This window comes from Streptomyces sp. DH12, assembly GCF_020873895.1.
Lineage (GTDB): Bacteria > Actinomycetota > Actinomycetes > Streptomycetales > Streptomycetaceae > Streptomyces.
On record NZ_JAHWGT010000013.1, the window covers coordinates 1 to 111,090 of the forward strand.

Genomic DNA, 111,090 nt, shown 5'->3' on the forward strand with positions numbered 1-111,090 from the left:
GGTGGGGGCGGGGCCGGTGGGGGCGGGTGCCGCCGCGCCGGGCATACCGGGCACGGCTCCCGCGCCGGGCGCCGCCGCGCCCGGCGGGCCGTGCACCCGGGCCGGGTCCGGCGCGGGGGCCGGGGACAGCAGCTCGGCGTGGAGGGCGCGAAGCTGCGGGCCCGGGTCGGTGCCGAGCCGCTCGGCGAGGTCGCGGCGGACCGCCTCGTACGCGGCGAGGGCCGCGGCGGGGCGGCCCGCGGCGCGCAGGGCGCGGATCCGCAGGGCGTGCAGGGGCTCGTCGAGCGGGGTGGCGGCGCACAGGGCGGCCAGCTCCGGCAGCGCCTCCTCGGCGCGGCCCAGCGCCGCCAGCGCCGCGAGGCGGCCGCGGACGGCGGTGCCGCGGCGGGCGGCCCAGCGTTCCGCCTCCGCCGCCCGGCCGGGCAGGTCGGCCAGGACCGGGTCCCGCCACAGGCCGAGCGCCTCGTCCAGCACGTGCAGCGCCTTGGCCGCGTCGCCGGCGTCCAGGAAGCGGGCGCCGTCCGCCACGAGCCGCTCGAACCGGTGCGCGTCCACGTCGTCAGCGGCGGCGTCCAGCCGGTACCCGCCGGCCGCCGACACCACCGCGCCGGCGCCGAGGGCCCGGCGCAGCCGGCCGACCAGCGCCTGCAGGGCGGCCACGGCGTCGGCGGGCGGCTCGTCGCCGTGCCACACCTCGTCGACGAGGAGCCCGACCGGCACGGTCCGCCCGGGGCGCAGCGCGAGGACGGTGAGCAGCGCGCGCAGCCGCGCCCCGCCGACCGGGACGGGTGCGCCGTCCGCGCGGTGGACCTGCGTGGGGCCGAGTACGGAGATGTGCACGGGCCCATTCTGCGCGACGCGGGGTACGGTCGACGCCCCGGCCGAGGAGGGTCCGCCATGTCAACCGCCGTCTCGCGCCGCCGCGGTGGCGACCGCGCGGTCAGCCCGGTCTTCCTCGCCGTCGCCGGCGTGACGGCCGCCGCCGGCTGGGCGGTGTGGGCCGGGGCCGGGCCCGCCTCGGGCGGCGTGGGGCGGGGCGCGGCCGTGTTCCTCGCCGTCACCGGCGCCTGGGTGGTCTCCCTCTGCCTGCACGAGTACGCGCACGCCCGGACCGCGCTGCACGCGGGGGACGTGTCCGTGGCGGCCAAGGGCTATCTGACGCTCGACCCGCTGCGGTACGCGCACCCGGTGCTCAGCGTGCTGCTGCCGGTGCTGTTCCTGGTGATGGGCGGCATCGGCCTGCCGGGCGGCGCCGTCCACGTCGAGCGCCACCGCATCCCGGGGCGGCTGCGGCGCAGCCTCGTGTCGGCGGCGGGGCCGCTGGCGAACGTCCTGCTCGCCGCCGTGTGCACCGCGCCGTTCTGGCTGGGCGCCCTCGACGGGGTGCCGGGCGTCTTCCGGGCCGCCCTCGCGTTCGTCGCGCTGCTCCAGGTCACGGCGGCGCTGTTGAACGCCCTGCCGGTGCCGGGCCTGGACGGGTACGGGGTGCTGGAGCCGTGGCTGTCGGAGCGGGCGCGGCGGGCGGTCGAGCCGTTCGCGCCGTACGGGCTGCTCGCGGTGGTCGTCCTGCTGTTCGCGCCGGAGGTGAACCAGGTGTTCTTCGGCCTGGTCCACGGGGTGCTCGGCGCGCTCGGCGTGGGCTCGGGGGAGGCGTCCTGCGGGCTGGACCTCTACCGCTTCTGGCAGGAGCCGGGCGCGGTCTGCGGTCTGGTGCCGGGGGTCAGCGGGTGACCTGGCGGGAGCGGCGCCAGTAGTACCAGCTCATGTTGGAGGAGACGCCGGCCAGCAGCACCCACACGATGCCGAGCCAGCTGCCCTGGACGAACGAGACCACGGCGGCCGCGGCGGCGAGGACGCACACGACAAGCGTGTAGAGGGCGAGGCGGGGCATGGGGGACGGCTCCTGTCCGGTGGGGGTGACGGTGCCCGTCCAGTGTCCCCCATGGCCGCGGCCGCCCGCCGCGCGGGCGCGCTGGGCGCCCGCCCGGCGGTGCCGCACGAGCGTGCCGTCCGGCGCCGCTCAGGCGCCGGGCGCGCCGTCGACGTCGGTGACGCGCAGCCCCGCGTGGGCCTTGTAGCGGCGGTTGACGGAGATCAGGTTCGCGACGAGCGACTCCACCTGGTGGGCGTTGCGCAGCCGGCCCGCGTAGACGCCCCGCATGCCGGGGATGCGGGCGGCGAGCGCCTGCACGAGGTCGGTGTCGGCGCGCTTGTCGCCGAGGACCATCACGTCGGTGTCGATCTCCTCGACCGCCTCGTCCCGCAGCAGCACCGCCGACAGGTGGTGGAAGGCCGCCGTCACCCGCGACTCCGGCAGCAGCAGCGCGGCCTGCTGGGCGGCGCTGCCCTCCTCCGGCGTGAGGGCGTAGGCGCCCTGCTTGTCGAAGCCGAGCGGGTTGACGCAGTCGACGACGAGCTTGCCGCGCAGCTCCTCGCGCAGCTCGCGCAGGGTCGCCGCGTGGCCCTCCCACGGCACGGCGACGATCACGATGTCGCTGCGGCGGGCGCACTCGGCGTTGTCGGCGCCCTCGACGCCGAGGCCGAGCGCGGCGGCGGCCTCGCGGGCGCGGTCGGCGGCGCGCGAGCCCAGGACCACCTGCTGCCCGGCGCGGGCCAGCCGGTAGGCGAGGCCGCGGCCCTGGTCGCCGGTGCCGCCGAGGACGCCGACGACGAGGCCCGTCACGTCGGGCAGCTCCCAGGGGTCCCGGGCCTTCTTGGTCTCCGTCTCAGTCATGGGGCCGACACTACGTGCCACCACGCCCGTACGGGTGACAGGGCCGCGGTGGCCGCGCGCCGGGCCGGCCGCCGGGGCAGGATGCGGCGCCATGGATGCCGTACGGGTCGCCCTGCTCCGCGAAGTGCTGGCCGGGACCGCGTGGCCGGCCGCCGCGCGCTCCTTCGCGGGGGCGCTGCGGTCGTCGGTCGTGCCGCAGGGCGGTGGGCTGCTGCTGGTGGGCACGGCCTCGTACGAGCCGTGGCACCTGGCCGCGCACCTGGTGGACGAGGCGATGTGGTCGGGGCGGCCCGAGCTGGCGCCCACCCTCGTGCGGCACCGGGTGGGCCCTGCCGACCCGGCGCACCTGTCGGTCGGGCCGGGGCGGCTGGAGGCGGCGGGCCGGGGGGCGACGCTGCTGCTGGTGGCGCCGGACCGGCCGGACGCCGGCCTGCTGGAGCGGGTCCACGACGCGCGGCGGGCGGGCGCGACGGTGCTGTCCCTGGACGGCGGGGTGCCGGAGGTGCAGGGCCTGGCGCACGAGTGCCTGACGGTCGACCCGGAGCGGTCGGGCGGGGTGGACCTGGACACCGTGCAGCACCTGGTGAGCGCGGCGGCCGGCGAGAACAGCCTGCCCTCGCCCCGGGGCCGCCGCACCCGGTTCCGCGACCGGCTGTCCCGCCTCGCCGACCACCTGACCTCCCCGCCGCCCGAGCGCTGGTGAAAACGGCTTGCGGGGGCCGGCGGCCGGGGCGCAGCATGGCGCCCCGTGACCCCGAAGCCGTCCGCCCTGCTCCCCGACCTGGCCCCGTGGCGCTCCTCCCGGGACTTCCGCCTCCTGTGGGTGCAGGGCCTCGTCGCGTACTTCGGCAGCTTCACCGCGATGGTCGCGCTGCCGCTGCAGATCAAGGACCTCACGGACTCGCCGCTGGCGGTCGGAGCGATGGGCGCGGTCGAGCTGGTGCCGCTGGTGGTGTGCGGCCTCTACGGGGGCGCGCTGGCGGACGCGGTGGACCGGCGGCGGGTGATCCTGCTGACCGAGGCGGCCCTCGGGCTGCTCGCCGTGGTGCTGCTCCTCAACGCGCTCGCGCCCCGGCCGACGCTGTGGCCGCTGTACGTGGTCGCGGCGGGCGTCTCCGCCATGGCCGGGCTCCAGCGGCCCGCGCTGGACTCGCTGATGGCCCGGATCGTGCCGCACGACCAGCTCCCGGCGGCCGCCGCGCTCAACGCGCTGCGCTGGCAGCTCGGCGCCATCGCGGGCCCGGCCCTCGCCGGGCTCGTCGTGGCGTACGCGGGCCACGGGGCGGCGTACGCCACGACCGTGTGCTGCTTCGCCGTCTCGGTGGTGCTGTGCCTGCGCCTGTCGCCGGCCCCGCCCGCGCGGGGCTCGGCGAAGCCGTCCCTGCGGGGGATCGCGGAGGGCGCGCGGTACGCCTGGTCGCGGCCGGTGCTGCTCGGCACGTACGCCGTCGACCTGGCCGCGATGCTGCTCGCCTTCCCGCACACGCTGTTCCCGTTCCTCGCCGACGAGCTGGACGCCGAGTGGTCGCTGGGGCTGATGTACGCGGCGGGGTCCGTGGGGTCGGTGCTGCTCAGCCTGACGAGCGGCTGGACGTCGCGGGTGCGGCGGCACGGGCTGATGGTGGTGGTCGGCGCCGGCGGGTGGGGGCTGGCCGTGGCGGCCGCGGGGTGGCTGGAGAACGTGTGGCTGGTCCTGGTGGCGCTGGCGTTCGCGGGCGCGGGCGACATGCTGAGCGGGCTGGGCCGGTCGACGATCTGGAACCAGACGATCCCGGACGAGCTGCGGGGGCGGCTGGCGGGCATCGAGGTGCTGTCGTACAGCGTGGGCCCGCAGCTGGGCCAGGTCCGGGCGGGCGCGATGGCCGGGTGGACCGGGACGCGGCCCGCCGTCTGGGGCGGCGGCGTGGCGTGCGTGGCGGCGGTGGCGGTGCTGGCGGCGGCGCTGCCGAAGCTGGTCACGTACGACGCGACGACCGACGAGGACGCCCGGCGCCGCCGCGAGGCCGCCGCGTAGGCGCGGCGGACGGCGGACGGCGGCGGGCGGCCGGAGGCGGGTGCCGGGCGGGGGGCCGGAGGCGGGTGCCGGGCGGGGGGCCGGAGGCGGGTGCCGGGCGGGGGGCCGGAGGCGGGTGCCGGGCGGGGGGCCGGGGGTCAGCCCTCCCGGTCCGGGGCGGACGCCCCCGTGCCGCCGTCGTGCCAGCGGGGGTCGTTCTCCCACTCCAGGTCGCGCTCCCGGGCGGTCTCCATCGCGCGGTCCGCCTCCTGCCGGGTCGGGTAGGGACCGAACCGGTCCTTGGCCGGGCACTCGGGCCCCTCCTCGACCTTGCCGTGCCGGAGGCAGTAGAACCACTCGCCCGGCTTGCCCGCCGTGCGCTTCTTGAACAGGGCCATGTCCCGCTCCTTCCTCTGTCGCCATGGTGCCCCCGCGGGCCCTGGTTAGACTCGCTGGCATGTCTGGCCAGTCGCTGCTCGTCCCAGGGGAGCTCTCCCCCACCCGTTCCGTCCCCGGATCCATCCGCCGCCCCGAGTACGTCGGGAAGCCGGCGCCGGCGCCGTACGACGGCCCCGAGGTCCAGGACTCCGACACCGTCGAGCGGATGCGCCTCGCCGGCTCCATCGCCGCGCGGGCGATGGAGGAGGCCGCGAAGCACATCGCGCCGGGCGTCACCACCGACGAGCTGGACCGCGTCGCGCACGAGTACATGTGCGACCACGGCGCCTACCCGTCGACCCTCGGCTACCGGGGCTTCCCCAAGTCCCTGTGCGCCTCCGTCAACGAGGTCATCTGCCACGGCATCCCGGACTCGACCGTGCTGCGCGACGGCGACATCGTCAACCTCGACGTCACCGCGTACATCCACGGCGTCCACGGCGACAACAACGCCACCTACCTGTGCGGGGACGTGGACGAGGAGTCGCGGCTGCTCGTCGAGCGGACCCGCGAGTCCCTGAACCGCGCGATCAAGGCGGTCCGGCCGGGCCGGCAGATCAACGTCATCGGCCGGGTCATCGAGTCGTACGCCAAGCGCTTCGGCTACGGCGTCGTGCGGGACTTCACCGGGCACGGCATCAGCACCTCGTTCCACTCCGGCCTCATCGTCCCGCACTACGACGCCCCGCACGCGACGACCGTGATGCAGCCGGGCATGACCTTCACGATCGAGCCGATGCTCACCCTCGGCACCCACGAGTACGACATGTGGGACGACGGCTGGACGGTCGTGACGAAGGACCGCAGGCGGACCGCCCAGTTCGAGCACACGCTCGTGGTGACGGAGAGCGGCGCCGACATCCTCACGTTGCCCTGACGCCGCCGAGGGGTACCGTTTTACCGACAGGACGTCGGAAAGCGTTGACTTAGGTGACCCTAAGCAGGAGGATCGGCGGCGGTGGCAGCGGGCCGCGCACGGCGCGCGTCCGGCCGTCACCACCCCGCTCGTCCGTCACGCCGACGCACCCCTCGGTCCCGGAGGCCCGCCTTGGACGCCAGCGCCACCGCTCCCGCCACCCCGTTCTCGACGCTCATCCGCACCGCGTCGCACGCGGCGCACACGGAGGCCGAGACCTCCTCCTTCATGGGCGACATGCTCGGCGGCCGGCTGGGGGTGGACGCCTTCGCCCGCTACACCGAGCAGCTGTGGTTCGTGTACCGGGCGCTGGAGGCGGGCGCCGCCGGCCTCGCGGACGACCCCGTCGCCGGGCCGTTCGTCCGGCGCGAGCTGTTCCGGACGCCGGCGCTGGAGCGGGATCTCGCCCACCTGCTGGGCGCCGACTGGCGGGAGCGCGCCTCGGCCCTGCCGGCCACCGCCGCGTACGCCGCCCGCGTCGAGGAGTGCGCCCGCACCTGGCCCGCGGGGTACGTCGCCCACCACTACACGCGCTACCTCGGGGACCTCTCCGGCGGGCAGGTCATCCGCGACCGGGCCGAGCGCGCGTGGGGCTTCGCGCGCAAGGGCGACGGCGTCCGCTTCTACGTCTTCGACGGCATCGGCAGCCCCGCCGCCTTCAAGCGCGACTACCGCGACCTGCTGGACCGGGTGAACGCCGACGACCTGGAGCGGCAGCGGATCGTCGACGAGTGCAAGCGGGCCTTCGCCCACAACACCGCCGTCTTCCGCGAGCTGGCCGGGGAGTTCCCGCTCAGCGCCTGAGCGGGGGCGCTCAGGCGCCGATCCGGCGGACCCGGCCGCCCAGTTCGACCACGCCGTCGGGGCCCGGGGCCGTCACGATCTGCGCCCCGGCGTCCTGGAGGATGTTGAGGGCGCGGCCGAGCCGGGCGGTGAGGTGCAGCGCGCCGGCGGCCCCGGCCCCGGCCCCGTCTGCTTGTCCGCCCTCGCCGCACCCGGCGAAGGCGCGGGCGCGCACGCGGCCCGCGGCCTCCTCCTCCCACGCCCAGGCGTAGACCGTCGCCCCGGGCCCGCCCGGCGACCCGCCGGGGGCTTCGGGGCCGCCGGGCCCGCCCGGCGGCGGCGCGTCGAGCGCTTCGACCTCCGCCGCCGACGCGTACCGGCGCAGCTCGCAGGGCGGCGCCCACTCGGGGCGGGCCTCGATCCAGGTGAACTCCCCGTCGTGGCGGGCCCACACCTCGCCGACGGGGAGGTCGAGGACCTCCAGATCCAGCAGCCAGGCGGCGCCGAGGACCGGATGGGCGTCGAAGGGCAGGCGGGCGCCGGGCGCGTGGATGTCGAGGACGCCCCGCTCCGGGTCGTCGACGAACACCGTGCCGGGGTGGCCCAGTTCCCGGGCGAGGACCTGACGCGTCACCGCGTCGGGGTGGGCGCGGCCCTCCCGTACGACGCCGAGCCGGTTGCCGTGCCGCCCGTCGGGGCCGCAGAAGACCGCCAGGACGTCGTGTGCCGTGTTCACCGGGGCATTCAAACACGGCGCCGGGCCGCGCGGCCGGGACGGCGGGACGCCGCCGCGTGACCCTGCCGGTCGGTGGGGCGGCCGCCGCTCGCTACCGTGTGCGGACGGACCGCCGCCCGCCCCTGCCCACCGGCCGCCCGCCGAACGGCCCACCTGTGGCGTGCGGCTGACGGATGGTCGGGGGACGGGGGTCCGGGCGACGCGGTCGGCGAGCCGGCCCCGGGCGGGCTCCGGCCGGTGACCGACGACGGCGGCCCGCCCGTGTGACGACGACCCGAAAGGCCCCTCCTGTGCTCGGCTCCCATCTGGCAGGGCTCCGCGGCGGCCTGGAAACCGCCCTGCTCCTCGGCCTGTTCGCCGTCTGGCTCCCCCGCACCGCACGCGCCGCCCGCGCCGCACCGGACGGGATGGAGTGGCGGGACGGGGTCGGTGGGCGGTCGCGGGCGCTGTGGCGCGGCGCCGCCGCCGGGGCGGTGGCGGCCTCGGCCCTCGGCGCCGCGCTGGAGTTCGGCCCGCTGGCGTTGACGCCCACGGCGTGGCGGGTCGTCTCGGGCGTCCCGTCCGTGGCCGCTGTCGTGTGCCTGGCGCTGGCGGTGCTGCGGCCGGACCGGGCGCGCCCCGGGTTCGTGGCGGCCACCGCGTTCCTCGTGGTGGCGCGGGAGGGCCTGGCGACGGCGGTGTTCGTGTGGGCGACGGTGTCGGCCGCCCGTGACGAGGCCGGGTCGGCGGGCCCGCTGGGCATGGTGCTGCTGGGCCTGGCGGTCGCTGCGCTCCTGGGCTGGGCGGTCCACACCGGCGTACGGTGCCTGCCGCCGAGGCGCTCGGCCGCCTGGGCGGGCGGTGCGCTGCTGGTGGTGGCGGCCGGGGTGCTGGCGCAGGGGGTGCGGGAGCTGGAGGACGCGGTGGCGCCGGGCGGCGCCCTGCCGGGCCGGGCGTTCGACCTGGGCGGCGCCGTGTCGCCGGACCGCTGGCCGGGGGCGCTGCTGGAGGGCGTGTTCGGGGTGCGGCCGGACCCGTCGGTGCTCCAGGTCGCGGTGTGGGCGCTGTTCCTGGTCCCGGCGTTCGTCCGCGCACCGGCCCCGGTAGGGTTCGGTCGGTCGTTGCCGGTCGGGGTCGAGGAGCAGAAGAGAACCGATGCGAGGGCTGGTGGAGGGGCTGGGCCGGGCGCGGGGCCGCGGGCGGCTCGCCGCGGTGGCGGCGGTGGCGGCGCTGACCCTGGCGGCGAGCGGGTGCGTGACGGTGCACGGCGAGCGGGCGGTGGTCCCGACGGCCACGCCGGATGAGGCGGAACGGGCGCTCGCGGAGTTCACCGCCGCGTACAACGCCGCGGACAAGGCGTACGACCCGTCCCTCGACGCGCACCGGGTGACCGGCTCGCTCGGGGCGATAAACCAGGCCGGGTTGAAGTCCCGCTCGGTGACGCACCCGGGCGGCAACCCGAAGCACAGGCCGCTGGAGCTGTCCGACGTCCGGTTCGCCATCCCGAAGAAGGCCGGCTGGCCCCGCTGGTTCGTCGCGGACGCCGACTCCAACCTGGACACCGACCGGGGCGCCGGCGACGACCGCTGGCTGCTGGTCTTCGTCCGCGAGGGCGCCGACCGGATGTGGGAGGCGTCCCACCTGGCCGTCCTCGCCCCCGGCGACGTCCCCGCCTTCCGCCGGGACGCCGACGGCTGGGCCGAGGCGGCGCCGACGGACGGCACCTCCCTCGCGGCGGTCCCCGCCGACCTGAGCCGGGACTACGCGGCGTATCTGAGGACCGGGGAGCCGAAGGTGTTCGCCGCCGGCCCGCACACCTCCGGGCTGCGGGAGAACCGGGCGAGGATCGCCGACCGGCCGGGGCTGGCGCTCCAGTTCGCCGACCAGGCGCTCGACTCCGGCCCGTTCGCGCCGGTGGGGCTCGTCACCGAGGACGGCGGGGCCCTGGTCTTCTTCTCCTCCCGCTTCCACGAGCGGCGCACGACCGCGAAGGGGTACCGGCCGAAGGTGACCGCGGACGAGAAGCCGCTGCTCAGCGGGGACGTCAGCACCACCCTGACCAAGGAGTGGGTGGCCGGCGTCACGGCCCGGGTCGGACCGGCCGGGGCCGGGGGCGACCGGGTGACGGTGGTCCACCGGATGCAGGGCGTCACGGCCCTGAAGGGCTCCTGACCGCACGCGGGCCCCGCCCGTCCCGCCTCCGCCGGGCCACCCGGTCGCCGGTCGGCGGGACGGGACGGCACGGCGGCGGGCCGCCGGGCCGGCGGGACACCGCCCGAGCCGACCGCCGGGTCAGCGGAGGTCGGCGGGGTCGGCGAATCAGCGGGTCAGCGGGTCAGCGGGTCAGCGGCCAGGCCACCGCGTGGTGGTCGCCGTGCTCGTCGTACCGGTCGGCGTGGCGGGCGCAGGCGTCGGTGAGCGCCTCCAGCAGCGTCAGCGGGTCCGGCAGCGGGTGCTCGGGGCCGCGGATCCACTCCACGGCGCGGTCACCGGGCAGCCGGGCCGGCGGCACCAAGACGTAGCTGCCGCGGCAGTGCCAGCGCAGGCCGGGGTGCTCGTCCATCGTCTCGGGGTGGCAGTCCAGCTCGCACGGCCACCACTCGTCCTCGTCCTCGGGCGTACCGCGCGTGGCCGTGAAGAAGAGCGCCCGGCCGCCGCCGTCCGGCGCGTCCCCGGACTGCGCCACGGGGCCCACCTCGACGCCCTCCGCGAGGAGCCGCTCCAACGCGGCGCGACCGGCCTCCAGCGGAACGTCGAGGACGTCGTGGACCATGCCGGTCGCGGTGATGAAGTTGGCCTGCGGCTGGCCCTGCGCCCACCGTTCGATCTGCTCGGGGTCGGTGGTGGACTGCGTCTGCCAGGCGAAGGAGAGCGGATGGCGGGCGGGCGTCGGACAGCCGATGCGCTCGCACGAGCAGCGGTACCCGACCGGGTGCGCGGCGGGGGCGAGCGGCAGACCGGCGGCGGCCGACGCCAGGAGGAGCTCCTCCCGGCTCGGGGCGTCCTCGGCGGGCTTCCTCGGGCGGCGGCGCAGCCACTGCGCGAGTTTGCTCTCCGTGCCGCGGTAGCGGCCGATACCGTCGCCCATCTATCCCCTCACACCTGAAACTGGCCCCTGTGGTCCCTGCCATGGTCCCACCATCGAGCGCCGCAGGTGACGGGAGTTCCCAACCTGGGGACGGGCGGTGTGAACGGAGGGCCGCCGGACCGCTCGGGTTGCCGGGTTTTGTCGGGGTATGCCCGCCGTTCGTCCGGTGTTCACCGTGAGGAGGTCCACGCGCCGCCGGGGTCTCAGGGGCGGGCGGCGATACCGCGCAGGGCGTGGTCGACGAGTTCGTCGGCGTAGGCGTGCGTGAGGGGCTTGGTGCGCAGCAGCCAGCGGTGGGTCAGCGGGCCGACGAACAGCTCCAGGGCGACGCGCGGATCGACGTCGGGGCGCACGTCCCCGGCGTCCCGGGCGGCGCGCAGCCGCCGCGCGTACAGCTCCAGCTGCGGTTCCAGCAGCCGCTCGACGAAGCGGCCGCCGAGGACGGGGTCCATGACGCACTCGGCGGTGAGGGCGCGGGTGGGCGCCTCGTGGCGGGGGTCGTTCAGCTCGTCGACCGTGGCGCGCAGGACGGTGCGCAGGTCGGCGGCGAGGTCGCCGGTGTCCGGCAGGGCGGCCTCGCCGTCCCCCGCCGCCCGGTCCGCCAGGTCCAGGTAGGCGTCGAACAGGACGGCGGCCTTAGAGGGCCACCAGCGGTAGATCGTCTGCTTGCCGACCCCCGCGCGGGCGGCGATGCCCTCGACGGTCGTGCGGGCGAAACCGACCTCGCCGACGAGGGCGAGGGCCGCGTCGAAGATGGCGCGGCGGGAGCGCTCGCTGCGGCGCGTGGAGTCGGGCGTCCTGCCGGACGCCGCCGGGGTCTCGGCCATGGCAGGAATGTACCAACGCCTCGGAGCGGCACGGTCCGTCTCGCGTGGCGGGAGGGGAATCCGGGCAACCACCCGTACGGTCCGATGCGCGGGAGGCTCCGGACGGCGCACCATGGCGGTGCACGCACACCGCGTGCGCCGGCCGTTCGTGAGGAGCCTTCTTTGCCTCGTGACGCATCACCTCGCCGTTACCTGATGTGCCCACCCGCGCACTTCAAGGTGACGTACTCCATCAACCCGTGGATGGACCCGGCGAAACCGGTCGACCTGCCGCTCGCCCTGGCGCAGTGGGAGGACCTGCGGGACCGCTACCGCGCTCTCGGTCACACCGTCGACCTGCTTCAGCCGCGCCCGGACCTGCCCGACATGGTGTTCGCCGCGAACGGCGCCACCGTGGTCGACGGGCGGGTGCTGGGGGCGCGCTTCCTCTACCCCGAGCGGACGGCCGAGGCGCAGGCCCACCGCGACTGGTTCCGCGCCCACGGCTTCACGGACGTCCACGAGCCCGAGCACGTCAACGAGGGCGAGGGGGACTTCGCGGTCACGGCCTCGTACCTGCTGGCCGGGCGGGGCTTCCGCTCGACCTCCCTGGCGGGCGACGAGGCGCAGGAGTTCTTCGGCCGGCCGGTGATCGGCCTGGACCTGGTGGACCCGCGCTACTACCACCTGGACACGGCGCTGTGCGTCCTGGACGACGCGGCCGACGAGATCATGTACTACCCGGGCGCCTTCTCCCCCGGCAGCCGCGCGGTCCTGGCGCGCCTCTTCCCCGACGCGCTGGTCGCCGAGGAGGCGGACGCGGCGGCGCTGGGGCTGAACGCCGTGAGCGACGGCCGGCACGTGGTGTTGCCGCAGGCGGCCGTCGGGCTCTTCGAGCCGCTGCGGCGGCGCGGTTTCGAGCCGGTCGGGATCGACCTGGGCGAGCTGCTCAAGGGCGGGGGCAGTGTGAAGTGCTGTACGCAGGAGCTGCGGGGGGCGCCGCCCGGCGCGCGCTGACCGCGGCGCGTCCCCGGCTGCCTCCGGGGGCGGCCTGCCGGCCGACTTCCGGCCGGCAGCGGGGTCCCGGGCCCCCGGGGCGGCGGCGCCACCGCCGCCCCGGGCGGCGTGCGGGACGCCTCAGTCGTCGAGGACGATGCGGAAGGTGGCGATGTCGCCGTGCAGGACGACGGTGGCCTCGCCCTCCGCGTCCGCGTAGGCGCCGGTGCCGCCGGTGACGGCCGCGGGCGCGGTGTGCGGGCCCTTGCCGTAGCGGTCCATCGTCTCGGTGAGGCTGAGGTGACCGGCGTCGGTGCGCAGCACGCGCGAGCACTGCGTGACGTGGCCGCGCTGGTTCACCAGGATCGCGGCGCAGTGGGCGGTGGTGTCGCCGATCTTCTTGCCGGGCCGGCCGTCCCGGGCCTTCAGGTGGAGGTGGGCGTAGACGGTCCAGTCGGCGCCCTCGCGCAGCCTCGCGGGCTTGGTGTGGCTCTTGAGGACGGCGACCCACTCGATGGTGCGGGTCGCCTCCTTCGGCTTGGGGGCGGCGTGGGCGGTCGCGGTGACGGGGGCGGTGAGGAGGGCGGCTGCCATGAGCGGCGCCGCCAGTGCGCGTCCAACGAGGCGTGTCATGCCCCCACCCCAGCCCGACGGGGCGGCCCGGGACAACGGACGCGCCGCCCGACCCACCCGGTCGGCAGGTACCCGTCACCCGTCAGGCGGCCGTCCCGCCCCGTCGGACGGGCATCCCACCGTCGGACGGGCGTCCCACCGTCAGGCGGGCCTCCACCGTCAGGCGGGCGGCCAGGCGTCGCCCCACTCCGCGTCGCGGGCCTCCTTGTACCGGGCGCCGTGCCGCTTGGTCACGGTGTCCCGGCGCAGGCCCGCGTCGGTGGCGCACAGGTCGAGCAGGACCTGCCCCTTGCGGATCTGCGGCCTGCGGACCACACGGGCGGCGACCGGCTCCGCGGGGAAGCGCACCGCCGCCACGTAGGCGAACTTCTCGTCCTCGTACGCGAGGGAGCCGCCCTTCACCTGCCGGTGCAGCGACGAGCGGCTGACGCGGGCGGAGAAGTGGCACCAGTCGCTGCCCGGCTCGATCGGGCAGGTCCCGCTGTGCGGGCAGGGCGCGGCCACCCGCAGCCCGGCGGCGACGAGCCGGTCGCGGGCGGCGATGATCCGCTCGTACCCGTCGGGCGTCCCGGGCTCGACGACCACCACGGCGGAAGCGGTCCGGGCGGCCTCGTCGACGAGGGCGGCGCGGTCGGCGGGGGTGAGTTCCTTGAGCACGTAGGAGACGGTGACCAGGTCCGCGGCGTCGAGCCGCAGGGCCGAACCGATCCGCGCGCGGCGCCAGTCGGCGGCGCGCAGCGCGGGCAGCCCGGACGCGTCGGCCAGTTCGCGGCCGAGCGCGAGGGCCGGCTCCGCCCAGTCGAGGACCGTGGTGCGCGGGGCCGCGCCGTCGCCGGCCTCCTCCCACGCCTCGGCGACGGCCCAGGCGGCCGCGCCGGTACCGCCGCCGACGTCGGTGTGCGTGGCGGGCGTCCAGTCGGGGGCGGCGTCGCGCAGCGCGGCGAGCGCGGAGCGCACGGCCTCGAACGTGGCGGGCATCCGGTACGCGGCGTACGCGGCGACGTCCGCGCGGTCCCGCAGGACGGGCGCGTCGGTGGGGGTGGTGCCGCGGTAGTTGGCGATGAGCCGGTCGACGGCCTGCGCCGCCTTGGTCGGCGGCAGCCCGTCGAGCAGCCCGGCGAGGGCGGCGCGCAGGGCGTCCGGGGTGCGGGGGGAGGCGTTCACCGACCCATCGTAGGCGCGCCCGGCGGTCGTGCCGGGCCCGGGGCGGGTCAGCGGGTGCGGGCGGTCTGCTGCCACGGGCGGCACAGCCCGAGGAAGCAGGCGAGCGCGCCCAGCGCGCACACCAGCTGCACCACGGCCATCGGGACGGCCGTGTGCTCGCCCGCGATGCCGACGAGCGGCGAGGCGACGGCGCCGATGAGGAACGAGCACGTGCCCAGCAGCGCCGACGCGGACCCGGCCGCGTGCGGGGTGCGCATCAGCGCCTGGGCGTTGGTGTTGGGCATCGCCAGGCCCATCGCGGACATCAGCACGAACAGGCCCGCCGCGATCGGCACCAGCCCGGGCCGGCCGAAGACGCCGCTGGTCATCAGCAGCAGGGCGAGCGCGGCGAGGACGATCACGCCGAGGCCGACGCCGAGCGCCTTGTCGAGGCTGACCCGGCCGACGAGCAGCTTGCCGTTGATCTGGCCGACCGCGACCAGGCCGATCGAGTTGAGGCCGAAGAGGAGGCTGAACGTCTGGGGCGACGCCCCGTAGATCTCCTGCACGACGAAGGGCGAGGCGGAGATGTACGCGAAGAGCGCGGCGAAGGCGAGGCCGCCGGAGAGCATGTAGCCGGTGAACACCCGGTCGGCGAGGAGTCCGCGCATCGTGCGCAGCGCGGAGCCGACACCGCCGCCGTGCCGCCGCTCGGGCGGCAGCGTCTCGTGCAGCCACCGCCACACGACGAGGGTGAGCAGCAGGCCGACGACGGTCAGCACGTGGAAGACGCCGCGCCAGTCGGTGATCCGCAGGATCTGCCCGCCGATGAGCGGGGCGATGACCGGCGCGACGCCGGAGATCAGCATCAGCGTGGAGAAGAACCGGGCCATCTCCACGCCGTCGTACAGGTCGCGGACCACGGCGCGGGCGATGACGATGCCGGCCGCGCCGGCGAGCCCCTGGGCGAGCCGGAAGGAGATCAGCAGGGCGACGTTCGGCGCGAGCGCGCACGCGGCGGTGGCGAGGACGTACACGACCATGCCGACGAGGAGCGGCCGGCGGCGCCCCCACCGGTCGCTCATCGGCCCGACGACCAGCTGGCCGAGGGCCATGCCGGCGAGGCAGGCGGTGAGGGTGAGCTGGACCGTGGCGGCGGGCGCGCGCAGGGACCCGGTGACCTCCGGCAGGGCCGGGAGGTACATGTCCATGGACAGCGGCGGCAGCGCGGTCAGGCCGCCGAGTACGAGGGTGACGAGGAGTCCGACACGGCGGGCCGCGGCGCCCGCGGGAGTGGCCGGGGCTCCGGCCGGGGGCTTCTCGGCGCCGGCCGTGCTCCGCGCGCCGGCCGGGGCCTCCGCCCCGGCGCCGGTCAGGGCCTCTGTGCCGGTGGGGCGGGCGGTCGGTATGTGTCCTCGGGTGCTCGGGCCGGGCTCCGGCATCTCATCTCCTGTCCTGGGGGGCGCCCCCTATGCTCTCAGCTCGATCAGAGTGGTTTAAACCTCAATCGAGATGGGGCGGGGCGTGGTGCGGGTGTCGGGCAAGGTGCGCTGGGGCGTGCTGGCGACGGGCGGGATCGCGGCGAGGTTCACCCGCGACCTGCTGGAGATGGGCGACCAGGCGGAGGTCGTCGCCGTGGCGTCCCGGTCGGCCGCCTCGGCGGACGCCTTCGCCGAGCGGTTCGGGATACCCCGCGCCCACGGCTCCTGGGCGGGGCTCGCGGCGGACGAGGACGTCGACGTCGTGTACGTGGCGACGCCGCACGCCGCGCACCGGGCCGCGGCGGGGCTGTGCCTGGAGGCGGGCCGGGCGGTGCTGTGCGAGAAGCCGTTCACGTTGAACGCCCGCGAGGGCGCGGAGCTGGTGGCCCTCGCGCGGCGGCGCGGGGTGTTCCTGATGGAGGCCATGTGGATGTACTGCCACCCCCTCGTGCGCCGGCTGGTGGAACTGGTGCGGGACGGCGCGGTCGGCGAGGTGCGCACGGTCCACGCGGACTTCGGCCTGGTCGGCCCCGACGACCCGGGGCACCGGCTGCGCGACCCGGCCGCGGGCGGCGGGGCGCTGCTGGACCTGGGCGTGTACCCGGTGGCGTTCGCGCAGCTGCTGCTCGGCGAACCGGACCGGGTGGCGGCGCGGGCGCTGCTGTCCCCGGAGGGCGTCGACCTGAACACGGGCGTGCTGCTGGGCTGGGACTCGGGGGCGACGGCGCTGCTGTCGTGCTCCGTCGTGGCGGACAGCCCGCAGACGGCGTCGGTGACGGGGACGGCGGGCCGCATCGAGTTCCCGCGCGGCTTCTTCCACCCGGAGGTGTTCACGCTGTTCCGTGACGGCCGGGAGCCGGAGGTGTTCCGGGCGGAGGGCCGGCGGGACTCGATGCGGCACCAGGCGGCGGAGGTCGGGCGCTGCCTGCGGGCCGGTGCGACCCAGTCGCCGCTGGTGCCGCTGGAGGGCACGCTCGCGGTGATGCGGACGCTCGACGCGGTACGGGAGCGCGTCGGCGTCCGCTACCCCGGCGAGTAGCCGCGGGACGGGCGCGCGGGGCGCGCGCGTACGGCCGCGCGCCCGCGCCGGGGACCCCCGCCGGACGGCGCCACCGGGCGCGCCCCCGCCCTACGCGGGCAGCAGGCCGGGCGCGCCCGCCTCCGTCACGAACGACGCGGCCGTCGCGACGGGTGCGCCGGGCGTGGTGACGGCGTCCACCGTCCGGAAGTCCGCCCGCGTCTGCCGCTCGTCGAAGGTGACGCGCAGGTAGCCGCGCCGGCCGTCGTAGAACCTCAGGTGCGGGTTGGCCGCCGTCAGGTCGCCCCAGTTGGCGGGCCGCTCGGCGCCGTTCCTGCCGCTGCTGATCGAGGTGGCGACGAGTTCGGTGCCGACGGTGCGCGAGGCGGGGTCGTCGAAGTCGGCCTTCAGGTCCAGGGCGTACCCGACGTGGACGTCCCCGGTGAGGACGACGAGGTTGTCGGCGCCGGCCGCGCGCGCCCCGTCGAGGAAGCGGCGGCGGGCGGCCGGGTAGCCGTCCCAGGCGTCCATGGACACCTTGTACGCCGGGCCGGGCACGTTCCGCCGCTGCGCGAGGACGACCTGCTGGGGGACGACGTTCCACAGGGCGTCCGAGGTCCGCCACCCGTCCAGCAGCCAGCGCTCCTGCTCGGCCCCCAGCATGGTGCGCGACGGGTCCTGCGACTCCGGCCCCGGGACGCGCCAGCCGTCGCCGTACGCCTGGTCGGAGCGGTACTGGCGGGTGTCGAGCACGTCGAACTGGGCCAGCCGCCCGAAGCGGAGCCTGCGGTGCAGGCGCATGCCGGGGCCGGACGGCCGCTGCGGCCGGCGCAGCGGCTGGTTCTCCCAGTACGCCCGGTACGCGGCGGCGCGGCGCGCGAGGAACTCCTCGGGCGGCACGTCGTTCTCGGGGCGGTCGCCGGCGTAGTTGTTCTCCGTCTCGTGGTCGTCCCACGTGACGACGAAGGGGTGCGCGGCGTGCGCGGCCCGCAGGTCCGGGTCGGTCTTGTAGAGGGCGTAGCGCAGCCGGTAGTCCTCCAGGGTGACCGTCTCCCGGGCGAAGTGGGCCGGGAGGCGGCGGTCGGTGTAGGCGCGGGCGCCGCCGGCGGCGTCGACCGCGTACTCGTAGAGGTAGTCGCCGAGGTGGACGACGGCGGCCAGGTCCGGCTCGTCGGCGAGGTGGCGGTAGGCGGTGAAGTACCCGTCGTGGTACGCCTGGCAGGAGACGGCGCCGATGCGCAGCGAGGCGGGCCGGGAGCCGGGGTGGGGCGCGGTGCGGGTGCGGCCGGGCGGGCTGGTCCAGCCGCCGGCGCGGAAGCGGTAGTGGTACGCGCGGCCCGGTTCGAGGTGCGGCACCTCGACGTGGACGGTGTGGTTCAGCTCCGGGTGGGCGGTGGCCTGGCCGCGCCGGACGACGCGGGTGAAGCGCTCGTCGTGGGCGAGCTCCCACCGGACGGCCACCCGCGCGGCGGGCAGCCCGCCGCCGGGCTCGTAGGGGCGGGGCGCGAGGCGGGTCCACAGCAGGGCGGCGTCCGGCAGCGGGTCGCCCGAGGCGACGCCGAGCGTGAACGGGTCCTCGGTGATCTTCCGGGCGTCGAGTTCGGCGGCCTGGGCGGCGCCGGCGGCGGGGAGGCCGACGGCGAAGGCGAGCGCCGCGGCGGCGCCCGTGCCGGTGAGGAAGCCCCGCCGGCCGACGTGTCGGGCGGCCGCGCGGAACAGGGAGTCGTCGGACGTCATCGCCCCAGTGCACCCCCTCGGATTGTCCGGTACACAACATCCACATGTCGGGCACATGAGGTCCGGGTGCCGGACACTGTCGTACGCTGCGCCCCCATGGACGCTGAGCGGAGGATCGCGGTGGTGACCGGGGCCGGCTCCGGCATCGGCCGGAGCGTGGCGGTGGCCCTGGCGGCGGACGGCTGGTCGCTCGCCCTGGCCGGGCGGCGGCCCGGACCCCTGGCGGAGACGGCGGAGCTGGCAGGCGGCGGCGCCCTGTGCGTGCCCACGGACGTGACGTCCCCGGACGGGGTGGCGGCGCTGTTCGCGGCGGTGCGCGAGCGGTACGGCCGGGTGGACCTGCTGTTCAACAACGCCGGCACGTTCGCCGGGGGCGGCACGCCCGTCGAGGAGCTGGACGCGGCGACCTGGCGGCACGTGGTGGACGTGAACCTCACCGGCGCGTTCCTGTGCGCGCAGGCGGCGTACCGGCAGATGCGGGAGCAGTCGCCGCGGGGCGGCCGCATCATCAACAACGGGTCCGTCTCGGCGCACGTGCCGCGCCCGCACTCGGTGGCGTACACGGCGACGAAGCACGCGGTCACCGGACTGACCAGGTCGCTGGCGCTGGACGGCCGCCCGTACCGGATCGCGTGCGGGCAGATCGACATCGGTAACGCCGCGACCGACATGACCCGCCGCATGGAGGCGGGCATCCTCCAGGCCGACGGGACGCTCGCCGCCGAGCCGGTGATGGACGCCGCGGACGTGGCGCGGACGGTCGTCCACATGGCGTCGCTGCCGCTGGAGGCGAACATCCCGTTCGTGACGGTCATGGCGACCGCGATGCCGTACCTCGGCCGGGGCTGACCCCGCCCCGCCGGCGACGCGGGCCGGTACGGCGGGCGGCGCGCCGGCGACCGCCGACCGGTACGGGAACAAGCAGCCGGGGCGCGCCGGTTGGCACCGGCATGACGACGAGCGACGCCACGGCACCCACGGCACCCGAGGTCCTGCACTACACCGCGTTCTCCGCCGACCCCGGGGGCGGCAACCCCGCCGGGGTCGTGCCGGACGCCTCCGGTCTCGACGACGCCGCGATGCTCGCCGTGGCCGCCCGGCTCGGGTACAGCGAGAGCGCCTTCCTCACCCCGCCCCCCGAGGGGCTGCCCGGCGAACCGGGCCGGGCCTTCACCATCCGCTACTTCAGCCCGCGTGCGGAGGTGCCGTTCTGCGGGCACGCCACCGTGGCGGCGGCCGTCGCGCTGGGCGAGCGGATCGGGCCGGGCGCCCTGCTGTTCGCCACCCCCGTCGGGCCGGTACCCGTGACGGTGACCGAGCGGGACGGCGCGCTGCGCGCCACGCTCACCAGTGTGGAGCCGCACGTCGAGGACGCGGCCGCCGAGGACGTCGCGGAGGCGCTGGCCGCGCTGGACTGGCCGGCCGGGGACCTGGACCCGGCCCTGCCGCCGCGCATCGCCTTCGCGGGCGCCCGGCACCTGGTCCTGGCGGCGGCCACCCGGGAGCGGCTGGCCCGCCTGGCGTACGACTTCGACCGGCTCGCCGCGCTGATGCTGCGGCTGGACCTGACGACCGTGCAGCTGGTGTGGCGGGAGTCGGCGACCGTGTTCCACGTGCGCGACCCGTTCCCGGTGGGCGGCGTCGTCGAGGACCCGGCGACGGGCGCGGCGGCGGCCGCCTTCGGCGCGTACGCCCGCGAGCTGAACCTCGTGCCGGAGGCGGCCGTCCTCACCCTGCACCAGGGCGAGGACCTGGGCAGGCCGGGCGAGTTGACGGTCGAGCTGCGCGCCGGCGACCGCCGGGTACGGGTCTCGGGCACGGGCACCCGCATCTGACCCCGCGGCCCGGACGCGGGCACCCGCATCCGACCCCGCGGCCCGGACGCGGGCCCCGGCGCCCGGGCCCGCGCTCACGCCTGGCCGGTCTCGAACCGGGCGACCTTCCCGTCCTCGACGACGAAGTGCCACTGGGTGCGCATCTCGCCCCAGGTGTCGTTGCGGTAGCGGGCGACCAGGTCCCGCCCGCCGCCCTTCTGCGCCTCGACGTCGAGGTGCCCGCGCGTGGTGAAGATCTCCCGGTCCGTCCACTCCTCCAGGTCCCGGTCCGACCCGTCGTCGGCCATCGTGGCGTCCGCGGTGAGCGCGGCGTGGAAGGCCGCCCGGTCATGGGAGTTGAGCGCGGCGACGAAGGCGCGGACGGCGGGGTCGGTGAGCTTGTCGACGGGGATGGGCACGGGACCTCCGGGGAGACGAAACGGATGTGCGCCCCACCGGATACACCCCGACCACCACCTCCCGCCGGGTGCCACGGGGATGCCTCACCCCCATGGACGACACACGGCGGGCGGCCGGGGCCCCGCGAGGGCGCGGCGTGGGCGACGGGGCCGGGGGGAACAGCGGAACGCCTCCAACCCGGTCGCACCAGACGAAAGGCGCCACCGCGCCTATGGTCAGAAGGCCTCCTCGATGCGCTCGAAGATGTCCGCGGCCGTCTCCCGCTGCCAGGCCGGAAGGTCGGCCCAGTCCGCGACGTATCCGGGCTTCGGGTCCTCGAAGTGCCGGAACATCTGGGCAGTCCAGCAGATCGCGACGAAGCGGCCCTTCTGCTCACGAAGAGAGCCGTGTGGCGTGCCCTTCGCTGACCTTGATGAAGTAGCGAACCTGTCCGTACACCGCCGCGGCGGCCTCGCGCTCCCACTCGGGCGTCTCGTCCCAGAGCGTGACGTAGCCGGGCTTCGGTTCGCCGGGGTGGTGCTTGTTCACACCGGCGATCCACGCCTCGCGGAAGATCCGGCCGTCACTCATGCGCGTGTCCGTCTCGTCATGCGGTGCGCGGAAGCGCCGCGATCCGGTGATCCAGATCAGAGACTCGGTCATCGGTCATGAGTGCGCTGGGAACACCGACTCCCGTAGGCCGCTAATCTGCCTGGAAGGTCCCCCAGCCATAGGAAGCACGATGGACGACGAGCCGCTGTCAGAGTGGGCCGAGCGCCGGGACGCGAAAATCGGCCGCCTTCGAGCCGTGCCGATCGTCTCCGGGGACGGCCCGAGGGCATGGCACCTGCACCCCGACGCTCCGCGTGCCATCGAGCGGTGGAACGGTCACGCCTGAGAGCCGTACGCCTTCGCGACCGACCTCGCGGAGGCCAAGCGCATCCTGTACCCCGACGCCAGTACTCCGCCGATTCCGGCTCCAGGTCCAGCGCGACCACCTCTCGCGCCTGGCACCGGCCGCCATCGCAAGCCTTGAAGCAGTCGATTCAGAGCGTCCCGCGGCTGCCTCATCCACCCCGCACCAGCGCCTCTCACCGCCACAGGATCGCCACACAGCACCGGGAAACACCCCGCGACAGCCATAAGGACTGAATGGCTCTTACTGGGCTGCTGGAGCGCGAAGAGGCCCCCGACCAGGCAAAACACCAGGTCAAGGGCCTCTTCTCAGTAAGCCGACAGACGAGTCGGGCTGTACGCCGGGTTCTGTTCCCCGGGACCTCGCGGTCGTCGGGGTGACGGCCATCCATCTAGGGCCGGCGTTGCCGCCGGCCTCGTGCGGTCTACCCGCGGACTCGGGCGGGCAGCCCTCATACGTCCGCGCAGGGACACCGGGGTGTCCCCTCTTGACCTTGCTCCGGGTGGGGTTTACCGAGCTGCCCAGGTCACCCTGGGCACTGGTGGTCTCTTACACCACCGTTTCACCCTTACCGAGGGCCGAGGCCCCCGGCGGTCTGCTTTCTGTGGCACTGTCCCGCGGGTCACCCCGGGTGGGCGTTACCCACCACCCTGCCCTGTGGAGCCCGGACGTTCCTCGGGAGGACCCTTGGGTCCCCACGCGGCCGTCCGCCCGGCTCGTCTGCCGTGCCGACCATGGTACCCGCAGCGGCGGCGCGGCTTGACCTTGTCGCGGCGTCAACGTCTGTACTGGGCGCATGAGGATCGGAGAGATCGCCGGGCTGGTCGGCGTCAGTACGCGGGCCGTGCGCCACTACCACCGGATCGGGCTGCTGCCCGAGCCGCCGCGGCGGGCCAACGGGTACCGGGCGTACACGCTGCGGGACGCCGTGCTGCTGGCGCGGGTGCGGCGGCTGGCCGAGTTGGGGCTGTCCCTGGACGAGGTGCGTGACGTGCTGGCCGACGACTCGGGGCGGGAGCTGGCCGAGGTGCTGGAGGAGCTGGACGCGGACCTGGCCCGGCAGGAGGCGGAGGTGCGGGAGCGGCGGGGGCGGCTGGCCGTCCTGCTGGCGCAGGCCCGCGAGGGGCGGCTGCCCGCCGAGGGGCCGGTGTCGCCCGAGCTCGCGGCGCTCTTCGCCGACATGGCGCGGACCAGCGCGGGGCTGCCGGGGCCTGAGCCGCGGATGGCCCGCGTCGACCGGGAGCTGATCACGCTGATGGACACCGTGGCCGCCGGCGAGGAGGGGGCCCGGTTGATGGGGGCCCTGCGGGAGGCGGTGGCGGAGCCGGAGGCGATGCGGCGGGCGTACGAGCTGTACGCGCGGCTGGACGAGCTGGCCGGGGCGGGGGCCGGTGACCCGCGGGTGCCGGCTCTCGCGCGGCTCCTCGCCGGGCTGCTGCCGGACGAGGTGGCGGCGAGTGTCGGCGACCTCGATCCGGCGGCGGAGACGGGGGTCTTCGAGGGGGCGCTGTTCGCGGAATTCTCGCCGGCGCAGGTCGAGGTGGTCCGCCGGGCCTTGCGCCTAGCGGTGGAGCGGGCGGCCGGGGGCGAGCGGTGAGGCGCCTGGTGCGGGGGCTCGGGTACGCCGTGCTCCCCGGTGAGCTGGTGCTGGTCTGCTGCCTGGTCGCGGGGGTGCGGGTGCCGGCGGCGGTGCTGCACGCCGTGGAGGTGCTCGCGGTCGTGGTGCTGGTGCTGGGGGCGGTGGTGTACCGGCGGGCCCGGCGCGGGGGGCTGGACCGGCGTACGGCGCTGTACGAGGTCGTCCCGGAGCCGGTCGTCCGGCTGGTCGGCCACGAGCTGGGGCTGCTGGCCTCCCTCGTGCGGTGGGTGGGGCGGAGGCGGCACGGGGTGCGGGCGGGGGTCGAGGGATTCGGGCACGCGCGGGACCAGGCACCGCTGATGTACGGCTTCGCGTTCGTCTGCGTCGTCGAGACGGTCGGCCTGTTCTGGCTGCTGCGGAACGTGCCCGTGGTGCATGAGGTGCTGCTGGTTCTGGACGTGTACACGGTGCTCTTCGTGTTGGGGCTGCACGCGGCCTCGGTCACCCGGCCGCATCTGCTGGACGGGCGGGTGCTGCGGCTGCGGCAGGGGTGCCACATGGACCTCGCGGTGCCGCTCGACGCGGTGGCCGCCGTCCGGTACGAGCCGGTGTTCACGCACCGGAAGGGCGACGGCGAGCTGGACCTCGTCGTCGGCGGGCAGACCTCTCTCACGCTGGAGCTCTCCTCGCCCGTCACGGTCGTCGGCCTGCTGGGCCGGCGGCGGGAGGTACGGGTGGTGCGGTGCCACGCCGACGAGCCGCGCGCCCTGCTCGCGGCGCTCACGCGGGCACGAACAGCGCCTTCTCCCGCCCCGGGTACGCCCGCGTGAGGCGGACCGCGATCCGCTCCCCCAGCGGCAGCGCCGCGTCCGGGCTCTCCAGGCGGGCCACGACCGCCGGCGAGCGCAGGTGGACGGTGCCCGTCCGCGGGTCGCCGTCGCGGACGTCGACGACCGTCCCGGTGAACACCTCGCCCACCCGGTCCATGAGGAGCGCGGCCTCGACGACGTCCACGGACTCCCGCTCGACGCGGTTGGCGCGGCGGGCGCCCTCGGCCATCCGGTCGGGCAGCTCGGGCAGCGCGGCCGCCACCCACTCCGGCGGGTCCTGGCCCGCGGCCGCCGCGAGGCACAGCTCCCCGGCGTACCGGTCGACGAGGCGGCGCAGCGGGGCGGTGCAGTGGGTGTACTCGTCGGCGACGGCGGCGTGCACCGCCGGCACGGGCAGCCGCCCGTCGGTGAAGACGGTGTACGCGGCGCCGCGCAGCAGGGAGGTGCAGTCCTGGAGGAACGCGGCGTTGCGGGGCTCGGCCGGATCCAGGCCGCGGACGAGGGCGGCGTACGACACGTGGTGCGGCCAGGGGACGCCGAGCGCTTCGGCGGAGCGGCGCAGCCGGGCGACCGCCCCGTCGGTGGAGGGCGCGGGCAGGGTGCGCAGGACGCCGGTGCCGGCCGCGGCCATCAGGTCGGCGGCGGCCATGCCGGTGAGCAGGGAGATCTGGGCGTTCCAGGCGTCGGCGGGGCGCGGCGGGCGGTACTCCAGGCGGTAGCCGCCGTCGGCCTCGGTGACCTCCTGGTCGGGGAGGGGCAGGGAGACGCCGCCGCGTGCGACCTCCTGTTCCTCCCGGAGGCGGCCGATCTCGCGCAGCAGCGCGAGGGGCTCCTCGGCGGTGCCGTCGTCGATCCGCCGCTGGGCGGTCGCGTAGTCGAGGCGGGCGCGGCTGCGGACGAGGGCGCGGCGCACGTCGGTGGCGACGTGCCGGCCGTGCGCGTCCAGGTCGAGCCGCCACAGCAGCGCGGGGACCGTCCGGTCCGGCAGCAAACTGGCGGCGCCCTCGGAGAGGACGGGCGGGTGCAGGGGGACGCGGCCGTCGGGGAAGTAAAGGGTCTGCGCGCGACGGTGCGCCTCCGCGTCGACCGCCCCGCCGGGGGTGACGAACGCGGCGACGTCGGCGATGGCGTAGTGGACGCGGTAGCCGCCGCCGGGGCGGCGCTCCAGGTGCATCGCCTGGTCCAGGTCGGTGGAGCCCGGCGGGTCGACGGTGAACAGCGGCAGCGCGGTGGCGTCGGCCCGGCCGTCCGAGCGGTGCGCCGACGGGCCCGCCGGCGGGTGGGGGGCGCGGGCGGCGGCCTCCGCCTCGGCGAGGACGTCCGGCGGGAAGCCGCTCGGCACATCGAGGGCGGTGCGCAGCGCGCCGAGGGCCGCCCGCAGGGGCGCGGCCTCGGCGGCGCCGGTCACGTGCACCTGGCGGCGGGGCATACGCCGAGCGTAGGGCGCCCGACCGGGCGCGGCACTTTGTACGCTGGGCGGCCGGGGCCGCACCCCCGGTCCACCCGTACGTGAGGAGAACCATGCTCGTGCTGTTGCCGCCGTCGGAGGGCAAGGCCGCCTCGGGGCGCGGCGCGCCGCTGCGGCCGGAGTCGCTGTCCCTGCCGGGGCTGGCCGGGGCGCGGGCGGCCGTGCTCGCGGAGCTGGTCGAGCTGTGCGCGGCCGACGAGGAGAAGGCGCGCGAGGTGCTGGGGCTCAGCGAGGGGCTGCGCGGCGAGGTCGCCAAGAACGCCGGGCTGCTCCGGGCCGGGGCCCGTCCGGCGGGCGAGGTCTACACGGGCGTCCTGTACGACGCGCTGGGTCTCGCGACGCTGGACGCGGCAGCGCGCGAGCGGGCCCGGTCGTCGCTGCTGGTCTTCTCGGGGCTGTGGGGCGCGGTGCGGGTCGACGACCGGATCCCGTCGTACCGCTGCTCCATGGGCGTGCGCCTGCCGGGGCTCGGCGCGCTGGGCGCGTACTGGCGCGGCCCGATGGCCGAGGTCATGCCGGAGGCCGCCGGGGAGGGCCTGGTGCTGGACCTGCGGTCGGCGGCGTACGCGGCGGCGTGGCGGCCGAAGGGCGAGACCGCCGGGCGCACGGCGACGGTGCGGGTGCTGCACGCGCCGACCCGGAAGGTCGTCAGCCACTTCAACAAGGCGACCAAGGGCCGGATCGTACGGAGCCTGCTGGAGGCGGGCGCCGCGCCGGCGGGACCGGCCGAGCTGGTGGAGGCGCTGCGTGACCTCGGGTACGTCGTGGAGTGCGCCGTACCGGAGAAGGCCGGCCAGGCGTGGTCGCTGGACGTGCTGGTGGACGAGGTGCACTGACCCCCGCACCGGGCGCTGTTGCGTGGAGCGCAACGGCCGTTGCGGGTGGTGGCGGGCGCGGGCAGGATGCCGGGCGTGACGCCGCACCTGCTGTCCGCGCTGGGCGGGCCCGTGCTGCCCGTGGTGGTCGTCGAGGACGCCGCCGGGGCGGTGCCGCTGGCGCGCGCCCTGGTGGCGGGCGGTCTGCCGGCGGTCGAGGTGACCCTGCGGACGCCCGCGGCGCTCGACGCGATCCGGGCGATCACCGCCGAGGTGCCGGGGGCGCTGGTCGGCGCGGGCACGGTGGTGTCGGCGCGGGCCGTCGGTGAGGCGGTCGCGGCGGGCGCGCGGTTCCTCGTGAGCCCCGGCTGGACGGGCGGGCTGCTCGACGCGATGGAGGCGTCGGGGGTGCCGTACCTGCCGGGGGTCTCGACCGCGTCGGAGGTCCTGGCCCTGCTGGAGCGGGGGGTGCGGGAGATGAAGTTCTTCCCGGCCGAGGCGGCGGGCGGCAGCGCGTACCTGGCCGCGCTGGCCGGGCCGCTGCCGTCGGCGCGGTTCTGTCCGACGGGCGGGATCACGCCGGGGTCGGCGCGCGGCTACCTGGCGCTGCCGAACGTCCCGTGCGTGGGCGGTACCTGGGTGGCGCCGCCCGCCGCGCTCGCGGCCGGGGACTGGGCGCGGGTCGAGTCCCTGGCACGCGGGGCGGCGGCCCTCGCGGCGCGGCCGGGCGCGGTGCCCGGCGGCGCGGGGCGGTGACGCGGCGCCCGGCGGCGGGGCCCGGGTGCGGCGGGCGCGCGTCCCGGGCCGGTCAGCGCAGGTGGGACGTGTCGTTGAGCAGCCGGACGGAGGCGTTGCCGTCCCGGTAGTAGGCGACGGCCGAGACGGAAGCGGCGGACAGCTCCATGCGGAACAGCGCCTCGGGCGGGGCGCCCAGGGCGAGGCGGACCAGCGTCTTGATCGGCGTCACGTGCGTGACGAGCAGGACGGTCCGCCCCGCGTGGCGCTCCGTCAACCGGTCGCGGGCGGCGGCGACCCGGCGCGCGACCGCCGCGAACGACTCGCCGCCCCCCGTGGGCGCGGCCTTCGGCGAGGCCAGCCAGGCGTCGAGGTCGTCGGGGTACCGCTCGCGCACCTCGGCGAAGGTCAGCCCCTCCCACGCCCCGAAGTCCGTCTCGCGCAGGCCGTCGTCGACGCCCACGTCGAGGCCGAGGCGCTCGGCGACGGTCTCGGCGGTCTGGCGGCAGCGCAGCAGCGGGGAGGAGACGATCTCCTGGACGGTGCCGCGCGCGGCGAGCGCCGCGGCCACGGCCCGCGCCTGGTGCAGCCCGGCCGGGGACAGCTCGGGGTCGCTGCCGCCGCTGCCGGAGAACCGCTTCTGCGGGGTGAGCGCCGTCTCGCCGTGCCGCAGCAGGACGAAGGTGGCGGGCGCCCCGAGGTCGGCGGGCGCGGCCCAGCCGACGGGCGGCGTCGCGGGCGACGCCCCGGCGGCGGGGGCGGGCTCGGCGGCGGCGGGGGCGGGCGATGCCGGCGCGGGCGGCGGCCCGGCGGGGGGCGTGGCGGCGGTCGGGGCCGGGGAGGCGGTCGCGGCGTCGTCCGCCGGTGGCGCCGTGGCGTGGGCGAGTGCGGCGTGGGCGAGTGCCGCGCGGGCCTTCGCCGCGCCCGCCGTCGCGTCGCCGACCACGCGGGCCGCACCCGCGTCCAGCGCGGCGCGCGAGGCGGACGGCTGCCACTGCCGGCCCGCGCGGCCCGCGTCCATGGCCTCGTTGGCGAGCCGGTCGGCGTGCTTGTTGCGCTCGCGCGGGATCCACTCGTACGTGACCTGCCCGGGCGGGTAGATCCGCGCGGCCTCCGCGGCGAGCGGCTTCATGTCCGGGTGCTTGATCTTCCAGCGGCCGGACATCTGCTCGACGACCAGCTTGGAGTCCATCCGCACCCGCACGGGCGCGTCCGGCGCCAGCTCGCGCGCGGCGCGCAGGCCGGCCAGCAGGCCCTTGTACTCGGCGACGTTGTTCGTCGCCACGCCGATGAACTCCGCCGCCTCGGCGAGCGCCTCCCCCGAAACCGGGTCGAGGACGACCGCGCCGTACCCGGCCGGGCCGGGGTTGCCCCGGGAGCCGCCGTCGGCCTCGACGATCAGCTCGGACAGCCGCTCGCCGCTCATTACAGGCCGGACTCCGAGGTGCGGACCAGGATGCGGCGGCAGTTCTCGCACCGCAGGACCGAGTCGCCGGCGGCGGCGCGGACCTCGTTCACCTCGGTGATGTTCAGCTCGATGTGGCAGCCCTCGCAGCGGCGCTGGTACAGGCGGGCGGCGCCGACGCCGCCCTGCTGCGCCCGGATCTTCTCGTACAGCTTCATCAGGTCCGCCGGCACCGAGCCGGCGACCAGCTCGCGCTCCTTGGTGACGGAGGCGGCCTCGGCGTCCAGCTCCCGCTGGGCGCGGTCGCGGCGGCCGGTGGCGTCGTCGACCTTGGCCTGCAGGGCGGCGACGCCGCCGGTCAGCTCCTCGATCCGGGCCTGCGCGGACTCGCGGCGCTCCATGACCTCCAGGACGACGTCCTCCAGGTCTCCCTGGCGCTTGGCGAGGGAGACGATCTCCCGCTGGAGGCTCTCCAGGTCCTTCGGGGAGGAGACGGCGCCCGAGTCGAGGCGCTGCTGGTCGCGGGCGGAGCGCTGGCGGACCTGGTCCACGTCCTGCTCGGCCTTGGTCTGCTCGCGCGCGCAGTCGCCCTCCTCCGTCTGCGCGGCGACGAGCAGGTCGCGCAGCTGGGTGAGCTCCTTGTTCAGCGCCTCGATCTCGGCGTGCTCGGGGAGGGTCCTGCGCTTGTGGGCGAGCTGCGACAGGCGCGTGTCGAGGGCCTGGACGTCGAGGAGGCGGATCTGGTCGGCGGGCGCGGCGTTCAGTTGGGGGCTCCTGGGGAGGTGTGATGAGCGACGGGGGACGTGTGGTGGGCGGCCCACGGGTCGGTGACCGTCTTGGAGACGTGCACCCGCAGGTTCCAGCCGCGGCGGTCGGAGATCTCGTCGAGCTGGGCGGCGGCCAGTTGGCACCAGGGCCACTCGGTGGCCCAGTGGGCCGCGTCGACGAGGCCGAGCGGGGTGTGCTGGGTGGCCTCCGACGCCGGGTGGTGGCGCAGGTCGGCGGTGAGGAAGGCGTCGACGCCCGCGGCGCGCACGGCGTCGAAGAGGCTGTCGCCCGAACCGCCGCTGACGGCGACCCGGCGCACGGGCGCGTCGAGGTCGCCCGCGACGCGGATGCCCTGCGCGGTGGCGGGCAGCCGCCTGGCGGCGCGTGCCGCGAACTCGCGCAGGGTCTCCGGGGGGTCGAGCTCGCAGATCCGGCCGAGGCCGTTCTCCGGTACGAGGGGGCCGACGACCCGCAGGTCGAGGGCGCCGGCGAGGGCGTCGGAGACGCCGGGGTCGGCGGTGTCGGCGTTGGTGTGCGCCACGTGCAGGGCGACGTCGTGCTTGATGAGGGTGTGCACGACGCGGCCCTTGAAGTGGGAGGCCGCGACGGTCGTCGTGCCGCGCAGGTAGAGCGGGTGGTGGGTCACCAGCAGCTGCGCGCCGAGCGCGATGGCCTCGTCGGCGACCTCCTGGACGGGGTCCACGGCGAAGAGGACGCGGTCGACCTCGGCGTCCGGGTCGCCGCAGACGGTGCCCACGGCGTCCCACTGTTCGGCCCGCTCGGGGGGCCAGAGGGCGTCGAGCTCGGCGAGTACTTCGGTGAGACGTGGCACGAGGCAAGGCTACCCGCAAGGCAAGGAGGGGCGGGCCCCCTCCCCGGGCCCTCCCCCGCACCCTCTCCGGGCGCCGTCCCGCCTCCCCGCCCGGGCAGCTCCGCACACCCGGGACGGGCACCTACCGCGCCCTCTCCGGACACCGACGCACGCGCCTCCCCGCGCCCGTCCGGCGCCCGGCCGTTCGTACGGGGCGGCCCCCGTCCCACGGCGGGCGGGGGCCGCCCCGGGACCGGACTTGCCGCTTCCGCTCGGTGCCGCCGCGCCGCCCACCAGCGGCGACGGCGAGCACATCGACGCCCTCCCGCTCAGGCGAACCCGCCGACCGCCACCCTTATGTGTGAAGCGGGAGGGTTCGCACGGTTCGGCAGGGAGTACGAAAACTAGCTTCGGGGCCGGAGGTGACGAGCCATGACTGCCTGTGCCATCGAAACCGCCCCGCAGGACGGCGGCGCGGCCGGCGGGACCCGGTTCGCCGTCGCGGCGGACGGCTCCTACGCGGCCCGGCTCGCCGGCCGGGGCGAGGCGCTGTTCCCCGAGCGCTGGACGCTCGACGGACCGGAGCCGTACGCCGTCCCCCTGCCGCTCGGCCAGCCCGAGGACCCGGACGCCCAGCTGCTGCCGCTCGCGGACGGACGGGTCCTCATCGCCCGCCGCGTCTCCGGACGGCACACCTTCTCGCTGCTCTACCCCACGGGCCCGGAGACGGGCGAGCTGCCGCTCGGCGCGGTCGGGGCGGACGCGGTGCGGCTGCTGCCGCCCGCCCCCGACGGGACGGGCGCGTACGCGCTGGCGGTCGGCGAGCGGTCGACGGCCGTCTGGCGGGTGGCGGGCGGCACCGGCGGGCCCGAGCACGTGGCGGAGGTGCGGGGGCGCTGCTCGGGCGGGGTGTGGCTGGACCGGCAGGGCCGGCTGCTGGCGCTGGACCGGGAGGCGGACGGCGGGCCGGTCAAGGCCGTCGCCGTCGACCTGGGGCGCGGCGGGGAGGTGACCCCACTGCTCCAGATCACGGAGGACAGCCGAGACCGGCTGCTCCTCGCCGACCCGGACAGCGGGCTGCTGCTGATCGGTTCGGACGCCCCCTCGCCGGGCCGGGAGCGGCTGGGGTGGGGGGTGCTGGGCAGCGCGCGCCCCGTGCGCTTCCCCGAGTGCCTGCGGCCGGCGGACACGGCCCTGACCCCGATCTCGGTCCAGCCGGGGCAGGTGCTCACGCCCGAGACGTGCGCGGTGGCGTTCCGGGTCGACGCGGCGGCGGGCAGCTGGGTGGGTGTGTGGCGGCCGGCGGCACGGCGGCTGCTGCACCTGCCGGCGCCCGAGGGCTGGCTGGCCGGGGCGGGGCTGTGGACGCGTGACGGGGTGCTGCTGCTGCCGTACGCGCACGCCTCGGCGCCGTGCGGCCTGGCCCGTGTCGAGGGCGCGGCGGAAGCGCTCGTACCGGTTGCCGACACGAGCCCCGCACAAGCGGAACCCGCAGATGGGGAACCGTCCGGCCGCTCCGCGACTCCTGTCGTGTGCAGGCCGGTGCCGTTGCAGCAGGCACCCCTGACCGGGCGCGCGGTGCCCGGTTAGACTCACCGCCGCATGTCAACAGCGATCATTACGGGGTGACTTCACCACATGTCTGAGGCCAGCACCGACACGACCCGCGCGCTGCGACCGCAGGGGGACGCCGGCGGCTCCGGAAAGCACCGCGGGGGCCCCGCGCCGTCGGAGGACACGACGGCGCAGCCGCACGGCCGCCACCGCAGGGAGACCGGCCGCGGAGCCGCCGCGGCCTAGGGGGTGTCCTGGTGGCCGGCGCGCGCGTCGCCGGCCACGCATGCGGGCCGTCCCGGTGTCCGGGGCGGCCCTCGTCACGTCCGGGCCCGCCCGTGCCGCTCCCCCACCGTGCCGGTCAGGACGGGGGCGTCGTCGCGTTCGGGCACGGTGACGGCGACCCGGACACCGGCCTCGGCGACCCGGGCACCGGCGTCGGTGCCGGCGCGGTCCCAGATCCGGACGCGCAGGGTCTCCCCGGGGTACACGACGCCGGTGAAGCGGGCGTGCCAGGCGCGGGGCCGGGTGACGTCCCCGCCGAACACCGTGTCGACGACCGCCTTCAGCGTCATGCCGTAGGTGCACAGGCCGTGCAGGACGGGCCGCTCGAACCCGGCGCGCCGGGCGAACTCCGGGTCGGCGTGCAGGGGGTTGCGGTCGCCGCAGAGCCGGTACAGGAGCGCCTGGTCCTCCCGTACGGGCCGCTCCAGGGTCCGGTCGGGGGCGCGGTCGGGGGCCGTGGCCGGCCGGGCGGGGCCGCGTTCGCCTCCGAACCCGCCCTCACCGCGGACGTACACCTCCGCCTCGCTCGTCCACAGCGGCCCGTCGGCGTCGGCCGTCTCGGACCGCAGCACGATCACGGCGGCCCGGCCCTTGTCGTACACGGCGGTCACCCGCGAGGTGGTGACGGCGCGGCAGCTCACCGGGAGGGGCCGGTGCACGTCGAGGCGCTGCCCGCCGTGGAGGACGGCGGCGAGGTCGACGTCGACCCCCCGCGCGGAGAGGGCGGAGATGACACCCGACCTCGCCCCGGCGACGGTGGCGAAGGCGGGCAGCACGTGCAGCCGGGACTCCAGCACGTAGCGCAGTTCCGCGGGGTCGGTGGCGGGGGCTCCGGCACCGATGCCCAGGTGGTAGAGCTGGACGTCCGCGGCGTCCCAGGCGACGGCGGCCGCGCGGGGGGCGGCGGTGAGGGCCCGGCGGACGTCGATCGGCATACGGGGCGCTCCGTTCGCGGTGGTACGGCGGCCGGACGGACGCCCGGCACGGGGGTCGGGCGGGGCGGACGGCGGCGGTGGGGGCGGGCGGCCTCCTGTATAGCGTCCGGCGCCCCGCGGAGGAAGGCGGCCGGGACGGCGGGGGCCGGGCAGGCCCGGTGGGCCGGAGCCCGGGTGGGCCGGGAGGCCGCGCGCGGGGGTGTGCGCGGGCCTCCCGGCGGTGCGTCAGTCCTCCAGGGCGAGGTAGAGGCGGGTGCCCCGGGGACGGAAGCCCAGGCGCTCGTACACGCGCCGGGAGCCCTCGCCCCCGTACTCCAGCCACACCGAGCCGGCGCCCCGGTCGAACAGCGCCCCGGTGACGCCGGCGGTGACCGCGGCGGCGTGGCCGCGACGGCGGAAGGCGGGCCGGGTGCCGACGCCGGCCGCCTCGGCGGTGCCCGCGGCCGGCGCCGAGCAGGTGGCGGCGGCCGCACAGCCGCCGTCGGGCGTGCGGACGAAGCGGACGGCGCCGCCCCGCTCCTGGACGCGGCGCAGCCGGGCCGCGCCCTCCGGGGAGGCGGGGAAGGCGTGGTCGTACGCCTCGCACAGGGCCGCGTCGACCGCCGCGTACTCCTCGTCCGTGGCCGGGGTCTCCACCGAGGCGGCGGAGAGGGGCGGGGTGAAGGTGTCCGGTGTGCACACGAGGTACGCGTGCGACGCCTCGGTGGTGAACCCCGCGGCGCGCAGGGCGGGTTCCGCCCCGGGGGCGGCGCCGGGAGCGAACTCCAGGCGGGGCTTGAGCCCCCGCTCGCGGAACGCCCCGACCAGCGCGGCGACGTCCCCGGTGGTCGGCCGCGCCCCGGGCAGGGGCGTGGCGTAGTTGAGGTACGGGCTGGTGCTGGTGGGATCGACGCCGATGACGAACCCCCCGGTCTCGACCACCACGGGTCGGCGGCGGAGGTGGGCTACGGCGAAGCTCTGGACGTGGTCGTCCACGGTGGTGTGACCTCACGTTGGTGTCTCGGGAAGCGCGCCGCCCGGATGCGTGCGCCGTCGACGGGACGGCGGGCGGGCGGGAGCGGGCGCGCGGGAGCGATCGGTGCGCGCGGGCATGGCGCGGGCACCGCAGACGTGGGGCCGCCGTGTCGAACGGTCAGCGCCGACGGCGGCCGCTGGTGGACGCCGCAATCATGGGCTTCGATCCCTCGGGGTGGGGGCGGGAGTCGGCCCCGTGCGGGGCCGCGGCGGTGAGCGTCGCACGGCCCGCGGCCGGTGCGCAACGCGTTTTCCCACGGGCCGGCCGGGGCGCCACCCGGCCACGAGGCCACGGCGCCACGCGGCCGTGGCGGCCCTCGGCCGGGACCGTCGCGTGGCCCGCCCCGGGTTCTCGGGCGGCGCCCTCAGCCGGTCCGCTTCACGTCCCTCGCCGGGGCCGGCGGCTGCGCCTGGGGCGGAACGGGAACCGGGGCGGGCGCGGGAGCCGGGACGGGGACCGGGGCCCGGCCCTGTGCGGGGACGGGCACCGCGGGTCGCGGGAGCCACAGGAGCATCAAGGCGGCGGCCACGAGGAGGATCCCGGCGCCGGTGCGGAAGGCGAGGGCGTAGCCGGCGGTGAGGGCCTGCGGGGTGGCGGCGCCGGCGGCGCCGGCCGCGGCGACCGTCGACAGGACGGCGAGGCCCACCGCGCCGCCCATCGTGCGGGAGGTGTTCACCAGGCCCGCGACGAGCCCGGCGTCGCCGGGAGCGGCCCCGGAGGTGGCCATCGAGGCCAGCGGGGTGAGGACGAGCCCCACGCCGACCATCATCGTCACGCCCGGCCCCATGATGGCCGTCAGGTACTGCCCGTCGACATCCAGCAGCGACTGCCAGGCGAAGCCCGCCGAGGTGGTCAGCGCGCCCGCCACGGCGAGCCGGCGCGCGCCGAACAGCGGCATGAGGCGGGGCGCCACCTTCGAGCCGAGGACCACACCGACCGAGCTGGGCATGAGCGCGAGGCCCGCGTGCAGCGGGTCGTAGCCGAGGACGTTCTGGGCGTAGACCGTCATGAAGAACCACGACGAGAACGTCGCCGAGCCGATCACGAACAGCGCGGCGTTCGCCGCCGACACCGCCCGCACCCGGAACACCCCCAGCGGGACGAGCGGCTCCGCCGTCCGGGACTCCACGACCAGGAAAGCGCCGAGCAGCGCCAGCCCGCCGAGCAGCGGCAGCAGCGTCCGCGCCGTGGTCCAGCCGGCCTGCTCGGTCTGCACGACGCCGTACGCGAAGGCGGCGAGCCCGCCGGTGGCGAGGACCGCGCCGGGCAGGTCCAGGCGGCGCCCCGCGCCGGTGCGGGCCTCCCGGATCCACACGGCGCCCGCCACGAGGACGAGGGCGCCGACGGGCACGTTGATCAGCAGGACCCACCGCCAGTCGAGCAGGTCGGTGATGAGCCCGCCGACGAGGCCGCCGGCCGCGCCGCCGCCCGCGCCGACCGCCGCCCAGGTGCCGATGGCCCGCGTCCGCGCCGGGCCCTCCGGCACGGCGCTCGTCACGATGGTCAGCGTCGCCGGCGACAGCACGGCGGCGCCCAGCCCCTGGGCCGCCCGCGCGGCCAGCAGCTGCCAGCCCTCCTGGGCGAGGCCGCCCGCCACCGAGGCGAGGGTGAACACGCCCAGCCCCAGGAGGAACATCCGCTTCCGCCCGAACAGGTCGGCGGCCCGCCCGCCGAGCAGCATGAAGCCGGAGAAGGCGATGGCGTAGGCGTTCACCACCCACTGGAGGGCGGGCGCCGACAGGCCGAGGTCCGCGCGCATCGAGGGCAGGGCGACGTTGACGACGGACACGTCGAGCACGACGAGGAACGTCCCGGCGCAGGCGGCGAGGATCACCGCCCAGGGGCGGGCGGGGAGCGGGGCGGGTCCGGCGGCGGGGGCCGCGTCGGTGTCTGTCCGGGGCTGGGCCATGCGTGTCATGGTCGCAGCTGGGTCGCACCCCGTACATCCCGATTCCGGTGTACGGGCCCCCCGTCCGGGGACGTAGGTCCTCGCCCGGGGAGAGGCCGCCGGTGGGGCCGAGGGGGGTGTGCGGCACGATGGTCCCCGTCCGTACGCACCACCGGAAAGGCCCGCCCATGAGCGCCGCCCCCACCCCGCGGCCCGCGCCGCGCACGCTCGCCGCGTTCGAGGCCGCGAAGGGTTTCATGCCCGTCCGGGAGGGCCTGGCCCTGTACGCGGCCGCCGTCGCGGCCGGGCGGCTGGGGCTGCCGCTGCTGGAGGTCGGCACCTACTGCGGGCGCTCCACCCTGCTGCTGGCCGAGGCGGCCCGCGGGGCCGGGACCGTCGCGGTCACCGTCGACCACCACCGGGGCAGCGAGGAGCAGCAGCCGGGGTGGGAGTACCACGACCCGACCGTCGTGGACCCCGAGGTGGGGCTGATGGACACGCTGCCGACCTTCCGGCGGACGCTGCACGCGGCGGGCCTGGAGGAGCACGTGGTGGCCGTCGTGGGGCGCTCGCCGCAGGTCGCCCGGGTGTGGGCGGGGGAGGTCGGGCTGGTCTTCGTCGACGGCGGCCACACCGACGAGCACGCGACCGCCGACTACGAGGGATGGGCGCCGAAGGTCGCCGAGGGCGGGCTGCTCGTCATCCACGACGTGTTCCCCGACCCGGCGGCCGGCGGCCAGGCCCCGTACCGGATCTACCTGCGGGCGCTGGAGTCCGGCCGCTTCACCGAGGTCTCGGTGACGGACTCGCTGCGGGTACTGCGCCGAACGGCCGCAGCGGACCGGGCCGGAACCGCCGCCACCGCCTAGGCTCGCCCGCGTGTACGACGATGACACGCGCAAGCGCCGCCGCCTGACCAAGGCCGTCCTGCTGGCCGCCGTCCCCCTCGCCGCGGCCGCCGCGCTCGCCGGGCCGCTCACCGGGGTCTTCCCCGGCGGGCCGGGCGGCGGCGGGGCGGGCGGTGCCCGGGGGGCGGACGGCTCCCCCGCCCCCGGGGCGTCCGGCGCGCCGGTGGCGTCCGGCGCGACCGGACCGGGGTCCGCCCCGTCGACCCGGACGGGCGCCGCGCCGCTCACCGGCAAGGTCGTGGTGATCGACCCAGGTCACAATCCGGGGAATTTTCAGCACCCCGCAGAGATCAGCGAAACGGTGGATGTCGGTACCCACCGCAAGGAATGCGACACCACCGGCACCTCCACCAACGCCGGTTACACCGAGGCCGCATTCACCCTCGACGTCTCACGTCGTCTGCGCACCGTCCTGCAAGGGAAGGGCGCCACCGTCGAATTCACCCACGACGCGGACCGCCCCTTCGGGCCGTGCGTCGACGAGCGGGCCCGCATCGGCAACGCGGCGGGCGGCGGCAGGGGCGCCGACGCCGTCGTGTCCGTGCACGCCGACGGCTCGGCGGTCGGCCACCGCGGCCACCACGTGATCCTCCCCGCCCTGGTCAAGGCGGGTGCGGCGGACACGGCGCCGATCGTCGGGCCGTCGCGTACGCTCGGCGAGCGCATCCAGGCAGCGTTCGCCCGGGCGACCGGATCGGCACCGGCCAACTACCTCGGCGGAGGCACGGGATTGCACGTCCGCGACGACCTCGGCGGACTGAATCTGTCAACCGTGCCCAAGGTGTTCGTCGAATGCGGCAACATGCGTGACCCGGACGACGCCGCATTGCTGGCGGATCCGGCGTGGCGGCAGAAAGCCGCCCAGGGAATCGCGGACGGCATCAGCACCTACCTGCTCGGGTAGGTCGGGCGGACGATACATTCGTCCGTACGATGGGGCCGCCCCCGCGTGCTTCGCGCCACCCCTGACGACGACGACAAACCGACGAAGGACTTCTCACGTGAACATCCGCTCCCTCACTCGAGGCGATGGCGTGGTGATCGGAGCAGCGGTGGTGCTGTTCATCGCCTCGTTCCTCAACCTGGCCAGCATCGACTGTCCTACCGGAGTCGACTGCGGGCGCTACGAGACCAACGCCTGGGACACGCTCGGCCTGCTGATGAGCATGTTCCTCGCCGGCGTCATCGCCGCGGCGCTGATCGTCGTCGCGCGGACCCTGCCGGGCCGCAAGGTGGCCGGTCTCGACCTGGGGCAGTTCGGCGTCGCCCTGGCCGTCTTCGCGCTGTGGACCGCGTTCTGGACCATCATCGACATGAGCTCCGCGGGCGCCGGGATGATCCTGGGCCTGCTGGCCACCATCGTGCTCGCCGCGGGCGCGGTCGCCTCGCCGCTGGTCGGCGCGCTCAAGGCGCCGCTGATGGGCGCCCCGCGTCCGCAGGCCCCGCAGCCGTACGGCGCCCAGCCGGGCGTGACGGGCGGCGCCGGCTACGGCTACCCGGGCGCCGGCCAGCCGTACGGCGCGCCGCAGGGCGGCACCGGTGGCTACGGCTACCCGGGCGCCCCGCAGCCGGGTCAGCCGGGCCAGCCCGACGCCCCGCACCAGCCGGAGCAGCAGTCCGCCGCGCCCGCCGCGGCGCAGCAGGCCGCGCCCGCCGGGGACTTCGCCCCGTTCTGGTTCGCCGTGCCGGTCGCGCGTCCGCTGTACGCCGAGGACGGCTCCCCGACGCCGATCGCCGAACTGGCGCCGGGTACCTGGTACCTGGCGGTCGAGCAGCGCGGCGCCGCCCTGGTGGCGCAGACGCAGGACGGCCGCCGCGGCGTCCTGCAGGACACCACGGGCATCCAGCGCGGCTGAGCCGCCCGCCCCGTAGGACGACGCCAGGGCCCGTCCCCGCACCGAGGTGCGGGGACGGGCCCTGGTCACGTCCGGGCCGGACGCTCCCGGTCAGGCGGGCCGGCGGAACGCTCCGGTCAGTCGGTCGGTCGGTCGATCGGCCGTCCGGACGGACGGACCGGGCCGGGCCGGCCGGGTCAGCAGCAGTCGGGGGCCAGCCCGCGCGGCAGCCGCTCGCCGCCGAACACCGCCGTCGTGGCCTCGTCGCCGCCGAGCGCCGCCACGGCCAGCAGCAGCGACCCGGCCGTCCAGGTCGTCAGCTCCTCGGGCCAGAACGCCCGCTCGCCCTCGAAGACGTACCCGGTCCAGTACATGCCGCCCTCGGCGCGCAGGTGGCCGATGGAGCGCAGCACGTCAACGGCCCGGTCGGACTCGCCGATCGCCCACAGCGCCAGGGCCAGTTCGCAGCTCTCGCCGCCCGTCACCCACGGGTTGGGGACGACGCACCGCACGCCGAGGCCCGGCACGACGAACTCGTCCCAGCGGGCGTCGATGCGCTCCCGGGCCGCGGCGCCGGTCACCGCCCCGCCGAGCACCGGGTAGTACCAGTCCATCGAGTAGCGGTCCTTGTCGAGGAAGCGCTCGGGATGGCGGGCCACGGCGTGCGCGAGGGCGCCCGTCGCCAGCTCCCAGTCCGGCTGCGGCTCCTCGCGCGCCTCGGCGATGGCGAGCGCGCAGCGCAGCGCCTGGTGGACGGAGGAGCTGCCGGTGAGCAGGGCGTCGGTCACCGGGGTGCCGTCGGCCTCCCGCTTCCAGCCGATCTGACCGCCGGGCTGCTGGAGCCGCAGGACGAACTCGACGGCGGCGTACACGGCGGGCCACATGCGGTCGAGGAACGCCTCGTCGCCCGTGCTCAGGTAGTGGTGCCAGACGCCGACGGCGAGGTAGGCGCAGAAGTTCGTCTCGCGGCCCAGGTCCGTCGGACGGTCCGCGTCGCCGTCGTGGTAGGCCGCGTACCAGGAGCCGTCGGCGTTCTGGTGGCGGGCGAGCCAGTCGTAGGCGCGGGCGGCGGCCTCGTGCTCCCCGGCGGCGTCCAGGGCCATGGCGGCCTCGGTGTGGTCCCACGGGTCGAGGTGGTGGCCGCGGAACCACGGTATGGCGCCGCTGCCGCGCTGCGCGGCGAGGATGCCCGCGACGGTCTCGGCGGCCTGCTCGGCCGTCAGCACCCCGGGGAGGGTGAGGTGTTCGGTCCGCTCGGGGAACGTCACAGCGCGGTGCCCGCCGGGAGGTGGGGCTTCGTCGCGTACACCACGAAGCTCTTGCCGAGGACGGGGTTGAGCGCCCGCTCGGCGAGCCGGGTGGCCAGCGGCTTCTTCATGATGTCCCAGACCAGCAGCTTGTGGTACGCGCGGACGGGCAGCGCCTTGTCGTTGTCGACGCCGAACGCGCACTTCAGCCACCAGTACGGGGAGTGCAGGGCGTGCGCGTGGTGGCTGCCGTAGGGGCGCAGGCCGGCCTCGCGGATCCGGCCGAGGAGCTCGTCGGCCTTGTAGATCCGGATGTGGCCGCCCTCGACCTCGTGGTACGCGTCGGACAGCGCCCAGCAGATCTTCTCGGGGCCGTGGCGGGGCACGGTGACGGCGATGCGGCCGCCCGGCTTGAGGACGCGGACCATCTCGGCGAGGACGCCCTTGTCGTCGGGGATGTGCTCCATCACCTCGGAGATGATGACCACGTCGAAGGTCGCGTCGGGGAAGGGCAGGTCGAGGGCGTCGCCCTCCATCGCGGTGGCCGTCGCGCCGGCCGGGGCCTCGCCGGCCTCCTCCATGGCGGCGAACCACCTGGCGACCTCGCGGATCTCCTCGGTGTTCCGGTCGAGGGCCACCACCCGGGCGCCGCGCCGGTAGCACTCGAAGGCGTGCCGTCCCGCGCCGCAGCCCAGGTCGAGTACGCGGTCGCCGGGGGCGAGCGGGAAGCGGGTGAAGTCGACGGTCAGCACGTGCGGGGCCTGCTTTCACGGTCCGTGAGGGGGGACGGGGGTGCCGGAGGGGTGGTCGTCATCGGCGGGCTCCGTGCGCGGCGACGGCCTCGCGGTAGCGCTCCACCGTGCCCTGGGCGGCGCGGGCCCAGGTGAAGCGTTCCAGGACCCGGGCGCGGCCGGCGGCGCCGAGGCGGGCGCGCAGCTCCGCGCCGCCCGGTCCGAGCAGGCGGCCGAGGGCGGCGGCGAGGGCGCCGGCGTCGCCGGGCGGGACGGCCAGGCAGGTCTCGCCGTCGGGGCCCGCGACCTCGGGGATGGCGCCGCCGGTCGTGGCGACGAGCGGCGTGCCGGTGGCCATGGCCTCGGCGGCGGGCAGGGAGAACCCCTCGTAGAGGGAGGGCACGCAGGCCACCTGGGCGCCGCGCACGAGGTCGACCAGCTCGGCGTCGCTGACGCCCTTGACGAAGCGGACGGCGCCCTCCAGCCCGTACCGCTCGATGGCTCGGGCGACGGGGCCGTCCTCGGCGCGGCGGCCGACGACCAGCAGGTGCGCGTCGGGGACCTCGGTGCGGAGCTTGGCGAGCGCCTCGACGAGGTGGACGAGCCCCTTGAGCGGCACGTCGGCGCTGGAGGTGGTGACGATCCTGCCGGGCACCTCGGCGACCGACGGGTCGGGCGACCACAGGGAGGTGTCGGCGCCGATGTGGACGACGTGGATCCGCTCGGGGCGCACGCCGAGGTCGTCGACGATCTCCCGGCGGGAGGAGCCGGAGACGGTGAGGACCGACGGCAGCCGCCGCGCGACGCGCTTCTGCATGCGGGTGAAGGCGTACCAGCGGCGCACCGAGGCGCGGCGCTTGAAGCTCGGGGCGGCGGCCAGCTCCAGGCGCCGGTCGACGGTGATCGGGTGGTGGATCGTGGTGACGAGCGGGGCGCCGAGCGGGGCCAGGAGTCCGTAGCCGAGGGTCTGGTTGTCGTGGACGACGTCGAAGTCCCCGCGGCGGGCGGCGAGGAGGCGGCGGGCGCGCAGGGAGAAGGTGAGCGGCTCGGGGAAGCCGCCCGTCCACATGGTCGCGACCTCCAGCGCGTCGATCCAGTCGCGGTACTCCCCGCGCCCGGGGGTGCGGAAGGGGTCCGGCTGGCGGTAGAGGTCGAGGCTGGGCAGCTCGGTGAGGGTGACGCCCTCGCCGACGGCGTCGAGGACCGGGTAGGGCTGCGAGCCGATCACCTCGACGCGGTGGCCCAGGTGGGCGAGCTCCCGGGAGAGGTGGCGGACGTAGACGCCCTGGCCGCCGCAGAACGGGTTCCCCTTGTACGTGAGGAGGGCGATGCGCAGCGGGTGGTCTCCGTCGGCGGCTGCGCCCGCACGGGGGCCTGACGCTATGGCCTCAGCGGTCACTCGCGGCCCCTTCCATCCCTGCGTTTCGGCGGAGCGTAACCGGTCGCGCTAATCTAGAACAAGTTTCAGAGTCGGTCGTTCCAGATCGCTCGGAGGTGCATCGAATCTACCGGCAGGTAGCGCCGCCGCGAGGGCCGGAACAGGTGATTCGCGCCACCACCCGGGCCCGGCCATACTGGCGCGCACCACCGCACGGAACACGACGGCGCGGACCCCGCGGGCACCGGGCACCGCGGACACGTCCGACGGCACGGATCGACGGGGACCCATGACAGCGGAAGGCAGGCAGGCGCCGCACCTGACCGAGCGGCAGGAGGCGCGCCGCCGCCGCATCCTCCAGGCCAGCGCGCGGCTGGCCGGCCGCGGCGGCTTCGACGCGGTGCAGATGCGGGAGGTCGCGGAGGCGGCGGAGGTCGCGCTGGGCACGCTGTACCGGTACTTCCCCTCCAAGGTCCACCTCCTGGTGGCGACCATGCAGGACCAGCTCGACGGCCTGCACTCCACGCTGCGCCGGCGCCCTCCGGCCGGGGACACCGCGGCCGAGCGGGTGGCGGAGACGCTGATGCGGGCGTTCCGGGCGCTCCAGCGCGAACCGCAGCTCGCCGACGCCATGGTGCGGGCGCTGATCTTCGCCGACCGGGGGGTCAGCGCGGAGGTGGAGGCCGTCTCCCGGCAGACCACGGCGATCATCCTGGACGCCATGGGGCAGGAGAGGCCGACGCCGGAACAGCTGGCGGCGGTGCGCGTGATCGAGCACACCTGGCACTCGGCGCTGATCACCTGGCTCTCCGGCCGGGCCTCGATCGACCAGGTCCGCACCGACATCGAGACGGCCTGCCGGCTCGTCACCTGACCCCGCCCCCGCCGTGGGCATGCGTTCCGCCCGGGGCGGAACGGGTGGGCGCGGCGGACCGCCGGACGGCCACAGCGCCGTGATCCCGCACCCCCGGGCCGCACCGGGCCACCGGCCGCACCGGACCGCGCGCCGCACCGGGCCGGGGCCACGGGCCGCGTGCGGGGTCGGCCGCGGTGGCGCCGGGTGGCCCCGAGAAGCCAGGTGACCCACGGGTAAAGTGTGGCCGTCGCTTCATGCCCGTACGGGAGGAAGCCGGTGCAATTCCGGCGACGCCCCCCTGGCGCGCTCCCGGCTCCGCCGAACAGGGGGCCCGCACGGCGAGCCGCTCCGCCGAGCCGGCTCGGTACCGGGTCGTGACCGGCTCGCGTCCCCGGGAACGGCCCGGTGACCGGCACCGTCCAGGAAGTACGGAGCCGAGCCCGGTGCCCGAGTGCCCCGGCGCCCGGCCCCCGGAGGAGAGGCACCCCGCCATGACCACCGTTCGCCGCGGCGCCACGGCGCTCGCCGCCGCCGCCGTCCTGCTGGCGGGTGTCGCCGGAGCGGTCGCCCCCGCCGCGCACGCCGCGCCGTCGCCCGCCCCGTCCCCGTCGGCCCCCGCCGTCCCGGCCGGCCTGTACGGAGCCAAGGACCCCACCTACGACGGCGTGTGGCGGCAGTCGCTGGCCTTCATGGCCCAGCAGGCGACCGGTGTCGAGCCCGCCGAGCAGTCCGTGGCCTGGCTGCTCGACCAGCAGTGCGACAACGGCGGTTTCCCCTCCTTCCGCGCCGACACCGCCGGCGACTGCCCGGCCGGCAAGCCCCTGGACACCAACGCCACCGCCGTCGCCCTCCAGGCGCTGAAGGGCGTCGACAGCCACGAGGACCGGACGCGGCAGGCCCGCGCGGACGCCACGGCCTGGCTGAAGCTGGTGCAGAACCACGACGGCGGCTGGGGCTACAACCCCGGCTCCCCCAGCGACGCCAACTCCACCGCGCTCGTCGTCAGCGCCCTCGCCGCCGTCGGCGAGAAGCCCGGCTCGGTGCGGGCCGCCGGCGGGAAGTCCCCCTACGACGCGCTGCTCACCTTCGCGCTGCCCTGCTCCGCGAAGCCCGGCGGCGGCGCCTTCGCCTACCAGCCCGAGAAGGACGGCACGCTCCGCGCCAACGACGACGCGACCGCCGCCGCCGTCCTCGCGGGCCTCGGCAAGCACGCCCTGGTCCGGGGCGTCACCCCCGACCAGGAGCCCACCTGCGTCGACGCGGCGAAGCCGACCGCCGAGCGGGCCGCCCGCAACGGCGCCGCGCACCTGGCCGCCGCCGTCGCGAAGACCGGCCACCTCGACCTGCCGCCGATGCCCGGCGCCTCCGCCACCGCCGCCCGGCCCGACGTCGGCAACACCGCCGACGCCGCCCTCTCCCTGGCCGCCGCGGGCCACCGGGACGCGGCGGCGCGGGCCATGACCTGGCTGGAGGGGAACTCCGCCGCCTGGGCGAAGGAAGGCGGGCCGGCCGCGTACGCGCAGCTGATCCTCGCCGCGCACACGGCGGGCGCCGACCCGCGCGCCTTCGGCGGCGCCGACCTCGTCGCGCAGCTCAACGCCACCGGGCCGAAGCCCGCGTCGACGCCCGACACCCGGGACCAGGGCGGGGACGAGCAGGACGGGACGGAGCAGGCGAAGAAGGAGGAGGAGTCCGGCTTCCCGGTCTGGCTGCTCGTCTCGGTCTTCCTCGTCGCCGGCATCGGCGTCGGTTTCCTGCTCAGCGGCCGCGGCGGGAAGCGCAAGCCGTGACCCGTACGCGCTCCGGCCGCGCCCGCCGGCCGCTCGCCGCGGCCGCCGCCGCGCTCCTCGCCGCGTGGGCCGTGCTCGGCGCGGCCGGCACCGCCCAGGCGGCGGGGTACCGCTACTGGTCGTTCTGGGAGAGCGGCACGGGCGGGTCGTGGGCGTACGCCACCCAGGGGCCGGCCACCGCCCGCCCGGCCGACGGCACCGTCCACGGCTACCGCTTCGCCGTGAGCGCCGACAGCCGGGACGCCGACCGGCCCCGCCGCGCGCCCGACTTCGCCGCCGTCTGCGCGGGCACGCCCGCCGCCGAGGGCAGCAAGCGGGTCGCGGTCGTCATCGACTTCGGCTCCGCCGCCGACGCCCCGCCGGGCGAGGCGCCGCCCGCCGCGCGCACCGGGTGCGCGCGGGTACGACCCGACGCGACCGGCGCGGAGGCCCTCGCGGCCGTCGCGGCGCCGCTGCGCTACAATGGCCAGGCGCTGCTGTGCGCGATCTCCGGCTATCCGCGGCAGGGCTGCGGCGAGCAGGTGGCGGGGCCCGAGCCGTCCGGGGCGCCGGAGTCCTCCGCCGCCGGGCGGACCGCCGCGGGCGAGGACGCCGGGGAAGGGGCCGGGGGCGGGGGCCCGTCGGTCGGGCTGCTCGCCGGGGCCGCCGCCGTCGTGGCGCTCGGCACCGCCGCCCTCCTGCGGGCCCGTCGCCGCGGGCGCCCGTGAACCTGCGCGCTCCCGAGGCGCACCGCTCCAACGCCGTGCACGCGGGCGCCTGGTGGCTGTGGGCGCTCGGCCTCGCCGCCGCCGCGTCGCGCACGACCAACCCGCTGCTGCTGGGGCTGCTCGTGGCGGTCGCCGGGTACGTGGTGGCCGCGCGCCGCACCGACGCGCCCTGGGCCCGCTCCTACGGCGCGTTCCTCAAGCTCGGGCTGGCCGTGATCGCCATCCGCGTCGTGTTCTCCATGGCGCTCGGCTCCCCCATCCCCGGTACGCACGTGCTGGTCACGCTGCCCGAGGTGCCGCTGCCGCAGTGGGCGCAGGGGATGCGGATCGGCGGCCGCGTCACCGCCGAGCAGCTGGTGTTCGCCGTGTACGACGGGGCGAAGCTGGCCGCGATGCTGGTGTGCGTGGGCGCCGCGAACGCCCTGGCCAGCCCGGCGCGGCTGCTCAAGTCGCTGCCGGGCGCGCTGTACGAGGCCGGGGTCGCCGTGGTCGTCGCCATGACGTTCGCGCCGAACCTGGTGGCCGACGTGGCGCGGCTGCGGACCGCCCGGCGGCTGCGGGGCCGGCCGGCGGGCGGGGTGAGGGCGGTGCTGGGGATCGGCCTGCCCGTGCTGGAGGGCGCGTTGGAGCGGTCGGTCGCGGTGGCGGCGTCGATGGACGCGCGCGGGTACGGGCGCACGGCGGCGGTCCCCGCGGCGGTGCGGCACACCACGACCGTGCTGACGCTCGGCGGGCTGCTGGGGGTGTGCGCGGGCACGTACGGGCTGCTCGCGGTGGAGGGCGCCGGGTACGGCCTGCCGCTGCTGGCGGCCGGTGCGGCCGCCGCCCTGGCGGGGCTGTGGCTGGGCGGGCGGCGTACGCCCCGCACCCGGTACCGGCCCGACCGGTGGGGCGCGCGGACGTGGCTGGTCGCCGCGTCGGGGGCCGCGGTGGCCGTGCTCGTGGCGGTGGCGGCGGCCGGGCCGGACGCCGAGGCGCTGCGGCCGGGGGTCACCCCGCTCCAGGCCCCCGCGCTGCCGCTGTGGCCCGCGCTGTCCGTCCTGGTGGGCCTGCTGCCCGCGTTCGTCGCGCCCGTCCCGAAAGACCGCTGAGGAGTCCTGGTGATCCGCTTCGAGAACGTCACGGTGACCTACGAGGACGCCGCCGCGCCCGCCGTGCGGGACGTGGACCTGACCGTCCCCGAGGGCGAGCTGGTGCTGCTGGTCGGCCCGTCGGGCAGCGGCAAGTCCACGCTGCTGGGCGCCGTGTCGGGGCTCGTGCCGCACTTCACGGGCGGCACGGTGCGCGGCCGGGTCACGGTCGACGGGCGGGACACCCGCACGCACCGGCCGCGTGAGCTGGCCGACGTGGTGGGCACGGTCGGGCAGGACCCGTCGGCGCACTTCGTCACGGACGTGGTCGAGGACGAACTCGCGTACGGCATGGAGTCGCTGGGCCTGCCCCCGGAGGTGATGCGGCGCCGGGTCGAGGAGACGCTCGACCTGCTCGGCCTGGCCGAGCTGCGGGACCGGCCGATCGCGTCCCTGTCGGGCGGGCAGCGGCAGCGCGTCGCGATCGGCTCGGTCCTCACCACGCACCCGAAGGTCCTGGTCCTGGACGAGCCGACGTCGGCGCTCGACCCGGCCGCCGCGGAGGAGGTCCTCGCGGTGCTCCAGCGCCTGGTGCACGACCTGGGCACGACGGTCCTGATGGCGGAGCACCGGTTGGAACGGGTGGTGCAGTACGCGGACCTGGTGGCGCTGCTGCGCGGGCCCGGCTCGCCCGTCCTGGTCGGTCCGCCGGCCGAGGTGATGCGGGTCTCCCCCGTGCACCCGCCGGTGGTCGGCCTGTCGCGGCTGGCGGGCTGGATCCCGCCGGCCCTCACCGTGCGCGACGCGCGCCGACGGGCGGCCCCGCTGCGCGAACGCCTGGCGGGCACCACCCCCGCGCCCGTCCCCACGTACTCGCCGGGCGCGGCGCCCGCCTCCCCGTACTCGCCGGCTTCCACGCCCGGTCACGGGGACGGGCCCGGCTCCGCGCCGGTGGCCGGGCCCGGATCCGTACCGGTGGCCGGGCCCGGATCCCTACCGGCGTCCGCGTCCGCTTCGCCCGTGCCCGCGTCCGCTTCGCCCGTGCCGGCGGTCCCGCCCGGCGGGGCCGGGCGGGCCGCGGGGCCCGTGTCGCGGGGACGGCGCCCGCGTCGGCCGTTCCGGAGGCGGGGCGCGGGGACGGCGACCGCCGCCGGTGGGGACGCGGCGGCGCCGGGCGCCGGGGCGCGGGCGGCCGGGGACGTCCCGGGGGCCGGCGGCGCCGGCGAGGCCGCCGCCGTGGTCGACGTGCGGGGCCTCGCCGTGCGCCGGGGGCGGGTGGAGGCGCTGCGGGGCGTGGACCTGGAAGTGCGGCCCGGCGAGACGGTGGCGCTCATGGGCCGCAACGGCGCGGGCAAGTCGACGCTGCTCGGCGCGCTGGTGGGGATGGTGGCGCCCGCGTCGGGCCGGGTCGCCGTGGGCGGCCTGGCCCCGGGCCGCACCCCGCCGGGCGAGCTGGTGCGGGAGGTCGGCCTGGTCCCGCAGGAGCCGCGCGACCTGCTGTACGCGGACACGGTGGCCGCCGAGTGCGCGGCCGCCGACACCGACGCGGGGGCCGCTCCCGGCGCCTGCCGCGAGCTGGTGGCCGCGCTGCTGCCCGGCGTGCCCGGCGGCACCCACCCCCGGGACCTCTCCGAGGGGCAGCGGCTGGCGCTTGCGCTGGCGGTCGTGCTGACCGGCCGGCCGCGGGTGCTGCTGCTCGACGAGCCGACCCGGGGCCTGGACTACGCCGCGAAGGGCCGCCTGGTGGAGGTCCTGCGCGGGCTGGCGGCGCGGGGCCACGCCATCGTGCTGGCCACGCACGACGTGGAGCTGGCGGCCGAGCTGGCGCACCGGGTGGTGATCCTCGCCGACGGGGAGGTCGTCGCGGACGGGCCGACGCACGAGGTCGTCGTGTCGTCGCCGGCGTTCGCGCCGCAGGTCGCCAAGGTGCTGGCGCCGCTGCCGTGGCTGACCGTCGCCCAGGTGGAGGCGGCGCTGTGACGGCCGGGCCGGTGCGGCTCGGTCCGCGGTCGGTGGCCGCGCTGGTCCTGGTCAGCGCGGTCGGGGTGGCCGCGTTCGGCTGGCCGCTGCTGGCGGACGACGCGTCGGGGCTGGCGGCGGCGCACGCCGGGGCCGCGCCGTGGCTGTTCGCGGCGCTGCTGCCGCTGCTCGTCGGGGTGGTCGTGGCGACGATCAGCGACGCGGGCATGGACGCCAAGGCGGTGGCGATGCTCGGCGTGCTGGCCGCGGTGGGCGCGGCGCTGCGGCCGCTTGGTGCGGGCACGGCGGGCCTGGAGCCGATGTTCTTCCTGATGGTGCTGAGCGGCCGGGTGCTGGGGCCGGGGTTCGGCTTCGTGCTGGGCGCGGTGACGATGTTCGCGTCGGCGCTGCTCACCGGCGGGGTCGGCCCCTGGATGCCGTACCAGATGCTGTCGATGGCGTGGTTCACCATGGGCGCCGGGCTGCTCCCGGGGCGCGGGACGCTGCGCGGGCGCGGGGAGCTGGCGCTGCTGGCGGCGTACGGGGCGGTGGCGGCCTTCGCGTACGGGACGGCCATGAACCTCCAGGGGTGGGTGCTGGCCCTGCCGGCCGGTTCCAGCGGGATCGCCTTCCACCCCGGGGAGCCGCTGCACACGAACCTGGTCCGGTTCGGGGCGTACTGCCTGGCGACGTCGATGGGCTGGGACCTGGGGCGGGCGGCGCTGACGGTGGTGCTGACGGTGACCATCGGATCCACGGTCCTGAAGGCTCTGCGGCGTGCGACGCGCCGGGCCGCCTTCGAGGCCCAGGTCACATTCGAAGGCGACAAAGCGCCCCAGGAGGGGGCGTTCCGGGTGAGGCCCCCCACAGGACCCACGTCACAAACGAGGTCCCTTAGTGGTCCCGGGGAGGGGTCGGCGGGGGGCCCGTCTCCCCGCGGCGACCTGCGCTGATCGCCCCAACGCGGAACGGGGGCGCGGCGGCTTCCTCCGACCCCGCCTCGTACACGGGGGGCGTTGCCAGGGCCGGCCCGCGCTGCTTTGGTGGATGACGTCGCCGGGCACCGACGGCAGCGCGACCGCCTCGCGGTCCTGCCGAGTGCCTCATGGCGAGCCTCCCCGAGACCCCGGGTGCACCGGGACCTTGGTTCCGGCATGCCTGCGACAGTCCCGTCCCCGACGTGAGGTGTCATCCACGTGTTCCGCTCCATCTCCAGCCGTGCCACCGCCCGCAGCAAGTCCGCCGTCGCCACCGCAGCCGTGCTGCTGGGCGCCTCGGGCGCCGTGATGGCGGTGACGGCCCCGGCGTCGGCCGCGCCGAACTCCGCGCAGACGATCGCCAAGAAGATGGTCCCGGCCGGTCAGTACCAGTGCTTCAGCAAGATCGTCCAGCATGAGTCCGGTTGGGACCACACCGCCACCAACGCCTCGTCCGGCGCGTACGGCCTGGTCCAGGCCCTGCCCGCGTCGAAGATGGCGTCGGCCGGCTCTGACTGGAAGACCAACCCGGCCACCCAGATCGAGTGGGGCCTGGACTACATGAACGACCGCTACGGCAGCCCCTGTGGCGCGTGGAAGTTCTGGCAGAACAACCACTGGTACTGATCGGCGGCCGCTGCGGCGGCGCCCCACCGGCACCCTTCCGCGGGCCCCCGGCGACCTCGTTCGCCGGGGGCCCGCGGCGTGCGCGGCGGCGCACGCGGCGGCTCGGCGGCGGGGTGGCGGAAACGCCGCCCCGCCGGCGGGGGCCGTCGGCTAGTTTCCTGACCATGACCAAGGAACTTCGCGACCAGGGCCAGGACCGGGACCAGGAGCAGGACCGGGACCAGGACCGCTGGGACGCCGTCGACGCGTACGTCACCGATCTGCTCTGCCCCGCCGACGAGGCGCTGACCGCCGCGCTCGCCGCGAGCGACGAGGCCGGCCTGCCGCAGATCGCGGTCTCGCCCAACCAGGGCAAGCTGCTGCACCTCCTGGCCCGCGTCCAGGGCGCCCGGACGGTCCTGGAGATCGGCACCCTCGGCGGGTACAGCTCCATCTGGCTGGCCCGGGCCCTGCCCGAGGGCGGCCGGCTCGTCACGCTGGAGTACGCCCCCGCGCACGCCGAGGTCGCCCGGCGCAACCTCGCCCGCGCGGGCCTGGAGGCGGTCGCGGAGGTCCGTACGGGCGCGGCCCTCGACACCCTGGCGGAGCTGGAGGCGGAGGGGGCGGGCCCCTTCGACCTGGTCTTCGTCGACGCCGACAAGAAGAACAACCCGCGCTACGTGGAGTGGGCGCTGCGGCTGACCCGGCCGGGCAGCGTGATCGTCGTCGACAACGTGGTGCGCGGCGGCAGCGTCCTCGACACCGGCACGGCCGACGAGGCCACCCGCGGCACGCGCGAGATGTTCGACCTGGTCGCCCGCGACCCGCGGCTGGACGCGACGGCCTTCCAGACCGTCGGCGCCAAGGGGTACGACGGCATGCTCGTCGCCCGGGTGGTGTCCTGAGGCCGTGACGACGACCCGCACCGGCCCCGGTACCGGCGGGGCCGCCACGGCCGGCCCCCGCTGGGAGATACGCCCCGAGCACCCCGCCACCCCCGACGCCGAGGCGCTGCGCCGCGACTACTACGACGAGGTCGCCAGCCGGTACTGGCGGCGACCCGCCACCACCGCCGAGATCGACGAGGGGCTCACCGGCGACGGCGTGGAGGCCCTGGCGCCGCCGACCGGCGCCTTCCTCGTGGGCCGGTACGGGGGGAAGCCAGCGGCCTGCGGCGGCGTGCTGGTGCTGGACGCCGAACGGGCCGAGCTGACCCGCGTCTACGTGCGGCCCGCCTTCCGCGGCACCGGCGGCGCGGGGCTGCTGCTGGCGGCGCTGGAGGCGGCGGCCCGGGAGCTGGGCGCCCGCCGCATGGTCCTGAACACCCGCACGGACCTGGTGGAGGCCCGCGCCCTGTACGTCCGGCACGGCTACGCGGAGATACCGGCCTACTGCGAGGGCCCGTACATGGAGGTCTGGTACGGCAGGGAGCTGGACGAGCCGACCCCGCCGTGACACGCCCTACAGGCGGTGGTCGGGAGGCGGCTCGCCCCGGGGGTGCTCCCGGGTCGAGCCGCTCAGCTCGGCGGTCAGCTCCTCCACCAGCTTGATCAGGTCGGTCGGCCGGTCGGGCCCCCACCAGTCGCCGAGCAGCTCGGCGAGGGACTCCTCACGGGCCTTGGCGAGCCGGGTCGCCGTCTCCACGCCCCGCTCGGTGAGGAACAGCTGCAGCCCCTCGCGGCGGGCCAGCCCCCGCTCCTCCACCTGCCGGGACGCCTCCGTGATGATCCGCAGGGGCACGGGCGCGACCTCGGCGAGCCGCGCGGGCTCGACGGTCCCGTGGCGCCGGATGCGCAGCAGCAGCCAGCTGGCGGCGGGCAGCAGGTCGAGCCCCGCGCGCTCGGTGATCCGCACGTAGACGGCCTTGCGGCCCTCCCGCGAGCCGAGCACGGACAGGGCGCGGGCGCACTCGTCGTACGAGGAGCGGTGGACCGGGTTCGAGGCGAGCGTCTCGCTGGGGTCGGGCGCGGTGACCGAGCCGCGCAGCCGGTCCTCCCGCAGGAACCAGGCGATCACGAAGGCCAGCAGGACGACGGGCGAGGCGTAGAGGAAGACGTCCGTGATGGAGGTCGAGTACGCGTCGAGCGCGGCCGGGCGCAGCGCGGGCGGCAGCTCGGCGATGGCGCGCGGATCGGCGGCGACGGCGTGCGCGTCGACGCCCGGCGGGACGTCCTGCCCGGCGAGGGCTTCGGTGAGCTTGCCGGTGAGGCGGCTCGTGAAGATCGTGCCGAAGACGGCGACGCCGAAGGAGGCGCCGATGGAGCGGAAGAACGTGGCGCCGGAGGTGGCGACGCCGAGGTCCTCGTAGCCGACGGAGTTCTGCGCGACGAGCACCAGGACCTGCATGACCAGGCCGAGGCCGGCGCCGAAGACGAAGAAGTACAGGCTCATCTCCCACACGGGGCTGGTCTGCTCCATCCGGTGCAGGAGCAGCAGCCCCACGGCCGTCAGGGCGGTGCCGACGACCGGGAAGACCTTCCAGCGGCCGGTGCGGCTGACGAGCTGGCCGGACGCGGTGGAGGTGAGCAGCATGCCCAGCACCATGGGCAGCATGTGCACCCCGGACATGGTGGGGCTGACCCGCTGGACGACCTGGAGGAACGTCGGCAGGTACGTCATCGCGCCGAACATGGCGAAGCCGATGACGAAGCTGATGACGGAGACGAGGGTGAAGGTGCGGATCCGGAACAGCTTCAGCGGCAGGACCGGCTCGGCCGCGCGCCGCTCGACCGACACGAACACCACGAGCAGGACGGCGCCCAGCACGGCGAGGCCGATGATGCGGGCGGAGCCCCAGGGCCAGGTGGTGCCGCCCAGGGACGCGACGAGGACGAGGCAGGTGGCGACCGCCGCGATCAGGAAGGTGCCGAGGTAGTCGATGGTGTGGGGGGTGCGGCGGGACGGGATGTGCAGGGCCGCGGCGATCACGAAGAGGGCGACGACGCCGATGGGCAGGTTGATGTAGAAGACCCAGCGCCAGGAGAGGTGCTCGGTGAAGACCCCGCCGAGGAGCGGGCCGAGGACGCTGGTCGTGCCGAAGACGGCTCCGAAGACGCCCTGGTACCTGCCGCGGTCGCGGGGGGCGACGAGGTCGCCGACGATCGCCATGGACAGCACCATCAGGCCGCCGCCGCCCAGGCCCTGCACGGCCCGGTAGGCGATGAGCTGCGGCATGTCCTGCGCGATGCCGCACAGCACCGAGCCCAGCAGGAAGATCACGATCGCGGTCTGGAAGAGCCGCTTGCGGCCGTACTGGTCGCCCAGCTTTCCCCACAGGGGGGTGGCCGCGGTGGCCGCCAGCATGTACGCGGTGACCACCCAGGAGAGGTGGTCCATGCCGCCGAGCTCGCTGACGATCGTCGGCAGGGCCGTCGACACGATGGTCTGGTCGAGTGCGGCGAGCAGCATGCCGAGGAGCAGGGCCCCGATGGGCAGCAGGACCGTCCGCCGGTCGTAGCCCGTGCCGGGGGCCGGGCTGGTGGCCGGGGTGCCGACTGGCCGCGTCATGGGCGCCTCCCTCGTTCTCTTCCCATCCATCGTGGGCGGTCTGGCCGGTTATGGCCTGCCGAGCGGGACGCGGACTGTTGGGAACGTCACGCCGTACCTGCATAATCGCTGCGTTCACGGGGGTCGCGTTTCAGCCAGCAGCACCGTCAGGGGAGGAACCCGCAGTGGCCGGAGAGGTCTGTCCTGGGTGCGGCGCGCCCGCGGCGGCGTGGACGGCGGGCTGCGCCTGCGCCCCCGTCCCCGGCCCCGTGCACGGCCCGGGAACCGCTCACGGCCCGGGTGGCGCGCCGGACGCGTTCGAGCCGCTGCGGATACGGCCGTACGTGCAGCTGCGCCCCGCGACTCCGGACGCCCCGGACGGTCCGGACGGTCCCCGGACGGCCGGGGCGGCCGGGGCGGCCGCCGCGTCCGGCCCGGGCGACGGCGCCGGGTACGCGGGGCACGGCGGGTACGAGGCGCCGGGCGGGTACGCACACCAGCCCACCCCCGAGCGCCACCCCGGCACCGCACACCACCCCGCCGACGGGCAGCGGGACGGCACCGGCCGCGAGCCCGCCCCCGGGGGCCGCGCCGGGGCCGTCCCCCCGCCGCACTCCCCCGCCGTACCGCGCACCGGCGGCCTCCCGGACGGCGCCGGGGCCGCGTACGACGCCGGGCTCGTGGACGTCACCCCGCCGCGCGTGGCCGCCGCGGCCGGGCCGGGGCGTGCGCGGCGGCGGGCGGGGGCGCGCGGGCGGCGGGGCTCCGCCGCGCCGGGCCCGGTCGCCGGGGTGCTGGTGGCCGTCGTCGCGGTGGTGGGGGCGGCCGCCTTCGCGGGCGGTCTGTTCGACGGGGACGGCTCGGCCGACCGGGTGGCGCCCGACCCGCGCCCCAGCGTCCCGCCGTGGCCCGACGCCGTCACCGGGGCGCCGACGTCCGCGCCGGAGGCGAGCGGGGCGTCCTCGCACAGCGCGCGACCGTCGACGCTCGGGCCGTCGGTGTCCCGGCGGTCCACGTCGGGGCGCCCGTCCGACCCCGGGGAGGCGACGTCGCCGGAGGCGACCGCCTCCGCCGTCCCGGTCCTCGCGTCGCCCGGCCGCTCGACGCCGGCGCGGGAGCCGGCCCCGCGCCCGCCCTCGCCCCGCGGCTCCGCGTCCGAGGCGGCCGGTGGTCCCGTCCTCGGCCGCGGGGACCGGGGCCGGGACGTCTCCGACCTCCAGCACCGGCTGCGCCAGGTGGGCCTGTACGACGGACCCCCGCACGGCCGCTACGACAAGGACGTCGAACGGGCGGTCGCCGCGTACCAGTCGAGCCGCGGCGTGACGACCGACCCGAGCGGCGTCTACGGCGCGGACACCCGCGCCGCCCTGGAAGCCGAGACCGCCGGCCGCTGACCCGGCCGCCGCCCATGACAGCCGCCCCCGGCCCCCGTCGCGCACCCCGCGGGGCCGCGCGGCGGGGGCCGGGTGGCGCTGCACGCCCTTCGTTTTGTATGGTGCAGGAACAAAGTGGTCCCGCCCGTACTCCCTGACCGGCGGGCGGGCCCACTGCGTACCCCTTCGCGCCTTTGGAGACCCCATGACGGCCACCCCCACGTCCGACGTCCTCACCGCGCGGGCGCTGCTGCTCGACATGGACGGCACGCTGGTCGACTCGGACGCCGTGGTGGAGCGCGTCTGGAGCCGCTGGGCGCTCCGGCACGGGTTGGACCCGCAGGAGGCGCTGAAGGTCGTGCACGGCCGCCAGGGGTACGCCACCATGGCCGCCCTGCTGCCCGACCGGCCCATGGAGCTGAACCACGCGGAGAACCGCGAGCTGCTCGCCGAGGAGACGGCCGACCTGGACGGGGTCGTCGCGATACCGGGCGCCCCGGAGTTCCTGGCGTCGATCAACGCCCTCCCGCACGCCCTGGTCACCTCCGCCGACGCCCCGCTGGCCGGGGCGCGGATGGCCGCGGCCGGGCTGCGGATGCCGCCGGTGCGGGTGACCGCCGAGTGCGTCAGCGCCAGCAAGCCCGACCCGGAGGGGTTCCTGAAGGGCGCGGCGGAGCTGGGGTTCGCCCCGGCGGACTGCGTGGTGTTCGAGGACTCGGAGGCCGGCGTGGCCGCCGGCCGGGCGGCGGGGATGCGCGTCGTGGGCGTCGGCCCGCGCGCCTCGGCGTTCGCTCCGGACGCGCACGTGGCGGACCTGACGCGGCTGCGCGTGGAGGCGGACGCCGACGGGGTGCTGCGCCTCCACGTCACCGCCCCGGCGGCCTGACGCCGCGCGGGCGCCGGCCGCCGTCGGCGGGTTCGCGCCGTCAGCCGACCAGCGCCTCGTAGAGGCTGAAGCAGGCGAGCGCCAGCATCAGGCCGGCGGCCACCTTGGTGATCAGCCGCAGCGGAACGTACTTCATGAGGGTCCGCCCGCCCAGGATGCCCAGGGCGGCGACCGCCCACAGGGCGAGGACCGCGCCGAGGCCGACGGAGAGCGGGTCGTCGTAGCGGGCGGCGAGGTTCGCGGTCATGATCTGCGTCAGGTCGCCGAACTCGGCGACGAGGATCAGCATGAAGCCCGCGCCGGAGACCTTCCAGAAGGACTGGTCGGCGGGGGCCTTGATCTCCTCGTCCCCGTCGTCGTCCTTCTTCAGCAGCAGCATCGCCGCGCCGGCCAGGAAGAGCACGCCGACGAACGCCTGCACCAGCCGGTGCGGGAGGAGCGTGAGGACGCTGCCGGCGGCGACGGCGAGGGCCACGTGGACGGCGAAGGCCGCGGCGACGCCCGCGAAGACGTAGGAGGCGCGGTAGCGGGTGCCGAGCATCAGACCGGCGAGCGCGGTCTTGTCGGGGAGTTCGGCCAGGAAGACGACACCGAAGGTGATCGTCACGATCGTCAGGCTGAGCACGGGCTGGGTTCCTCAATCGGTCGGGCTCCGCCGTACCGAGGGACCGTCGCTGGCGCGATTTCGGGGTCGCTTCGGCACGACGGGGCCATGGGTGCATGACTCCGCTGGTGCCGAAGGTCTCGCTGGCGGGCCTCTGACGAGGTCCGCCTCCGGGCGCCGGCCGGGCACGGGGCCCAGCAGTATGTCGACGGTCCGGCGAAGAGCTACTCCCCTTCTGCTCCGTCCAGGGTACGCGACCCCCGCCGGCGCCCCCGTCCGGCCGCCCCGCCGGGCACCCCCCTCCCGCCGCCCCGCCCGGCGCCCGCGCCCCACCGGCCGCCCCGCCCGGCGCCCGCGCCCCCGGTCGCCGGCCCTCACCCGCCCGCCCGCTCATCCGGTGCCCTCCGCCCGGTGCAGCAGGCCGCGCGCCACCAGTTCCAGCACCACGGCCACCGCCACCGCCTGCACCGCCATCAGCGCGACCAGCACGAACAACTGGACCGCCCCGGCCTGGAGGGGTGAGGCCCCGCCCAGGAGCATGCCGACGAAGGCGCCCGGCAGGGTGACGAGCCCCACGGTCCGGGTCTGGTCCAACCCCGGCAGCAGCGCGTCGGCGGCGGCCGCCCGCGCCACCTCCAGCCGGGCGTCGCGGGGCGCCAGGCCGAGCGCGAGCCCCGCCTCCACCTCGCCGTGGCGGGTGGCGAGGTCGTCCAGGGCGCGCCGCCCACCGAGGACGGTCGCGGTGAGCGCCCCGCCGACGAGGATCCCGGTGACCGGCACCAGCGTGATCCCCCTGACCGGGACCAGTCCGGTGAGCACCAGCGCCGCCACGACCGGCGCCACCCCGGCGGCGATGGGCAGGGCGGCCCAGCGCCACGTCCGGTTGGCGGTGAGGCGCCGGCCCGCGGTCCGTACGGCGACGCCGTACATGACGAGCAGGAACAGCAGGAGGAGCGGTACGGCGCGGACGACCCAGCCGATGACCAGCGACACGGCGGCCAGCTGCACGGCGGCGCGCGCCCCCGCGAGGGCGACCTCCCGGGGCGGGCGCAGGTGGGCGAGGGCGACGACGGCCGCCGCGACGGCGAGCAGGACGGCGAGGACGGCGCCGAAGACGGGGCCGACGGTCAGCAGCACACGTCAACCCTAGGTCCCGCACCGGCGTCTGGCGGGTTGTCACCAAGTCGACAAGCCCTTGTCGTGACGTGTGCATGTCGTCACGCTGTTGCCTGGCGCCCATCTCCACGTCACCCGGCGCCACCACGATGGCCGAGCCGCCCTCCCGGGCGGCCCGGTCGAGCCCTCACCCCCGCTGGGAGTCCGCATGTCCCGTGTCTACGCGCGTCAAGCCATCCGCCGCGCCGCCGTCACCGCGCTCACCGCCGCCCTGGCCGCCACCGGTCTGCTGGCCACCGCGCCCACCGCCCAGGCGGCCCCGCCGACACCGGTCGGCGCGTCCACCGCCCGCACGTACCTGGGGCAGCTCGCGGTCCGGGCGGAAGGTTCCTCCTCCGGGTACAGCCGGGACGCCTTCCCGCACTGGATCACCCAGTACGGCACCTGCAACACCCGCGAGGTCGTCCTCCACCGCGACGGCACCGGCGTCGAACAGGACTCCGGCTGCGCGGCCGTCGCCGGGCGCTGGTACTCGGAGTACGACGGTGCCACCTGGACCCTCGCCTCGGACCTCGACATCGACCACGTCGTCCCGCTCGCCGAGGCGTGGCGCTCGGGCGCGAACGCGTGGACCACCTCCGACCGCCGCGCCTTCGCCAACGACCTGACGCGCCCCCAGCTCATCGCCGTCACCGACAACGCCAACCAGGCCAAGGGCGACAAGGACCCCGCCGCGTGGATGCCCTCGCGCACCGCCTACCGCTGCACGTACGCCCGGATGTGGGTGCACGTGAAGCACCACTGGGGCCTGTCCGTGGACACGGCGGAGAAGAGCGCCCTGCAGTCCACCCTCAACGCCTGCTGACCCCCGCGCCCCCGGCCCCCTCGCCACCCCTCCCCGGGTCCCGCGCCGGTACGGACCCGCGCCCGGGACGGGACGGACAGCCGCCGACGTCCTCCGTCGCGCTCGGGTCGGCGGCAGGTGACCGCGATCCGGTGAGGGACCTCCGGTCAGGCCAACCCCCGTCCCCACCGCGGCAGATGGCCCACCGCGCCCCTGCCCCGTACCGTACGGGTCCCGTACCGTACGGGCGGGGTGACGGGGAGGGGGCCGGGCCATGGGTGCCGGACTGCGGTTGGGGCCGCTGCTGAGGTACGTGGAGTGGCCGGACGGCGCCGGTGCGGCCGACGGCAAGCCGTACGCGCCGACCGCGACGGTGTGGATCGAGGCGGACCGGCCGCGGACCGCCGAGGTGCGGTGCGCGGACGGTGCGGGCGGTCGCGCCCGCACCTTCCGAGTGGCCGGCCACCACTACGCGCTCGTCCCGGTCACCGGACTGACGCCCGGCACGACCACGGCGTACGAGGTGCTGCTCGACGGCCACCGCGTATGGCCGCTGCCCGGCTCACCCCTCCCGCCGAGCACGCTCTCCGTGCCCGGGACGCCCGGCGCCGACGCCGGACCGGGCATCGCCCACCAGCCGCTGCGCGTCACGTTCGGCTCGTGCCGCTGGGCGGCGACGGGTGCGGCGGGCAGGCGGCCCGCCGGGCCCGACGCGCTGGGGGCGCTCGCCGCCCGCCTCGCCGCCGACCCCGCGGCGGACCGCCCCGACGTGCTGCTCCTGCTGGGCGACCAGGTGTACGCGGACCGGCCCTCGGAGTCGACCCGGCGCTGGCTGGCGGCCCGCCGGGACCTCACCGAGCCGCCGGGCGCGCAGGTGGCGGACTACGAGGAGTACACCCGCCTCTACCAGGAGTCCTGGCTCGACCCGCAGGTGCGCTGGCTGCTCTCCACCGTGCCCAGCATGATGATCTTCGACGACCACGACGTGATCGACGACTGGAACACCAGCGCCTCCTGGCTGTCCGAGATGCGCCGCACCCCGTGGTGGCGGGAGCGCCTGACGAGCGGTCTGATGGCGTACTGGGTCCACCAGCACCTGGGCAACCTCTCCCCCGCCGAGCTGGCCGCCGACCGGCTCTACGCGCAGGTGTGCGCGGCCGGTGACGGGACGGCGGCGCTGCGCCGGTTCGCCGAGGAGGCGGACGTCGACCCCGCCCGGATCCGCTGGAGCTACCGGCGCGACCTGGGGCGTACGCGGGTGGTGATGGTGGACACCCGCGCGGGGCGGGTGCTGGACGAGCAGAAGCGGGCCATCCTCGGCGAGGAGGACGCCCGGTGGGTGCGCGAGCAGGTGCTGTCCGGCCGGGAGGACCGCGACCACGTGCTGGTCGGCAGCGCGCTGCCGTGGCTGCTGCCGCCGCTCGTGCACGACGCCGAGCGGTGGAACGCGGCGCTGTGCCGGGGCGAGCGCGGTGAACGCTGGGCGCGCGTGGGCGAGTCGGCGCGCCGCCACTCGGACCTGGAGCACTGGGCGGCGTTCCCCGCGTCGTTCGCGTGGCTGACGCGGCTGCTGGAGGACGCGGCGCTGGGTCCGGGCGCCCCGGCGACGGTGGCCGTGCTCTCCGGGGACGTGCACCACGCGTACGTGGCGGAGCCGTACCCGCGGGCGGGCGACGGCGGCCGGGTGCTCCAACTGACCTGCTCCCCGGTCCACCAGCGGATCCCCTACGCCCTGCGGCTCGGATTCCGCTTCGGCTGGAGCCGCGCGGGCCGCCGGCTGGGGCGGGCGCTGGCCCGGCACGGCCGGGTGGGCGGGGCGGGGGCCGGTTGGGCCAGGACCGGCGGGCCGTGGTTCGGCAACCAGCTGATGACGCTGACCCTGCACGGGCGCACCGCCCGGTTGCGTCTGGAACACGCCCGCCGGGACGGCGGTCTGACGACCGTGCACGAGCGGACCTTGGTCGACGAACGGCCTGGTGAACGAGGCGCGTCCCACCGGATTCACGGAAGGTGACGTTCCCCCCGGAGCTTCGGGCGGGGGCCGGGGCGGGGCATGATGGCCCGCACGATCCGCTTCCCGCCCCACCCTCCGGGAGTCTTCGTCTTGTCCTCCGTCCCCCCTGCCATAGCCCTCGTCGGCGCCGGTCCCCGCGGTACGTCGGTCCTGGAGAGGCTCTGCGCCTCCGTTCCGGAACTGGCCCCGGGAACCGCGCCGACCGTCCACGTCGTCGACCCGTCGCCCGCCGGCCCCGGCCGCGTGTGGCGGACCGACCAGGCGGGCGAGTTGCTGATGAACACGGTCGCCTGCCAGGTGACGGTCTTCACCGACGACAGCGTCCGCTGCGAGGGCCCGGTGCGCCCCGGCCCGAGCCTCCACGCGTGGGCGGTCGCCCACGGGCACCCCCTGGGCCCCGACGACTATCCGACCCGGGCCCTGTACGGCCGCTACCTGGCCTGGGCGTTCGACCGGACCGTGCGCGGGGCGCCGCCGGGGACGAGCGTCCACGTCCACCGGGCCCGCGCGATCCGCCTGGAGGACGAGGCGCCCGCGCCCGGCCCGGGCGGGGACGCCGCCGGGGTCGCCGCCCCGCGCCAGCGGCTGGTCCTCGACGACGGCACCGTGCTGGGCGGCCTGGGCGCCGTGGTCCTCGCGCAGGGGCACCTGCCGGAGGCCCCCGACGCGGAGGGGGCCCGCCTCGCCGCGCACGCCGCCCGGCACGGCCTGCGCCACCTGCCGCCCGCCAACCCCGCCGACCTCGACCTCTCCCCCATCGCCCCCGGCGAACCGGTCCTCCTGCGCGGCCTCGGCCTCACCTTCTTCGACCACATGGCGCTGCTCACCGAGGGCCGCAGCGGCCGTTTCGTCCGCACCGGCCGCGACGCGGGTGCCGGTCCCGGCGCGGGCCGGGGCGCGGACGCCGGTGCCGGCGGGGGCGCGGACGCCGGTCCCGCCGCGGGCGCCCTGGTGTACCTGCCCTCCGGCCGCGAGCCGCGCCTGTACGCCGGGTCCCGGCGCGGCGTGCCGTACCAGGCGCGCGGCGACAACGAGAAGGGCGCCTCCCGGCGGCACGAGCCGCTCCTCCTCACCGGCGACGTCGTCGCGGCGTTCCGCAAGCGCGCCGAGGCGGGCGACCCGCCGGACTTCGACGGCGAGATCCGGCCACTGGTGGCGCTGGAGGTGGAGACCGTCTACTACGAGGCGCTGCTGCGCCGGCGGGGCGAGCGGGACACGGCCGGCTTCCGCTCCCGTTTCCTCACCCTCCGGGACGGCGCCTCGCGCGCCGCCGTCCTGGACGCGTACGGCGTCGCCTCCGCCGACCGCTGGTGCTGGGAGCGGATCGCGGACCCGGCGGCGGGAGAAACGTTCCGCTCCCCGGCCGCCCACCGCGCCTGGCTGCTGGAGCGGCTCCGCGCGGACGCGGCCGAAGCGGCGCTCGGCAACGTCTCGGGCCCCCTGAAGGCCGCGCTGGACGTGCTGCGCGACCTGCGCAACGAGGTGCGGGCGGTGGTGGACCACGCCGGGCTGCCGGGCGCCTCCCGGCGGGACCACCTGGACCGCCGGTACACACCGCTCAACGCGTTCCTCTCGATCGGCCCGCCCCGGCGCCGCGTCGAGGAGATGGCCGCGCTGGTGGAGGCGGGCGTCCTCGACGTCGTGGGCCCGGGCCTGGAGGTCCGTACGGAGCCGGGCGCCTTCGTCGGGCTCTCGCCGCGGGTGCCCGGCTCGGCCGTCGCGGCGACGACGCTGATCGAGGCGCGGCTGCCCCACCCCGACCTGCGGCGCGCGGACGACGCGCTCCTCGCGCACCTGCTGGCCACCGGCGGCTGCCGCACCCACGTGGTCGACGGCTACGACACCGGCGGACTGGACGTCACCGAGCGCCCGTACCACCTGGTCGACGCCCGGGGCGTCCCGCACCCGCGGCGCTTCGCGCTGGGCGTGCCGACGGAGGGCGTGCACTGGGTGACGGCCGCGGGCGCCCGGCCGGGCGTGGACTCGGTGACCCTGTCGGACGCCGACGCCGTGGCCCGCGGGGCCCTGCGCGCGGCGACCCAGGCCGCACCCGCACCCGCCCCTTCGCCCACCCACTCACCCGCCCCCTCGCCCGCCCCCGCGCTCGCTCCTCCTCCGGCGTCCCGACCGGCAAGTCGACCGAATGTTGAACTTGCAAGTACTCCTTAGGACTGCCTAACGTGGTGCCCCGTCGGACCCGTCCCCCCGCCGAAGGAGCCCCCATGTCCGGAATCACCAGCCGCCTCCAGCAGTACCAGCCGTACGCGCTCGCCCTGTTCCGGATCGTCGTCGGCCTGCTGTTCCTCTGCCACGGCGCCGCCAAGCTGTTCGGCGTCCTCGGCGGAGCGGACGGCAGCGGCGCCACGGTCCCCTCCGGCACCTGGCCGTTCTGGTACGCGGCCGTCATCGAACTGGTCGGCGGCGCGCTGATCCTGGTGGGCCTGGGCACCCGTACCGCCGCCTTCGTCTCCTCCGGCGCGATGGCCTACGCGTACTTCAAGATGCACCAGCCGGAGGCCCTGTTCCCCCTGCAGAACGGCGGCGAGGCGGCGGCCCTCTTCTGCTGGGCGCTGCTGCTGCTGGTCTTCACCGGCCCGGGCGCCCTCGCGCTGGACGCCCTCTTCCGCCCCCGTACGCGGGAGGCCGAGGTGAGCCGCACGACGGTCGCCGCCTGACCGGCGACCGGACACCCCGGCCCCACCGGGGCGGGGCCGCGGAGGGCACGGGCCACCACCCCGTGCCCTCCGGTGCGTCAGGGGGGAGCCGCGAGGCGTAGGCTGTGGCGGTTCTCAGGGGTGAAGCGGGGAGTCAAGGTGCTGGAGAGCGTGGGGTGGCTGGCGGCGAGCCCGTGGATCTATGCCGCGGTGGCCGCCTCGGTGCTGCTGGACGTGTTCGTCCCGCTCCTGCCCAGCGGCGTCCTGGTGATCACGGCGGCGACCGCGGCGACCGCGGCCACGGCGACGGCCGCGCCCGGGGGCGTCTCCCTCGTGGCCCTCGCCCTGTGCGCCGCCACCGCCTCCGTCCTCGGCGACCTGGCCGCGTACCGCCTCGCCTGGCGCGGCGGGCCGCGCCTGGACCGGGCCATCGCCCGCTCCCGCAGGCTCACGACCGCGCAGGAACGTCTCGGCGCCGCCCTCGGCCGCGGCGGCGGCGCCCTGGTCGTCATCGCCCGGTTCGCCCCGGCGGGCCGCTCGGTGGTGTCGCTCGGCGCGGGCGCGGCCCGGCGCAGGGCGCGCGACTTCGTGCCGTGGTCGGTCCTGGCCGGGGTGGCCTGGGCCTCGTACAGCGTGGGCCTCGGTTACTTCGGCGGCCAGTGGCTGGGCGCGACGTGGTTCAGCGCGGCGGTCTCCGTCCTCGCGCTGTTCCTGGCGGGCAGCCTCGCCGCGTACGTCATGCGCCGCCCGGGACCGGTGCCCGCTCCGGCTCCGGCTTCCTAGCACCGGCGCCCCGCACCTCCAGGTCGTCCAGCAGGCGCCGGGTCGCCCCGGCCACCTCGGCGACGGCCCGGTCGAACACCTCCCGGTTGTGCGCGGCGGGCGCGCGGAACCCGGAGACCTTGCGCACGTACTGGAGCGCGGCGGCGTGGATGTCGTCCTCCGTGGCCTCCTCGGGCAGCACGGGCGGGCGGAGGGTCTTGATGCTGCGGCACATACCGGTCCTCGGTCCTGGGGGCGGTCGGAACAGGTCCCGACTCCAGGATGCACCCGTCCGGCATGTGATCAGATGAACTCCATGATCGCGACGAGGACCCTGTACCTGTTCTGCTCCGCCGCCCTGCCCGTGTTCGACGTGGCGAGCGTGATCGAGGACGCCCAGGCGCGCGGCTGGGACGTCTGCCTCGGACTGACCCCCACCGCGGCGGACTGGCTGGAGCCGAGCCTGGACGGCCTGGCCGCGCTCACCGGCCACCCGGTGCGCGGCGCGTACCCCCGCCCCGGCGAACCGGAGGTCTGGCCGGCGGCGGACGCGGCGCTCTTCGCCCCGGCGACGTTCCACACCGTCAACGCCTGGGCGCTCGGCCTGACCGCGACCTTCGCCGTCGGCGTGGCCGCCGAGTGCGCCGGCCGGGGCCTGCCGACCGTGGCCGTACCGTGCGTCAGCGCGGCGCACGCGCGCCACCCCCGCTTCGACAGATCGCTGGAGACGCTGCGCTCGGCGGGGGTGGTCGTCCTGCACGGCGAGAGCGGCCCCGCGGCGGACGCGTCCGGCGGGGAGTGGCCGGACCACTGCCCGTGGGGGCCGGCCCTGGACGCGGTGCAGGCCGCGAACCCGGCGGCCTGACCGCGCCGCGCCGCCGGGCGGCGGTGGCGGTCAGGTGTTGGGGCGCTTGCCGTGGTTGGCGCTCTTGCGCTTGCGGGCGCGCCGCTTGTTGCCACGCTTCGACATCGGGCACCTCCTCCCACCCCGCAAGGGGGCGTATCCGGACGTTCCGGGCACCCGCCAGTCTAGGTTCGCGGCCCGACCCCCGCACCAGCGCGCCGGTCCCCGCCGCGCGGGGCGGTGGAGGGCTCGCCGCCGAGCCGCAACCGGTCCATGGCGTACGTCGCCCAGTCCGCCCGGTGCAGATGGCACCGGGCGGAGCCGACCATCGCCAACCGCCGGCACGCCCGCCCCTGCTTGGTGACCGCCCCGCACCTGCCCTGTGTCCGCGCCATGCCGTACCGCCTCTCCTCGTCCCCCTCGGCCCCTCCCCCGTCAGCAGGGTGCGCCCGCCGCCACGGGCGGGGGAAGGCGCACCGGGCACGACCTGGCGCGCTCCGGAGCGGCGGCGATCACGGGGGCGGCTGCGCGGCACGGCGCCGGGCGCGCGGCCGCACACCCCCGACCCGGCACGCCCGTACCCGGCGCGCCAGCCACCCCGCCCGGGACGGCGCGCCCCCGCGCCGAAGACCGTGGAGCACCACCACCGAGCAGGCGCCGACGGCCACGGTCGGGTCGGTACGGCGTGTCCACCACCTCGGTGGTGGTCTGTCACGCCCCTCGCCGTCGAGTGGCTCTCCGTAGGGGTGGTTGGCCCGGCGGGCGCCCTGGAGTGGCGGGCGTACGCGGTGGACAACGGCAGCGGCGGGATGCCGACGCCCGCCTTCCACACCCTGGGCCTGCGCGCCCGGCGCCCGTTGACGCACCCTGTCGACGGGTCGGACGACGGGCGACCACTGCCGGCGACCGGACTCCGTACCGCGTCCGGCGACCCGCTCGCCGTACGCGCGGAGACGGCGGCTGCGGTGCGACGGCCGCGCGGTGTGACGGTGAGTGGTACCTCGACGCGGACCGGAGCGCCGGCCCGCGAGGACGCACACGAGGCCGCACTCTGGTCCCCGCTGCCCCACCGACCCCACACCACGCGCCGCCGACCGGCCTCACAACCGACCAGCCGGACGCACCCGTTCAATGCACCGCGCCACCCCACCGGTGAACGACCGCTCCCCTGGCGCCGTACTCCTCCGTGGCAATTCCTCGCCGCGCCGCGTGACGACCGCCCGTGCCGGGCAACTCACTGTCAGGCGCCCGCTGCAACGGCCCGCCCCCCGCCACGAGCACGACCGCACGCCCCAAGGAGGAACGGATGGCCTGGTATCCAGGGGCTACGCGTATGGAGCTACAGCCCGAGTCGGACGGACAACCCGCCATCCGGCCGACCCAGTTCATCCTGCACAGCGTCGCGGCCCCGTGGACGGCGCGCCGCATGTACGAGTACTGGCGGGACAGCGAAGGGCGGGACGGCACCTCGAGCGGCTACCGGGAGGCGTACCGTTCGAGGTACGCCGCTGCGGCGCGCAGGAGTGGATCATCACGGAAGTTCCCGAGCCCGTGGTTGCCCGCCCGGCACAGCAGACCGCGGACGCACTTCCCACAGATGCCGGAACCCGGGCAGCAGTCGTGACCATGATCAACGGACAGAGCGAGCCCCTCGCTGTCGGCCTGCCTGCAGATGCTGCACACGCCCCCTTGACTCGCCAGCATTTCGGCGTAGCGGCCAGGAGGCAGTCGGTACAGCGCCTTGCGCTGCACGTCCCGTCCGCAGCTTCGGCAGTTCCCCTGCAATCCGTCCTTGGCCTTGGCGTTCCGGGTGAACATGTCGGGGTGGAGCCAGAGCAGACAGGTGCGGCACTGCTTCTCGCCCCGCGAGTTTCGGTCATGAGGTCTGGCGGACCGCCGGTCCGGCAGGGCAGTCAGCTCACGTCCCACGCTGCGCTGCCAATTGCGGCTCGCACACAGCCCCTTGCTGATGCACTTCCGCGTACATCCGGGAAACTCGCACCGTCGGGACTCCGTTGCCGCGCTGCCATGTACGCGATGCGCGGTCCCAGGTCCTATGTCTCCATGGCGCTGCCACCGCTGGTAGTGCATGGCGCACCACCCCCGGGAACGCACCCGTACCGGGCGGTCGCAACCCTCAACAGTGCCGGTGAACTCGTCCAAGTCGACATCCCCCAACAAATGTGTTCGAGTCAGAAGGAGGCACCCTGATGGCTTGGTGCCCGTTCGCGAAGAAGCTGGAGCTTCAACCCGAAAGCGATCAGCAACCCGCTATCAGGCCGACGCAGTTCATCCTGCACAGCCTTGCTGCGCCGTGGACCGCGCAACGGCTCTACGAGTACTGGAAGACTAGCTCGCTCGAATCCCACTTCGGACTCGGCTACAAGGGCGACCTCGCCCAGTACATCGGCACCGAGACCCGCGCCGACTCCAACTACCGCGCGAACCGCCGTCCGGACGGCACGGGCGCGGTGTCCATCGAGACGGCGTCGAACCTCAAGCACACCGACCCGTGGACGGACCAGCAGATCGAGCAACTGATCCGGCTCGGGGTGTGGCTGCACCAGCGGCACGGCCTGCCCCTGCGGATCTGCCGCTCCCACGACGACCCCGGCTACGGCTACCACCGGCTGCACTCCGCCTGGTCGTCGGGCGGGACCGCCTGCCCGGGCGACGCCCGCGTGAACCAGTTCCGCAAGGTCGTCTTCCCGGGGATCGTCAACCGCGCCAACGGCCAGTCGCCACCCTTACCGCCCAAGGAGGATCCCGTGCCGGAGATGCTGCACGAGTCGAACGCCACCGACATGGAGCTCACGTCCGGGAACTGGCACGGGCTCTCCTTCCGCACCGCCGTCCTGCTCGTCGGCCCCGTCCGCCTGCACACCGTCGTCCACCTCGTCCTCGACGACGCCACCGCGCCCGACACGGTCGTGGAGGGCTGCTTCTACACGACCGACAACAACGGCGCCAACCGCTCGCTGCACCTGCCGGTCCGCGGACACGGGCCGGGCGGACACCAGTTCACGTGCACGGCGGACGTCGGGGCCGGCCGCCACCTGCGGTTCATGGTCCGCGCGAGGACCCCCGACCACCGCCCCGTACGGCTGCTGCACCGCGCGGTGTCGGGGCCGTTCTGGAAGCTGTAAACCCGTTGCGGGGCGGACCGGCCCGCTGCGAGGCTGCGGGCCATGCCCCCGCACACAACCTCGTCGCTCAGCGTGTCCGCCCTCTTCGACGGGTCGGGCCGCCTCACCACCATCCCCCGCCGGCCGGCCCGCCGCGAGCAGCTGCTCGCCCACCTCACCGAGACCCTCTTCGAGGAGGGCCGCCCGTACACCGAGCCGGAGGTGAACGAGGCGCTGCGCACGGTCCACGACGACTGCTCGGCCCTCCGCCGCCACCTGATCGTCTCGGGCCACCTCTCCCGCACGCGCGACGGCCGCACGTACCACCGCACACCGGCCACGGCCCTCCCGCCGACGGCCTGAGACCACCTGCGCCGCCCACCGCCGTCGCACCGCCGACGGCAGGGGCCACGACCCCGCGCGTGCGTGACGACCTGGAGCGGCCCCCACGCATCCGTGCCCTCTTGCACGCCGACGCCCACGCCCACACCGTGGAGGTAGCGCGGCGTTCCGACGACGCAGGGGGAGGGCGACGCTCGTGAGTGCAGTGACGCGTTGGGCCAGAGAGACGTTCGGTGCCGTGGCCGGCCGACTGACGGAGATCATCCCGGCATGCCTGGTGGAAGCGCACAGCAGAGCGCGGCACGGGCAGGAGGGCGTCCACACACAGACGTTGGAGGCCTACGGTCACGGTCTCCACGCAGCGCAGTACGAGACGCTCGCCGCCGGCCTGGCACCTCTCGAGGAGGCCGTGGCGCGGCGGCTTCAGGGCCGTACGGTCATGGTCGTCGGCAACAACGTCATCTACCCCATCCGCTACGCCAAGAAGGACGTGCCGGTCACGGCGGCGCGCCTCCGCAAGGCGGTCGGCTTCCGAGCCGATCTCATTCGACGGCACGGCCCGGAGCCGATGCAGCAGGCACTCGACCTCGGCCTGGAAGAGCTGGACGAGCAGCACGTGCACCCCGACATCGCGCTCCTCTCACCGGAGCTACGGCTGGTCATCGTCGCGTACGCCTGCTCGATGGACCGAGGCGTCATGCGGGCCGAGTGGGGCTCAGCCGAACTACGCCGCGAGGACCGCTACCTCATCTGGCACCACCACGAGCCGCTCCTCCCTCCCCCGGCCGACCCACGCGCCGCCTAGCACGCGAGTATGCGGCGACCGGGGACGAACACCTCGGTCCAGCCGAACCACCACGTCGAAGGCCCCCGGCCGGGATCGGCCGGGGGCCTTCGTGGTGGTGGGCGCGGACGGTTTCGAACCGCCGACATCTGCTTTGTAAGTTCGATCCGACCCGGTTCCAGCATCTGCCATCCACTGGTGCGATGGCCGGACAGGGACGTTGGCGTACGCTTCCGTCCGACCTGGTTGATGTCAGCCTTGGATGTCAGAGACTCGATCTGATTGGGCGGGCCGCCGGCCTCAGCGCGAGGGGCGCCTCTTCGGGGGGACCGGGCCCGGGATCACATCCTTGCCAAGGTGCTCCTTGATCAGGTACTTCAACTCCGGCCCTTCGATGAGCTGGAGCCGGCCATGTTGGCGGGCAAAGTCGTGGCTGGCCCTGCCGAACCACGATGTGGTGATCAGGACCCCCTTGGCAGCACGTTTGTGCTCGACCACTCCGGCCAGCGCCTGGACGGACTCCACGCCCACAAGCTTGCTGTAGCGCTTCGCCTGAATGATGCACTCACCGTTGAAGACGGGATCCTTGCTGACAGCCACCGCGTCAACGCCCTCGTCTTTGGACGCCTGGGTGTTCCATGCCTCCATGCCGATCGCCTCAAACAGTTGGCGAATCAGGTGCTCGAACTCGGTGGGCGTCAGCTTCACCAGCACGGGCCTACTGTCCAGGCCTGCGACTACGTCCATGCTGTCCATGAGTCGGTACTTCGACAGGTCGAACTCGACGATGGGACGAATCGGTTCGAGATCGTAGGGGTTGGGAGAAACCAAAGCGTTGAGTCCCCTGAGGCACTGCGCTGGATCAACCTGACTGAGACAGAGCTTCCCGAATTGCTCCCTGCTGGCGCTGAGCGTCACCAGACAGGGTGAGACCTCCTGACCGGTCGCCCGGTCGATGGTTCTCACATGGCCGTTCAGGGTCACCCCGTTGACGATCCGATCCGGATCGCTCGTCAGGACCTCGTGGACTGTCCTCAGCGCGACTTGGGCCAGGACGGAGGCGTAGATCTCCTTGCGCTCCTTCTCCGGACGAGGCAACACGGTCGTCTCATCCCGGTTCTTCACGTACCGGTAGCCTCGCGCGGCAGGAACGATCGCCTCAGGCGGCAAGTGGATTTCAACAAGTACGTCACCTGTGGCAGGTCGAAAGGCGATCCGATGCTCGTGGGGGAAGCCCAATGGATACTCCGACGCATCCAGGACAGCACCTAGATGAGACTCGACCGCCGCTGGCTCCCCAGCCCTGTACGCCTCGCGCTCCACGTCCAACTTCTCGTTTAAAGCCGTCACCTCGTCAAGGGCATGCGCTTCGGCCTGGCGATGCTCGGCACGCTTCCGCTCCAGCGTCGCCAGCCGCTTCTCCTCGGCTCGCCTGTGGCGCTCCTGTGCCTCGCCGAACCGCACACGCGCCTCGGCAACCGCAGCTTCATAGCGCTTCCTGCCAAAACCCAGGACAGCAGCCAGACCGCCAGGTTCCGGCGGCGCGAACTCCTCCCAGCGCGGTGAAGGCTCCGGACGAGACCAAGGACGCTCGTCAAACTTCTTCGGCGTGTGAGTCCTCCGCCGGCGCTCAAAGGTCGTAGGCGGATCGCCCACCAACGCGTCACGGAGCAACTGCCCCAGCTGCGCGACCTCGTGCTCGACCCCGATTGTGCGCACCTGCGCCTGCTCGGCCTGCTGCTCCTGATACGCGGCCTTCCGCTCACGCTCCTGCCGCTTGCTGGCCGTCTCGGCGACCTTGCGTTCCCGCTCCGCTTGTCGTGCCCGTTGCTCCTGGGCACGTCGTAACGCTTGCTGCTGCCGCTGGTAGTCGTTGCCTTGGCCGCTGCCCCGCTGCGCCACCTGCTATCCCTCCCCTGGCCTTAGTCCGCCACAGGGCTGCATTCCCCTCCCACGTCGCAGAATCACGCAGGGCAGGGACGTCACCTCAGCCCGACCGCACGGTGCATCGTTGACTCTGGTCGTCCCTACCTCGACCGACGACAGTCAGCCACGATGGCGAGTCTGCCGACCGACCAAGCACGCGTGCCTCGCTACACCCCCACCAGTCTCAGCCACGCTCTCGGTGCCGTCGACCAGAGCAAGCTGCGACCGCGGAGGCATGGCGATGAGGCTTTGGAACCGTGACTTCTTCGTCTCGAAGCAACTTCGGCAGGCGTGGCGCCTTGGGAGGCTTGCCGTTCACCTGCCCTGATGGTCCGCAGACGTCCGTGCTCGTCCGCTGTTGTTCGTCTGCATTGTCACGCAGTTAGACACTCACCCGATGCGCGGATCAGTGAACGTCAGCTCTGGTCTCCGGGCTTGGGCATGGTGCTACCCGTGTCGCAGATCAACTCTGGTAGCCCAGGCCAGAGCGGGGTGGGGACGGTCGCCCACGGGTGCCGACTGCCAGCGTCGGTCAGCCTCGCACGGCGCCAGGGCGGGCAGTCGCCATCGCTGCTTTGCGATGCGGCTCGACGGTGCCCTCTTCTCCTTAATTCACATACAGAGAGGGAGGCCTTCCCCTATCGTTTCCATGAGGAGGTGTGATGCGAACCGTGAAAATGGAACGTGGGGGCGAGTCGCTCATCACGGACAAAAGGCATTGGCCGATGAGGGACACAGCGGATGGATTCGTCGCCCATGAAAGCGATTTGACGTACGCAACAGCCACCGATTTGCAGGCAGCCCTCCGCTCCTACTGTAAATACATGTGGGGAGATCCCTGCCAGGGAGAAATCGATCTCGCAGTAAGCGATGTGGCCGAGGAATACCTAGACGACGAGGCGCCTGTCACCGGCATCGCGTTTTCCCTGAAGAATGGACACCTGCTTCTATCCCTGACGGCCTGGCTGGACGATTACATCGATCTTCCAAGCGAAGGGGGCGCGTATTACGAATCGATCAGCCTACTGCTTGAAAGGTCGGGGCTCGAGCTAGTCCATTTGGGTGCCCACCCTAACACGGGCTCCGCGCCCCCATATTTCACTCAGATTGACATTCGCACTCCAATTCGCGGCAAGTTGTTGTCCGAGATGTATTCGATCGGCCAAGACGTCACGGCCTTCTTGGATGCTCTACAGGGAGGCATCCTCACCAGGGAGACGGCCGTTAGCCTGCTGAGGACAGAGAAGGCCGATCTACTGATAGGGCAACCGGAAGGGCCCTGGCTCGACGTAAAGGTCGACCACTATGACCTGTCTGGGCGCACGGGCAAGATTTCCTTGGCGCAAGCGGTGGCCAGGTTCGCAAACGCTGAACACGGCGGAGTAATCGTGGTCGGAATGAAAGGAAAGAAAGTCCCGAGCGGCGAAATCATCAAAAGCGTGCATCCGGTACCCATGGACGCCAGAGTCCAAAGAAAGTATGAGCTTGCGATTCAGCAACACCTGTATCCACCCCCTGACTATTTGACCGTTGAACTGGTGCCACACGGGTGCGGAATGCTTGTGGTAGTAAGCTTGCCTCCACAGCCGGAAGAATTGAAACCATTCCTTGTCCATGGGGCCATCGTGGACGGTTCCGTGGAGGGGGCCTTTATCAGCATTGTCCGCAGGCGGGGCGAAGACTCAATTCCAATCACTGCACCATCGATCCATGCAACGATGGCCGCCGGAAGGGCGCTACTGCGACGGGGAAAGGTGAGCGAGTTCGACACCGATTGAGGACTGCATCAGGCTTGCATTCGCTCCTCAACCCACCGCCCTCCCCAGCTCCCATCCCGTCTGCCGTCGACCCACACACCGTGGAGCGGGCGTGGCCCCTGGCGTCCAGGTGGAGCGCGCCACTGTACGAACGACCTGGACGCCAGGGGTCGCGTCTGCTCGGCTCTGCCTGGGTCGACGGCAGACGGGATGGGAGCTCCCCGCGCCCGCCATACTCGGCCGGCACCCGCCAGCGGCGCCCCCGCCATCCCGGAGTCGGAGCGCCCCCGCCGGAGGCATGTCGGTGGCGGTGAGGGAACCGCGGGCTTGGGGCTCGGCTCATGCCCTTCGGGCCTACCAGCCGTAGGGGCGGGCGTCGGCGCAGCGCGCGCGGAGCGGGCCGAAGGCAGGAGCGTCGCGCGGAGCGGAGCCGGGAAGCCCGCCCGGCGGAGCGGAGCGCAGCCGGGTGCTTGAACCCGTGGAGAAAGTTTGAATCACGCTCGCACCCTCCTAGTGTTCCTTGGCGCTCGTGCACCCGGTTCTTGCTGCCTCGTGGTGTAGAACCCTGGGTATGGGGAGTGAGCGGCGAGAGCGCATGAAGGCGCTGGGGATGCGTCTTAGGGAGCTGCGTGCAGGGGCTGGTCTGACGGGCGCCGTGCTGGCGCAGCGGGCTGGTGTCGGACAGCCGACCGTGTCCAAGGTCGAGACGGGGCGCATGGTGCCGAGTGCTGATGTGCTCGACCGGCTCTCTCGGGCTCTCGACCTCGACGACGCGGCGACGTGTGAGGTGCGTGACCTCCTGGCCGCTGTGGAGGCTGCCGCAGACTCGGGTCCCGCGTCCGGCGATGACGCTCCCGTTGGGGCCGTTCTGGACGATGCAGTGCTGTCGGCTCGACTGGTGCGGTCGTTCCAGTGTGTCGTCCTGCCGGCCATGCTCCAGAGTGCGGAGTACGCCCGGCACGTCTTCGCAAGTGCGCCCAACTCGACTCCTGAGGCGGTCGGTCGGGCTGTTGCTGCTCGGATGGAGCGGCAGAGCGTGTTGTACGAGCCGGGGCGGGAGTCGGTGTTCGTGCTGACGGAGGGCGTGTTGAGGACCTGGCCGGGTACTCCGGCGCTGATGCTCGCCCAGTTCGACCGGCTGCTGGCGGTGGAGAGCCTGAGCACCGTACGGCTCGGGGTCATTCCGTGGCGTCGGCCGGTGCCGCTTCTGCCTCGTCACGGGTTCACGTTGTGCGACCAGCGGGCGGTCGTGGTCGAAGCGTTCGCCGACGAGCGGGTGACGGTCGATCCTGCTGAACTGGCGGCGTACGAGGCGACGTTCGGTCGCTTCGAGCAGGCTGCCGTCTTTGGCGATGACGTGCGCGAGCTGCTGTTGCGCCTGATGGAGGAGTTCCGCGGCATGAGGGACACCCTCACCCCTTAGAGGAATAATTCCTCGGTATGCCTAGTCGCTGGGGTTGACGTAGGAATACTCTGTCGCTGCGCTGTCTAGTCCCCTAGACGCAGAGAGGGAGTTCGTCATGCGTGCCAAATGGTGCCGAGCCTTTCCGGGGCTGCCCGAGCAAGTGGCCCACGCCCGTCACTTCGTCGCCGCCCTGGTCGCCGGCAGGGGGCCGGTCGATGATGCCGCCCTGATCGTCAGCGAACTGGCGGCCAACGCCGTCCGGCACACGCTGAGCGGAGCGGTCGGTGGCTGGTTCCTCGTGGTCGTCAGCTTCGGCGACGGTCTCGTGCGCATCGAGGTGGTCGACCAGGGCGGCGAGCGAGTGCCGCACCTCTGCGACGCGACCAGCCAGGAAGAGGGCGGGCGCGGCCTGCTGCTGATCGCGTCCTGCGCCAAGGACTGGGGCGTGAAGGAGTGGCCGGAGGGGCGTTCCGTGTGGGCCGACGTCGCGTGGGAGGGTGCGTGATCACGTGTCGCTTGCCCGCGGTCCACGGTCGCTGCGTGGGGGGCGGATGACTCCTCGGGGGGTGCCTCGGCGGTTGTCTCGGTTCTTCGTGGTCGGTGTCCGTACGGGACGGCGCCTGCCGCCTGTTCCGTCTAGAGCCCTAGACTCCTGGGTGGTGCTAGGAGGTGTGGTCATGTCGGACGAGTTGCAGCGGATCATGGCGATCGATGATCCGTACCTGCTCCTGCGCGAGGTCACGACGCGGTTGGCCGAAGCGCAGCAGGAGGTGACCGAGCTCGCCCGGCTCCGTCGCCGCGTGGTCCAGGATCTCCACGCACAAGGGCTGTCTTACGCGCAGATCGCCGAGAAGGCCGGTTTGAGCCGGGGGCGGATTCATCAGATCCGGCACACCGGCCCGGCACCTGAGGGGGCCTTCCTCGGGAAGGGGGCTGTCACGGTCGTGACCCCGCTGCGGTGGGACAACGTGAAGAAGCGCCCGGTCGTCGCCATGGCCGACATGAACTCCGGGAAGCGGCTGGAAGAGCTGGCGAAGTCGTACGGGCTTGATGTCGGCTCCGGGCACGTCCTCGTGAACGGTGACGTCGATCTGAACCGCGACGGCCTGGTCGTCGTGTGCGGACCGGGCATGTCCGAGGCCATGCGCGACCTGTACGCCCAGGACCCGGTCCTGGGCTGGGAGCATCCGGAGGGCGAGCCGTGGGCGCTCGTTGACCGGCGCACCGGCACGACGTACAACGCCGGGGCGGACGTCGAACCGCGCCGCCCGCATGACGTCGGGTACCTCGGCAGGCTGCCCCGCCCGGACGGCAACGGCTCGGTGCTCGCCATCGCCGGAATCCACACGGCAGGCTCCCTCGGCGTCGTCCACCTGCTCGCCTCGGACCTGAGCACGCTGTGGGGGCAGGTAGGAGAGCGGCACTTCTCCACCCTGGTGAGCGTCGAGTACGACCCCGATACCGAGGAACCACAGTCGGCCGAACTGCTCTGCCCCCTCTACCTGCACGACGAGGAGACGGCGGCGTGAACGTCGCCCTCGCCTCCGTGCCCGCCGAACCGGGCCAGCAGAACGAGGACTTCGCGGCCGTCGCTCCCGGCGCGGCCGTCCTCCTCGACGGCGCCGGAGTGGCCGGAGCCCAGACCGGCTGCATCCACGGCGTCGCGTGGTTCTCCTCGACGCTGGGCGGGCTGCTGCTCGGCAGCATCACGGCGCATCCCGCCCAGCCGCTCGCCGACTGCCTCGCCGACTCGATCCGCGGCGTCCGGTCGCTCCACGAAGACACGTGTGACCTGACCTACCGGGCCAGTCCGACCAGTACGGTCATTGCGGTCCGGGCCGGCGCGGGCGCTCTGGAGTACCTCGTACTCGGTGACTCCACCCTCCTCCTCACCAGCGGTGAAGGGGAGACGACCGCCGTTACCGACCGCCGCCTGGACCAGGTCGGCAAGCGGCTGCGCGGGCCGCTCGACGCACTGCCCACCGGCTCACCCGAACACGCCGCCGCGCTCGCCGAGTACCGCGACGCCCTGACCGGTCTCCGTAACCGGCCGGGCGGCTTCTGGATTGCCGGCCCCGACCCGCTTGCGGCGGAACACGCCTTGGCGGGGACGGTGCCATTGGAATCGCTGGCATCCGTGACGCTGCTGAGCGACGGCGCGACCCGCCTCGTCGATAAGTTCGCCCTCGTCGACTGGCGCGGCCTGCTGGCCGTCCTGGACTCCACCGGCCCGGATGGGCTGCTCCGCCGCGTACGGGACGTGGAGGGCGACGACCCCGACGGCCGCCGCTGGCCGCGCGGCAAAGCACACGACGACGCAACGGTTGTTCACTGGCCGCTCTCGTAGCGCGATCGCGTGCCTCTCAGGCACACACGTATACCCCCCTAGACAGTTGACGGGTCGTCGGGTTACGGTGGTCGTCCACCCCCCTAGACAGAGAGGGTGGGCCCTCCTGTTGCTGTCTAGGGGGGTATTCAGATCGGCGTCGGGCCGCGCTGCCGGCGCCGCCGACCCTGTGAGGTTCAGAGAATGCGTGTCATCCCCGTGGACACCTCGGCTGCGACGCTCCTCGTCACCAAGCTGCCCGAGGTCAAGGTGAAGGACCGGCAGACCGGTGAGGTCGCCGTGGACCCGGTGACCGGCCAGCGGCTGATGGTGCTGGAGCTGGTGTTCATCGCGTCCGGCGGCTCGGACATGATCAAGGTCACCGTCCCCGAGCAGGGCATCGGCGAGGGCCTGGTCATGGGTGCGCCGGTCATCCTGTCCGGCCTGGTGGCCCGGCCCTGGGAGAGCGAGTTCGGTGGGCGCAGTCGGCACGGCATCGCCTTCCGGGCCGACGCGGTCATGGTCAACGCCCCGGCTCCGGTGCAGGTCTGATGCCCATGGCCGACATCGCCCGGGTGCTGTTACCGGTCCTGCTGGTCCTGGCCGCGCTGCTGGCGGTACGCCGCCGGTCGCCGGTCCTGTTCTGGTGGCTGGTCGGGTACCCGCTCGTCGCACTGCGGGTGCTGGCCTCGTACCGGGCGACGATGGACGCCTGCGGCCTGACGGTTCCGGCTTCGGCCGTCCGCCGGGCCACAGCCCGGATGGTGGGACGGGAGGCGGCTCCCGTACCGCCCCGCCGGTCGCTGCCGCGGCCGACCGGGTCCGGCCTCGTGATACGGCTGCGCATGGCGGCCGGGCAGGCGCCCGAGGACTTCACTGCCTCGGCCGACCGGCTGCGGCACGCCTGGGGCGCCCACGCCGTGCACGTCCGCCCCACCAAGCCGGGCTGGCTCGAACTGCGGCTTGTCGGCTGGGACGTGCTCGCCGAGGTGCGGCCTCCCCGGCGTCGGCTGGCGGCCGGTCCGCTCTGTCTGCCGCTGGCGCTGCGGGAGGACGGCGAGTGGCACGTACGGGACTTCCGCACCGTGCCGCACGAACTGATCCTCGGCGCCACGCAGTCCGGCAAGTCCGTCTACCTGCGCAACCTGCTGTGCGGGCTGGCCCGGCAACCGGTCGTCCTCGTCGGCATCGACTGCAAGTGGGGCGTCGAACTGGCGCCGTTCGCACCCCGGCTGTCGGCGCTCGCCGACACCCCGGAGCGGGCGAGCGAACTGCTCGACGCCCTGCTGGAGGAGATGGAGGCACGGTTCCGGCTGATCGGCCTTTCGAGCGGGGCCGGCCCGGACGCCGTACTCACCTCGGACGTGTGGGGACTGCCGGAAGCGGTACGGCCGGTACCGGTCGTGCTCGTCGTCGACGAGGTCGCGGAACTCTTCCTCGCCGCGAACAAGGACGACGAGAAGCGGCGGGACGCCACGGTCACCAAGCTCATCCGCCTCGCCCAGCTCGGCCGCGCGGCCGGCATCTACCTGGAGGTGTGCGGGCAGCGCTTCGGCTCCGAACTCGGCAAGGGCGCCACCATGCTGCGCGCCCAGCTCACCGGCCGGGTCTGCCACCGCGTCAACGACGAGACGTCCGCCACGATGGCGCTCGGCGACATCGCACCGGAAGCGGTACTGGCCGCCACCTCCATACCGGCCGAACGGCCCGGCGTCGCCGTCGTCGGCGACTCCTCCGGCGGCTGGTCCCGCGTCCGCTCGCCCCACCTCACCCTCGACGACGCGGCGGCCGTCTGCCGTGACACCTCTGCCCTGGCGCCGGAGCTGCCCCGGCTCGCCCCCTTCCGGCCCGTGGTCGCCATCGAGTCCGCCGGGCCGGCCTCTCCCGCCGCTGTCCCGCTCACCGGTCGCCCGGTGACCGAGTAGCCGCACTTCCCCTCCCTCGTCGGTGTGACCGCCTCGCGCCACACCGCTACCCCTCCCATGCCTGAAACCGGAAGGAACCCGAGCTGATGCGTGCCCACCCGGTCCGCGTGGACGCCGTGATCGTCCAGGCCGCCATCGCGGGCGCCCTGTCTTTCTCGCACCTGCACGACCTCGCGGCGGCGGCCGGACAGGACGGCTGGAAGGCGTGGGCCTATCCCGTGAGCGTCGACCTGCTGCTGGTCGCCGCCTGGCGTCGGATGCGCCAGCAGCAGCGGGCGGGGCAGGCGGCCGGTGGTCCGCGGCTGTGGTTCCTGGTGGCTCTGGCCGCGTCCCTCGGCGCGAACGTCGCCACCGCCGGGCTCCTCGACCTCGACCACGTTCCCGCGTGGCTCCGCGTCGTCGTCGCGGGCTGGCCCGCCGTCGCCTTCTTCGGCGGAACCCTGCTGGCCCACTCGCCTCACGGCCCGGATGCGCCGCCGGCCCCGAACCCGTCGACACCGGATACGGGCCCGCAACTGCGGCTCGTCCCGGACACCGTCGACGCACCCGGCCGCGACGCGCTTCCGGCGCCGTCCACCGCCACCGAACCCGCCCCCAAGCCCGACACTGCCGAACCGGTCACCGATCCGCCCCCGGCACCGGCACCGACCACGGCCCCACTTCCCGCCGCCCTGCCGCCCGCCCTCGTCGACCGCGTCCGGACCCTCGCCGAAGAACACCGCTCGACCACCGGGCGCCCCGCCGACCCCGATGCCGTACGCGCCCGGCTCGGCCTGCCCCCGTCCATGACCGCGTCCGTCGCCGCCCACCTCTGAGAGGAGCACCACCATGAACCCGCGCTTCCGCAACGTCCGCCGCATCGGCCCCGTCAACGTCGCCTCGTACCTCGCCCGCGGCCGCAACCGCCACGTGGCCGCCTGCACCGCGCCCCGCTGCGACTTCTCCGCCGAGTACGACAGCCGCGCCGCCGCCGAACTGGCCGCCCGTACCCACCGCTGCTCGGCCTGACAGGAGCGCCGTCGTGGACGTCCCCCTCTGGTTCGCCCTGCTCGTCGTCGGCGCCCTGGGCGTCAAGCTCGTCCGCCCGCCCTGGTGGCTCGTCGCCGTGCTGCTCCTCGGCGGTTACGTCCTCGCCAACAGCCTGTTCGCCCCCGTCATCGACACCGCCATCAAGTAGCCGTCGAAAGGACACCGCTCATGCTCCGGCCGAAGCTCCCGACCATGCCCCAGCCGACCGGCCTGGTCACCCCTCCCGCCGTCATCGAGTCGCCCCCGGCTGTCCCGGTTCCGTACCCGGCCCCGGCCCCAGCGGCGCCGGCCTCGTCCCGTCCGGCCGTCCAGCTCACCTCCGGCGCCACGCTCGCGCTCATCGGCGGCGGCGCGGCCGTGGTCCTGGTCGTCGGCGCCGTCCTGGTCTCCATGCTCCTCGCCGTGGCCGTCACGGCCGCGTCCGTGGCCGTGTGCGCCGTCGTCGTGCGCTCCGTCCTCAAGGACCGCTGACCTCGTCTGCTCCCTTCGCTCAGCCTGCCCACCTTGTCTAGGCCCCTTGACAGGGTGGGCCCTCATCCCGCTCCCGCTCTCCCAAGGAGGAACCCGCACATGCACTCCGCGGCTCCGGCCGGAGCCATCCGCCGGCTTGCGGCCCTCGCCCGGCACGGCGACCTCAGCGCCTACGCACGCCAGATCCAGCGCCTCGGCGGCTGCGAGCGGCCCGTCCGTATGGAGGGCTACCGGCTCGACGTCCACTCCGGTACGGGTGAGATCGTCCGGGAGATCGCCGACCGCGACCTACCGGCCGGGCAGCTCCTCATCCGGTGCAACAACCGCCGCGCCACCCGGTGCGCCTCCTGCGCCGAGGTGTACCGCAGGGACACCTTTCACCTGGTCACGGCCGGTCTGAGCGGCGGCAAGGGCATCGGCCCGTCCGTCGCCCGGCACCCGCGCGTCTTCGTCACCTTCACCGCCCCGTCCTTCGGCCCCGTTCACAACCGCCCCGGCGGCGGCCGGTGCCGCTGCGGACGCCTCCACGCCGAGAACGACCCCGCCCTCGGCACACCCCTAACCCCGGACCGGTACGACTACCGCGCGGCCGTCCTGTGGAACGCGCACGCCGGGGCCCTGTGGGGCCGCTTCACCACCTACCTGCGCCAGCAGCTCGCCTCCCGCGCGGGCCTCAGCCGCTCGGCGCTGCGCCACCGCCTCAAGGTCTCGTACGCCAAGGTCGCCGAGTATCAGCGGCGCGGCGCCGTCCACTTCCACGCCGTCATCCGCCTCGACGGCCCCGACGGCGCCGAGGACGCCCCGCCGGCCTGGGCCACGACCGAACTGCTCACCGACGCGATCCGTACGGCGGCCCGGCTCGCCGAGGCACCCGGCCCCGTCCTCGACGGCCACGCGTACGCCTTCCGCTTCGGCGAACAGCTCGACATCCGCCCCATCCGCTCGGCCGACTTCGTGGGCACCTCGGAACTGTCCAGCCGCGCCGTGGCCGCCTACATCGCCAAGTACGCCACCAAGGGCGCCGAAACCGCGGGCACCCTCGACCGGCCCATCCGCAACCCGATCACGGACCTGATCGGCTCCGGCGTCACCGACCACGCCCGGCGCATGATCCTCACCTGCTGGCACCTCGGCGCCCTGCCCGAACTCGAAGACCTACGCCTGCGCAAGTGGGCCCACATGCTCGGCTTCCGCGGCCACTTCTCCACCAAGTCGCGCGCCTACTCCGTCACCCTCGGCGCCCTCCGCCAGGAACGCGCCGACCACAACGAAGCCGTGACCCGCGAACGCGCGGCCGACGCGGGCCACCCGCTGCCCGATCCGGACTCCGTCCTCGTCCTCTCCCACTGGCGCTTCGCCGGCACCGGCCTGACCGCCGCAGAAACCTGGCTCGCCACCTCTCGCCAACCCACCTCCGAAACGGAAGGAGAACCGACCCGTGCGTGACGACGAACTGCTCACCGTGCCGGACGTGATGGAGCGGCTGAAGGTCGGCCGGTCCACGGTCTACGACCTGATCCGCTCCCGCCGTCTGCCCTCGATCACCATCGGTCGCTGCCGCCGCATCCCCGCGCGGGCCGTCCGCGAGTACATCGTCAATGAACTGGAGGCGGCGGCCTGATGGCCCAGCAGCGCAAGCGCAACCCCAACGGCGCCGGCACCATCACCAAGCGCAAGGACGGCCGTTTCCAGTGCGCGGTGTACGTGCTCCAGCCGGATGGCACCCGCGCCCGCAAGTTCGCCTACGGCAAGACCTGGGCCGAGTGCGACGCCAAGCGCCGTGAGCTCCTCGACAAGGTCGACAGCGGCATCCCCGTGCCGACGCGTTCGGCGAAGCTCGCCGACTGGCTGCCGTACTGGCTGGAGAACGTCATCAAGCCCCGGCGGAAGCGGACCACTTATGCGAAGTACGAGACGCACGTCCGGCTCTACTTGGTACCCATGCTCGGCACCAAGCGCCTGGAGTCCCTCGGTGTCGCCGACGTCCGGCGCTTCCTCGTCCACATGGAGCACAGGACGACCGCAGCAACTGCCAAGGAGTCCCACCGTGTACTGCGGACGGCTCTGACGGCTGCCTGCCGCGAGGAGTTGATCATGCGCAATGTCGCGACGCTGGTGGAACCACCCTCCGTGGAGGCCCGGGACCTGTCGCCCTGGTCGCTGGACGAGACGCTGGACTTCCTTGCCGCTGCCCGGACCGATCCGCTCTACGCGGCCTTCGTCATCGCCATCGCTCTCGGCTTCCGACGCGGTGAGATCGTCGGGCTCCGCTGGGAGAACGTCGACCTGGACCGGCGCGAGATCCGCGTCCGCACCCAGCGGCAGCGTGTCGGCGGAGAGACGTACGAGGACGATCCCAAGGGGCGCCGCCGGAAGCAGACGCTTCCCCTGCCCGCAATCTGTATCGCTCCGTTGCGGTGGCAGCGTCTCCGCCAGGCGGCCATGCGCGAGAAGGCCGGCACCGCCTGGGAGGAAACGGGATACGTCTTCACCACCCGGACCGGTCGGCCGATCGAGCCCAGGAACCTGTACCGGTCGTTCACCCGCGTCGCCCGGTCTGCCGGCCTTCGGGTGATCCGGCTGCACGATGCCCGGCACGGCTGCGCCACCCTGCTCACCGCGGCTGGGGTGGCTCCCCGCGTGGTGATGGAGATCCTTGGGCACAGCCAGATCGCGGTGACCATGAACGTGTACACGCACGTCGTGCAGGACACGCAGCGTGAGGCGGTCAGCCACATGGACCGGCTGCTCAGGAGGCGTCCCGGCCGCCAGTGACCACGGCCGTTGATGTCAGGTACGGATGTCAAAGACCCCCAGCCATGATCGGCTGGGGGTCTTCGTGCTGGTGGGCGCGGACGGTTTCGAACCGCCGACATCTGCTTTGTAAGAGCAGCGCTCTACCCCTGAGCTACGCACCCGTGGAGTGAGGCAACAGCGTACATCGCGCACGGGTGGAGTTCGCAAACGTTGCGGGGGCTGGCCCCACCCCCGGGCGGTGGGTTGCGGGATCGTGGGCGGGTGGGGGGCGGTCGTACGGTGGGGGCCTTGGCAGCGTTCGTTTCCGGGGGAGTCTTCGTGGTAGCGCACCGTGTTCGTCGTCGTACCGTCCAGGTGTTGCTGGCGGGGTGTCTCGTGGTCGGGGGCGCCGGGGTCGCCGGGTGCGGGGGTGTGGACGTGGCGGGGGCGCCGGTGGAGCGGAAGGTGTTCCCGTTCGACGGGTCGACGCTGACCGTGGACGCCGGGGACTCCGACGTGGAGCTGGTCCCGGCCGACGTGGCGGACGTCGAGGTGGCCCGGCAGGTCGACGGGTGGGTCGTCGCCGGGAACGGGCCCGACGCGAGTTGGAGCCTGGAGGACGGGACGCTCACCCTGCGCGTCCGGTGCGAGGCGCTGGTCGAGAACTGCGGCGCCCGCCACGAGGTGCGGGTGCCGCGCGGCGTGGCCGTCACGCTGCGGGGCGACAACGGCACCGTCACCGCCGACGGCTTCACCGCCGCGCTGACGCTGCGCACCGACAACGGCGACCTCGCCGTGCGGGACGCCCGGGGGCCGCTCGACCTGTCCAGCGACAACGGCACTCTGCGCGTCGAGGGCGCCGCGTCGAAGACGGTCACCGCCCGTAGCGAGAACGGTGACGTGCACCTCGCCCTGCGCGCCGCGCCCGAGCGGGTCGAGGCGCGCAGCGAGAACGGCGGCGTCGTCGTGGAGCTGCCGGCGGGCTCCGGGCCGTACGCCGTGGACGCCGGCAGCGGCAACGGCGACGTCCGCGCCGACCTGCCCCGGGACCCGGCGAGCGCCCGCTCCGTCACCGCGCGCAGCGAGAACGGCGACGTGACGGTCCGCACGGCGAACTGATCCGCTCTCCCGTTCGTCGTACCTGGTGGGAGAATGAACCGGGTCGGTTCGGACACGCGCGGTACGGGGAGCGGATGTGACGGGGACAGGCACACGGCGGTACGCGAACGATGTGCTGGCCCTCGTGCTGCTGCCCCTGCCGCTGCTGGTCGCCGCCTCGGCGGCGAGCTTCGCCGGCGGCGGAGCGGGCGGTACGCGGCGCTGGTTCGGCGGCGGGCGCGCCGAGAGCCAGCGGGCCGACGCGCAGGCCGCGAAGGACGACGCGGCGGACGCGTTCTACGAGCTGGACACCGCGCAGCGGGGCCTGCGGATCTCCGTCGAGACGATCGCCGCCGTGGACTCCTCGCCCGCCGCGCGGCGGGTCGCCGACGACTTCGCCGCGCTGGGGCGGCGCATCGACGAGGTCAGCCACGCCTACATCCAGGCCGTGGACAGCTACGACCTCGACCGGGACGACCTGGAGGGTTCCGTCGCGGTGCGCGCCCGCGCCGACCTGACCCGCGCCAAGGAGGAGCTGGTCCGGGTCAAGGGTGAGCTGGAGCGGTTCGAGCAGGGGCTCGCGCCGCTCCTCGGCACGGCCGAGACGCAGCTGGCGCGGCTGGCCCCGGCGGTCGAGCGGGCGCGTGCCGCGCTGCGCGCCGCGGGTGGCGCCCTGGACGGCGTACGCGGGCGGGGGCTGCGCGCCGACGACGCGGCGGCCCGTCTCGCCGCGCTCGCGCCCGAGCTGTCCCGGCTCAACGAGGGCGCCGGCAGGCACGGCGTCGCGGAGACCCTGGAGCGCGCCGACCGGGTGCTGCGGGAGGCGGAGGCGGTACGGGCGGAGGTCGAGCGGCTGCCGGAGCGGGCCGCCGAGACGGACCGGCGCCTGGTGTCGCTGCGGACGCGCGCGGAGGCCCTGGCGCACCGGGCCGCCTCGGTGGAGCCGGTACTGAGCGAGTTGCGCCGCCGTTACAGCGCGGCGTGCTGGCAGGACCTCCAGGCGGTGCCCGCGCAGGCCGCGGAGGGCGTGGGGCGGGCGCAGGCGAAGCTCGCCGAGGCGGCGCGGGCGCGGGAGGAGCAGCGCTGGCCCGACGCGACGGCCCTGCTGGGCACGGTACGGGCACTGCTCAACAGCACCGACGAGGCCGTGTCCGCCGCCGGTGACCGGTTGCGGCGGCTCGACGCCGTGTCGAAGGACCCGCAGCGGGAGATCGAGCGGACCCGGTTCGCGATCCGCGACGCGCAGCGGCTCGCGATGGAGGGGCGCCACACGCCGGATCCCCGGCACGCCGGGCCGCTCGACGACGCGGTCGCCCGTCTGGAGCGGGCCGTCGGCGGGCTGGAGGAGCGGCACCCCGACTACTGGCACTTCCTGATCGAGACGGACGCGGTACGGGCCTCGGCGGCGCGGGTCGTGGAGCGGATCCGGGAGGAGCGGGGCGGGGGCGCGGGGGGCGCCGGGAGCTGAGGGCGGGGGCTCTGCGTGACCGGGCTTCCGGGGGCGGGCCCGGCCAGGACGGGTCTGGCCGGTGCGGGCCCGGCCAAGGCGTGCCCGGCCAGGATGGGCCTGGCCAAGGCCGTGCCCGCCAGCGGCACAGTTCGGCCCGGGTGGGCGGCCGGCCCGGGTGGGCGTTCGGCTCCCTTGTCGTCCGGTCGGCAGGCCGGGCCGTACCGCCCGGCTGCTCGGCGCCTCGCCGTAGGACCGGGGCGTTCGGGCGGCTCCGCCGGTGCCGGTGTGCGTCCCGCGGCCGTGCCGGTGCCGGGGTCCGGCCGATAACCTGTGCCCATGCCTCGCTACGAGTACCGCTGCCGCACCTGCGGAGACACCTTCGAACTGAGCCGCCCCATGGCGGAGTCCTCCGCCCCCGCCGACTGCCCCGCCGGGCACGGCGACACGGTCAAGCTGCTGTCGACGGTCGCGGTCGGCGGTACGGCGGCGTCCGCACCCGCCCGCCCCGCCGGCGGCGGTGGCGGCGGCGGGTGCTGCGGGGGCGGCTGCTGCGGCTGACGGGCCGGGCCCGCCGGCGCCGGCGGGGCCCCGGGGCGGCGCCCCGCCGTGGCGCCGGAACGGCGCGGCGGCGTCAGGCCGCCGCGTGGACCGCGCGGGCCGCCGCGAGAAAGCGGCGCAGGATCTCCTCCCCCGCCGCGACGCCCCGGTCGGCGAGCACCTCGACGTTCGCGGCGTGCCAGCCGGTGTCCGCCAGCTCGCCGTGGCCCGGCCGCCACGCGCGGTCGGCGGCGAGCAGCAGGTCCGCGTCGAGGAGCGAGTCGCCCGCCGCGAGCACCGTGGCGGCCCCGGTGCGGCGGGCCACCTCCCGTACCGCGGCGCTCTTCGTCAGCGGCTTCGGCACGGCGTACACCTTCCGGCCCTGGAGGGAGACCGTCCAGCCGCGGCCCTCCGCCCAGCCGGCCAGCTCCGCGAGCCAGGCGTCCGGCAGCAGGGCACGCTCCACGACGAGGTACGCGAACAGGTCCTCCGCGACGCGCTCCTTGAGGAGCCAGGCGGGGTCGGCGGTGGCGAGCAGGTGCGCCCGCACCTCCTCCAGCGGGGCGCACTCGTCGGCGAGGCGGGCCGCGACGGCCGCCCGCCAGCGCGGGTCGGACTCGCCGTCGACGAGCAGGTGGCCGCCGTTGGCGCAGATGGCGTACCGGGGCGCCGGCCCGGGCAGGCGGACGCGCCGGTACTGCTCGCGGGTGCGGGTGGTGACGGGCATGAACGCGGCGGCGCGGGCGAGGTCGCCCAGCAGCCCGGCGGCCGTCTCGGTGACGTACGACAGCGGTTTGCCCTGGTACACCTCGACGCACAGCAGCCGGGGGGCCTGCGCGTCGGGGCCGGTGAGGGCGAGTGCCGCCGCCGAGTAGATCAGCGTGCGGTCGAGGTCGCTGGCGACCAGCGCGGGCGTGGGGCCGCTCACGGCGCGGTCACCGCCGCCCGGCCGTCGGCGCCGGTCGCGCCCCGCGTGTACCGGGGGTGGATCAGCCCGACGCAGGTGTAGGGCAGGCCGTCGACCTCCTCCACCGGTACGCCGCGCTGCTCGGCGAGCAGCCGTACGTGGTCCAGGTCGGGGCCCGCGCCGCGCCGGGCGAGGATCTTCCACGGGACGCGGCGCAGCAGGACGCGGGTGGTCTCGCCGACGCCGGGCTTCACGAGGTTGACGTCGTGGATGCCGTACTCCTCGCTGATCCGCTCGACGGCCGCCCACCCCTCCCAGGTGGGGTCCCGGTCGGTGGCGAGGAGCCGGGCGGCGTCCGCGGCGACCGCCTCGGCGACCTCGTCGAAGCGGTCCGACACCGCGTCGAGGAACTCCGCGGAGACGTCCGCATCCGCCAGCTCCCGGTAGTACTTGGCGCCGTGGTAGTCGTCGGGGCCGACGAGGTCGGCGCGCAGGACGGTGCGTGACACGAGGCCGGAGACGGTGGAGTTGAGGCAGGCGGAGGGGATCAGGAAGTCCTCGCGGGTGCCGTGGGTGCGGACGCACGAGCCGGGGTCGGCGAGGACGGCGATCTCCGGGTCGAAGTCCGGGAAGTCGCCGAGGGCCGCCGCCAGCTCGCGGGTGATGGCGCCCTTGCCGGTCCAGCCGTCGACGAAGACGACGTCCCGCGGGTCGTGGTGGGCGCGCAGCCAGCGCAGCGCGTTGGTGTCGATGCCGCGGCCGCGCACGATGGAGACGGCGTAGTGCGGCACGTCCAGCCCGTGGCGGTGGAGGGCCCAGCGGCGCATCAGCACGCCGACGGGGGTGCCGGCCCGCGCGAGGGAGACCAGGACCGGGCTCGGGGACCGCTCGGCGAGCACGGACTCGGTGACCGCGCCCACCGCGCGGGCGATCCGGGCGGCGGAGCCGTCGAGGGCGGCGCGGAACAGCTTCTGGTACCGGTCGCTGGGCTGGTACTCGACGGGCAGGGACTCGGCGTAGTGGGCGCCGCCGCTCTGGATGGCCTCCTCGCGCTCCTCGGTGGGGGCTTCCAGCTCCACGTCCGACAGGTCCTGGAGGAGCCAGCCGACCTCGTCGGGGGCGTAGGAGGAGAACGCGGGTCCGCGCAGGGGGTCGGGCAGCATGCCCGCTCCTTCCGGTACGTACGAGGGGACGGCGGCGAGCACGACGCGCGGTACGTGCGCGGTGAGCTGCGCGAGCAGGCCGCCCGGGGCGTGCAGCGGCGGGGTGTCGCCGGTCGAGTCGACGACGAGGGCGACGGCGTCGAAACCGGCGCCCGCGACGTTGTAGGCGTAGCGGTCGCCCGGCCCGTCGGCGGGGTCGTCGTGGGCGGGGAAGACCAGGCGGGTGCGGATGGCGTAGCCGGGGTCGTCCACCGCGAGGACGGGCGAGCGGGTCGTGGTCGAGAACCGCACGTCGGCCCGGGGGGCGAGCTCTTCCAGGGCGGAGGCGAGGGCGAGGGGCGCGTACATCAACTCCTCGCTGCCGAGGACGAGGACGCGGGGACGGCGGTGCCCGGGCGTTCCGGGCGCGGGCGCTTCGGGCGCGGGCGTTCCGGGCGCGGGCGCTTCGGGCGCGGGCGCTTCGGGCGCGGGCGCTTCGGGCGCGGGCGCTTCGGGCGCGGGCGCTTCGGTGAGGGGCAGGTCGAGGGCTGTGGCCAGGCGGGCCGCCATCGCCGGGAGCGCCGCGTCGAGGCGGGCCCGGTGGGCGGGGGTGAAGCCGTGGCGGCCGCCGTCGGGGAGCCCCGTCGGCCAGCCGAGGTCGACCCGCCGTACGGTGCCCGGGTCGCCGCAGGCCGCGGGCGCGGGCGCGGTGTGGGCGGCGACGAGGGCGCGGCCCTTATCCAGGACGCCGTCGGGCAGCCGTACCGTCCCCTCGGCGAGCGCGACCAGGTCGACGCGGGCGCCGATCTCCGCGGCGAACTCCGCCAGCCGGCCCTGGTCCTCGTCGGAGCGCATGTCGACGAGCGCCACGACGACGTACCGCTCGCGCGGGTACCGATCGTGGAGCGCCCGCACGGTGTTGAGCACGGTGTTGCCGGTCGAGAACTCGTCGTCCACCAGCACCAGCGGGCCCGGGCCGGCGAGCAGCTCGGGCTCCTCGGGGAGGAGGAGGTGGGAGGTGTGGTGGGAGTGCGACTCCTCGAAGCCGGCGGCCCGCGCCACGCCGGGCACGGGCCGGCGCGTGGAGTGCAGGTACGGGGCGTGCGCCAGCCCGTCGGCGACGCAGTGGCCGAGGCCGGTCGCCGTCTCCGCGTACCCGACGACCACCGCCCGGCGCGCCTCGGCCTCGCCCAGCAGCGCCCGGACGCGGCGCCCCAGCTCGTGGCCGGTGCCCCGGACCACCGCCGGGCTCTGCGGCACGTGCTTGCCGAGCACCGACGAGACGAGGAGGTGCGCCCGCTTGGGGTTCTCCCGCAGGGCGAGCCCCAGCAGGCCGCGCAGGTCGCCGTCGTCGCCCCTGCGTGCGGAGAGTCCCACGCCGAGCCGTTCGGCGACCCATGTACCGGTCCACACCGCGCTGTGAATGACGTGCCTCTTCTCTCCGGAGTGCTGGTGGCCGTTGGCCGGCCGGGGCGGTGCGACGCCGCTCACGGTACCTCCAGGCCTGCGGCGAGCAGCTCGACGAACCCCACGTCCGCCTTGGCGACGCCGAACACCTCGGCGCGCTGGAGGGTCCGCTGCGCCCAGGCGCGGTGCGGCTTCACCTCGTTCATCTTGTTCGTGTAAGCGGAGCGCATGACCCCGCCGCCGGTCCGTTCCGGGCGCAGGATGTCCCGGGCGTCGCTGTACTCCTCGTGGCTCACGACGGACAGGGCGTGCACCGGCTGCACGTGCGAGGGGTGGATGCAGGTCTTGCCGAGCAGGCCGTTGGCCCGGTCGAGCTCGATCTCCCGCAGCAGCCCGTCCAGGTCGTGCTGGATGAGCGCCGTGCGCAGGGCGTCGGCGCGGCCCTGGGTGAAGGGGCTGCGGCGCAGCATCGGCTTGAACATCCGCTCCTGGAGGCGGAAGTACTCCCACACCGGTCCGGTGATGGTGAAGCCGGAGCCGTCCGCGCGGCCGAGGACGTTGACGACGTCCGCGATGACGTGCGCGACGACCTGCACGTCGTAGGCGGTCATGTCGGGGGTGCGGCGCAGCCCGTACGCGGAGCAGAAGTCGGTCACGCCGAGCCGGAGCGCGAGGACCCGCTCGCGGTACGCGGTGACGGAGCGGGCTATCCCGGCGAGGGTGTCGGCGCGGGTCTCCAGGTGGAGGAGGTCGGGCGACTCCAGGACCGGCATCGCGTACAGCGGCCGGCCGCCGAGGGCGTCCGCCGTGCCGGGCTCCTTCTCGGCCGCCGCGATGGCCTCCAGGAAGGGTGTGCCGCGTTTCTCGGTGAACTTCGGCAGTACGAATCCGGACAGCAGCCGTACCGCCGGGCCGAGTCGGCGGGCGAGGTCCGGTATCTGCTCGGGCTCGCGGACGCGGACGAAGAGCAGCGGCGGCTCGCCCGGCCGCGCGGCCAGGTCGGTGAACTGGCGGACGAGGTTGGCCTCGGCGTCCTCGACCTCGGCGTCGGCGATGGAGTCCTCCAGGCAGACCACCATGGACACCACGCCCCGTCCGACCTGCTTCTTCACGTCGTCGGCGAGCGCGGGTCGGGTGGCGGGGCTGTAGAGGGTGGCGCCGAGGGCGGCCGCCAGGACACGGGCCGGTGACCCGCTGTCGAAGGCGCAGGGCTCCCGGTGGAACAGCCCGGCCCGAGCAGCAGGCGAGATGTGCCCGAAATGACGCATGCGGTGTCCCCGTACTGCTGTGGTGTTCTGCCGTGGTGTTCTGCCGAGCGGCGTTGCTGACATGTGGCCGGTAATAGTACGTAAGGACAAGTGTCGCCGGTTCCCCGCCGATGTGAACGCCGGGCGACGTCACGGCGTCCCCCGGGTGTCGCGGCACGGGGCGCGCTCCGCGCCGCCGCGGGGTGCCCGCCTCGGCGCGGTGCGGGGCGCGCCATGCCGGGGAACGGCCCCCGCGTTGTCCCCCGGGCGGGTGGCCAGGCAGGATGACGGGCATGACGCACGAGATGCCGAAGGGCTCGAACGTCCCGCTCGACGCCGCGGCCGTACGGGCCGTACTGTGCTGGACCCCTGGCCCGGAGGTCCCCGACGTGGACGCCTCGGCCCTGCTGCTCGGCCCGGACGGGCGGGTGCGTTCCGACGAGGACTTCGTCTTCTACAACCAGCCGCGGCACCCGTCGGGGCTGGTGCGGCGCCTGCCGAAGAAGCGGGTGGAGGACGGGCTCACCGACACGGTCGAGGCGGACCTCGCGACGCTCGACCCGTCCGTGGACCAGGTGGTGATCGCGGCGTCCTCGGACGGTGCCTCGTTCGATCACGTCCCGGACCTGCGGATCCTCCTCTTCGACGCGGCGGCGGGCGAGGGCGCCGAGGCGCTGGCGTCGTTCCGCGTGCGGCCGGAGACGGGCGAGGAGACGGCGATCATCTGCGGCGAGGTGTACCGCCGCGGGGAGGGCTGGAAGTTCCGCGCGGTCGGGCAGGGTTATCCGACCGGTCTGATCGGGCTGGCCACGGCGTTCGGCATCTCCGTCGAGGAGGACGAGAGCGGAGGCGAGGGCGCGGCAGGCGCGGGCGGGGACGCGGCGGAGGGGGCCGGGGAGCCTCACGCGTCGGACGCGTCGGGGCCGGCGGCCGACTCGGAGCAGGGCGGCGCGGCCGGTTCGCCGGCCCCGCGAGCCGACCCGGACGACGCCACACAGGCCATCCCCGCCCCGCCGCGGCCTGCCGGGCCGCCCGCGGCGCCCGGCACGACCGGGGCGCCCGGCACGACCGGGGCGGCCGGGTCGTCCGCCGCGGCGCCGGCCGGGGGCGTGCCCGGGTTCCCCGGTGCCACCGGGGCGCCCGCGCTGGGTGTCGTACCGCCGCCGCCCCCCGTGCCGCCCGCGTACGGCTACCCGCAGCCCGGCGCGGCCCAGCCGGCGTACGGGTACCCGCAGCCCGGCGCGGGGCCGGCCTACGGCTACCCGCACCCGGCTGCCCCCGGGACGCACCCGGCGGGCCCGGGGGGCCACCCGGCCCCGGGGGCGTACCCGGCCCCGGGGGCCGGGGCGCCCGTACCGGACCCGGACTTCCGGCTGCCGCCCATGGGGCCGCAGTTCCAGCGCGTCTGACGTCCGGCGCCGCGGGCGGCCGCGCGGGGCCGTCAGGACTTGCCGGCCTTGAAGCCGCGGCCCCACTGCATGCCCCAGCCGTACATCCGGTCCAGCTCGCCCTGGAAGCCGTAGACGAACTTCACCTCCCGGCGCACCACCAGCTCGCCCTTGACGTTCTCCAGCAGGAAGACCGCGCAGGAGCGGGCCTCGGGGGCGCGCTCGTCGAGTTCGATCTCGATCCGGGGGCCGTTGCTCGGGTAGAGCGTCATGGTGGCGTGGGTGCGGTCGAAGGCGGGCGTCTGGTCGTAGATGTAGACGAAGAACAGCAGCCGCTTGATGTCGTCGCGGTGATCGAGGTTGACGAAGATCGTCTCGCCGGAGGGTGAGCCGAACCGGTCGTCGCCGCTCAGCTTCACGTACGGCGGGTCGTTGAGGTCGCCGAAGAAGCCGCCGAGGGGCTGGACGACGCCCTTCGCGCCGTTGCTCAGCTCGTACAGGCACCCGATGTCGAGGTCGACGGTGGCCACGCCCTGCGTGTGGGCCTGGACGGGTTCGGGCTGGAAGAACCGCAGCGGGTGCCGCAGCAGCCGGCCGCTGCGCCGGGACCGGCCGTCGAGGTCGGATGTGCGCATCTTCCAGGAGAGGTTGACGCGCAGGTTGCCGGTGGCGGCGCCCTGTTTGGTGAGCGAGACCGACGGGCGGCGCCGCGTGAGGTCGATCGCGTTGGTGACGGCGCTGCCCGAGTCGAACTGCGCCGCCCTGTTCGGTACCAGGTTGTCCCAGAAGGCCATGCCCCACCCCCACGGTGTACGGATACGCACGCGGGGCGGCCGGGAGCACCCGGCCGCCCCGCTGACAAGCGTTCCGCATCGCCGGGGTGGTCACACCCCGGTCTCATGCAGTGGTCGTCACACTCCGGACGGGACCCCGGGCTTCTCCCCGGCCCCCTCCGCCGCGGCCAGCTGCTTGTTGCGGCGGACCGAGGACAGGAAGGAGGCGGCGATGAGGAAGACGCCGATGAGGCCCGTGATGATCTCGTTGATCTCGTAGCGGATGGTGATCAGCAGGAGCGCGGCGAGGGCGCCGATGGCGTAGTGCGCGCCGTGCTCCAGGAAGACGTAGTCGTCCAGCGTGCCCTGGCGGACCAGGTAGACGGTGAGCGACCGGACGTACATGGCGCCGATGCCGAGGCCGAGCGCCATCCAGAAGATGTGGTTCGTGATGGCGAAGGCGCCGATGACACCGTCGAAGGAGAACGACGCGTCGAGGACCTCCAGGTACAGGAAGAGGAAGAAGGCCGCCTTGCCGGCCAGGCCGACCGCGGAGACCGGCTTGCCCTCGCGCTTGGCCTGCTCCTCCTCCTCGTGCTCGCGTTCCTCCTCGTCCTCCAGCTTGTTCTCGAAGTAGCCGGAGAGGCCGCCGACGACCAGGTACGTGATCAGGCCGGCGACGCCGGAGAGCAGCACCGTGGCCGACTTGTCGGCGTGCCCGGCGCTGGTGTGGGCTTGGGTGGCGAAGGTGATGGCGGTGAGCAGCAGGACGATCAGCGCGACGCAGACCGACAGCATGTCGACCTTGCCGAGCTTGGCGAGCGGGCGCTCCAGCCAGGCCAGCCACTTGTGCTCGCGCTCCTCGAAGATGAAGTCGAGGAAGATCATCAGCAGGAACATGCCGCCGAAGGCGGCGATGGCGGCATGTGCGTCGGTGACGAGCGCCTCGTACTGCTTCGGCTGGTCCATCGCCAGCTGAACGGCCTCGATGGGGCCGACCTTGGCGCTGATCGCGACGATGACGACCGGGAAGACCAGTCGCATGCCGAACACCGCGATCAGGATGCCGATCGTCAGGAAGATCTTCTGCCAGAAGGCGTTCATCTTCTTGAGGATTCCGGCGTTGACGACCGCGTTGTCGAACGACAGGGAGATCTCGAGGATCGACAGGATCAGTACGATCCCGAATGCCTCCCACCCCCACTGCCAGGCGGCGAATGCGAGGCCGAGCGCCGTGACGGCGAACGACCAGCCGAAGGTTTTCAGAACCACTGACTACCCAATCGTGTTGGGGGTCCCCCCGGGCGAGCCCTGCGGGAGGGGCTCCTCCACGCCGAGTACGCCGGGTCGTGAACGAACCCTGAGACGAGCTTTAGGAAACATTGACCCCGAAGTCTAGAGCGATGCCCCGGAGGCCGGACGCATACCCCTGGCCCACGGCTCGGAACTTCCATTCGCCACCGTAGCGGTAGAGCTCGCCGAAGATCATCGCGGTCTCCGTCGAGGCGTCCTCGCTGAGGTCGTAGCGCGCGAGCTCCTGGCCGTCGGCCTGGTTGACGACCCGGATGAAAGCGTTGCTGACCTGGCCGAACGTCTGGCCGCGGTTGTCCGCCTCGTGGATGGAGACCGGGAAGACGATCTTGTCGCAGTGGAGCGGCACCTGGCTGAGGTCGACGATGAGCGACTCGTCGTCGCCGTCGCCCTCGCCAGTGAGGTTGTCACCGGTGTGCTGTACGGATCCCTCGGGGCTGACGAGGTTGTTGTAGAAGATGAACCACTCGTCGCCGAGGACCCTGCCGGACTGGCAGAGCAGCGCGCTGGCGTCGAGGTCGAAGGGCGCTCCTGTGGTGGAGCGCGCGTCCCAGCCGAGTCCGACCAGTACCTGCGTCAGATTGGGTGCGGCCTTGGAGAGGGAGACGTTGCCTCCCTTGGCGAGCGTGACGCCCATGACGATGATCCTCCCCGGTGACGTACTGCGTGTGGTGCGTCGTGTGCCGCGCGGTGCCCGTGTGCCGCGCGATGTGTGTACAGGGGCGGGTCCGGCGCCGCACCCGGTGGTGCGGCGCCGGACGGAGCTCCGGTACGGCTCAGACGTTCACGCCGAAGTCCTGCGCGATGCCGCGCAGGCCGGAGGCGTAGCCCTGGCCGATGGCGCGGAACTTCCACTCCGCGCCGTGGCGGTACAGCTCGCCGAAGACCATCGCGGTCTCCGTCGAGGCGTCCTCGCTCAGGTCGTAGCGGGCCAGCTCGTCGTTGTTCGCCTGGTTCACGACGCGGATGAAGGCGTTGCGCACCTGGCCGAAGGACTGCTGGCGGTTCTCGGCCTCGTAGATCGAGACCGGGAAGACGATCTTGTCGACGTCGGCGGGCACCGACGCGAGGTTGACCTTGATCTGCTCGTCGTCACCCTCGCCCTCACCCGTGAGGTTGTCACCGGTGTGCTCGACGGAGCCGTCGGGGCTCTTCAGGTTGTTGAAGAAGACGAAGTTGCCGTCGACGGCGACCTTGCCCTGGTCGTTCAGCAGCAGAGCGCTCGCGTCCAGGTCGAAGTCCGTACCGGTGGTGGTGCGGACGTCCCAGCCGAGGCCGACCGTGATCGCGGTCAGATTCGGCGCGGCCTTGGTCAGCGAGACGTTCCCGCCCTTGCTGAGGCTGACTCCCACGAGTCCCTCCATTGGTTTTCAGGGGCAGCGCCCCCGTCGTGCGTTGGCATCGGATCAACGAGTGGATCCTAGTGACCGGTTCCCGTCGTGAGCAGGGCTTTGGACCGACGGATCGGCGGTGTCGGGCGCGCCCGCGGACGATCACGCGGCCGCGGGGGCCCCGGCCGTCACGATGGTCGCTTGCCGCCCCACGGGCCCCGTCGGCCCTCAGAGCTCGCCGAGGGCCTTGATGTAGTCGTCGATGTCCCTGGCGTCCGGCAGGGCGTTGACGACGGTCCAGCGCACGACGCCGTCCTTGTCGATGATGAAGGTGCCGCGGACCGCGCAGCCCTTCTCCTCGTCGAAGACGCCGTACTCCCGGGAGACCTCGCCGTGCGGCCAGAAGTCCGACAGCAGCGGGTACTCCAGGCCCTCCTGCTCGGCGAAGACGCGCAGGGTGTGGATGGAGTCGTTGGAGACGGCGAGCAGCTGCGTGTCCTCGTTGACGAAGCGCGGCAGCTGGTCGCGGAGCGCGCAGAGCTCGCCGGTGCAGACGCCGGTGAAGGCGAACGGGTAGAAGAGGAGCACGACGTTCTTCTCGCCGCGGAAGTCGCCGAGACGCACGGTGCGCCCGTGGTTGTCCTTCAGTTCGAAGTCCGGGGCCTTCGTGCCGACCTCGATCGCCATGTGAACGCATCCCTTCGGTGGGCGGATCGCTGGAGACCCACCCTACGCAACAAGGCCCCCGCCGATCGCTCGGCGGGGGCCCCTCGGCTGTGGGAGCCGGCGGTCAGCGCTTGGACTTCGCCGCCTTCGGGCTGACCAGGCGGGTGCCGACCCAGTCCTTGCCCGCGTTGATGCTCCGGGTCTGCGACAGGCCGGCGGTCTGCGCGGCCTCGTTGATGTCGCTGGGCTCGATGTAGCCGTCACGACCGGTCTTGGGCGTCATCAGCCAGATCTGGCCGCCCTCCTCGATCAGGCCGATGGCGTCGACCAGTGCGTCCGTGAGGTCGCCGTCGTCGTCGCGGAACCACAGCACCACGGCGTCTGCGACGTCGTCGTAGTCCTCGTCGACGAGTTCCTGGCCGATGACAGCCTCGATGTCCTCACGGAGCTCCTGCTCGACATCGTCGTCGTAGCCGATCTCCTGGACCACCTGTCCGGGCTCGAACCCCAGCCTTGCGGCTGGGTTGGTCCGCTCCTCCGCGTGGTCCGCGGTCGCGCTCACGGCTTGCCTCCTGATCATGGGTGAAGAATTCTCGGGCCGCGCGCGTGCGCGTGGCATTGGGCGTAGTCCACACGTGCCGGACGGATCGCGCAAGTACCCGGCGACCTAGACCGCCGAAACGGTGACTTTTGGGGCCGTCCTGCCGCAACTCCGGGTACCCGTCCTCTCCGCCTTCTGACACGCACCACACCTCTTGACCCACTTTAGGGGCTTGTATGACCTCGCTGCCCCTCGGGGGCGCGCACGGTGGCGGCGCCCGGCACCCCGCCGCCCGTGGGGGCGGCCGGAGGGCGCGGGTTACCCCAGGGTAGAGATGACGGGCGCGCCCTCGGGGTAGACGATGGTGGCGACGCCGACCGCAGAGCCGAGACCCCGACCGCAACCCACCCCTCACGGCATCCCCCGTGACCACCTCGAACAGCGAAGGAACAGCGTGGCTTCCGGATCCGATCGCAACCCGATCATCATTGGCGGCCTTCCCAGCCAGGTCCCGGACTTCGATCCGGAAGAGACCCAGGAATGGCTCGACTCCCTCGACGCCGCCGTCGACGAGCGGGGGCGAGAGCGGGCTCGCTACCTCATGCTCCGGCTGATCGAGCGCGCCCGCGAGAAGCGCGTGGCCGTGCCCGAGATGCGCAGCTCGGACTACGTCAACACGATCGCCACCAAGGACGAGCCGTTCTTCCCCGGCAACGAGGAGATCGAACGCCGGATCCTCAACGCCACGCGGTGGAACGCTGCCGTCATGGTCTCCCGCGCGCAGCGCCCCGGCATCGGCGTCGGCGGGCACATCGCCACCTTCGCCTCCTCGGCGTCCCTGTACGACGTGGGCTTCAACCACTTCTTCCGGGGCAAGGACGAGGGCGACGGCGGCGACCAGATCTTCTTCCAGGGGCACGCCTCGCCCGGCATCTACGCCCGGGCGTTCCTGCTGGACCGGTTGAGCGAGCCCCAGCTGGACGGCTTCCGCCAGGAGCGGTCGAAGTACCCGGACGGCCTGTCGTCGTATCCGCACCCCAGGCTGATGCCGGACTTCTGGGAGTTCCCGACCGTCTCCATGGGCCTGGGCCCGCTGGGGGCGATCTACCAGGCGCGGATGAACCGCTACATGGAGGCGCGCGGCATCGCCGACACGTCCCGGTCGCACGTGTGGGCGTTCCTCGGCGACGGCGAGATGGACGAGCCGGAGTCGCTGGGCCAGCTCACCATCGCCGCCCGCGAGGGGCTGGACAACCTCACCTTCGTCGTCAACTGCAACCTCCAGCGCCTGGACGGCCCGGTCCGGGGCAACGGCAAGATCATCCAGGAGCTGGAGTCGGTCTTCCGCGGCGCCGGCTGGAACGTGATCAAGCTGATCTGGGACCGCTCCTGGGACCCGCTGCTGGCGCTGGACCGGGACGGCACCCTGGTCAACAAGATGAACACGACGCCCGACGGGCAGTTCCAGACGTACGCCACCGAGACCGGCGCGTACATCCGGGAGCACTTCTTCGGCGACGACCACCGGCTGCGCGCGATGGTCGAGGGGATGAGCGACCAGCAGCTGCTGCACCTGGGGCGCGGCGGCCACGACCACCGGAAGATCTACGCGGCGTACGCGGCGGCCAAGGCCCACAAGGGCCAGCCGACGGTGATCCTGGCGCAGACGGTCAAGGGCTGGACCCTCGGTCCGAACTTCGAGGGCCGCAACGCCACCCACCAGATGAAGAAGCTGACGGTGGACGACCTCAAGCGGTTCCGCGACCGGCTGCACCTGCCGATCCCGGACAGCCGGCTGGACTCCGGCCTCCCGCCGTACTTCCACCCGGGGCGCGACTCGGAGGAGATCCAGTACATGCACGACCGCCGCAAGGCGCTGGGCGGGTACGTCCCGACCCGAGTCGTGCGGTCCGAGCCGTTGCCGCTGCCGCAGGACGAGACGTACGCGGCGGTGAAGAAGGGGTCCGGTCAGCAGTCCATCGCCACGACGATGGCGTTCGTACGGCTGCTGAAGGACCTGATGCGGGACAAGGGGATCGGCAAGCGGTTCGTGCTGATCGCTCCGGACGAGTACCGCACCTTCGGCATGGACTCGTTCTTCCCGAGCGCCAAGATCTACAACCCGCTGGGCCAGCAGTACGAGGCGGTCGACCGGGAGCTGCTGCTCGCGTACAAGGAGTCGCCGACGGGCCAGATGCTGCACGACGGCATCTCCGAGGCCGGCTGCACCGCCTCGCTGATCGCCGCCGGCTCCGCCTACGCGACGCACGGCGAGCCGCTCATCCCGGTCTACGTCTTCTACTCGATGTTCGGCTTCCAGCGGACCGGTGACCAGTTCTGGCAGATGGCCGACCAGCTCGCGCGCGGTTTCGTCCTGGGCGCGACCGCCGGGCGCACGACACTGACCGGTGAGGGTCTGCAGCACGCGGACGGCCACTCCCAGCTCCTGGCGTCGACGAACCCGGCGTGCGTCGCGTACGACCCGGCGTTCGGGTTCGAGATCGCGCACATCGTGCAGGACGGGTTGCGGCGGATGTACGGCTCGTCGGAGGAGCACCCGCACGGCGAGGACGTCTTCTACTACCTGACCGTCTACAACGAGCCGATCCAGCACCCGGCGGAGCCGGCCGACGTGGATGTGGAGGGCATCCTCAAGGGCATCCACCGGTTCCGCGCCGGGGAGGCCGGGGAGATCCCGGCGCAGATCATGGCGTCCGGCGTGGCGGTGCCCTGGGCCGTGGAGGCCCAGCGCATCCTCGCCGAGGAATGGAACGTCCGCGCGGACGTGTGGTCGGCGACGTCCTGGAACGAGCTGCGCCGCGACGCGGTGGAGGCCGAGGAGTACAACCTCCTGCACCCGGAGGAGGAGGCCCGCGTCCCCTTCGTGACGCGGAAGCTCTCGAACGCGGAGGGACCGTTCGTGGCCGTGTCCGACTGGATGCGGTCGGTTCCCGACCAGATCTCCCGGTGGGTGCCCGGCCCGTACACCTCGCTGGGGGCGGACGGCTTCGGCTTCGCCGACACCCGTGGCGCGGCCCGCCGCTACTTCCACATCGACGCGCAGTCGATCGTGCTGGCGGTGCTCACGGAGCTGGCCCGGCAGGGCAAGGTGGACCGCTCGGCGCTGAAGCAGGCGGTGGACCGCTACCAGCTGCTCGACGTGTCGGCAGCCGATCCGGGCCCGGCGGGCGGCGACGCCTAGCAGGCGGTACGGCGGCCGGCGGCCCGGGTGCGACTGCGCCCGTGCCGCCGGCCGCCGCTTACGATGCGCGGCATGAAGGAACCGACGGCGCAGATCCGGTGGGAGCGGCGGACACAGGCCCCCCTGCTCGCCCTGGCGGTCGCGTTCGGCGTCGCGTACGCGGTGTCGATCGTCGCCACGGAGGCGGCCCCGTGGGTCGGCACGCTGTGCATGGGTGTGGAGTGGGTGGTGTGGGCGGCGTTCGCCGTCGACTACGTCGTACGGGTGCGGCTCGCTCCCTCGCGTTGGCTCTTTGTGCGCAGTCACTGGCTGGACCTCCTGGCGGTGGCGCTTCCGCTGCTGCAGCCGCTGCGACTGCTGCGGCTGGTCTCGACGCTCCTGCTGGTGGGCCGGCGGGCCCGGATGGCCTCGCAGGTCACACTGACGACGTATGTGGCGGGTTCCGTCGCGGGGTTGCTGATGTTCGGCTCGCTGGCGGTGCTCCAGGTCGAGCGGGACGCACCAGGTGGGAACATCCGGACGCTGGGCGACGCGGTGTGGTGGTCGTTCACGACGATGACGACCGTGGGCTACGGCGACCTCGCTCCGACCACCGGACTCGGCCGGTTGCTGGCGGTCGGACTGATGCTGTCGGGCATCGCGCTGCTGGGTGTGGTCACGGCGAACATCGCCGCCTGGTTCATCTCCCGCTTCGAGCGGGACGACATCGAGGAACGCCGCAGGACCGCCCTCCTGGAGACACTGACCTCGGAGGTGCGCGAGCTCCGCGCCGAGGTCGCCCGCCTCTCGACGAACCCGCCGGCCACCTCGACGGACGGGCGCCGGGACGGCCCGCGGACCGCCCCGTCCGTGCACGCCCCGGGCCCCGCGTCGGAGTCGGAGCCGGTGAGTGGCGCGGGAGCCGATTCCGGCACCCCGGACGCCGGGGTCAGTTCTCCCAGATCTTGAAGGCCCGCACCTGGTAGGGCGAGCGCGGCACCCACGTGCCGCTGCCCGGGTAGGTCTCGAACTCTCCCGTCTCGGCGCAGGTCGCCGACTGGTACGTCGTGACGGGCCGTCCCGTGCGGTTGGCCAGCGCCGCCGCGGAGGTGCCGCCCGCCAGCGTGACGCAGCTCTCGACGTCGGTCGAGGCCAGCTCGTGCGTCTGCCGCTTGCCCTTGAACTGCTCGTTGGGCCACAGGCACAGCTGCCCGCTGCCGCAAGGCCCGAGGGCCGGGGGCGCGGCGTCCGCGGGCGGCGCGCACGTGGAGAGGGCGGCGATGGTCACCGCGCTCACTCCGAGGGCCGCAGCGGTGAAGAAGGGGCGGGTGGACTTGCGCATGTGGATCTCCCCCGTGCTTGGTGACGCTCCGTGTTCGGTCTCGCCATAGCTTGACTCTGCGTGACGCCGGAAGGGAAGAGCTGCCGGTCGGGTTCACCCGCATGGGGGATGGTGCCGCGTCCGCCGAACGAAATCGGCGGGAGCCGGGCGCGGGGCGGGACGGACGGGGCTGCAGGACCCGAGACGCGGAAGGCCCCGGCACGGATGCCGGGGCCTGGAGCAGTCAGACGTGGTGTCGCCTCAGATGTGGACGCCGCCCCCGCCGGTGTCCGCGTTGACGCCGCGCTTGGTCAGCGTCGCGACGAGGGCGGCGACGATCGCCACGCATCCGGCGACGGTGAAGGCCAGGCCCATGCCGGACATGAACGTGTCCTGGATGACCTTGGTGATCGCGGCCAGCACGTCCGGGGTCATTCCCGGCGCCTTGGCGAGCTCCTCCGGGACGGTGCCGAACTCCGCGGCCTGCTCCAGCTGCGGAGCGGGCGGGATCGGGATGCCGGCCTCCTTCCAGTTCTCCCCGAACTCGGAGCTGACCTTGGAGGACATGACGGCGCCGAGCACCGCCGTGCCGAGCGCGCCACCCACCTGCATGGCGGCCTGCTGGAGCCCGCCGGCCACTCCGGAGAGCTCCAGCGGCGCGTTGCCCACGATGACCTCCGTCGCGCCGACCATGACCGGGGCCAGACCGAGGCCGAGCAGGGCGAACCAGAGGGACGTCGACAGGGTGCCCGTGCCCGGCGTGAGCGTGAGCATGCCGAACATGGAGGCGGCGGTGAAGACCATGCCGCTGACCAGCGGAACGCGCGGCCCGAACTTGGTGATCAGTGCGCCCGCCAGCGGCGAGGAGACGATCATCATCGCCGTGAGCGGCAGCAGGCGCAGACCGCTGTCGACCGGGCTGAGGCCCTTGACGCCCTGGAGGTAGAACGTCACGAAGAACAGGCCGCCCATGAAGGCGAAGGCCATGAGGACCATGAGGACGACGCCCGCGGAGAGCGGGACGGACCGGAACATGCCGAGGGGGACGAGCGGCTCGCGCACCTTCTGCTGCCAGAGGGCGAAGAACGCGAAGAGGATCACCGCACCGAGCAGGAAGCCCCAGGTCTTGCCGCTGCCCCAGCCCCAGCTCTCGCCGGCCTTGATGATGCCCCAGATCAGGGAGGCCATGGCGGCGGAGAGCAGCACGATGCCCACGATGTCGAAGGAGCGCGGGGCGTTCGCCGCCCGGTGGTCCTTCAGGATCACGAAACCGAGGCCGAGTGCGACCACGCCGACCGGCACGTTGATGAAGAAGACCGACTGCCAGCTGACGTGTTCGACGAGGAGACCGCCGACGATCGGGCCGCCCGCCGTGGATGCACCGATGACCATGCCCCAGATACCGATGGCCATGTTGAGCTTCTCGGCCGGGAAGGTGGCGCGCAGAAGGCCGAGGGCGGCGGGCATGAGCAGGGCGCCGAAGAGGCCCTGGAGCACACGGAAGCCGACGACCAGGGCGATCGAGTCCGAGAGGCCGATCGCGGCGGACGACGCCGCGAAACCGGCTATGCCTATGAGGAACGTCTGGCGGTGGCCGAAGCGGTCGCCGAGCTTGCCGGCCGTGATCAGGGCCACGGCGAGGGCCAGCAGGTAGCCGTTGGTGATCCACTGGACGTCGGCGAGCGTCGCGCCGAGGTCCCGCTGGATCGCCGGGTTGGCGATGGCGACGATGGTGCCGTCGAGCGCGACCATCATCACACCGACGGCGACGCTGAACAGCGTGAGCCACGGGTGGCCCCGCAGGCCCCTGGCCGGTTCGGGCTCGGGTTCCGGGTTCTGCGGAGACTTCTGGATGGTGGTCTGACCAGTCATACCGCGAGGCTAATGTCAGTCGCTGACAATTGACAAAGCAATTGGCGGGACGGCCGCTGTCACGTCGCTCACAGATAGGCTGAGCTGCGAAAGAGGCGAAACGAGGACCATGAAGTGACGGTTGAGCAGCCGAGCGGGACGGGCTCCGCCACCGGGCTGCGCGAGCGGAAGAAGCAGCGCACCCACGCCGCCCTGCTTCGCACCGCGCTGGAGCTCTTCACCACGCAGGGATACGAGGAGACGACCGTCGACGAGATCGCCGACGCCGTCGCGGTCTCGCAACGGACCTTCTTCCGCTACTTCGCCAGCAAGGAGGACGCCGCCTTCGCCGTCCAGCAGATGGTGGAGCGGCACTTCGTCGCCGCGCTCCGCGGCCGCCCCGCCGCGGAGGGCCCGTTCGACGCCCTGCGCAACTCCGTCCTCGAGGCGTGGGACACCATCGGCGAGGCCATCACGGAGGTCGTTCCGGTCGAGGTGCACCTGCGCATGCTCCGGGTCATCGAGTCGACGCCGCCACTGCTCGCCGTCCACCTGCGCCGCTCCTTCGAGATGGAGGAGTACATCGCCCGACTCGTCGCGGACCGCGAGGGGCTGGACGTCGACAGCGACCCCCGTCCGCGTGTCGCCGTCGCCGCCTTCAGCGGCGTCATGCGCGTGACCGGGCAGCTGTGGGTGCAGGGGCGCGAGACCACCGTGGAGGCGATGCGCGCCCTCACCGAGGACTACCTCGACCACATCGGTCCGGCTCTGGCCGGGGACTGGCGCGAAACAGCCGCCCCGTCGGCCCGCAGGCCCGCGAGGGGCGCGGAAGGAGGGTGAGCGCGCCGGGGCGGTAGGCCACCGCCGTACGGCACGGACCAGCAACGCGACCGACGCTTGCCCGATGCGCCACCCCAAACCGTGATCTGCGTCACTGACACCCCGGAGGCCGCCGCCCGTCTCCTAGGGTGTCTCGTAGTGACTCCTTTTCCCACCTCCCACCGATTCACCGGCTGGCGGACCGTACTGGCCCTCTCGGTGGTCTTCGTGCTCCTCACCACGACCGGCTGGACCAGCGGCAAGCGCCCGCGCGGCGCGGCCCGCGACACCTGGGCCGCCGCGACGGCCGCGTGGCGCGCCGACCGGCTCGACGGCCGGCCCCTGCCGCCACCGTCATCCCCTCCGCCAGCGGTCACCGCGTTCTTCGCCTCGCTGCGCCCCGCCCAGCGGACCCGACTCGCCGACGAGCACCCTCTCGTCGTCGGCAACCTCGACGGAGCGCCGCCGCCCCTGCGCTACCGGGCCAACCGCAGCACCCTCCGCCGCGCCCTCGCCACCGAGCGGGTCCGTGTGGACGACCGGGGCCTGTCCACCGAAGGACGGCACGAGGCCGTGCGCAGGGCCCACCGGTTCGAGGCGCTGCTGTCCCGGGACAGGCAGGTCCTCGCCTTCGACCCGTCGGGGCAGGGCCGGGTCGCGGAGGTCTTCGGCGACCTGGCGCGCGCCGAGCGGGTCTCCGTCGTCGTCCCGGGCGTGGACACCAACCTGCTGACGTACCAGCGGACCGCCCGCAGGTACACGGCTCCCCACGGCATGGCCGAGTCGCTCCACGCCGCCGAACGCGAAGCCGCACCCGGTGTCCGCACCGCCGTCATCGCGTGGGCCGACTACACCGCACCGAGCGGGGTCGGTGTGGACGCCGCGACCGGCCGGCTCGCGGCGAGCGGCGCCCTGCGGCTCGTGGCGCTCGCCGACGCCCTGCCCGGCACGTCGCGGGTCTCGTTGTTCTGCCACAGCTACGGCTCGGTGGTGTGCGGCCTCGCCGCGCGGCGGCTGCCCGACCGGGTGACCGACATCGCGGTCGCCGGCAGCCCCGGCATGCGGGCCGAGACCGCCGCCGCGCTCGACACCGGCGCCCGGGTGTGGGCCATGAGGGACGCCGACGACTGGATCGCCGAGGTGCCCTACCTGGACGTCGGTGGGCTGGGCCACGGCGCCGACCCGGTGGCCCCCGAGTTCGGCGCGAGGCTCCTTTCCGCCACGGGCGCCGCGGGTCACGGCGGGTACTTCCTGCCCGGCACGGAAAGCCTGCGCAACTTCGCGCGGATCGGTGTCGGCGCCTACGGGAGCGTCAGCTGCGCCGACGCGGACGGCGCCTGCCACAGCGGATTCTCCGGTGCGGCGTGACTCCCACCCGCGTAGAAGTCGGACACCGTAGTCCGTTTCCGCTTCTCTTCCAGGGGCGACGCGCGGGCGCACGCCGCATACGATGAGGCGCATGGGTGATGTGCTGGCCGGAAATCATGCCACCTGGGAGTTCGAACCCGACGCCGTGCTCATCCGCTTCGAACGGGGGATCCGCGCGCCGAAGCTCTTCCAGACGCTGCGCGAAAGACGCATCCCGCACGAGGCGTTGGCGTCGGTGGCGCTCGTCCCGGGCAGGCGGGGCACCGTGGTTCTCCACGCCGTGCCGCGCGCGGGCGCCGATCCGTTGATGGAAGCGGCCGCCGGCCAGCTCAAAGAGGGCTGCGACCCCTACCGCCTGGTGCTGCCCGCCGACCGCCAGACGCTCGCCGAGTACTACGCGCACGAGCTGCGCGCCCGCCTCGGCCCCGAGCGGGACGAGCCGGCCGAGCGCTTCCTGGTGACCGCCCCCGAGCCTCCCCTGCATTTCAAGGCCTACGACGGCAAAGCGTCCTTCGATGGCCGGAACGTGTCGTTCCGATGGTCCTGGACGGGCGCCTCGACCGCCAAGTGGAAGGCGGGCGACCAGACCGTCGCCGTCAGCGAGCTCAGTGGCGTGGAGTGGCGGTCGCCGGACGCGCCCGACGGCTGTCTGCGGCTCGTCCGGCCCGGTGACGAGCCGCTTCCCGTCCAGGCCGATCAGGATCCCGCCGCGGTCGTCTTCGGTTCCGGCTACGGGCTGGTGCACGAGTCGCTGCCGTTCGCCGCCGCCGTCCTGCAGGCCGTGCGGAACGCGACCGGCGCGGTCCCGGTGCCGGTCCGCGTGGGCGGGCGGCGTGACCCGGCGGACATCGCGGACCGCATCAGGCACCTCGGCGAGCTGTACCAGGCGGGCCTGGTGACGGACGAGGAGTTCTCGGCGAAGAAGGCCGAACTGCTGGCGGAGCTGTAGCCGGGGGCGAAGGGACCGGCAGGGATGTCATACCGGGGTATGAGGCCGGGAACTGGCGCCCTGGTATGACGCCCCGCCGGACGGCGCCCGCCTAGGCTGACAGCACCATGAGCACCCCACCCCCTTCCCCCTCGACGCCGCAGGACCAGCCGGCCGCCCCTGTCGGACGCGCGGCAGCGCCGCAGCCCGGCAGTGTCTTCACGCCTTTGGCGCGCCTCCGGCACCTCTCACGGGAGGCGTCCCGGGCGTTCGGCGCCGCTCTGGCGACGCCCACGGAACCGGGGGCGCCGCTGCTCGGGCAGGCCTCGTCCCGCTGGGTCCGGCTCGTCCCGTACGTGGTCGCCCTCGCGTTCGTCGCGTCGCTGCTGCCGGTGACGGTCGTCGTCCTCATCAACGACTACGGCGTGAACGGCGGCATCGCCGGCCTGCTGGCCACGGCGCAGACGGCGCCGCTGCTCATGGCTGTCTCAAGGCCCCTCCAGGCGTGGTGGATCATTTTCGCCACCGATGTGGTGGGCGCCCTCGTGACGCTCCACGCGGAATTCCCGCCGGACCGGCCGTGGCCGTGGACGCCGATGGTCGTCGTCGGCTACCTAGCGTTGATGCTCGCCGTGGGGCTGCGGGAACAGCGGCGGACCCTGGTCGGGGTGTGGCTCGTGACGGGCGCGGTCGGATTCGGCTTCGCCGTGTTCACCGAGGACCGCGGTGACGTCATCCACCTGGTGATGTTCGTCCTCAGCGGCGCCGTTCTCCTCATAACCGGCATGCTCCGCGAGCACGGGGTGGCGCAGCGGCGGCTCGAGGAGCAGGAGACCATCAGCGAGGCGGAGCGTTCCCGCAGGACGCTGCTGGAGGAGCGGACGCGCATCGCGCGGGAACTGCACGACGTCGTCGCCCACCACATGTCCGTGATCACCGTGCAGGCGGACTCCGCGCCGTACCGGATCGAGGGGCTGCCGGACGCGGCGCGGGAGGAGTTCTCCTCGATCGCGGCGTCCGCGCGGGAGTCCCTGACCGAGATGCGACGGCTGCTGGCGGTGCTGCGCAGTGAGAACGCCGAGGGCGAGCGGGCTCCGCAGCCGGGCATCGGCCGAGTGCAGCAGCTGATCGAGGCGACGGTACGCACCGGGCTGCCCGTGGAGCTGACGCTCGCGGCTGATTTGGGGCCCGTCCCGCAGGCCGTGGACCTGTCGGCCTACCGGATAGTGCAGGAGGCGCTCGCCAACGTGGTGCGGCACGCGCCGGGCGCCCGCACCCGGGTGTCGATCTCCCGTTCACCCAACCTGGAATGGCTGATCGTACTCGTGGTCAACGGCCCGCCCACGGAGCCGGTTTCACTGCTGGAGACGTCCGGGACGGGCCACGGCCTGGTGGGCATGCGGGAGCGCGTACGGTTGACCGGCGGGCGGCTCGACACCGGGCCGCTGCCGGACGGCGGCTTCCGGGTCGCGGCACGGTTGCCGCTGGTCACGCCGCTGCCCTGAACCGTCAGAAGGGACCTCCGTGACCATCCGTGTGATCATCGTCGACGACCAGGCCATGGTGCGGGCGGGGTTCGCCGCGCTGTTGTCGGCGCAGCCCGACATCGACGTGGTGGGCGAGGCGCCCGACGGTCGGGCCGGTGTCGCGGTGAGCCGCTCCACCCACCCGGACGTGGTGCTCATGGACGTGCGGATGCCGGAGATGGACGGACTCGCCGCGGCGCGCGCACTGCTCGACCCGCCGCCCGGCGTGACGCACCGGCCGAAGGTCCTCATGCTCACCACGTTCGACGTGGACGACTACGTGTACGAGGCGTTGCGCGCCGGCGCCTCCGGTTTCCTCCTCAAGGACGCGCCTCCGGCGGACCTGATCTCCGCGGTCCGGGTCGTGGCGGCGGGCGAGGCGCTGCTCGCCCCTTCGGTGACCCGGCGGCTGATCGAGGACTTCGCCGCCCAGCGGCCCACTCCGCGCAAGGAGCGGTCGGTCAGGCTGAACGGGCTGACGCCACGGGAGACGGAAGTCCTCGAACTGATCGCCCGCGGACTGTCGAACCAGGAGATCGCGGCGCACCTGGTCCTCGCGGAGCAGACGGTGAAGACGCACATCGGCCGGGTCCTCGCCAAGCTCGGTCTGCGGGACCGCGCCCAGGCCGTCGTATTCGCGTACGAGTCGGGGCTCGTCACCCCGGGCGACGCGGCCTAGGAGCCGCGGCTGCCGCACGGGCAGAGGCGCCCGTCGGTCCGCGGCGGGCGCCCGGTCGTCGCACCACCGTGCCGGCGGGTGCGCCTCACCCCGGGCACGACCGGCCCGCCGCCCCTGCGCCGGCACCGCCCCGCCGCCTCCGGCCGCGTTGCCGGCAGTCGCCGGCAGGAGGCGGCGTAGGACACCCCCTACCCCGGTATGACCTCGCAGTTGGCTCCGGAGGGTGACGATCACTCGGGTGCCGTCTTCCTACCTTCCTCCCGTCACACCGACGAGGACGGAACGAGGGGGGCGGCATGCGCCGTTACAAGAGGACCTTGGTGGCCGCGGCACTGGCGACGACCGTGGTCGCCGGGACCGCGGGATGGGCGTCCGGCTCCGCGCAACAGCCCATGCCGGGCCCGCCGCCCGGCACTTCGGCGTGGCGGGGCGACACCTCGTTCGGACGGTCGCTCCCCGACCCGGTACGGGCCGCGCCCGCGGAGGTGGCCGCGTTCTTCCGCAGCCTCGGCGAGGAGGAAGGGCAGCGGCTCGCCCGGCGCCACCCGGGCGTGGTGGGCAACCTCGACGGCGCCCCACCGACCCTGCGGTATGAGGCCAACGCCCTCTCGGTGCGCCGTGACGCGCGCTACGCACACCTGGCGGACCGGCGGATACTCGCCTTCGACCCCCGTGGCCGCGGCCTGGTCGCCGAGGTCTTCGGGGACCTGGAGCGCAGCCGGCATCTCGCGGTCGTGGTCCCCGGGTCCGACATCGACGCCGGCTCCTACGACCGGGCCCACGACCCCTATGGCACACCCGCCGGGATGGCCCGCCAGCTCCGCACCGCGACGGGGGGGCGGACCGCGGTCATCGCCTGGGCCGGGTACACCACACCGGTCGGTGTCGGCCTCGACGCCGCGACGGGCACCCTCGCCGAGGCTGGCGCCGAGCGGTTGACCCGCCTCACCGACGGGCTGGCCGCCACGGGCGCCGCCAAGCCTTCCCTGTTCTGCCACAGCTACGGCTCCGTGGTGTGCGGACTGGCCGCGCCGCAGCTGAAGGCGAAGGACCTGGTGGCGTTCGGCTCGCCAGGGATGCGCGCCGCCAACGTCCGGGACCTGCGCACGCCCGCACGGGTGTGGGTCGCCAAGGACCCCACCGACTGGATCTCCAAGGTGCCCCACGTGGAGTTCCTGGGTCTGGGCCACGGCACCGACCCTGCCTCGGAGCCGTTCGGCGCACGGCGGCTGCCCGCCGGGGACGCCCAGGGGCACAGCGGCTACTTCGCACCCGGCACCAGCTCGCTCCGCGCGTTCGCCGCAGTCGCCCAGGGGGACGCCGCATGAAGCTCGTCGACCGCATCGAACTCCGCACGCCCGCCCATCGGGACCGCGCCGTGGACGGCCTGCGGGCCCTGGCCCTCCTCGCCGTGCCGACCGGGCACTGGCTGCTCGGCGGTTTCACCCTCGACGGCGACGGGGCGATCCACAACGCGAGTCCCCTGTCGACTTTCGGGTTCCTCGCGCCCGCCAGTTGGGTCCTGCAGATGCTCGGCATCTTCTTCCTCGTCGGCGGCTACGCGTCCGTGCTCTCCTACCGTCGCCGCTCCGGAGGCACCGGCACGTGGCTGCGCGGCAGGATCGCCCGGCTCGGCCGGCCCGTCCTGGGGGTCACCGCGGTCTGGGCGACGCTGACAGTGGCCGGCTCCGCCTTGGGCGTGCCGGCCGACACGCTGCGCACCGGGGCGACCCTGGTGATACAGCCGCTGTGGTTCGTGGGCGTGTACACGGCCGTCACGGCGCTCACGCCCTACTGCGTGCGGGCCGCCCGCCGCATGGGGCCGTGGGCCGCGGCGCCGCTCCTCGCCTCGGTGGCCGTGGTGGACCTCCTGCGGTACGGCCCGTACGCGGACGCCGTGCCCTCGTGGGTGAGCGTCCTCAACCTCCTGCCGGGCTGGCTGTTCGCCTACCAGCTCGGGGTGTCATGGGGTGAGCGCCGGATGGGTCGGCGGGAGGCGTGGGTGCTCCTCGTGGGCGGCGCCGTGCTCTTCGCCGCTCTGATCGCCTTCTTCCACTATCCGGCGTCGATGGTCGGTGTCCCCGGGCAGGATCGTGCCAACTCCCACCCGCCCTCGCTCCTGGTCCTCGCCCTGGCGGCGGCCCAGAGCGGCGCCGCGATCCTGCTGAAGGACCGCATCGGGGCGCTGCTGCGGCGGCCGGCGCTGTGGGCGCCGGTGGTGGTGGTCAACCTGTCGGCGATGACGATCCTGTGCTGGCACCAGACGGCGATGCTGGCCGCGGCTGTGCCCGCTTCCTTGACCGCCGGGGCGGTGCCCGGCCTGACGACCGCGCCGGACACCGCCGGTTGGATTCTCGCGCGGCTGGCGTGGATGCCGCTGTTCGCCGTGCTGCTGGTGCTCATAGCCCGTTACGCGCGGGGGTTCGAGTCCCCTTGGACGCGGGCCACCCACGCGGGGCGGGCGGCGGCGGGCGTCCTGGCCGCGGGCTTCACGGCCTTCGCCCTCGGCCTGGCGTGAGCGGCCCGATGCGGCCCGATGCGGCCCGATGCGGCCCGAGCGGCCCGAGCGGCCGAGGGTGGCGGACACCGCGCGGGGCCGGTCGGCCGCCTCGGGCGGCGCGGTGCAGCCCGGCGCCTTCGGGAGGTGGGCCGGCTCGGCGGGTTCCGCGTGTGGCGGGCCCCCCGTGGGTCGGATTCGGCCGGTGTGGCAGGTCCGGCCCGTGGGAGCAGGTCCGGCCCGTGGGAGCGGGTCCGGCCGGTGGGGCGGCTCCGGCCCGTGGGGCGGCTCCGGCCCGTGGGGTGGGACGGAGGCCGGGGGGCGAAGCCGGAGGGGTGGGGGCTGGTGGGCTGTGGGTTACTTCTCGCGGGCGGCGGAGGTGCTGGACATGTCCGCGTACCGGCTGCCGGCGACCTGGTCGGCGATGGGCTCCAGCAGGGCGAGTTCGGATTCGGTGAGGATCAGGCGGGTCGCGGCGGTGTTCTCCAGCAGGCGGCTGCGCTTGCGGGTGCCGGGGATGGGGACGACGGTCAGGCCGTGTACGGCCGCCCGCTGGTGCACCCACGCCAGGGCCACCTGGGCTGGGGTGGCGTCGTGGGCGGCGGCGATGGAGCGCACGGGCTCGAGGAGGGTGGCGTTGCGGAGGGCGTTGTCACCGGAGAAGCGGGGGTGGGCGTGACGGTAGTCGGTTTCGGAGAGTTCCTTGGAGGCGTCGGTGAAGGCTCCGGTGAGGAAGCCGCGGCCCAGCGGCGAATAGGGGACGAGGGCGACACCGAGTTCGGCGGCCGCGGGGACGGCGCTCTCCTCGACGTCCCGGGAGAACAGTGACCACTCGGACTGCAGGGCGGCGATCGGGTGCACGGCGTGGGCTTCGCGCAGTTCGTCACCGGTGACCTCGCTGAGGCCCAGGTGCTTCACCTTGCCCTCCCGCACGAGGTCGGCCATGGCGCC

General features: G+C 74.6%; 107 protein-coding genes, 1 tRNA gene, 1 other RNA gene and 2 pseudogenes (1 of these 111 only partly in view). 67 read left to right on the forward strand and 44 right to left on the reverse strand.

The window, feature by feature from the left end; all coding sequences use genetic code 11:
* Positions 1 to 840, reverse strand: an 840-nt coding sequence (locus LPA54_RS13830; RefSeq protein ID WP_228977306.1) for a BTAD domain-containing putative transcriptional regulator, incomplete at its 3' end; no start/stop codon positions are given.
* A 57-nt stretch (positions 841 to 897) separates the two neighbouring features.
* Between LPA54_RS13830 and LPA54_RS13835 the strand changes: the two genes are divergently transcribed.
* Entirely contained in the window at positions 898 to 1,731 is an 834-nt protein-coding gene (locus tag LPA54_RS13835) for a site-2 protease family protein (protein WP_228977308.1), read from the forward strand.
* On the opposite strand, the gene LPA54_RS13840 is transcribed toward LPA54_RS13835, so the two are convergent.
* Together LPA54_RS13840 and npdG are read right to left on the reverse strand one after the other, a co-directional pair.
* The gene (locus tag LPA54_RS13840) at positions 1,721 to 1,891 is read right to left on the reverse strand and encodes a hypothetical protein (protein WP_228977309.1); all 171 of its coding nucleotides are present in this window, start codon (positions 1,889 to 1,891) and stop codon (positions 1,721 to 1,723) included. The two genes, LPA54_RS13835 and LPA54_RS13840, sit on opposite strands and share 11 nt — an antisense overlap.
* A gap of 129 nt (positions 1,892 to 2,020) precedes the next feature.
* A complete protein-coding gene (npdG, locus tag LPA54_RS13845; protein ID WP_228977311.1) occupies positions 2,021 to 2,734 on the reverse strand; it encodes an NADPH-dependent F420 reductase in 714 nt (237 codons plus the stop codon).
* A 91-nt stretch (positions 2,735 to 2,825) separates the two neighbouring features.
* Here npdG and LPA54_RS13850 point away from each other — a divergent pair, with 91 nt between their 5' ends.
* Both LPA54_RS13850 and LPA54_RS13855 read left to right on the forward strand, forming a co-directional pair.
* Positions 2,826 to 3,437 (forward strand): hypothetical protein, encoded by a 612-nt coding sequence (locus LPA54_RS13850; protein WP_228977313.1) that lies wholly within the window; start codon positions 2,826 to 2,828, stop codon positions 3,435 to 3,437.
* Positions 3,438 to 3,482: 45 nt separating this feature from the next.
* The gene (locus LPA54_RS13855; protein WP_228977314.1) at positions 3,483 to 4,748 is read left to right on the forward strand and encodes an MFS transporter; all 1,266 of its coding nucleotides are present in this window, start codon (positions 3,483 to 3,485) and stop codon (positions 4,746 to 4,748) included.
* Between the two features lie 137 nt (positions 4,749 to 4,885).
* Here the strand turns inward: LPA54_RS13855 and LPA54_RS13860 are convergent, their stop codons facing one another.
* Positions 4,886 to 5,125, reverse strand: coding sequence for a hypothetical protein (locus LPA54_RS13860; protein ID WP_228977316.1), 240 nt, complete (start codon positions 5,123 to 5,125; stop codon positions 4,886 to 4,888).
* Between the two features lie 59 nt (positions 5,126 to 5,184).
* On the opposite strand from LPA54_RS13860, the gene map reads away from it, so the two are divergent.
* Both map and LPA54_RS13870 read left to right on the forward strand, forming a co-directional pair.
* On the forward strand, positions 5,185 to 6,042 hold the full coding sequence (gene map / locus LPA54_RS13865) for a type I methionyl aminopeptidase (protein ID WP_228977318.1): 858 nt from the start codon (positions 5,185 to 5,187) through the stop codon (positions 6,040 to 6,042).
* A gap of 171 nt (positions 6,043 to 6,213) precedes the next feature.
* On the forward strand, positions 6,214 to 6,885 hold the full coding sequence (locus LPA54_RS13870; RefSeq protein ID WP_228977320.1) for a heme oxygenase (biliverdin-producing): 672 nt from the start codon (positions 6,214 to 6,216) through the stop codon (positions 6,883 to 6,885).
* Between the two features lie 10 nt (positions 6,886 to 6,895).
* Here LPA54_RS13870 and LPA54_RS13875 read toward each other — a convergent pair whose 3' ends face one another.
* Positions 6,896 to 7,600, reverse strand: a complete 705-nt coding sequence (locus LPA54_RS13875) for a PhzF family phenazine biosynthesis protein (protein WP_228977322.1) — start codon at positions 7,598 to 7,600, stop codon at positions 6,896 to 6,898.
* A gap of 263 nt (positions 7,601 to 7,863) precedes the next feature.
* Between LPA54_RS13875 and LPA54_RS13880 the strand changes: the two genes are divergently transcribed.
* Positions 7,864 to 8,883 (forward strand): FTR1 family protein, encoded by a 1,020-nt coding sequence (locus tag LPA54_RS13880; protein WP_228977324.1) that lies wholly within the window; start codon positions 7,864 to 7,866, stop codon positions 8,881 to 8,883.
* The gene (locus LPA54_RS13885) at positions 8,834 to 9,751 is read left to right on the forward strand and encodes a hypothetical protein (RefSeq protein ID WP_228977326.1); all 918 of its coding nucleotides are present in this window, start codon (positions 8,834 to 8,836) and stop codon (positions 9,749 to 9,751) included. The genes LPA54_RS13880 and LPA54_RS13885 overlap by 50 nt, the downstream gene beginning before the upstream one ends.
* Before the next feature lie 163 nt (positions 9,752 to 9,914).
* Here LPA54_RS13885 and LPA54_RS13890 read toward each other — a convergent pair whose 3' ends face one another.
* Together LPA54_RS13890 and LPA54_RS13895 are read right to left on the reverse strand one after the other, a co-directional pair.
* Positions 9,915 to 10,667 (reverse strand): bifunctional DNA primase/polymerase, encoded by a 753-nt coding sequence (locus LPA54_RS13890; RefSeq protein ID WP_228977328.1) that lies wholly within the window; start codon positions 10,665 to 10,667, stop codon positions 9,915 to 9,917.
* Between the two features lie 203 nt (positions 10,668 to 10,870).
* On the reverse strand, positions 10,871 to 11,494 hold the full coding sequence (locus LPA54_RS13895) for a TetR/AcrR family transcriptional regulator (RefSeq protein ID WP_228977330.1): 624 nt from the start codon (positions 11,492 to 11,494) through the stop codon (positions 10,871 to 10,873).
* Between the two features lie 84 nt (positions 11,495 to 11,578).
* Between LPA54_RS13895 and ddaH the strand changes: the two genes are divergently transcribed.
* The gene (ddaH, locus tag LPA54_RS13900; protein WP_368857862.1) at positions 11,579 to 12,490 is read left to right on the forward strand and encodes a dimethylargininase; all 912 of its coding nucleotides are present in this window, start codon (positions 11,579 to 11,581) and stop codon (positions 12,488 to 12,490) included.
* 120 nt (positions 12,491 to 12,610) lie between these two features.
* Here the strand turns inward: ddaH and LPA54_RS13905 are convergent, their stop codons facing one another.
* From LPA54_RS13905 to LPA54_RS13915, 3 genes are all read right to left on the reverse strand, one after another.
* Entirely contained in the window at positions 12,611 to 13,102 is a 492-nt protein-coding gene (locus LPA54_RS13905) for a hypothetical protein (protein ID WP_228977333.1), read from the reverse strand.
* 159 nt (positions 13,103 to 13,261) lie between these two features.
* Positions 13,262 to 14,266 (reverse strand): small ribosomal subunit Rsm22 family protein, encoded by a 1,005-nt coding sequence (locus LPA54_RS13910; protein WP_228977336.1) that lies wholly within the window; start codon positions 14,264 to 14,266, stop codon positions 13,262 to 13,264.
* A 47-nt stretch (positions 14,267 to 14,313) separates the two neighbouring features.
* Positions 14,314 to 15,687 (reverse strand): multidrug effflux MFS transporter, encoded by a 1,374-nt coding sequence (locus LPA54_RS13915; RefSeq protein ID WP_228977338.1) that lies wholly within the window; start codon positions 15,685 to 15,687, stop codon positions 14,314 to 14,316.
* A gap of 82 nt (positions 15,688 to 15,769) precedes the next feature.
* Between LPA54_RS13915 and LPA54_RS13920 the strand changes: the two genes are divergently transcribed.
* Positions 15,770 to 16,765 (forward strand): Gfo/Idh/MocA family protein, encoded by a 996-nt coding sequence (locus tag LPA54_RS13920; RefSeq protein WP_228977340.1) that lies wholly within the window; start codon positions 15,770 to 15,772, stop codon positions 16,763 to 16,765.
* Between the two features lie 90 nt (positions 16,766 to 16,855).
* Here LPA54_RS13920 and LPA54_RS13925 read toward each other — a convergent pair whose 3' ends face one another.
* Positions 16,856 to 18,481 carry an alkaline phosphatase gene (locus LPA54_RS13925; protein ID WP_228977343.1) on the reverse strand — a complete coding sequence of 542 codons (1,626 nt, stop codon included), beginning with the start codon at positions 18,479 to 18,481 and terminating at the stop codon, positions 16,856 to 16,858.
* A gap of 96 nt (positions 18,482 to 18,577) precedes the next feature.
* On the opposite strand from LPA54_RS13925, the gene LPA54_RS13930 reads away from it, so the two are divergent.
* Both LPA54_RS13930 and LPA54_RS13935 read left to right on the forward strand, forming a co-directional pair.
* Positions 18,578 to 19,330 carry an SDR family oxidoreductase gene (locus LPA54_RS13930; RefSeq protein ID WP_228977345.1) on the forward strand — a complete coding sequence of 251 codons (753 nt, stop codon included), beginning with the start codon at positions 18,578 to 18,580 and terminating at the stop codon, positions 19,328 to 19,330.
* Positions 19,331 to 19,431: 101 nt separating this feature from the next.
* Positions 19,432 to 20,316 (forward strand): PhzF family phenazine biosynthesis protein, encoded by an 885-nt coding sequence (locus LPA54_RS13935; RefSeq protein ID WP_228977347.1) that lies wholly within the window; start codon positions 19,432 to 19,434, stop codon positions 20,314 to 20,316.
* A gap of 74 nt (positions 20,317 to 20,390) precedes the next feature.
* Here the strand turns inward: LPA54_RS13935 and LPA54_RS13940 are convergent, their stop codons facing one another.
* Together LPA54_RS13940 and LPA54_RS13945 are read right to left on the reverse strand one after the other, a co-directional pair.
* On the reverse strand, positions 20,391 to 20,714 hold the full coding sequence (locus LPA54_RS13940; RefSeq protein WP_228977348.1) for a nuclear transport factor 2 family protein: 324 nt from the start codon (positions 20,712 to 20,714) through the stop codon (positions 20,391 to 20,393).
* A 216-nt stretch (positions 20,715 to 20,930) separates the two neighbouring features.
* Positions 20,931 to 21,285: pseudogene (locus LPA54_RS13945) on the reverse strand (hypothetical protein).
* A gap of 151 nt (positions 21,286 to 21,436) precedes the next feature.
* On the opposite strand from LPA54_RS13945, the pseudogene LPA54_RS13950 reads away from it, so the two are divergent.
* Positions 21,437 to 21,730, forward strand: a pseudogene (locus tag LPA54_RS13950) (DUF6087 family protein).
* A gap of 200 nt (positions 21,731 to 21,930) precedes the next feature.
* Here the strand turns inward: LPA54_RS13950 and rnpB are convergent.
* Positions 21,931 to 22,329: RNase P RNA component class A (gene rnpB / locus LPA54_RS13955), an RNA gene on the reverse strand.
* Between the two features lie 77 nt (positions 22,330 to 22,406).
* Here rnpB and LPA54_RS13960 point away from each other — a divergent pair.
* Together LPA54_RS13960 and LPA54_RS13965 are read left to right on the forward strand one after the other, a co-directional pair.
* Positions 22,407 to 23,207 carry a MerR family transcriptional regulator gene (locus LPA54_RS13960; protein ID WP_228977349.1) on the forward strand — a complete coding sequence of 267 codons (801 nt, stop codon included), beginning with the start codon at positions 22,407 to 22,409 and terminating at the stop codon, positions 23,205 to 23,207.
* Complete coding sequence (locus LPA54_RS13965) at positions 23,204 to 24,019, forward strand: hypothetical protein (protein WP_228977350.1); 816 nt, start codon at positions 23,204 to 23,206, stop codon at positions 24,017 to 24,019. Before LPA54_RS13960 ends, LPA54_RS13965 begins: the two co-directional genes overlap by 4 nt.
* On the opposite strand, the gene LPA54_RS13970 is transcribed toward LPA54_RS13965, so the two are convergent.
* Entirely contained in the window at positions 23,970 to 25,448 is a 1,479-nt protein-coding gene (locus LPA54_RS13970) for an RNB domain-containing ribonuclease (RefSeq protein WP_228977351.1), read from the reverse strand. The two genes, LPA54_RS13965 and LPA54_RS13970, sit on opposite strands and share 50 nt — an antisense overlap.
* A gap of 92 nt (positions 25,449 to 25,540) precedes the next feature.
* On the opposite strand from LPA54_RS13970, the gene yaaA reads away from it, so the two are divergent.
* Together yaaA and eda are read left to right on the forward strand one after the other, a co-directional pair.
* Positions 25,541 to 26,323: a peroxide stress protein YaaA gene (gene yaaA / locus LPA54_RS13975; protein ID WP_228977353.1), complete on the forward strand. Its 783-nt coding sequence runs from the start codon at positions 25,541 to 25,543 to the stop codon at positions 26,321 to 26,323.
* Positions 26,324 to 26,389: 66 nt separating this feature from the next.
* Positions 26,390 to 27,058: a bifunctional 4-hydroxy-2-oxoglutarate aldolase/2-dehydro-3-deoxy-phosphogluconate aldolase gene (gene eda / locus LPA54_RS13980; protein ID WP_228977627.1), complete on the forward strand. Its 669-nt coding sequence runs from the start codon at positions 26,390 to 26,392 to the stop codon at positions 27,056 to 27,058.
* Positions 27,059 to 27,110: 52 nt separating this feature from the next.
* On the opposite strand, the gene LPA54_RS13985 is transcribed toward eda, so the two are convergent.
* The 3 genes from LPA54_RS13985 to LPA54_RS13995 are packed head-to-tail and all read right to left on the reverse strand — an operon-like array spanning position 27,111 to position 30,042.
* Entirely contained in the window at positions 27,111 to 28,463 is a 1,353-nt protein-coding gene (locus LPA54_RS13985; protein ID WP_228977355.1) for a bifunctional RNase H/acid phosphatase, read from the reverse strand.
* Positions 28,463 to 29,206, reverse strand: coding sequence for a zinc ribbon domain-containing protein (locus LPA54_RS13990; RefSeq protein ID WP_228977628.1), 744 nt, complete (start codon positions 29,204 to 29,206; stop codon positions 28,463 to 28,465). Before LPA54_RS13990 ends, LPA54_RS13985 begins: the two co-directional genes overlap by 1 nt.
* Positions 29,203 to 30,042: a Nif3-like dinuclear metal center hexameric protein gene (locus tag LPA54_RS13995; RefSeq protein ID WP_228977357.1), complete on the reverse strand. Its 840-nt coding sequence runs from the start codon at positions 30,040 to 30,042 to the stop codon at positions 29,203 to 29,205. The genes LPA54_RS13990 and LPA54_RS13995 overlap by 4 nt, the downstream gene beginning before the upstream one ends.
* Positions 30,043 to 30,453: 411 nt before the next feature.
* Between LPA54_RS13995 and LPA54_RS14000 the strand changes: the two genes are divergently transcribed.
* Positions 30,454 to 31,611, forward strand: a complete 1,158-nt coding sequence (locus LPA54_RS14000) for a hypothetical protein (protein ID WP_228977359.1) — start codon at positions 30,454 to 30,456, stop codon at positions 31,609 to 31,611.
* 284 nt (positions 31,612 to 31,895) lie between these two features.
* Here LPA54_RS14000 and LPA54_RS14005 read toward each other — a convergent pair whose 3' ends face one another.
* From LPA54_RS14005 to LPA54_RS14015, 3 genes are all read right to left on the reverse strand, one after another.
* Positions 31,896 to 32,795: a MaoC/PaaZ C-terminal domain-containing protein gene (locus LPA54_RS14005; protein ID WP_228977361.1), complete on the reverse strand. Its 900-nt coding sequence runs from the start codon at positions 32,793 to 32,795 to the stop codon at positions 31,896 to 31,898.
* 225 nt (positions 32,796 to 33,020) lie between these two features.
* On the reverse strand, positions 33,021 to 33,770 hold the full coding sequence (locus tag LPA54_RS14010) for a GNAT family N-acetyltransferase (RefSeq protein WP_228977365.1): 750 nt from the start codon (positions 33,768 to 33,770) through the stop codon (positions 33,021 to 33,023).
* Positions 33,771 to 34,174: 404 nt separating this feature from the next.
* The gene (locus tag LPA54_RS14015) at positions 34,175 to 35,719 is read right to left on the reverse strand and encodes an MFS transporter (RefSeq protein WP_228977367.1); all 1,545 of its coding nucleotides are present in this window, start codon (positions 35,717 to 35,719) and stop codon (positions 34,175 to 34,177) included.
* Between the two features lie 167 nt (positions 35,720 to 35,886).
* Here LPA54_RS14015 and LPA54_RS14020 point away from each other — a divergent pair, with 167 nt between their 5' ends.
* The 3 genes from LPA54_RS14020 (at position 35,887) to LPA54_RS14030 (ending at position 38,462) form a co-directional block, all read left to right on the forward strand.
* Entirely contained in the window at positions 35,887 to 36,567 is a 681-nt protein-coding gene (locus LPA54_RS14020) for a class I SAM-dependent methyltransferase (RefSeq protein ID WP_228977369.1), read from the forward strand.
* Between the two features lie 10 nt (positions 36,568 to 36,577).
* A complete protein-coding gene (locus LPA54_RS14025; protein ID WP_228977371.1) occupies positions 36,578 to 37,510 on the forward strand; it encodes an N-acetylmuramoyl-L-alanine amidase in 933 nt (310 codons plus the stop codon).
* Between the two features lie 97 nt (positions 37,511 to 37,607).
* A complete protein-coding gene (locus LPA54_RS14030; protein ID WP_228977373.1) occupies positions 37,608 to 38,462 on the forward strand; it encodes a DUF5336 domain-containing protein in 855 nt (284 codons plus the stop codon).
* A 176-nt stretch (positions 38,463 to 38,638) separates the two neighbouring features.
* On the opposite strand, the gene LPA54_RS14035 is transcribed toward LPA54_RS14030, so the two are convergent.
* The 3 genes from LPA54_RS14035 to LPA54_RS14045 are packed head-to-tail and all read right to left on the reverse strand — an operon-like array spanning position 38,639 to position 41,818.
* Entirely contained in the window at positions 38,639 to 39,709 is a 1,071-nt protein-coding gene (locus tag LPA54_RS14035) for a prenyltransferase (protein ID WP_228977375.1), read from the reverse strand.
* Complete coding sequence (locus LPA54_RS14040) at positions 39,706 to 40,440, reverse strand: class I SAM-dependent methyltransferase (RefSeq protein WP_228977376.1); 735 nt, start codon at positions 40,438 to 40,440, stop codon at positions 39,706 to 39,708. Before LPA54_RS14040 ends, LPA54_RS14035 begins: the two co-directional genes overlap by 4 nt.
* A 58-nt stretch (positions 40,441 to 40,498) precedes the next feature.
* Complete coding sequence (locus tag LPA54_RS14045) at positions 40,499 to 41,818, reverse strand: glycosyltransferase family 4 protein (protein WP_228977378.1); 1,320 nt, start codon at positions 41,816 to 41,818, stop codon at positions 40,499 to 40,501.
* Between the two features lie 268 nt (positions 41,819 to 42,086).
* On the opposite strand from LPA54_RS14045, the gene LPA54_RS14050 reads away from it, so the two are divergent.
* The 9 genes from LPA54_RS14050 to LPA54_RS14095 all read left to right on the forward strand — a co-directional run bounded on the left by LPA54_RS14050 (position 42,087) and on the right by LPA54_RS14095 (position 51,217).
* Positions 42,087 to 42,671, forward strand: coding sequence for a TetR family transcriptional regulator (locus LPA54_RS14050; protein ID WP_228977380.1), 585 nt, complete (start codon positions 42,087 to 42,089; stop codon positions 42,669 to 42,671).
* A gap of 473 nt (positions 42,672 to 43,144) precedes the next feature.
* Positions 43,145 to 44,443, forward strand: coding sequence for a prenyltransferase/squalene oxidase repeat-containing protein (locus LPA54_RS14055; protein WP_228977382.1), 1,299 nt, complete (start codon positions 43,145 to 43,147; stop codon positions 44,441 to 44,443).
* Positions 44,440 to 45,150: an SCO2322 family protein gene (locus LPA54_RS14060; protein ID WP_228977384.1), complete on the forward strand. Its 711-nt coding sequence runs from the start codon at positions 44,440 to 44,442 to the stop codon at positions 45,148 to 45,150. Before LPA54_RS14055 ends, LPA54_RS14060 begins: the two co-directional genes overlap by 4 nt.
* Positions 45,147 to 46,241, forward strand: coding sequence for a CbiQ family ECF transporter T component (locus LPA54_RS14065; protein WP_228977386.1), 1,095 nt, complete (start codon positions 45,147 to 45,149; stop codon positions 46,239 to 46,241). The genes LPA54_RS14060 and LPA54_RS14065 overlap by 4 nt, the downstream gene beginning before the upstream one ends.
* Positions 46,242 to 46,250: 9 nt before the next feature.
* On the forward strand, positions 46,251 to 48,200 hold the full coding sequence (locus LPA54_RS14070) for an ABC transporter ATP-binding protein (RefSeq protein ID WP_228977388.1): 1,950 nt from the start codon (positions 46,251 to 46,253) through the stop codon (positions 48,198 to 48,200).
* Entirely contained in the window at positions 48,197 to 49,132 is a 936-nt protein-coding gene (locus LPA54_RS14075; RefSeq protein WP_308112845.1) for an ECF transporter S component, read from the forward strand. The genes LPA54_RS14070 and LPA54_RS14075 overlap by 4 nt, the downstream gene beginning before the upstream one ends.
* Positions 49,133 to 49,375: 243 nt before the next feature.
* The gene (locus tag LPA54_RS14080; protein ID WP_228977391.1) at positions 49,376 to 49,783 is read left to right on the forward strand and encodes a transglycosylase SLT domain-containing protein; all 408 of its coding nucleotides are present in this window, start codon (positions 49,376 to 49,378) and stop codon (positions 49,781 to 49,783) included.
* Between the two features lie 164 nt (positions 49,784 to 49,947).
* Positions 49,948 to 50,667 carry an O-methyltransferase gene (locus LPA54_RS14085; protein ID WP_228977393.1) on the forward strand — a complete coding sequence of 240 codons (720 nt, stop codon included), beginning with the start codon at positions 49,948 to 49,950 and terminating at the stop codon, positions 50,665 to 50,667.
* 67 nt (positions 50,668 to 50,734) lie between these two features.
* Positions 50,735 to 51,217, forward strand: a complete 483-nt coding sequence (locus LPA54_RS14095) for a GNAT family N-acetyltransferase (protein WP_228977630.1) — start codon at positions 50,735 to 50,737, stop codon at positions 51,215 to 51,217.
* Positions 51,218 to 51,223: 6 nt separating this feature from the next.
* Here LPA54_RS14095 and LPA54_RS14100 read toward each other — a convergent pair whose 3' ends face one another.
* Entirely contained in the window at positions 51,224 to 53,269 is a 2,046-nt protein-coding gene (locus tag LPA54_RS14100) for an MDR family MFS transporter (RefSeq protein WP_228977395.1), read from the reverse strand.
* Positions 53,270 to 53,433: 164 nt separating this feature from the next.
* On the opposite strand from LPA54_RS14100, the gene LPA54_RS14105 reads away from it, so the two are divergent.
* On the forward strand, positions 53,434 to 54,642 hold the full coding sequence (locus LPA54_RS14105; protein ID WP_228977397.1) for a peptidoglycan-binding protein: 1,209 nt from the start codon (positions 53,434 to 53,436) through the stop codon (positions 54,640 to 54,642).
* Between the two features lie 184 nt (positions 54,643 to 54,826).
* Positions 54,827 to 55,507 (forward strand): HAD-IA family hydrolase, encoded by a 681-nt coding sequence (locus LPA54_RS14110; RefSeq protein WP_228977400.1) that lies wholly within the window; start codon positions 54,827 to 54,829, stop codon positions 55,505 to 55,507.
* A 40-nt stretch (positions 55,508 to 55,547) separates the two neighbouring features.
* Here LPA54_RS14110 and LPA54_RS14115 read toward each other — a convergent pair whose 3' ends face one another.
* Both LPA54_RS14115 and LPA54_RS14120 read right to left on the reverse strand, forming a co-directional pair.
* A complete protein-coding gene (locus LPA54_RS14115; RefSeq protein ID WP_228977402.1) occupies positions 55,548 to 56,132 on the reverse strand; it encodes a TMEM165/GDT1 family protein in 585 nt (194 codons plus the stop codon).
* 369 nt (positions 56,133 to 56,501) lie between these two features.
* The gene (locus LPA54_RS14120) at positions 56,502 to 57,248 is read right to left on the reverse strand and encodes an ABC transporter permease (protein ID WP_228977404.1); all 747 of its coding nucleotides are present in this window, start codon (positions 57,246 to 57,248) and stop codon (positions 56,502 to 56,504) included.
* A gap of 187 nt (positions 57,249 to 57,435) precedes the next feature.
* Here LPA54_RS14120 and LPA54_RS14125 point away from each other — a divergent pair, with 187 nt between their 5' ends.
* The 5 genes from LPA54_RS14125 (at position 57,436) to LPA54_RS14145 (ending at position 63,522) form a co-directional block, all read left to right on the forward strand.
* Positions 57,436 to 58,092: an HNH endonuclease family protein gene (locus tag LPA54_RS14125; RefSeq protein ID WP_228977405.1), complete on the forward strand. Its 657-nt coding sequence runs from the start codon at positions 57,436 to 57,438 to the stop codon at positions 58,090 to 58,092.
* Positions 58,093 to 58,345: 253 nt separating this feature from the next.
* Positions 58,346 to 60,085 carry an alkaline phosphatase D family protein gene (locus LPA54_RS14130; RefSeq protein ID WP_228977407.1) on the forward strand — a complete coding sequence of 580 codons (1,740 nt, stop codon included), beginning with the start codon at positions 58,346 to 58,348 and terminating at the stop codon, positions 60,083 to 60,085.
* A 42-nt stretch (positions 60,086 to 60,127) separates the two neighbouring features.
* Positions 60,128 to 62,254 carry an FAD/NAD(P)-binding domain-containing protein gene (locus LPA54_RS14135; protein WP_228977632.1) on the forward strand — a complete coding sequence of 709 codons (2,127 nt, stop codon included), beginning with the start codon at positions 60,128 to 60,130 and terminating at the stop codon, positions 62,252 to 62,254.
* A 62-nt stretch (positions 62,255 to 62,316) separates the two neighbouring features.
* Entirely contained in the window at positions 62,317 to 62,760 is a 444-nt protein-coding gene (locus LPA54_RS14140) for a DoxX family protein (RefSeq protein ID WP_228977634.1), read from the forward strand.
* 138 nt (positions 62,761 to 62,898) lie between these two features.
* Positions 62,899 to 63,522: a DedA family protein gene (locus LPA54_RS14145; RefSeq protein WP_228977410.1), complete on the forward strand. Its 624-nt coding sequence runs from the start codon at positions 62,899 to 62,901 to the stop codon at positions 63,520 to 63,522.
* Here LPA54_RS14145 and LPA54_RS14150 read toward each other — a convergent pair.
* Entirely contained in the window at positions 63,476 to 63,736 is a 261-nt protein-coding gene (locus LPA54_RS14150) for a DUF2277 domain-containing protein (RefSeq protein WP_228977411.1), read from the reverse strand. The two genes, LPA54_RS14145 and LPA54_RS14150, sit on opposite strands and share 47 nt — an antisense overlap.
* Before the next feature lie 81 nt (positions 63,737 to 63,817).
* Between LPA54_RS14150 and LPA54_RS14155 the strand changes: the two genes are divergently transcribed.
* Positions 63,818 to 64,366: a flavoprotein gene (locus LPA54_RS14155; RefSeq protein ID WP_228977413.1), complete on the forward strand. Its 549-nt coding sequence runs from the start codon at positions 63,818 to 63,820 to the stop codon at positions 64,364 to 64,366.
* 164 nt (positions 64,367 to 64,530) lie between these two features.
* Here LPA54_RS14155 and LPA54_RS14160 read toward each other — a convergent pair whose 3' ends face one another.
* Both LPA54_RS14160 and LPA54_RS43010 read right to left on the reverse strand, forming a co-directional pair.
* Positions 64,531 to 64,740, reverse strand: coding sequence for a hypothetical protein (locus LPA54_RS14160; RefSeq protein ID WP_228977415.1), 210 nt, complete (start codon positions 64,738 to 64,740; stop codon positions 64,531 to 64,533).
* 1,081 nt (positions 64,741 to 65,821) lie between these two features.
* Positions 65,822 to 66,436, reverse strand: a complete 615-nt coding sequence (locus LPA54_RS43010; RefSeq protein WP_368857863.1) for an endonuclease domain-containing protein — start codon at positions 66,434 to 66,436, stop codon at positions 65,822 to 65,824.
* Positions 66,437 to 66,555: 119 nt separating this feature from the next.
* On the opposite strand from LPA54_RS43010, the gene LPA54_RS14165 reads away from it, so the two are divergent.
* From LPA54_RS14165 to LPA54_RS14175, 3 genes are all read left to right on the forward strand, one after another.
* Positions 66,556 to 67,491 carry an N-acetylmuramoyl-L-alanine amidase gene (locus LPA54_RS14165; protein ID WP_228977417.1) on the forward strand — a complete coding sequence of 312 codons (936 nt, stop codon included), beginning with the start codon at positions 66,556 to 66,558 and terminating at the stop codon, positions 67,489 to 67,491.
* 42 nt (positions 67,492 to 67,533) lie between these two features.
* Positions 67,534 to 67,833, forward strand: coding sequence for a DUF2087 domain-containing protein (locus LPA54_RS14170; protein WP_228977420.1), 300 nt, complete (start codon positions 67,534 to 67,536; stop codon positions 67,831 to 67,833).
* A gap of 217 nt (positions 67,834 to 68,050) precedes the next feature.
* On the forward strand, positions 68,051 to 68,617 hold the full coding sequence (locus LPA54_RS14175; RefSeq protein WP_228977422.1) for a hypothetical protein: 567 nt from the start codon (positions 68,051 to 68,053) through the stop codon (positions 68,615 to 68,617).
* A gap of 279 nt (positions 68,618 to 68,896) precedes the next feature.
* Here LPA54_RS14175 and LPA54_RS42860 read toward each other — a convergent pair whose 3' ends face one another.
* The gene (locus LPA54_RS42860; protein WP_228977424.1) at positions 68,897 to 70,498 is read right to left on the reverse strand and encodes a restriction endonuclease; all 1,602 of its coding nucleotides are present in this window, start codon (positions 70,496 to 70,498) and stop codon (positions 68,897 to 68,899) included.
* Positions 70,499 to 71,184: 686 nt separating this feature from the next.
* Here LPA54_RS42860 and LPA54_RS14185 point away from each other — a divergent pair.
* The 14 genes from LPA54_RS14185 to LPA54_RS14250 all read left to right on the forward strand — a co-directional run bounded on the left by LPA54_RS14185 (position 71,185) and on the right by LPA54_RS14250 (position 82,210).
* Positions 71,185 to 72,300 (forward strand): ATP-binding protein, encoded by a 1,116-nt coding sequence (locus tag LPA54_RS14185; RefSeq protein WP_228977426.1) that lies wholly within the window; start codon positions 71,185 to 71,187, stop codon positions 72,298 to 72,300.
* A gap of 574 nt (positions 72,301 to 72,874) precedes the next feature.
* On the forward strand, positions 72,875 to 73,702 hold the full coding sequence (locus LPA54_RS14190; protein ID WP_228977428.1) for a helix-turn-helix transcriptional regulator: 828 nt from the start codon (positions 72,875 to 72,877) through the stop codon (positions 73,700 to 73,702).
* A gap of 97 nt (positions 73,703 to 73,799) precedes the next feature.
* A complete protein-coding gene (locus LPA54_RS14195; RefSeq protein WP_228977430.1) occupies positions 73,800 to 74,189 on the forward strand; it encodes an ATP-binding protein in 390 nt (129 codons plus the stop codon).
* A 172-nt stretch (positions 74,190 to 74,361) separates the two neighbouring features.
* Complete coding sequence (locus tag LPA54_RS14200; RefSeq protein WP_228977433.1) at positions 74,362 to 75,213, forward strand: sigma factor-like helix-turn-helix DNA-binding protein; 852 nt, start codon at positions 74,362 to 74,364, stop codon at positions 75,211 to 75,213.
* On the forward strand, positions 75,210 to 76,031 hold the full coding sequence (locus LPA54_RS14205) for an integrase (protein WP_228977435.1): 822 nt from the start codon (positions 75,210 to 75,212) through the stop codon (positions 76,029 to 76,031). Before LPA54_RS14200 ends, LPA54_RS14205 begins: the two co-directional genes overlap by 4 nt.
* A gap of 183 nt (positions 76,032 to 76,214) precedes the next feature.
* Complete coding sequence (locus LPA54_RS14210) at positions 76,215 to 76,562, forward strand: hypothetical protein (protein WP_228977437.1); 348 nt, start codon at positions 76,215 to 76,217, stop codon at positions 76,560 to 76,562.
* 5 nt (positions 76,563 to 76,567) lie between these two features.
* Entirely contained in the window at positions 76,568 to 77,935 is a 1,368-nt protein-coding gene (locus LPA54_RS14215; RefSeq protein WP_228977439.1) for an FtsK/SpoIIIE domain-containing protein, read from the forward strand.
* An 86-nt stretch (positions 77,936 to 78,021) separates the two neighbouring features.
* Entirely contained in the window at positions 78,022 to 78,750 is a 729-nt protein-coding gene (locus tag LPA54_RS14220) for a DUF2637 domain-containing protein (protein WP_228977441.1), read from the forward strand.
* A 13-nt stretch (positions 78,751 to 78,763) separates the two neighbouring features.
* Positions 78,764 to 78,943, forward strand: coding sequence for a mobile element transfer protein (locus tag LPA54_RS14225; RefSeq protein ID WP_228977443.1), 180 nt, complete (start codon positions 78,764 to 78,766; stop codon positions 78,941 to 78,943).
* A gap of 13 nt (positions 78,944 to 78,956) precedes the next feature.
* A complete protein-coding gene (locus tag LPA54_RS14230) occupies positions 78,957 to 79,112 on the forward strand; it encodes a hypothetical protein (RefSeq protein WP_228977445.1) in 156 nt (51 codons plus the stop codon).
* Between the two features lie 20 nt (positions 79,113 to 79,132).
* Complete coding sequence (locus LPA54_RS14235) at positions 79,133 to 79,435, forward strand: SpdD-like protein (RefSeq protein WP_228977447.1); 303 nt, start codon at positions 79,133 to 79,135, stop codon at positions 79,433 to 79,435.
* Between the two features lie 99 nt (positions 79,436 to 79,534).
* A complete protein-coding gene (locus tag LPA54_RS14240; protein WP_228977449.1) occupies positions 79,535 to 80,881 on the forward strand; it encodes a replication initiator in 1,347 nt (448 codons plus the stop codon).
* Positions 80,874 to 81,056, forward strand: a complete 183-nt coding sequence (locus tag LPA54_RS14245; RefSeq protein ID WP_228977451.1) for a helix-turn-helix domain-containing protein — start codon at positions 80,874 to 80,876, stop codon at positions 81,054 to 81,056. The genes LPA54_RS14240 and LPA54_RS14245 overlap by 8 nt, the downstream gene beginning before the upstream one ends.
* Positions 81,056 to 82,210, forward strand: a complete 1,155-nt coding sequence (locus LPA54_RS14250) for a site-specific integrase (protein ID WP_228977453.1) — start codon at positions 81,056 to 81,058, stop codon at positions 82,208 to 82,210. Before LPA54_RS14245 ends, LPA54_RS14250 begins: the two co-directional genes overlap by 1 nt.
* Before the next feature lie 68 nt (positions 82,211 to 82,278).
* Here LPA54_RS14250 and LPA54_RS14255 read toward each other — a convergent pair.
* Positions 82,279 to 82,353 (reverse strand) — tRNA-Val (locus tag LPA54_RS14255).
* Positions 82,354 to 82,510: 157 nt separating this feature from the next.
* Between LPA54_RS14255 and LPA54_RS14260 the strand changes: the two genes are divergently transcribed.
* The 3 genes from LPA54_RS14260 (at position 82,511) to LPA54_RS14270 (ending at position 85,277) form a co-directional block, all read left to right on the forward strand.
* The gene (locus LPA54_RS14260; RefSeq protein ID WP_228977454.1) at positions 82,511 to 83,290 is read left to right on the forward strand and encodes a DUF4097 family beta strand repeat-containing protein; all 780 of its coding nucleotides are present in this window, start codon (positions 82,511 to 82,513) and stop codon (positions 83,288 to 83,290) included.
* A gap of 76 nt (positions 83,291 to 83,366) precedes the next feature.
* Positions 83,367 to 84,737, forward strand: coding sequence for a hypothetical protein (locus tag LPA54_RS14265; protein WP_228977457.1), 1,371 nt, complete (start codon positions 83,367 to 83,369; stop codon positions 84,735 to 84,737).
* A 318-nt stretch (positions 84,738 to 85,055) separates the two neighbouring features.
* Positions 85,056 to 85,277, forward strand: a complete 222-nt coding sequence (locus LPA54_RS14270; RefSeq protein WP_228977459.1) for a zinc ribbon domain-containing protein — start codon at positions 85,056 to 85,058, stop codon at positions 85,275 to 85,277.
* 73 nt (positions 85,278 to 85,350) lie between these two features.
* On the opposite strand, the gene LPA54_RS14275 is transcribed toward LPA54_RS14270, so the two are convergent.
* The 3 genes from LPA54_RS14275 to LPA54_RS14285 form a co-directional block, all read right to left on the reverse strand.
* On the reverse strand, positions 85,351 to 86,184 hold the full coding sequence (locus tag LPA54_RS14275; protein WP_228977461.1) for an HAD family hydrolase: 834 nt from the start codon (positions 86,182 to 86,184) through the stop codon (positions 85,351 to 85,353).
* A complete protein-coding gene (locus tag LPA54_RS14280; RefSeq protein WP_228977636.1) occupies positions 86,181 to 88,718 on the reverse strand; it encodes a phosphoribosyltransferase in 2,538 nt (845 codons plus the stop codon). The genes LPA54_RS14275 and LPA54_RS14280 overlap by 4 nt, the downstream gene beginning before the upstream one ends.
* Positions 88,719 to 88,792: 74 nt before the next feature.
* Positions 88,793 to 89,980 (reverse strand): HpcH/HpaI aldolase/citrate lyase family protein, encoded by a 1,188-nt coding sequence (locus LPA54_RS14285; protein ID WP_228977463.1) that lies wholly within the window; start codon positions 89,978 to 89,980, stop codon positions 88,793 to 88,795.
* 272 nt (positions 89,981 to 90,252) lie between these two features.
* Here LPA54_RS14285 and LPA54_RS14290 point away from each other — a divergent pair, with 272 nt between their 5' ends.
* The gene (locus tag LPA54_RS14290; RefSeq protein ID WP_228977464.1) at positions 90,253 to 91,368 is read left to right on the forward strand and encodes a TerD family protein; all 1,116 of its coding nucleotides are present in this window, start codon (positions 90,253 to 90,255) and stop codon (positions 91,366 to 91,368) included.
* A gap of 32 nt (positions 91,369 to 91,400) precedes the next feature.
* Here the strand turns inward: LPA54_RS14290 and LPA54_RS14295 are convergent, their stop codons facing one another.
* The 6 genes from LPA54_RS14295 to LPA54_RS14320 form a co-directional block, all read right to left on the reverse strand.
* Complete coding sequence (locus tag LPA54_RS14295; protein ID WP_228977468.1) at positions 91,401 to 92,141, reverse strand: Tellurium resistance; 741 nt, start codon at positions 92,139 to 92,141, stop codon at positions 91,401 to 91,403.
* Positions 92,142 to 92,258: 117 nt separating this feature from the next.
* On the reverse strand, positions 92,259 to 93,392 hold the full coding sequence (locus LPA54_RS14300) for a DUF475 domain-containing protein (protein ID WP_228977470.1): 1,134 nt from the start codon (positions 93,390 to 93,392) through the stop codon (positions 92,259 to 92,261).
* A 100-nt stretch (positions 93,393 to 93,492) separates the two neighbouring features.
* The gene (locus tag LPA54_RS14305; RefSeq protein ID WP_058944896.1) at positions 93,493 to 94,068 is read right to left on the reverse strand and encodes a TerD family protein; all 576 of its coding nucleotides are present in this window, start codon (positions 94,066 to 94,068) and stop codon (positions 93,493 to 93,495) included.
* Positions 94,069 to 94,207: 139 nt separating this feature from the next.
* Positions 94,208 to 94,783, reverse strand: a complete 576-nt coding sequence (locus LPA54_RS14310; RefSeq protein ID WP_228977472.1) for a TerD family protein — start codon at positions 94,781 to 94,783, stop codon at positions 94,208 to 94,210.
* Between the two features lie 207 nt (positions 94,784 to 94,990).
* Positions 94,991 to 95,449: a peroxiredoxin gene (locus LPA54_RS14315; protein ID WP_228977474.1), complete on the reverse strand. Its 459-nt coding sequence runs from the start codon at positions 95,447 to 95,449 to the stop codon at positions 94,991 to 94,993.
* A 103-nt stretch (positions 95,450 to 95,552) separates the two neighbouring features.
* Positions 95,553 to 95,990 carry a DUF3052 domain-containing protein gene (locus LPA54_RS14320; RefSeq protein ID WP_058944894.1) on the reverse strand — a complete coding sequence of 146 codons (438 nt, stop codon included), beginning with the start codon at positions 95,988 to 95,990 and terminating at the stop codon, positions 95,553 to 95,555.
* 433 nt (positions 95,991 to 96,423) lie between these two features.
* On the opposite strand from LPA54_RS14320, the gene aceE reads away from it, so the two are divergent.
* Both aceE and LPA54_RS14330 read left to right on the forward strand, forming a co-directional pair.
* Positions 96,424 to 99,171 carry a pyruvate dehydrogenase (acetyl-transferring), homodimeric type gene (aceE, locus tag LPA54_RS14325; RefSeq protein ID WP_228977476.1) on the forward strand — a complete coding sequence of 916 codons (2,748 nt, stop codon included), beginning with the start codon at positions 96,424 to 96,426 and terminating at the stop codon, positions 99,169 to 99,171.
* A 72-nt stretch (positions 99,172 to 99,243) separates the two neighbouring features.
* Positions 99,244 to 100,119 (forward strand): potassium channel family protein, encoded by an 876-nt coding sequence (locus tag LPA54_RS14330; protein WP_228977478.1) that lies wholly within the window; start codon positions 99,244 to 99,246, stop codon positions 100,117 to 100,119.
* On the opposite strand, the gene LPA54_RS14335 is transcribed toward LPA54_RS14330, so the two are convergent.
* On the reverse strand, positions 100,100 to 100,492 hold the full coding sequence (locus LPA54_RS14335) for a peptidase inhibitor family I36 protein (protein ID WP_228977480.1): 393 nt from the start codon (positions 100,490 to 100,492) through the stop codon (positions 100,100 to 100,102). The genes LPA54_RS14330 and LPA54_RS14335 overlap by 20 nt on opposite strands.
* A gap of 240 nt (positions 100,493 to 100,732) precedes the next feature.
* Complete coding sequence (locus LPA54_RS14340; RefSeq protein WP_228977482.1) at positions 100,733 to 102,343, reverse strand: MFS transporter; 1,611 nt, start codon at positions 102,341 to 102,343, stop codon at positions 100,733 to 100,735.
* Positions 102,344 to 102,457: 114 nt separating this feature from the next.
* Between LPA54_RS14340 and LPA54_RS14345 the strand changes: the two genes are divergently transcribed.
* The 7 genes from LPA54_RS14345 to LPA54_RS14375 all read left to right on the forward strand — a co-directional run bounded on the left by LPA54_RS14345 (position 102,458) and on the right by LPA54_RS14375 (position 110,160).
* On the forward strand, positions 102,458 to 103,162 hold the full coding sequence (locus tag LPA54_RS14345) for a TetR family transcriptional regulator (protein ID WP_228977484.1): 705 nt from the start codon (positions 102,458 to 102,460) through the stop codon (positions 103,160 to 103,162).
* 138 nt (positions 103,163 to 103,300) lie between these two features.
* On the forward strand, positions 103,301 to 104,509 hold the full coding sequence (locus LPA54_RS14350; protein ID WP_228977486.1) for an alpha/beta hydrolase: 1,209 nt from the start codon (positions 103,301 to 103,303) through the stop codon (positions 104,507 to 104,509).
* Positions 104,510 to 104,600: 91 nt separating this feature from the next.
* A complete protein-coding gene (locus LPA54_RS14355) occupies positions 104,601 to 105,458 on the forward strand; it encodes a DUF4429 domain-containing protein (protein WP_228977488.1) in 858 nt (285 codons plus the stop codon).
* Positions 105,459 to 105,664: 206 nt separating this feature from the next.
* On the forward strand, positions 105,665 to 106,942 hold the full coding sequence (locus LPA54_RS14360; protein WP_306806498.1) for a sensor histidine kinase: 1,278 nt from the start codon (positions 105,665 to 105,667) through the stop codon (positions 106,940 to 106,942).
* Between the two features lie 19 nt (positions 106,943 to 106,961).
* Entirely contained in the window at positions 106,962 to 107,642 is a 681-nt protein-coding gene (locus LPA54_RS14365) for a response regulator transcription factor (RefSeq protein WP_228977492.1), read from the forward strand.
* A 296-nt stretch (positions 107,643 to 107,938) separates the two neighbouring features.
* Positions 107,939 to 108,970, forward strand: coding sequence for an alpha/beta hydrolase (locus LPA54_RS14370; protein ID WP_228977495.1), 1,032 nt, complete (start codon positions 107,939 to 107,941; stop codon positions 108,968 to 108,970).
* Positions 108,967 to 110,160, forward strand: coding sequence for an acyltransferase (locus LPA54_RS14375; protein ID WP_228977497.1), 1,194 nt, complete (start codon positions 108,967 to 108,969; stop codon positions 110,158 to 110,160). Before LPA54_RS14370 ends, LPA54_RS14375 begins: the two co-directional genes overlap by 4 nt.
* Positions 110,161 to 110,496: 336 nt before the next feature.
* Here LPA54_RS14375 and LPA54_RS14380 read toward each other — a convergent pair whose 3' ends face one another.
* On the reverse strand, positions 110,497 to 111,090 hold the 3' portion of the coding sequence (locus LPA54_RS14380) for an aldo/keto reductase (RefSeq protein ID WP_228977498.1). Its footprint extends 426 nt past the window's final position; the window shows 594 of its 1,020 coding nt (coding positions 427-1,020); its start codon lies off the right edge, out of view — the gene reads right to left on this strand; it ends in the stop codon at positions 110,497 to 110,499.

Excerpts from the sequence above, each read along its gene's own strand:
- map (WP_228977318.1), top strand. The coding sequence starts at position 5,185 with ATGTCTGGCCAGTCGCTGCTCGTCCCAGGGGAGCTCTCCCCCACCCGT.
- LPA54_RS14195 (WP_228977430.1), top strand. The coding sequence starts at position 73,800 with ATGCGTGCCAAATGGTGCCGAGCCTTTCCGGGGCTGCCCGAGCAAGTG.
- LPA54_RS14355 (WP_228977488.1), top strand. The coding sequence starts at position 104,601 with ATGGGTGATGTGCTGGCCGGAAATCATGCCACCTGGGAGTTCGAACCC.
- LPA54_RS14185 (WP_228977426.1), top strand. The coding sequence starts at position 71,185 with ATGCGAACCGTGAAAATGGAACGTGGGGGCGAGTCGCTCATCACGGAC.
- LPA54_RS14305 (WP_058944896.1), bottom strand. The coding sequence starts at position 94,068 with ATGGGCGTCACGCTCGCCAAGGGAGGCAACGTCTCCCTCTCCAAGGCC.
- LPA54_RS14130 (WP_228977407.1), top strand. The coding sequence starts at position 58,346 with ATGGGTGCCGGACTGCGGTTGGGGCCGCTGCTGAGGTACGTGGAGTGG.
- LPA54_RS14015 (WP_228977367.1), bottom strand. The coding sequence starts at position 35,719 with ATGGCCCAGCCCCGGACAGACACCGACGCGGCCCCCGCCGCCGGACCC.
- npdG (WP_228977311.1), bottom strand. The coding sequence starts at position 2,734 with ATGACTGAGACGGAGACCAAGAAGGCCCGGGACCCCTGGGAGCTGCCC.
- LPA54_RS14020 (WP_228977369.1), top strand. The coding sequence starts at position 35,887 with ATGAGCGCCGCCCCCACCCCGCGGCCCGCGCCGCGCACGCTCGCCGCG.
- LPA54_RS14210 (WP_228977437.1), top strand. The coding sequence starts at position 76,215 with ATGCGTGTCATCCCCGTGGACACCTCGGCTGCGACGCTCCTCGTCACC.
- LPA54_RS13915 (WP_228977338.1), bottom strand. The coding sequence starts at position 15,687 with ATGCCGGAGCCCGGCCCGAGCACCCGAGGACACATACCGACCGCCCGC.
- LPA54_RS14000 (WP_228977359.1), top strand. The coding sequence starts at position 30,454 with ATGACTGCCTGTGCCATCGAAACCGCCCCGCAGGACGGCGGCGCGGCC.
- LPA54_RS43010 (WP_368857863.1), bottom strand. The coding sequence starts at position 66,436 with ATGCACTACCAGCGGTGGCAGCGCCATGGAGACATAGGACCTGGGACC.
- LPA54_RS13960 (WP_228977349.1), top strand. The coding sequence starts at position 22,407 with ATGAGGATCGGAGAGATCGCCGGGCTGGTCGGCGTCAGTACGCGGGCC.
- LPA54_RS14290 (WP_228977464.1), top strand. The coding sequence starts at position 90,253 with ATGACGCACGAGATGCCGAAGGGCTCGAACGTCCCGCTCGACGCCGCG.
- LPA54_RS14295 (WP_228977468.1), bottom strand. The coding sequence starts at position 92,141 with ATGGCCTTCTGGGACAACCTGGTACCGAACAGGGCGGCGCAGTTCGAC.
- LPA54_RS14340 (WP_228977482.1), bottom strand. The coding sequence starts at position 102,343 with ATGACTGGTCAGACCACCATCCAGAAGTCTCCGCAGAACCCGGAACCC.
- LPA54_RS14250 (WP_228977453.1), top strand. The coding sequence starts at position 81,056 with ATGGCCCAGCAGCGCAAGCGCAACCCCAACGGCGCCGGCACCATCACC.
- LPA54_RS14050 (WP_228977380.1), top strand. The coding sequence starts at position 42,087 with ATGACAGCGGAAGGCAGGCAGGCGCCGCACCTGACCGAGCGGCAGGAG.
- yaaA (WP_228977353.1), top strand. The coding sequence starts at position 25,541 with ATGCTCGTGCTGTTGCCGCCGTCGGAGGGCAAGGCCGCCTCGGGGCGC.
- LPA54_RS14215 (WP_228977439.1), top strand. The coding sequence starts at position 76,568 with ATGGCCGACATCGCCCGGGTGCTGTTACCGGTCCTGCTGGTCCTGGCC.
- LPA54_RS14055 (WP_228977382.1), top strand. The coding sequence starts at position 43,145 with ATGACCACCGTTCGCCGCGGCGCCACGGCGCTCGCCGCCGCCGCCGTC.
- eda (WP_228977627.1), top strand. The coding sequence starts at position 26,390 with ATGCCGGGCGTGACGCCGCACCTGCTGTCCGCGCTGGGCGGGCCCGTG.
- LPA54_RS13895 (WP_228977330.1), bottom strand. The coding sequence starts at position 11,494 with ATGGCCGAGACCCCGGCGGCGTCCGGCAGGACGCCCGACTCCACGCGC.
- LPA54_RS14220 (WP_228977441.1), top strand. The coding sequence starts at position 78,022 with ATGCGTGCCCACCCGGTCCGCGTGGACGCCGTGATCGTCCAGGCCGCC.
- LPA54_RS13970 (WP_228977351.1), bottom strand. The coding sequence starts at position 25,448 with ATGCCCCGCCGCCAGGTGCACGTGACCGGCGCCGCCGAGGCCGCGCCC.
- LPA54_RS14240 (WP_228977449.1), top strand. The coding sequence starts at position 79,535 with ATGCACTCCGCGGCTCCGGCCGGAGCCATCCGCCGGCTTGCGGCCCTC.
- LPA54_RS14005 (WP_228977361.1), bottom strand. The coding sequence starts at position 32,795 with ATGCCGATCGACGTCCGCCGGGCCCTCACCGCCGCCCCCCGCGCGGCC.
- LPA54_RS14110 (WP_228977400.1), top strand. The coding sequence starts at position 54,827 with ATGACGGCCACCCCCACGTCCGACGTCCTCACCGCGCGGGCGCTGCTG.
- LPA54_RS13935 (WP_228977347.1), top strand. The coding sequence starts at position 19,432 with ATGACGACGAGCGACGCCACGGCACCCACGGCACCCGAGGTCCTGCAC.
- LPA54_RS14165 (WP_228977417.1), top strand. The coding sequence starts at position 66,556 with ATGGCTTGGTGCCCGTTCGCGAAGAAGCTGGAGCTTCAACCCGAAAGC.
- LPA54_RS14200 (WP_228977433.1), top strand. The coding sequence starts at position 74,362 with ATGTCGGACGAGTTGCAGCGGATCATGGCGATCGATGATCCGTACCTG.
- LPA54_RS14190 (WP_228977428.1), top strand. The coding sequence starts at position 72,875 with ATGAAGGCGCTGGGGATGCGTCTTAGGGAGCTGCGTGCAGGGGCTGGT.
- LPA54_RS14100 (WP_228977395.1), bottom strand. The coding sequence starts at position 53,269 with ATGACGCGGCCAGTCGGCACCCCGGCCACCAGCCCGGCCCCCGGCACG.
- LPA54_RS13860 (WP_228977316.1), bottom strand. The coding sequence starts at position 5,125 with ATGGCCCTGTTCAAGAAGCGCACGGCGGGCAAGCCGGGCGAGTGGTTC.
- LPA54_RS14370 (WP_228977495.1), top strand. The coding sequence starts at position 107,939 with ATGCGCCGTTACAAGAGGACCTTGGTGGCCGCGGCACTGGCGACGACC.
- LPA54_RS14225 (WP_228977443.1), top strand. The coding sequence starts at position 78,764 with ATGAACCCGCGCTTCCGCAACGTCCGCCGCATCGGCCCCGTCAACGTC.
- LPA54_RS14170 (WP_228977420.1), top strand. The coding sequence starts at position 67,534 with ATGCCCCCGCACACAACCTCGTCGCTCAGCGTGTCCGCCCTCTTCGAC.
- LPA54_RS14315 (WP_228977474.1), bottom strand. The coding sequence starts at position 95,449 with ATGGCGATCGAGGTCGGCACGAAGGCCCCGGACTTCGAACTGAAGGAC.
- LPA54_RS14285 (WP_228977463.1), bottom strand. The coding sequence starts at position 89,980 with ATGCGTCATTTCGGGCACATCTCGCCTGCTGCTCGGGCCGGGCTGTTC.
- LPA54_RS13905 (WP_228977333.1), bottom strand. The coding sequence starts at position 13,102 with ATGACACGCCTCGTTGGACGCGCACTGGCGGCGCCGCTCATGGCAGCC.
- LPA54_RS14330 (WP_228977478.1), top strand. The coding sequence starts at position 99,244 with ATGAAGGAACCGACGGCGCAGATCCGGTGGGAGCGGCGGACACAGGCC.
- LPA54_RS14150 (WP_228977411.1), bottom strand. The coding sequence starts at position 63,736 with ATGTGCCGCAGCATCAAGACCCTCCGCCCGCCCGTGCTGCCCGAGGAG.
- LPA54_RS14375 (WP_228977497.1), top strand. The coding sequence starts at position 108,967 with ATGAAGCTCGTCGACCGCATCGAACTCCGCACGCCCGCCCATCGGGAC.
- LPA54_RS14125 (WP_228977405.1), top strand. The coding sequence starts at position 57,436 with ATGTCCCGTGTCTACGCGCGTCAAGCCATCCGCCGCGCCGCCGTCACC.
- LPA54_RS14155 (WP_228977413.1), top strand. The coding sequence starts at position 63,818 with ATGATCGCGACGAGGACCCTGTACCTGTTCTGCTCCGCCGCCCTGCCC.
- LPA54_RS14085 (WP_228977393.1), top strand. The coding sequence starts at position 49,948 with ATGACCAAGGAACTTCGCGACCAGGGCCAGGACCGGGACCAGGAGCAG.
- LPA54_RS14160 (WP_228977415.1), bottom strand. The coding sequence starts at position 64,740 with ATGGCGCGGACACAGGGCAGGTGCGGGGCGGTCACCAAGCAGGGGCGG.
- LPA54_RS13850 (WP_228977313.1), top strand. The coding sequence starts at position 2,826 with ATGGATGCCGTACGGGTCGCCCTGCTCCGCGAAGTGCTGGCCGGGACC.
- LPA54_RS13925 (WP_228977343.1), bottom strand. The coding sequence starts at position 18,481 with ATGACGTCCGACGACTCCCTGTTCCGCGCGGCCGCCCGACACGTCGGC.
- LPA54_RS13930 (WP_228977345.1), top strand. The coding sequence starts at position 18,578 with ATGGACGCTGAGCGGAGGATCGCGGTGGTGACCGGGGCCGGCTCCGGC.
- LPA54_RS14335 (WP_228977480.1), bottom strand. The coding sequence starts at position 100,492 with ATGCGCAAGTCCACCCGCCCCTTCTTCACCGCTGCGGCCCTCGGAGTG.
- LPA54_RS13835 (WP_228977308.1), top strand. The coding sequence starts at position 898 with ATGTCAACCGCCGTCTCGCGCCGCCGCGGTGGCGACCGCGCGGTCAGC.
- LPA54_RS14270 (WP_228977459.1), top strand. The coding sequence starts at position 85,056 with ATGCCTCGCTACGAGTACCGCTGCCGCACCTGCGGAGACACCTTCGAA.
- LPA54_RS14235 (WP_228977447.1), top strand. The coding sequence starts at position 79,133 with ATGCTCCGGCCGAAGCTCCCGACCATGCCCCAGCCGACCGGCCTGGTC.
- LPA54_RS13985 (WP_228977355.1), bottom strand. The coding sequence starts at position 28,463 with ATGAGCGGCGAGCGGCTGTCCGAGCTGATCGTCGAGGCCGACGGCGGC.
- ddaH (WP_368857862.1), top strand. The coding sequence starts at position 11,579 with ATGCGCGGGAGGCTCCGGACGGCGCACCATGGCGGTGCACGCACACCG.
- LPA54_RS13890 (WP_228977328.1), bottom strand. The coding sequence starts at position 10,667 with ATGGGCGACGGTATCGGCCGCTACCGCGGCACGGAGAGCAAACTCGCG.
- LPA54_RS14135 (WP_228977632.1), top strand. The coding sequence starts at position 60,128 with ATGGCCCGCACGATCCGCTTCCCGCCCCACCCTCCGGGAGTCTTCGTC.
- LPA54_RS13840 (WP_228977309.1), bottom strand. The coding sequence starts at position 1,891 with ATGCCCCGCCTCGCCCTCTACACGCTTGTCGTGTGCGTCCTCGCCGCC.